At 39.5% G+C, this 115343-nt stretch carries 103 protein-coding genes and 1 tRNA gene (2 of these 104 running past the window's edge); 39 read left to right on the top strand and 65 right to left on the bottom strand.

From position 1 onward, the window contains the following. The 12 genes from rplX to rplC form a co-directional block, all read right to left on the bottom strand. Positions 1 to 330, bottom strand: partial view of a 50S ribosomal protein L24 gene (gene rplX, locus JN11_RS15040; protein WP_144913848.1) — the 5' portion only. It extends 15 nt beyond the left edge of the window; 330 of the gene's 345 nt are visible here — the first part of the coding sequence; the start codon lies at positions 328 to 330; its stop codon lies beyond the left edge, outside the window. 1 nt (position 331) lies between these two features. Next, positions 332 to 700 (bottom strand): 50S ribosomal protein L14, encoded by a 369-nt coding sequence (gene rplN, locus JN11_RS15035; RefSeq protein ID WP_073405786.1) that lies wholly within the window; start codon positions 698 to 700, stop codon positions 332 to 334. 1 nt (position 701) lies between these two features. Further along, the gene (rpsQ, locus tag JN11_RS15030; protein ID WP_100342673.1) at positions 702 to 956 is read right to left on the bottom strand and encodes a 30S ribosomal protein S17; all 255 of its coding nucleotides are present in this window, start codon (positions 954 to 956) and stop codon (positions 702 to 704) included. Positions 957 to 975: 19 nt separating this feature from the next. Then, the gene (gene rpmC, locus JN11_RS15025) at positions 976 to 1179 is read right to left on the bottom strand and encodes a 50S ribosomal protein L29 (protein WP_144913846.1); all 204 of its coding nucleotides are present in this window, start codon (positions 1177 to 1179) and stop codon (positions 976 to 978) included. An 86-nt stretch (positions 1180 to 1265) separates the two neighbouring features. Continuing rightward, positions 1266 to 1688, bottom strand: a complete 423-nt coding sequence (gene rplP / locus JN11_RS15020) for a 50S ribosomal protein L16 (RefSeq protein ID WP_091376362.1) — start codon at positions 1686 to 1688, stop codon at positions 1266 to 1268. 47 nt (positions 1689 to 1735) lie between these two features. Then, a complete protein-coding gene (rpsC, locus tag JN11_RS15015; RefSeq protein WP_144913844.1) occupies positions 1736 to 2641 on the bottom strand; it encodes a 30S ribosomal protein S3 in 906 nt (301 codons plus the stop codon). Positions 2642 to 2647: 6 nt separating this feature from the next. Continuing rightward, complete coding sequence (gene rplV / locus JN11_RS15010; RefSeq protein ID WP_144913842.1) at positions 2648 to 3076, bottom strand: 50S ribosomal protein L22; 429 nt, start codon at positions 3074 to 3076, stop codon at positions 2648 to 2650. Between the two features lie 3 nt (positions 3077 to 3079). Further along, positions 3080 to 3346: a 30S ribosomal protein S19 gene (gene rpsS, locus JN11_RS15005; protein ID WP_094572255.1), complete on the bottom strand. Its 267-nt coding sequence runs from the start codon at positions 3344 to 3346 to the stop codon at positions 3080 to 3082. Further along, positions 3346 to 4173: a 50S ribosomal protein L2 gene (gene rplB, locus JN11_RS15000; protein WP_144913840.1), complete on the bottom strand. Its 828-nt coding sequence runs from the start codon at positions 4171 to 4173 to the stop codon at positions 3346 to 3348. The genes rpsS and rplB overlap by 1 nt, the downstream gene beginning before the upstream one ends. Before the next feature lie 8 nt (positions 4174 to 4181). Next, positions 4182 to 4472 carry a 50S ribosomal protein L23 gene (gene rplW / locus JN11_RS14995; RefSeq protein WP_144913839.1) on the bottom strand — a complete coding sequence of 97 codons (291 nt, stop codon included), beginning with the start codon at positions 4470 to 4472 and terminating at the stop codon, positions 4182 to 4184. Between the two features lie 2 nt (positions 4473 to 4474). After that, positions 4475 to 5104 carry a 50S ribosomal protein L4 gene (rplD, locus tag JN11_RS14990; protein ID WP_144913838.1) on the bottom strand — a complete coding sequence of 210 codons (630 nt, stop codon included), beginning with the start codon at positions 5102 to 5104 and terminating at the stop codon, positions 4475 to 4477. Position 5105: 1 nt separating this feature from the next. Continuing rightward, positions 5106 to 5723 (bottom strand): 50S ribosomal protein L3, encoded by a 618-nt coding sequence (rplC, locus tag JN11_RS14985; RefSeq protein WP_144913837.1) that lies wholly within the window; start codon positions 5721 to 5723, stop codon positions 5106 to 5108. 580 nt (positions 5724 to 6303) lie between these two features. Between rplC and JN11_RS14980 the strand changes: the two genes are divergently transcribed. Then, on the top strand, positions 6304 to 7788 hold the full coding sequence (locus tag JN11_RS14980) for a C45 family autoproteolytic acyltransferase/hydolase (protein WP_144913836.1): 1485 nt from the start codon (positions 6304 to 6306) through the stop codon (positions 7786 to 7788). Positions 7789 to 7811: 23 nt separating this feature from the next. Then, positions 7812 to 7955, top strand: coding sequence for a hypothetical protein (locus tag JN11_RS24450; RefSeq protein WP_170227760.1), 144 nt, complete (start codon positions 7812 to 7814; stop codon positions 7953 to 7955). A gap of 74 nt (positions 7956 to 8029) precedes the next feature. On the opposite strand, the gene JN11_RS14975 is transcribed toward JN11_RS24450, so the two are convergent. Next, positions 8030 to 9289 carry a prephenate dehydrogenase gene (locus tag JN11_RS14975; protein ID WP_144913835.1) on the bottom strand — a complete coding sequence of 420 codons (1260 nt, stop codon included), beginning with the start codon at positions 9287 to 9289 and terminating at the stop codon, positions 8030 to 8032. Positions 9290 to 9494: 205 nt separating this feature from the next. Between JN11_RS14975 and JN11_RS14970 the strand changes: the two genes are divergently transcribed. After that, positions 9495 to 10190: a hypothetical protein gene (locus JN11_RS14970; protein ID WP_144913834.1), complete on the top strand. Its 696-nt coding sequence runs from the start codon at positions 9495 to 9497 to the stop codon at positions 10188 to 10190. A 13-nt stretch (positions 10191 to 10203) separates the two neighbouring features. Here JN11_RS14970 and JN11_RS14965 read toward each other — a convergent pair whose 3' ends face one another. Then, positions 10204 to 11328 carry an acyltransferase family protein gene (locus JN11_RS14965; protein WP_144913833.1) on the bottom strand — a complete coding sequence of 375 codons (1125 nt, stop codon included), beginning with the start codon at positions 11326 to 11328 and terminating at the stop codon, positions 10204 to 10206. A 200-nt stretch (positions 11329 to 11528) separates the two neighbouring features. On the opposite strand from JN11_RS14965, the gene JN11_RS24850 reads away from it, so the two are divergent. Further along, positions 11529 to 11654, top strand: coding sequence for a hypothetical protein (locus tag JN11_RS24850; protein WP_262713285.1), 126 nt, complete (start codon positions 11529 to 11531; stop codon positions 11652 to 11654). Between the two features lie 13 nt (positions 11655 to 11667). Here the strand turns inward: JN11_RS24850 and rpsJ are convergent, their stop codons facing one another. The 5 genes from rpsJ to JN11_RS14940 all read right to left on the bottom strand — a co-directional run bounded on the left by rpsJ (position 11668) and on the right by JN11_RS14940 (position 17519). After that, complete coding sequence (gene rpsJ / locus JN11_RS14960) at positions 11668 to 11973, bottom strand: 30S ribosomal protein S10 (RefSeq protein WP_022830652.1); 306 nt, start codon at positions 11971 to 11973, stop codon at positions 11668 to 11670. 127 nt (positions 11974 to 12100) lie between these two features. Further along, positions 12101 to 14212 carry an elongation factor G gene (gene fusA, locus JN11_RS14955; protein WP_144913832.1) on the bottom strand — a complete coding sequence of 704 codons (2112 nt, stop codon included), beginning with the start codon at positions 14210 to 14212 and terminating at the stop codon, positions 12101 to 12103. Between the two features lie 109 nt (positions 14213 to 14321). Further along, entirely contained in the window at positions 14322 to 14789 is a 468-nt protein-coding gene (rpsG, locus tag JN11_RS14950; protein WP_144913831.1) for a 30S ribosomal protein S7, read from the bottom strand. Positions 14790 to 14808: 19 nt separating this feature from the next. Continuing rightward, positions 14809 to 15222 (bottom strand): 30S ribosomal protein S12, encoded by a 414-nt coding sequence (gene rpsL, locus JN11_RS14945; protein ID WP_073405808.1) that lies wholly within the window; start codon positions 15220 to 15222, stop codon positions 14809 to 14811. Between the two features lie 1454 nt (positions 15223 to 16676). After that, the gene (locus tag JN11_RS14940) at positions 16677 to 17519 is read right to left on the bottom strand and encodes an oxidoreductase (RefSeq protein WP_144913830.1); all 843 of its coding nucleotides are present in this window, start codon (positions 17517 to 17519) and stop codon (positions 16677 to 16679) included. Positions 17520 to 17832: 313 nt separating this feature from the next. Here JN11_RS14940 and JN11_RS14935 point away from each other — a divergent pair, with 313 nt between their 5' ends. Then, positions 17833 to 19587 carry a DUF885 domain-containing protein gene (locus JN11_RS14935; RefSeq protein WP_144913829.1) on the top strand — a complete coding sequence of 585 codons (1755 nt, stop codon included), beginning with the start codon at positions 17833 to 17835 and terminating at the stop codon, positions 19585 to 19587. A gap of 58 nt (positions 19588 to 19645) precedes the next feature. Here the strand turns inward: JN11_RS14935 and JN11_RS24845 are convergent, their stop codons facing one another. The 25 genes from JN11_RS24845 to JN11_RS14815 all read right to left on the bottom strand — a co-directional run bounded on the left by JN11_RS24845 (position 19646) and on the right by JN11_RS14815 (position 47828). After that, positions 19646 to 19768: a hypothetical protein gene (locus tag JN11_RS24845; RefSeq protein WP_262713284.1), complete on the bottom strand. Its 123-nt coding sequence runs from the start codon at positions 19766 to 19768 to the stop codon at positions 19646 to 19648. A gap of 67 nt (positions 19769 to 19835) precedes the next feature. Next, positions 19836 to 20549 carry a carboxypeptidase-like regulatory domain-containing protein gene (locus tag JN11_RS14930; protein WP_144913828.1) on the bottom strand — a complete coding sequence of 238 codons (714 nt, stop codon included), beginning with the start codon at positions 20547 to 20549 and terminating at the stop codon, positions 19836 to 19838. Between the two features lie 161 nt (positions 20550 to 20710). Next, complete coding sequence (locus tag JN11_RS14925) at positions 20711 to 22756, bottom strand: M1 family metallopeptidase (RefSeq protein ID WP_144913827.1); 2046 nt, start codon at positions 22754 to 22756, stop codon at positions 20711 to 20713. 146 nt (positions 22757 to 22902) lie between these two features. Beyond that, a complete protein-coding gene (locus JN11_RS14920; protein WP_144913826.1) occupies positions 22903 to 23247 on the bottom strand; it encodes a Spx/MgsR family RNA polymerase-binding regulatory protein in 345 nt (114 codons plus the stop codon). Positions 23248 to 23375: 128 nt separating this feature from the next. Beyond that, positions 23376 to 25838: an outer membrane beta-barrel family protein gene (locus tag JN11_RS14915; protein WP_144913825.1), complete on the bottom strand. Its 2463-nt coding sequence runs from the start codon at positions 25836 to 25838 to the stop codon at positions 23376 to 23378. A gap of 150 nt (positions 25839 to 25988) precedes the next feature. Then, positions 25989 to 28142, bottom strand: a complete 2154-nt coding sequence (locus JN11_RS14910; protein ID WP_144913823.1) for a M56 family metallopeptidase — start codon at positions 28140 to 28142, stop codon at positions 25989 to 25991. A 4-nt stretch (positions 28143 to 28146) separates the two neighbouring features. Next, positions 28147 to 28551 carry a BlaI/MecI/CopY family transcriptional regulator gene (locus JN11_RS14905; RefSeq protein ID WP_144913822.1) on the bottom strand — a complete coding sequence of 135 codons (405 nt, stop codon included), beginning with the start codon at positions 28549 to 28551 and terminating at the stop codon, positions 28147 to 28149. A gap of 176 nt (positions 28552 to 28727) precedes the next feature. Then, a complete protein-coding gene (locus tag JN11_RS14900; protein WP_144913820.1) occupies positions 28728 to 31187 on the bottom strand; it encodes an outer membrane beta-barrel family protein in 2460 nt (819 codons plus the stop codon). Positions 31188 to 31349: 162 nt separating this feature from the next. After that, positions 31350 to 31910, bottom strand: a complete 561-nt coding sequence (pth, locus tag JN11_RS14895) for an aminoacyl-tRNA hydrolase (RefSeq protein ID WP_144913819.1) — start codon at positions 31908 to 31910, stop codon at positions 31350 to 31352. Positions 31911 to 32083: 173 nt separating this feature from the next. Continuing rightward, on the bottom strand, positions 32084 to 32668 hold the full coding sequence (locus JN11_RS14890; protein ID WP_144913817.1) for a 50S ribosomal protein L25/general stress protein Ctc: 585 nt from the start codon (positions 32666 to 32668) through the stop codon (positions 32084 to 32086). A 114-nt stretch (positions 32669 to 32782) separates the two neighbouring features. Further along, the gene (locus tag JN11_RS14885; protein ID WP_144913816.1) at positions 32783 to 33727 is read right to left on the bottom strand and encodes a ribose-phosphate pyrophosphokinase; all 945 of its coding nucleotides are present in this window, start codon (positions 33725 to 33727) and stop codon (positions 32783 to 32785) included. A 154-nt stretch (positions 33728 to 33881) separates the two neighbouring features. Then, positions 33882 to 33952: transfer RNA gene (locus tag JN11_RS14880), tRNA-Gln, on the bottom strand. A gap of 99 nt (positions 33953 to 34051) precedes the next feature. Continuing rightward, positions 34052 to 35008: an acetyl-CoA carboxylase carboxyltransferase subunit alpha gene (locus tag JN11_RS14875; RefSeq protein WP_144913814.1), complete on the bottom strand. Its 957-nt coding sequence runs from the start codon at positions 35006 to 35008 to the stop codon at positions 34052 to 34054. Between the two features lie 33 nt (positions 35009 to 35041). Next, the gene (locus tag JN11_RS14870) at positions 35042 to 35560 is read right to left on the bottom strand and encodes a hypothetical protein (RefSeq protein ID WP_144913812.1); all 519 of its coding nucleotides are present in this window, start codon (positions 35558 to 35560) and stop codon (positions 35042 to 35044) included. Positions 35561 to 35686: 126 nt separating this feature from the next. Beyond that, positions 35687 to 37408, bottom strand: coding sequence for a HAMP domain-containing sensor histidine kinase (locus tag JN11_RS14865; protein ID WP_144913810.1), 1722 nt, complete (start codon positions 37406 to 37408; stop codon positions 35687 to 35689). After that, positions 37408 to 38541, bottom strand: a complete 1134-nt coding sequence (locus tag JN11_RS14860; protein ID WP_144913809.1) for a sensor protein KdpD — start codon at positions 38539 to 38541, stop codon at positions 37408 to 37410. The genes JN11_RS14865 and JN11_RS14860 overlap by 1 nt, the downstream gene beginning before the upstream one ends. A 235-nt stretch (positions 38542 to 38776) precedes the next feature. Then, positions 38777 to 39343 carry a hypothetical protein gene (locus tag JN11_RS14855; protein ID WP_144913807.1) on the bottom strand — a complete coding sequence of 189 codons (567 nt, stop codon included), beginning with the start codon at positions 39341 to 39343 and terminating at the stop codon, positions 38777 to 38779. A gap of 64 nt (positions 39344 to 39407) precedes the next feature. Then, entirely contained in the window at positions 39408 to 40748 is a 1341-nt protein-coding gene (locus JN11_RS14850; protein ID WP_144913805.1) for an outer membrane beta-barrel protein, read from the bottom strand. Between the two features lie 119 nt (positions 40749 to 40867). After that, a complete protein-coding gene (locus tag JN11_RS14845; RefSeq protein ID WP_144913803.1) occupies positions 40868 to 41434 on the bottom strand; it encodes a K(+)-transporting ATPase subunit C in 567 nt (188 codons plus the stop codon). 21 nt (positions 41435 to 41455) lie between these two features. Continuing rightward, the gene (kdpB, locus tag JN11_RS14840; RefSeq protein WP_144913802.1) at positions 41456 to 43486 is read right to left on the bottom strand and encodes a potassium-transporting ATPase subunit KdpB; all 2031 of its coding nucleotides are present in this window, start codon (positions 43484 to 43486) and stop codon (positions 41456 to 41458) included. Positions 43487 to 43502: 16 nt separating this feature from the next. Then, positions 43503 to 45218 carry a potassium-transporting ATPase subunit KdpA gene (gene kdpA, locus JN11_RS14835; RefSeq protein ID WP_144913800.1) on the bottom strand — a complete coding sequence of 572 codons (1716 nt, stop codon included), beginning with the start codon at positions 45216 to 45218 and terminating at the stop codon, positions 43503 to 43505. Positions 45219 to 45242: 24 nt separating this feature from the next. Further along, positions 45243 to 45320, bottom strand: a complete 78-nt coding sequence (gene kdpF / locus JN11_RS24975; RefSeq protein WP_094573040.1) for a K(+)-transporting ATPase subunit F — start codon at positions 45318 to 45320, stop codon at positions 45243 to 45245. A gap of 423 nt (positions 45321 to 45743) precedes the next feature. Then, a complete protein-coding gene (locus JN11_RS14825; RefSeq protein ID WP_144913798.1) occupies positions 45744 to 47093 on the bottom strand; it encodes a sigma-54-dependent transcriptional regulator in 1350 nt (449 codons plus the stop codon). 153 nt (positions 47094 to 47246) lie between these two features. After that, entirely contained in the window at positions 47247 to 47603 is a 357-nt protein-coding gene (locus tag JN11_RS14820; protein ID WP_144913797.1) for a DHCW motif cupin fold protein, read from the bottom strand. A gap of 21 nt (positions 47604 to 47624) precedes the next feature. Then, a complete protein-coding gene (locus tag JN11_RS14815) occupies positions 47625 to 47828 on the bottom strand; it encodes a YqaE/Pmp3 family membrane protein (RefSeq protein WP_144913795.1) in 204 nt (67 codons plus the stop codon). A gap of 168 nt (positions 47829 to 47996) precedes the next feature. Here JN11_RS14815 and purU point away from each other — a divergent pair, with 168 nt between their 5' ends. After that, positions 47997 to 48824 carry a formyltetrahydrofolate deformylase gene (gene purU, locus JN11_RS14810; RefSeq protein WP_211360770.1) on the top strand — a complete coding sequence of 276 codons (828 nt, stop codon included), beginning with the start codon at positions 47997 to 47999 and terminating at the stop codon, positions 48822 to 48824. A 61-nt stretch (positions 48825 to 48885) separates the two neighbouring features. Here purU and JN11_RS14805 read toward each other — a convergent pair whose 3' ends face one another. After that, on the bottom strand, positions 48886 to 49431 hold the full coding sequence (locus tag JN11_RS14805) for a pyridoxamine 5'-phosphate oxidase family protein (RefSeq protein ID WP_144913792.1): 546 nt from the start codon (positions 49429 to 49431) through the stop codon (positions 48886 to 48888). Positions 49432 to 49606: 175 nt separating this feature from the next. Between JN11_RS14805 and JN11_RS14800 the strand changes: the two genes are divergently transcribed. Next, a complete protein-coding gene (locus JN11_RS14800) occupies positions 49607 to 50797 on the top strand; it encodes a metallophosphoesterase family protein (protein WP_144913790.1) in 1191 nt (396 codons plus the stop codon). A gap of 88 nt (positions 50798 to 50885) precedes the next feature. Here the strand turns inward: JN11_RS14800 and JN11_RS14795 are convergent, their stop codons facing one another. After that, the gene (locus JN11_RS14795) at positions 50886 to 52349 is read right to left on the bottom strand and encodes a glycoside hydrolase family 30 protein (RefSeq protein WP_144913789.1); all 1464 of its coding nucleotides are present in this window, start codon (positions 52347 to 52349) and stop codon (positions 50886 to 50888) included. Positions 52350 to 52703: 354 nt separating this feature from the next. On the opposite strand from JN11_RS14795, the gene JN11_RS14790 reads away from it, so the two are divergent. The 4 genes from JN11_RS14790 to JN11_RS14775 all read left to right on the top strand — a co-directional run bounded on the left by JN11_RS14790 (position 52704) and on the right by JN11_RS14775 (position 60621). Beyond that, positions 52704 to 55142, top strand: coding sequence for an ABC transporter permease (locus tag JN11_RS14790; protein ID WP_144913787.1), 2439 nt, complete (start codon positions 52704 to 52706; stop codon positions 55140 to 55142). 70 nt (positions 55143 to 55212) lie between these two features. After that, complete coding sequence (locus JN11_RS14785) at positions 55213 to 57594, top strand: ABC transporter permease (protein WP_144913786.1); 2382 nt, start codon at positions 55213 to 55215, stop codon at positions 57592 to 57594. Positions 57595 to 57653: 59 nt separating this feature from the next. Further along, positions 57654 to 60044 (top strand): ABC transporter permease, encoded by a 2391-nt coding sequence (locus JN11_RS14780; RefSeq protein WP_144913784.1) that lies wholly within the window; start codon positions 57654 to 57656, stop codon positions 60042 to 60044. Between the two features lie 163 nt (positions 60045 to 60207). Next, positions 60208 to 60621 (top strand): DUF5655 domain-containing protein, encoded by a 414-nt coding sequence (locus JN11_RS14775; protein WP_246139016.1) that lies wholly within the window; start codon positions 60208 to 60210, stop codon positions 60619 to 60621. Between the two features lie 7 nt (positions 60622 to 60628). Here the strand turns inward: JN11_RS14775 and JN11_RS14770 are convergent, their stop codons facing one another. Further along, entirely contained in the window at positions 60629 to 60823 is a 195-nt protein-coding gene (locus tag JN11_RS14770; protein WP_144913783.1) for a hypothetical protein, read from the bottom strand. Positions 60824 to 61110: 287 nt separating this feature from the next. On the opposite strand from JN11_RS14770, the gene JN11_RS14765 reads away from it, so the two are divergent. Next, entirely contained in the window at positions 61111 to 61722 is a 612-nt protein-coding gene (locus tag JN11_RS14765; RefSeq protein ID WP_144913781.1) for an alpha-ketoglutarate-dependent dioxygenase AlkB family protein, read from the top strand. A gap of 12 nt (positions 61723 to 61734) precedes the next feature. Here JN11_RS14765 and JN11_RS14760 read toward each other — a convergent pair whose 3' ends face one another. The 5 genes from JN11_RS14760 to JN11_RS14740 all read right to left on the bottom strand — a co-directional run bounded on the left by JN11_RS14760 (position 61735) and on the right by JN11_RS14740 (position 69189). After that, a complete protein-coding gene (locus tag JN11_RS14760; RefSeq protein WP_144913779.1) occupies positions 61735 to 64029 on the bottom strand; it encodes a PAS domain-containing hybrid sensor histidine kinase/response regulator in 2295 nt (764 codons plus the stop codon). Between the two features lie 220 nt (positions 64030 to 64249). Continuing rightward, on the bottom strand, positions 64250 to 64807 hold the full coding sequence (locus tag JN11_RS14755; RefSeq protein ID WP_144913778.1) for an arylesterase: 558 nt from the start codon (positions 64805 to 64807) through the stop codon (positions 64250 to 64252). Between the two features lie 19 nt (positions 64808 to 64826). Continuing rightward, positions 64827 to 66662 (bottom strand): glutamine--fructose-6-phosphate transaminase (isomerizing), encoded by a 1836-nt coding sequence (gene glmS / locus JN11_RS14750; RefSeq protein ID WP_144913776.1) that lies wholly within the window; start codon positions 66660 to 66662, stop codon positions 64827 to 64829. Positions 66663 to 66879: 217 nt separating this feature from the next. Continuing rightward, positions 66880 to 68349, bottom strand: coding sequence for a DUF4270 family protein (locus JN11_RS14745; RefSeq protein WP_144913774.1), 1470 nt, complete (start codon positions 68347 to 68349; stop codon positions 66880 to 66882). 15 nt (positions 68350 to 68364) lie between these two features. After that, complete coding sequence (locus tag JN11_RS14740; RefSeq protein WP_144913772.1) at positions 68365 to 69189, bottom strand: glycogen/starch synthase; 825 nt, start codon at positions 69187 to 69189, stop codon at positions 68365 to 68367. A 247-nt stretch (positions 69190 to 69436) separates the two neighbouring features. On the opposite strand from JN11_RS14740, the gene panC reads away from it, so the two are divergent. Next, complete coding sequence (gene panC, locus JN11_RS14735) at positions 69437 to 70282, top strand: pantoate--beta-alanine ligase (RefSeq protein WP_144913770.1); 846 nt, start codon at positions 69437 to 69439, stop codon at positions 70280 to 70282. A gap of 38 nt (positions 70283 to 70320) precedes the next feature. On the opposite strand, the gene JN11_RS14730 is transcribed toward panC, so the two are convergent. Beyond that, complete coding sequence (locus JN11_RS14730) at positions 70321 to 71250, bottom strand: 2-hydroxyacid dehydrogenase (RefSeq protein ID WP_144913769.1); 930 nt, start codon at positions 71248 to 71250, stop codon at positions 70321 to 70323. A 176-nt stretch (positions 71251 to 71426) separates the two neighbouring features. Here JN11_RS14730 and JN11_RS14725 point away from each other — a divergent pair, with 176 nt between their 5' ends. After that, positions 71427 to 71993 carry a hypothetical protein gene (locus JN11_RS14725; RefSeq protein ID WP_144913767.1) on the top strand — a complete coding sequence of 189 codons (567 nt, stop codon included), beginning with the start codon at positions 71427 to 71429 and terminating at the stop codon, positions 71991 to 71993. Positions 71994 to 72024: 31 nt separating this feature from the next. On the opposite strand, the gene JN11_RS14720 is transcribed toward JN11_RS14725, so the two are convergent. Together JN11_RS14720 and rsmA are read right to left on the bottom strand one after the other, a co-directional pair. Continuing rightward, positions 72025 to 72756: a hypothetical protein gene (locus JN11_RS14720; protein ID WP_144913765.1), complete on the bottom strand. Its 732-nt coding sequence runs from the start codon at positions 72754 to 72756 to the stop codon at positions 72025 to 72027. A 29-nt stretch (positions 72757 to 72785) separates the two neighbouring features. Then, the gene (gene rsmA, locus JN11_RS14715; protein WP_144913763.1) at positions 72786 to 73565 is read right to left on the bottom strand and encodes a 16S rRNA (adenine(1518)-N(6)/adenine(1519)-N(6))-dimethyltransferase RsmA; all 780 of its coding nucleotides are present in this window, start codon (positions 73563 to 73565) and stop codon (positions 72786 to 72788) included. Between the two features lie 209 nt (positions 73566 to 73774). On the opposite strand from rsmA, the gene pdxA reads away from it, so the two are divergent. The 15 genes from pdxA to JN11_RS14640 all read left to right on the top strand — a co-directional run bounded on the left by pdxA (position 73775) and on the right by JN11_RS14640 (position 90734). Continuing rightward, entirely contained in the window at positions 73775 to 74842 is a 1068-nt protein-coding gene (pdxA, locus tag JN11_RS14710) for a 4-hydroxythreonine-4-phosphate dehydrogenase PdxA (protein WP_144913761.1), read from the top strand. Positions 74843 to 75021: 179 nt separating this feature from the next. Continuing rightward, complete coding sequence (locus JN11_RS14705; RefSeq protein ID WP_144913759.1) at positions 75022 to 75606, top strand: RNA polymerase sigma factor; 585 nt, start codon at positions 75022 to 75024, stop codon at positions 75604 to 75606. 67 nt (positions 75607 to 75673) lie between these two features. Continuing rightward, positions 75674 to 76675: a FecR family protein gene (locus tag JN11_RS14700; RefSeq protein WP_144913757.1), complete on the top strand. Its 1002-nt coding sequence runs from the start codon at positions 75674 to 75676 to the stop codon at positions 76673 to 76675. 20 nt (positions 76676 to 76695) lie between these two features. Beyond that, on the top strand, positions 76696 to 80034 hold the full coding sequence (locus JN11_RS14695; protein WP_144913755.1) for a SusC/RagA family TonB-linked outer membrane protein: 3339 nt from the start codon (positions 76696 to 76698) through the stop codon (positions 80032 to 80034). A gap of 22 nt (positions 80035 to 80056) precedes the next feature. Further along, on the top strand, positions 80057 to 81655 hold the full coding sequence (locus JN11_RS14690; RefSeq protein ID WP_144913753.1) for a RagB/SusD family nutrient uptake outer membrane protein: 1599 nt from the start codon (positions 80057 to 80059) through the stop codon (positions 81653 to 81655). 155 nt (positions 81656 to 81810) lie between these two features. Next, positions 81811 to 82338: a YceD family protein gene (locus JN11_RS14685; protein ID WP_144913751.1), complete on the top strand. Its 528-nt coding sequence runs from the start codon at positions 81811 to 81813 to the stop codon at positions 82336 to 82338. Positions 82339 to 82358: 20 nt separating this feature from the next. Beyond that, a complete protein-coding gene (gene rpmF / locus JN11_RS14680; protein WP_144913749.1) occupies positions 82359 to 82550 on the top strand; it encodes a 50S ribosomal protein L32 in 192 nt (63 codons plus the stop codon). Between the two features lie 15 nt (positions 82551 to 82565). Beyond that, positions 82566 to 83504 (top strand): phosphate acyltransferase PlsX, encoded by a 939-nt coding sequence (gene plsX / locus JN11_RS14675; RefSeq protein WP_144913747.1) that lies wholly within the window; start codon positions 82566 to 82568, stop codon positions 83502 to 83504. A gap of 12 nt (positions 83505 to 83516) precedes the next feature. After that, complete coding sequence (locus JN11_RS14670) at positions 83517 to 84506, top strand: beta-ketoacyl-ACP synthase III (RefSeq protein WP_144913746.1); 990 nt, start codon at positions 83517 to 83519, stop codon at positions 84504 to 84506. A 116-nt stretch (positions 84507 to 84622) separates the two neighbouring features. After that, the gene (locus tag JN11_RS14665; RefSeq protein WP_144913744.1) at positions 84623 to 85612 is read left to right on the top strand and encodes a beta-ketoacyl-ACP synthase III; all 990 of its coding nucleotides are present in this window, start codon (positions 84623 to 84625) and stop codon (positions 85610 to 85612) included. 225 nt (positions 85613 to 85837) lie between these two features. Then, on the top strand, positions 85838 to 86308 hold the full coding sequence (gene accB, locus JN11_RS14660; protein WP_144913742.1) for an acetyl-CoA carboxylase biotin carboxyl carrier protein: 471 nt from the start codon (positions 85838 to 85840) through the stop codon (positions 86306 to 86308). A 130-nt stretch (positions 86309 to 86438) separates the two neighbouring features. Continuing rightward, a complete protein-coding gene (gene accC, locus JN11_RS14655) occupies positions 86439 to 87779 on the top strand; it encodes an acetyl-CoA carboxylase biotin carboxylase subunit (RefSeq protein WP_144913740.1) in 1341 nt (446 codons plus the stop codon). Between the two features lie 60 nt (positions 87780 to 87839). Further along, a complete protein-coding gene (gene tatC, locus JN11_RS14650; RefSeq protein WP_144913739.1) occupies positions 87840 to 88724 on the top strand; it encodes a twin-arginine translocase subunit TatC in 885 nt (294 codons plus the stop codon). Between the two features lie 91 nt (positions 88725 to 88815). Then, positions 88816 to 89250: a ribose 5-phosphate isomerase B gene (gene rpiB / locus JN11_RS14645; protein WP_144913737.1), complete on the top strand. Its 435-nt coding sequence runs from the start codon at positions 88816 to 88818 to the stop codon at positions 89248 to 89250. 101 nt (positions 89251 to 89351) lie between these two features. Next, positions 89352 to 90734: a LutB/LldF family L-lactate oxidation iron-sulfur protein gene (locus JN11_RS14640; RefSeq protein ID WP_144913735.1), complete on the top strand. Its 1383-nt coding sequence runs from the start codon at positions 89352 to 89354 to the stop codon at positions 90732 to 90734. A gap of 53 nt (positions 90735 to 90787) precedes the next feature. Here JN11_RS14640 and JN11_RS14635 read toward each other — a convergent pair whose 3' ends face one another. Next, entirely contained in the window at positions 90788 to 91642 is an 855-nt protein-coding gene (locus tag JN11_RS14635; protein WP_144913733.1) for a DUF4198 domain-containing protein, read from the bottom strand. A 136-nt stretch (positions 91643 to 91778) separates the two neighbouring features. On the opposite strand from JN11_RS14635, the gene JN11_RS14630 reads away from it, so the two are divergent. The 4 genes from JN11_RS14630 to JN11_RS14615 all read left to right on the top strand — a co-directional run bounded on the left by JN11_RS14630 (position 91779) and on the right by JN11_RS14615 (position 97738). After that, positions 91779 to 93755 (top strand): alpha-ketoacid dehydrogenase subunit alpha/beta, encoded by a 1977-nt coding sequence (locus tag JN11_RS14630; protein WP_144913732.1) that lies wholly within the window; start codon positions 91779 to 91781, stop codon positions 93753 to 93755. 169 nt (positions 93756 to 93924) lie between these two features. Continuing rightward, positions 93925 to 95799: a M61 family metallopeptidase gene (locus tag JN11_RS14625; protein ID WP_144913730.1), complete on the top strand. Its 1875-nt coding sequence runs from the start codon at positions 93925 to 93927 to the stop codon at positions 95797 to 95799. 1 nt (position 95800) lies between these two features. Then, positions 95801 to 97105, top strand: coding sequence for a M28 family metallopeptidase (locus JN11_RS14620; RefSeq protein ID WP_144913729.1), 1305 nt, complete (start codon positions 95801 to 95803; stop codon positions 97103 to 97105). 27 nt (positions 97106 to 97132) lie between these two features. Further along, a complete protein-coding gene (locus tag JN11_RS14615; RefSeq protein WP_144913727.1) occupies positions 97133 to 97738 on the top strand; it encodes a hypothetical protein in 606 nt (201 codons plus the stop codon). A 1-nt stretch (position 97739) separates the two neighbouring features. On the opposite strand, the gene JN11_RS14610 is transcribed toward JN11_RS14615, so the two are convergent. The 4 genes from JN11_RS14610 to JN11_RS14595 all read right to left on the bottom strand — a co-directional run bounded on the left by JN11_RS14610 (position 97740) and on the right by JN11_RS14595 (position 101882). Next, on the bottom strand, positions 97740 to 98237 hold the full coding sequence (locus JN11_RS14610; RefSeq protein ID WP_144913725.1) for a GNAT family N-acetyltransferase: 498 nt from the start codon (positions 98235 to 98237) through the stop codon (positions 97740 to 97742). 67 nt (positions 98238 to 98304) lie between these two features. Continuing rightward, a complete protein-coding gene (locus tag JN11_RS14605; RefSeq protein ID WP_144913723.1) occupies positions 98305 to 99048 on the bottom strand; it encodes an ABC transporter ATP-binding protein in 744 nt (247 codons plus the stop codon). 1 nt (position 99049) lies between these two features. Further along, positions 99050 to 100531, bottom strand: coding sequence for a DUF5687 family protein (locus tag JN11_RS14600; RefSeq protein ID WP_144913722.1), 1482 nt, complete (start codon positions 100529 to 100531; stop codon positions 99050 to 99052). A 70-nt stretch (positions 100532 to 100601) separates the two neighbouring features. Then, a complete protein-coding gene (locus JN11_RS14595) occupies positions 100602 to 101882 on the bottom strand; it encodes a replication-associated recombination protein A (protein WP_144913720.1) in 1281 nt (426 codons plus the stop codon). 63 nt (positions 101883 to 101945) lie between these two features. Here JN11_RS14595 and JN11_RS14590 point away from each other — a divergent pair, with 63 nt between their 5' ends. Beyond that, positions 101946 to 102578: a DNA-3-methyladenine glycosylase family protein gene (locus JN11_RS14590; protein ID WP_144913719.1), complete on the top strand. Its 633-nt coding sequence runs from the start codon at positions 101946 to 101948 to the stop codon at positions 102576 to 102578. 42 nt (positions 102579 to 102620) lie between these two features. Here the strand turns inward: JN11_RS14590 and JN11_RS14585 are convergent, their stop codons facing one another. The 4 genes from JN11_RS14585 to cphA all read right to left on the bottom strand — a co-directional run bounded on the left by JN11_RS14585 (position 102621) and on the right by cphA (position 107635). Next, positions 102621 to 102962, bottom strand: coding sequence for a hypothetical protein (locus tag JN11_RS14585; RefSeq protein ID WP_144913717.1), 342 nt, complete (start codon positions 102960 to 102962; stop codon positions 102621 to 102623). A 191-nt stretch (positions 102963 to 103153) separates the two neighbouring features. Next, entirely contained in the window at positions 103154 to 103876 is a 723-nt protein-coding gene (locus JN11_RS14580) for a pseudouridine synthase (protein WP_144913715.1), read from the bottom strand. 17 nt (positions 103877 to 103893) lie between these two features. Beyond that, the gene (locus JN11_RS14575) at positions 103894 to 104952 is read right to left on the bottom strand and encodes an acyltransferase family protein (protein ID WP_144913713.1); all 1059 of its coding nucleotides are present in this window, start codon (positions 104950 to 104952) and stop codon (positions 103894 to 103896) included. Between the two features lie 55 nt (positions 104953 to 105007). Next, positions 105008 to 107635, bottom strand: coding sequence for a cyanophycin synthetase (gene cphA, locus JN11_RS14570; RefSeq protein ID WP_144913712.1), 2628 nt, complete (start codon positions 107633 to 107635; stop codon positions 105008 to 105010). 224 nt (positions 107636 to 107859) lie between these two features. On the opposite strand from cphA, the gene JN11_RS14565 reads away from it, so the two are divergent. From JN11_RS14565 to JN11_RS14555, 3 genes are all read left to right on the top strand, one after another. Further along, on the top strand, positions 107860 to 108774 hold the full coding sequence (locus JN11_RS14565; protein WP_144913710.1) for a cyanophycinase: 915 nt from the start codon (positions 107860 to 107862) through the stop codon (positions 108772 to 108774). A 104-nt stretch (positions 108775 to 108878) separates the two neighbouring features. Continuing rightward, positions 108879 to 109721 (top strand): isoaspartyl peptidase/L-asparaginase, encoded by an 843-nt coding sequence (locus tag JN11_RS14560; protein ID WP_144913708.1) that lies wholly within the window; start codon positions 108879 to 108881, stop codon positions 109719 to 109721. Positions 109722 to 109857: 136 nt separating this feature from the next. Next, positions 109858 to 112473, top strand: coding sequence for a zinc-dependent metalloprotease (locus JN11_RS14555; protein WP_144913706.1), 2616 nt, complete (start codon positions 109858 to 109860; stop codon positions 112471 to 112473). A gap of 96 nt (positions 112474 to 112569) precedes the next feature. Here the strand turns inward: JN11_RS14555 and JN11_RS14550 are convergent, their stop codons facing one another. After that, positions 112570 to 112842, bottom strand: coding sequence for a hypothetical protein (locus JN11_RS14550; protein ID WP_144913704.1), 273 nt, complete (start codon positions 112840 to 112842; stop codon positions 112570 to 112572). A 257-nt stretch (positions 112843 to 113099) separates the two neighbouring features. Between JN11_RS14550 and JN11_RS24670 the strand changes: the two genes are divergently transcribed. Both JN11_RS24670 and JN11_RS14540 read left to right on the top strand, forming a co-directional pair. Further along, complete coding sequence (locus tag JN11_RS24670) at positions 113100 to 113852, top strand: hypothetical protein (RefSeq protein WP_211360769.1); 753 nt, start codon at positions 113100 to 113102, stop codon at positions 113850 to 113852. Positions 113853 to 114037: 185 nt separating this feature from the next. Then, positions 114038 to 115343 carry the 5' end (the start) of an outer membrane beta-barrel protein gene (locus tag JN11_RS14540; protein ID WP_144913702.1) on the top strand. The gene runs 1619 nt beyond the window's last position, so only the first 1306 of its 2925 coding nucleotides appear in the window; it begins with the start codon at positions 114038 to 114040; its stop codon lies beyond the right edge, outside the window.

The raw sequence follows: 115343 nt of genomic DNA, 5'->3' as shown, positions 1-115343 counted from the left end.
TCCTGATATTTTTGCAATTCGAACTAATTTACCAGCTTCATTTCTTTTACGGCCAACGCGGGTTGGTTTTCCTGATTTAGGATCAACCAGCATCAGGTTAGAAATGTGTATAGCAGCTTCTTGTTTTACAATGCCACCGTTAGGTGATGCTGCATTAGGCTTGGTGTGTTTTGATACCATATTGGCACCTTCAACAATAGCGCGGCCTTTATCTAAAATAACCTCTAATATTTTACCTTCAGATCCTTTTGAATCGCCGGCTATAACCTTTACCAGATCACCTTTTTTGATCTTCAATTTGGCAGGTTGTTCGTGTTTTTTCTTTTCCATGTTACAATACCTCCGGTGCTAATGATACAATTTTCATAAATTGTTTCTCACGTAATTCTCTTGCAACAGGGCCAAAGATACGTGTGCCTCTTGGCTCATCCTGGTTGTTTAACAAAACCGCGGCATTGTCATCAAAACGGATATATGAACCATCTTTCCTGCGAATCTCTTTCTTAGTTCTAACCACTACAGCTTTTGAAACGGTACCTTTTTTAACGTTGCCTGATGGCAGAGCGCTCTTTACGGTAACTACTATCTTATCGCCAATTGATGCATACCTTTTACCGGTACCACCCAAAACACGGATCACTAAAACTTCTTTAGCGCCACTGTTATCGGCTACGTTTAATCTTGATTCCTGTTGTACCATCTTATTTAGCCCTTTCTAAAATTTGAACTAATCTCCAGTTTTTGTTTTTGCTAAGCGGGCGGGTTTCCATAATCAATACGGTATCGCCTATTCCACAAGTATTGGCTTCATCATGAGCCATAAATTTGGTAGTTTTCTTAACGAACTTACCATAGATAGGGTGTTTTACTTTCCTTTCTACCGCAACAACAATAGACTTTTCCATCTTATTGCTAACTACCAGGCCGGTACGTGTTTTTCTTAAATTTCTTTCCATTTCTATCGACGTTTAAAAATTATTCAGAAGCTGACGCCGCTTTGCGCTTTGTTAATTCAGTATTTAAACGAGCGATGTCCTTACGTACTTTTGTAATACGGGTAGGGTTTTCAATAGCAGAAACCGCGTGCGCAAATTTCAGTTTGGTAAGATTTGTTCTTTCCTCGCCTATCCTGGCAACCAATTCTTCAGTTGACAACTCTAAAATTTCTGAGTTTTTCATTTTCTTTATTAGTTTTTTGAGTTTTTAGTTTCAAGCACGCTTTATCCAACTGATAACTGCAAACTCAAAACCGCTAACTTTTTTATTTATGCTTCTACGTAATCTCTACGTACTATAAATCTTGTTTGCACAGGTAACTTTTGTGCTGCCAGGCGTAATGCCTCTTTAGCTGTTTCTAACGGTACACCTTCTGCTTCGAAGATGATCCTTCCGGGGCGAACTACCGCTACCCAGTATTCAGGAGCACCTTTACCTTTACCCATACGTACTTCAGCTGGTTTTTTAGTTACAGGTTTATCAGGGAATATTCTGATCCATACCTGTCCTTCACGTTTCATAAAACGTGTAACAGCAATACGTGCAGCTTCGATCTGACGGCTGGTGATCCAGGCCGGCTCGAGTGATTTTATACCGAAAGATCCGAATGAAAGCTCAGCGCCACGACTGGCGTTGCCTTTCATTTTGCCTTTTTGCATCTTTCTGAACTTCGTTCTTTTTGGCTGTAGCATTTTCTTAAGCTTTTATATCTCGCGATATATTTTTTCTACTCTATTTATTATCTCTTTCCTGGGCCGCCCGGGCGATTTCCGCCACCGCGATTCTGACCACCACCTTGTCCTCCCGGACGATTGTTGCCACCGCCGCGATTTGCACCTGGAGCGCCTGCACCCGGACCACCTCTACGGTCGCCACCTGGTTTACGGTCGCCTCTGCGTTCACCGCCACGCTCGCCGCCTCTTTCATTGCCACGACCGCCAAATGCTGCCGCGCCTTCAGGGCGTCCGCCTTTACCGCTGGCTGAGCTAGTACCACCAATGTTTGGTGACAAGTCGCGTTTGCCATAAACTTCGCCTTTGCAGATCCAAACTTTAACACCTATTTTACCATAAGTAGTTAATGCTTCTGCTAGTGCGTAATCAATATCGGCACGGAAAGTATGTAGAGGAATTCTTCCTTCTTTATATTGTTCAGTACGAGCCATTTCAGCACCACCTAAACGGCCTGAAGTCATTACCTTAATTCCTTCAGCACCCATTCTCATGGTTGAAGCAATAGTGGTTTTCATGGCACGACGGAATGAAATACGTGCTTCTAACTGTTTTGCTATGCCTTCTGCAACTAATTGTGCATCAAGTTCAGGGCGTTTGATCTCGAATATATTGATCTGAACTTCCTTTTTAGTTAGTTTTTTTAGCTCTTCTTTGATCTTATCAACTTCCTGACCGCCTTTACCGATAACGATACCCGGACGGGCAGTGTGGATAGTTACAGTGATACGTTTTAAAGTACGCTCGATAACTATTTTCGATACGCCACCTTTTGAGATACGAGCTGAAAGATACTTACGGATCTTTTCATCTTCAACTAATTTGTCGGCATAGTGATTGCCACCGAACCAATTAGAATCCCAACCTCTGATGATTCCTAATCTGTTACCTATTGGATGTGCTTTCTGTCCCATTTCAAATTAATTGTTATCGTTTTTACTATCTACGATCAGGTGTACGTGGTTTGAGCGTTTGCGGATACGGTATCCTCTTCCTTGCGGAGCAGGGCGTAACCTTTTTAACTGACGACCACCGCCTACTGAAACCTCTTTTACATAAAGGTTGCTATCTTCGACACGTTTGTCTTCATTTTTTGCTTCCCAGTTTTTGATGGCTGATAACAAAAGTTTCTCTACACGTATTGCAGCTTCCTTGTTTGTGAATTTAAGGATGTATAACGCTTTCTCAACGTTCACACCGCGGATTAAATCAACCACCAAACGCATTTTACGTGGTGAAGTTGGGCAGTCCTGTAATTTGGCAATAGAAGCGCCACCAACCTGGGCTTTCGCAGCTTCTTTTTGTTGCCTGATTAATACAGACTTTTTGATTTTAGTTGTTGCTTCCATGCCTTATTTTTTCTTTTCTGCGTGACCACGGAATGTACGGGTTGGTGCAAACTCTCCCAGCTTGTGTCCAACCATGTTTTCTGTTACGTACACTGGGATAAATTTATTACCGTTGTGTACTGCGAATGTATGACCAACGAAATCCGGAGAGATCATGGAACGTCTTGACCATGTTTTTACAACAGATTTCTTGTTTGAATCATTCAGCACCATAACTTTCTTGTCTAAGTTATGATCGATGTAAGGTCCTTTTTTAATTGAACGAGCCATTATTTTTTCCTTCTTTCAATGATATAACGATCCGATGATTTCTTTTTGTCACGAGTTTTATAGCCTTTAGCCAATAAACCTTTACGTGAACGTGGATGACCACCTGAGGCCCTTCCTTCACCACCACCCATAGGGTGATCTACCGGGTTCATGGCAACACCACGAACTCTTGGTCTGCGGCCTAACCAGCGATTGCGACCAGCTTTACCTAATACGGCGTTAGCTTTTTCACCATTTGAAACGGTACCGATAGTTGCCAAGCAAGTTGACAAAATCATACGTGTTTCGCCTGATGGCAATTTGATGATGGCATATTTACCATCACGTGCTGATAGCTGGGCGTAAGTACCTGCACTGCGTGCTATAGTACCACCCTGACCAGGGTTTAACTCGATGTTATGGATGATAGAACCAAGAGGGATGCTCTTTAATGGTAACGTATTACCAATTTCAGGAGCTGCATTCTCGCCTGATACTACAACCATTCCTACGGTTAATCCTTCAGGAGCGATCATATATCTTTTTTCTCCGTCAACAAAGTGTAACAGTGCTATACGTGCAGAACGGTTAGGATCATACTCGATAGTTGCTACTTTTGCAGGGATATCAAATTTATTGCGTTTGAAATCAATTAACCTGTAAGCTTGTTTATGGCCACCACCCATATAGCGCATGGTCATTTTACCGCTGTTGTTACGTCCGCCTGATCTTGTGTTAGCCGAAACAACCAACGATTTTTCAGGAACGTTTGTTGTAATATCCGACGTAGAAGTGTCTATGCGGAAGCGGGTACCCGGAGTGACCGGTTTAAATCTTTTAACTGCCATCTCTTTATTTATATACCGCTGTAAAAATCTATTGTTTCTCCGTCTTTCAACGTAATGATCGCTTTTTTGTAAGTTGCAGCGCGGCCAGAAACGGCACCTGCCTTAGTATTACGCGTCTTTAGTTTACCAACGTATTTCATTGTGTTTACGGCTTTCACGTTAACACCATACATCGCTTCAATAGCGCCTTTTATCTGAACTTTGTTAGCTCTGTGATCAACTTTGAAAGCATAACGATTAAGCTTCTCGGTTAGTTGAGCTACTTTTTCAGTAAGTAAGGGTTTCTTTAAAATTTCCATAATTACTTAGCTAATGCTTCCTCCAAAGTTTTAAGAGCTCCTGAAGTTAAGATTAACTTGCCTGCGTTTAACACGTCATAAGTGTTTAACTGATCGGCAGTAATTACCTTAGTTTTTTTCAGGTTTCTGCTTGATAAATACACATTGTTATTTGCAGCACCTAATACTAATAATGTTTTCACATCAGTAACATTAAGATCGGCTGTAAGCTGAACATAGTTTTTGGTTTTGATTGAGTCGAAACTGAAATCTTCCAATACTACTATGTTGTTATCTTGTGCTTTGTATGATAAAGCTGATTTACGTGCTAAAGCTTTTAATTTTTTATTCAATTTAAAGCTGTAATCGCGTGGTTGCGGACCGAATACACGGCCACCACCATTAAACAATGGGGATTTGATGCTACCAGCACGGGCACCACCGGTACCTTTTTGCTTATATAATTTGCGGGTTGAACCTGCAATTTCGTTACGCTGTTTTGACTTGTGTGTACCCTGACGTTGGTTAGCTAAAAACTGCTTAACATCAAGATAGATAGCGTGATCGTTTGGCTCAATACCGAATACGGATTCAGGAAGTTGCACCTTGGCACCTGTTTCTTTACCTGATACATTTAATACGTTAACTTCCATCTTATTTATCCACTATTACGAATGAACCCTTAGCTCCTGGGATGGAACCTTTAACTACTAACAGATTCTGCTCAGCAAATACTTTAACTACCTGTAAGTTTTGAACCTTAACACGCTCGTTACCCATTTGACCCGCCATACGCATACCTTTAAATACACGTGAAGGCCATGATGAAGCACCTAACGAACCTGGCGCACGTAAACGGTTATGCTGACCGTGAGTTTGCATACCCACACCGCCGAAACCGTGACGTTTTACCACACCCTGAAAGCCTTTACCTTTTGAGGTACCAACAACATCCACAAAATCACCGATTTCGAAAATCTCAACGGTAACAGTGTCACCTAATGCTTTTTCGTCCTCGAAAGTTTTGAATTCAACCAGCTTACGTTTTGGTGTAACACCGGCTTTTTGGAAGTGACCTTTTAAAGGGGCTGTAGTGTGTTTTTCTTTTTGCTCACCATATGCCAACTGAACAGCTGCATATCCATCTGTATCAACAGATCTGATCTGTGTTACAACACAAGGGCCAGCTTCGATTACCGTGCAGGGTATGTTTTTCCCTGTTTCATCGAAAATGCTGGTCATTCCTACCTTTTTACCAATTATTCCTGACATTTTCTTTATTTTTTTTTGCCCATCGAAGCAGTAGGGCTTCGTTCAAGACATATTATCCCCCGTAAAGGGACGGCAAAGATAGACATTTCAGATTAATTGTCAAATAGTTAATGAGTTATTTTTTCATAAATTATTAAAAAAAAGTTTTTTGACTGAATTAATTGGTTCAGAGCCGTGTAGGCCTATATAACTGCACACCAAAACATTAAGTAAAAGCTCAATTTAACGGCTTATTTGCAATGATTATACTTTTAAACGCCGACTAGTCTATTAGGTCTTATAAAATTTCATCGTCAATGGCATCAGTCCTTTAATTTTATAAAACTCAATATAACCAGAAAAATACCCGGTCCAGTAAGTAATAACAGCATTATCATGGCCAATTATCAAAATGGCAACCTATCAAGACAAATATTCAAATAGCTTGATAGTATTCAAGCTCACCATTTTCCTTTTTGTTAAAACATAAGGCCTTAAGCGCATTTATTTCACAATATCACATTGACAACTGCTAAATTTTGCTTTTTTTATAATTTTTTCATTAAATTGAGCCATCTGTTAATTTAATCTGTAAAAAGTAATGAAAGTAATCACCAAAGCTCTCGTTGTAATTGTTATGGGATCGGCATTGTTTGGATGTAAACAAAAAACATCTACTAGTACCACTATAACATCAGACAGCACCTCATCAACAAGTACCACCCCCCATAACCGCATGGGCAATGCAACCCGGCAGGATAAAAACGGTTGGATATATGTGCACCTTGCCGGATCGCCTGCTGATATCGGTTACCAGCATGGCTATCTTGTAGCTAATGAAATTGATACTTTAATAAAAGTGATGCAGTATTATTTGCCTACCACCAGCAAAAAGGATTGGGCCTTTTACCGTGCAGCCTCCAAAAGGTTTTTATGGAATAAAATAGATAAAGAATACCAGGATGAAATAAAAGGTATTGCCGAAGGTTTACAAGCCAAAGGTTTTAAGTATGACTCGCTTGATGTTACGGCTTTAAATGCCAATATCGAACTATCTCAATACTACGTGCCTGCTTTAATGAATAAGGCAAAGCCAGGCAGTGGCGATAACCGCGCCCCTGGTAATTGCAGTGCTTTTATTGCTACAGGAAGCTTTACTAAAGATCATAAAATTGTGATGGGCCATAATAACTGGACAGATTATATTGAGGGCGAAAGATGGAACGTAATTGCAGATATAAAACCAGCAAAAGGCTATGAAATTTTAATGGACTGTGCCCCCGGATTTATCCATAGCGGTGATGACTTTGTTGAAAACAAAAGTGGTGTAATGATTACTGAAACCACTATAACCCAGTTTAAAGGTTTTGATACTACCCAAACACCTGAATTTACCCGCGCCCGCAAAGCTGCTCAGTATAGCAAAAGCATTGACGATGTAGTGAAAATTATGACTACCCAAAATAATGGTGGTTATGCTAACGACTGGCTGATTGGTGATACCAAAACCAACGAAGTGGCTAAACTGGAGCTTGGTTTAAAAGATTTTAGGGTATGGCGTTCAAAAGATACTGCGTTTATTGGCTCGAATTTCCCGAGCGATCCTAAATTGATTAAGGACGAAACGACATTTGATGTAAATAACAAAAACAGTTCGCCAAATGCCCGTAAGGTAAGGCTGGAGAAACTGGTTGCTGATTATAAAGGTAAAATTACCGACACGGCAGGTAAAAAGATTGAGGGTGATACCTATGATGCTGTTGAACACAAAACAGCTCTTAACCGCCATGTAATAGATGGTCACGTAGAAGAAGATGCTGCAGGCTGTGCCGAATGGAATGAAGCTCCTTACTACCCGATGGGTGCTGTGCAAGGGAAAGTAACCACCAGCGATATGGTGAACAAAATGGAAATGTGGGCACACATGGGTCACCCGGGTGGTGCAGACTTTTTAGCAGGCCCGTTCTTCAAAAAACATCCGGAGTATTTTAAAACCCAGGGTAAATATCTGAGAGACATGAAAGCCTACCCATGGACGCTATTCTCTGCTGATGATCACTTTACATTACCTAACACAAAGAACTAATAACCCATTAAATAAAATCGCATATGAAAGTTAAAAAAAACACGGTGATCATTTTGGCAGCTATGGTATTAGGGCCTATCTGCTATGATATTTGTAAAGACATTTACCACAATGGTGTAAAAGACGGCATGGACAACGCTCATAAAAACGTCGCAGTAAAAAAATAAAGTTAAACTATGTATAAAGCCTGTTTAAGTTTGATGCTTAAACAGGCTTTTATCTTTTCAAATCCAAAATCCAACTACTCCATCATCAGCCTTCTGATCAGTTCGGCGCTTTGTTTGTTTCCCTCTTCAAGCCTGCCTTTAAAAAAGGATTGTACCTCGTTAAAATGCTTTTTGTATCCTTCCATATCGCCATAACCAATAATAGCCGACCATTCTCTTACTGCTGAGTGAAATTCCAAATCATCCCCCCTGATGGTTTTATCGTATAGCGCTGTTTTGATTGATTCTTCCAGCAGCTCTTCATTCTTAAACAGATATTCGGCAATACCCAGGCGCAGGCGGAAAGGTGGTGTTTGGCAAATGAGATTATCATAAGGATTTACGCCCAAATGGTACCAGGCATCAACCATGCTTAAAATACTTAAATGCGAATTCGGTTTTTGTAATTCGGGCTTTTGCGAGAGAGAAAATTCCCTCATCACAGTATCATTCAGCATAATGGGCTTACGGCTTTCGTGAAAAACAAAGTCACGGGCTCGATAAAGCCTAGCCCTGAAAGCATCTTCCTCCTCCTTTATCATCAGCTTAAATAATTCAGACTCTGATACTGCATAACGCTTTACCTGCTGCCTTGCATAAGGATTAAGGATAGCTAAACCGGCATAAACGTGTGCCTTATAACTAAAGATACGCAGGGTAGTTAAAATTTTAACATTATCAATCCCCCCTACATACGAAGCGTTTTCCCAGGGGAAAAAACCTGCTTCTTTCCAGGCGGTACCCATGCTTTCAAAACCTACGTGGGTTACAGCCTGTGTATCGGCAACAATTTTATCATGCTCATGGAAATCGGCAATCTCTACAATATCGGTTTCTATAGCGGTAAACAGGTCGAGCATACGTTTGTAGGCTTCATCACCTGCACGGTGCTTTATTAATATCAGTTTTTGCCCTTTAGGCTGAAATCCCGGGCCATGCATGGCATGGAAAGTAATGATCTGCGTATCTGCTGGCAGATGCTTTTCAAAAATCTCAATCTCGGGTGTTTTTACAGAAGTTTGTCCCGCTACTATAGCGCCATATTTGGTTGATGAACCGCACTCGGCAACTACCTGTGCCAGGCGGTCTGCCTCTACCGAATAAATAATCAAATCACAGATGCGGGAAATATCCATCCCATTGTCCATAATTTTTATATTGTATGGAGCAAGTTCTTCTTCCAGTTTATTGCGGTTAGCAGGCAGATCGCATCCATAAACGGGATAACCGGCAGCCGCAAAAGTTTTGGCATAAAGGCGTCCCATATCGCCAAGGCCAATAATACCTATATTCATGGTGCTAATATATTACTTAGATACGAGATAATTGATGGAACATCTGCGGCTGAAATACGTAAACAATTAACTAAAACAAATGTTCATTTAATCGTAGATGCATATTCCGCTAATTCTAAATACATATATTACCCCCATTTATATCAGGAGCATGTTTAAAATTTCACATCTAAATATTAATTTTACTTCTAAATCAGGTTTTTTTATGCTGAGGACCACACTTATAGCTCTATTTATTTGCTGCATTACCCTATTCAGTTATGCCCAGGACAGTACTAAAAAAGAAACACCTGTACAACCTGAACCAAAGGTTAAAAGCTATCCTCAAAAAGTTGTTGTACCACCCGCTACTGCTCCAGCCGGTCAACCTATAAAACATGACACCGCTCCTGTGCTCCCCGTATTGGTTGATAAAAGCCTTAACGGTCAATATCAATTCCTGCTCACTAAAGTTTACCATTATCAGCAACCGTTTGTTGCCACTTTTTGGAAAAGTGTAATTGATACCATTAATGCCGGCAAGCAAAAACTATACAGTGCCGACAACAGGCTAAAACTGCAAAAGAAAACTATTGATAGTTTAAACAACGAAATTACCGGGAAAGATCAAAACTATAGCTCATCCAACAGCCATATTGATGTATTAGGTATGTCTGTTGATAAATCTACTTATACCCTTACTATGCTTGGTTTGGTATTGGTATGTGCTGCTATTACAGGCGTTATCATTTTACGTTCGGGAAGTCACAGTCGTGAGGCCCAATACCGCATAAAGCTTTATAATGAGCTGGAAGACGAGTTTAAAGCATACAAAACCAAGGCTAACGAAAAAGAGAAAAAGCTTGCCCGCGAATTGCAAACCGAGCGTAATAAGCTGGATGAGCTGCGCGGAAACGCGTAAAGCTTTAACTCAGCTATTCATATTTCAACTTTAGTTTTAGAAACATCCGTTCAACAAGGTAATAAGACGCCAAAGCCAGGGCAAACACCATGAGCAGCTTTACTGCTAATAATGTTGCCTGAGAACATCCTGCAAATGCGCTTAGCCAGGGTTGCCAAACATGGTTGCCTATAAAAGGTTGTTGCCATAGGTATAAGCTGTACGACAAAACACCTATTTTAGTCATCACTCTGCTTTGCAATATGGTGGACAAAAAATTGGGTTTGTCTAAATTGAGCAAGATAACCCATACAAACAGTACAGCAGAGCCCAACTCGCATACATAGGGCGTATAAAACACAAATGATTTTGAACTGATCATCAGCGCTGTTGCCAGCAGTAAAAAGCTTAACAAATAGCTATACTTGTTATTTTTTATGTCGATTATCCCTTTAAATAAAAGGACTGCCGCCAGTGATCCTATCAGAATAATAAAAGGCCCTTTCCAAAACGAATACATTATAATTTGTGTAGCCTGTTTTATAAATGCGTTACCAAATAAAAAATGTACATGATAAAAACCTAAAATGGATATAAAGGGAACAGCAATAACTATTACCGAAAGCACTACGGTATACCATTTAGTATTCAGCGATAATAATAAAGGAAAAAACAGGTAAAACTGTGCCTCGGCAGCCAGTGTCCAAAAATGCCCAAGGAAAGGTTCTTCCTGGTAAGGAAAGTTCTTATAAAACAAAAAAGCAGCGGCAAACGATCTTCCGGTAATTCCGAATTTATAAATGGCGTTCAGCAAGATCATCACCAACAAAAACAGGTACGCCGCCGGGATAACCCTTAAAGCCCTGCGCAGGTAAAAGCGTTTTAAAGAGATTTGTCCGTGGGCCATCTTCCCTTTAAGTAGTAGCGTGGTTATTAGAAATCCGCTAATCACAAAAAACAGGTTAACGCCGGTATCCCCATTAATAAGGATATGGAATGGCCGTAAAAAGTGATTCGCTCCAAAGTGGTATAGTATCACCAGCATTATAGCAACTGCCCGCAAGCCATCCAGCGAAGGAAAATGGTTATCCTTAACTATTTCGGGGATAGTGGTTATATCGGTTGATAGATTGTTTTTTAATACTTTAATAGCTTTCACCAGGATATATTGAGCTTTGGATAAACCTAAGAAATAAATTCAGGATAAATAAAAAGCGATTGAAAAAGCTTACAAATCCATCGTCATTGCGAAGAATGAAGCAATCTATAAGCTGTGCAGATCAATGGAGATAGATTTTGTTCAATAACGTAATGAGGCGCTGGTGAATGTCCTGAGTAGAGATTGCTTCGTACCTCGTAATGACGCGTTTATTAGCTTTTTATTATCATAATTCCGTCCGTCCGCTTTTAAGAAGCGGTATTGGCGGACAAATGCGGACAAACAAAAAAGACCATCCGAATAAACGAATGGCCTTTAATATCTGATCTTCCGGTACTATCACACCTTGATCTCAACTTCAACACCGCTTGGCAATTCAAGCTTCATTAAAGCATCAACAGTTTTTGAGTTTGAACTGTAGATGTCCAATAATCTCTTGTAAGAGCATAATTGGAATTGCTCACGTGCTTTCTTGTTCACGTGCGGTGAACGTAATACTGTAAAGATTTTCTTTTCAGTTGGTAACGGAAGCGGTCCGCTAACTACAGCGCCTGTCGGCTTTACTGTTTTTACGATTTTCTCAGCTGATTTATCAACCAGGTTGTAATCGTACGATTTTAGTTTGATTCTGATTCTTTGGCTCATTTTTTTGTTTGTTAAAACCACCCTAAGAGCTATTTATTAGGGCAGTTGTTTGTTTTTATATTAATAAGCTGATTGAGTTGTTACCGAGTAAAACAACTCACTATTCACTCAATCAACTAATCTCTAATTATGCGTTAGCAGCAGCTTTTTTGCCTCTTGCTTTGGCTACAACTTCTTCCTGTACGTTACGTGGTGCTTCAGCATAGTGATCAAACTCCATGGTTGAAGTAGCACGACCTGAAGTGATGGTACGTAACTGAGTTACATAACCAAACATTTCTGAAAGTGGTACAGTTGCCTTAATAACCTGTGCACCTGCCCGTGAATCCATACCTAACAGCTGGCCACGACGACGGTTCATGTCACCGATAACGTCACCCATGTTTTCTTCAGGGGTTAAGATCTCAATTTTCATGATCGGCTCAAGCAATACTGGTTTACATTTTGGTAATGCCTCGCGGTAAGCCATCTTAGCAGCTAACTCGAAAGATAGCGCATCTGAATCGACTGCGTGGAATGAACCATCAATTAACCTTACTTTTAAGCTGGTTAAAGGATAACCTGCCAACACACCATTTGCCATTGAAGCTGCGAAGCCTTTTTCAACAGATGGGATAAACTCACGAGGGATTGAACCACCGCTAATTTCGTTAACAAACTGTAATCCTTCTTTACCTTCGTCATTTGGTGAAAGCACAACCTGTATGTCGGCAAATTTACCACGACCACCGGTTTGTTTCTTGTATGTTTCGCGGTGCTGTACAGTACCTGTGATAGATTCTTTGTAAGCAACTTGCGGAGCACCCTGGTTAACCTCTACTTTAAACTCACGTTTTAAGCGGTCCATGATGATATCTAGGTGAAGCTCGCCCATACCTGAAATTACAGTTTGGCCGGTTTCTTCGTCAGAGTTTACACGGAAGGTTGGATCTTCTTCTGATAATTTACCAAGCGCCATACCTAATTTATCTACGTCGGCCTGTGTTTTAGGCTCAATAGCTAAACCGATAACCGGCTCAGGGAAATTCATTGATTCCAGAACAATTGGGTGTTTTTCATCACAAAGGGTATCACCTGTTTTAATATCCTTAAAGCCTACTACCGCAGCAATATCACCAGCCCCAACGTTAGGGATAGGATTTTGCTTGTTAGCGTGCATTTGGAATATACGGCTGATACGCTCTTTATTGTCTGAACGCATGTTATGTACATATGAACCAGCTTCCAGGTTACCTGAGTATACGCGGATAAAGCACAAACGACCTACGAAAGGATCGGTTGCAATTTTAAATGCCAAAGCTGCAAACGGTTCTTTTTCTGAGGGCTGACGAACAATTTCTTCGCCTGTATCAGGGTTGGTACCAACAATGCCGTCAACATCAAGTGGCGAAGGCAATAGCTCCATCACATAATCCAACATGGTTTGTACACCTTTATTTTTGAATGATGAACCACAAACCATAGGAACGATTTTGGCATCCAAAACAGCTTTACGTAAAGCGTCAAGAATTTCGCGTTCGGTAATTGATTCTGGAGCTTCAAAGAATTTCTCCATTAAAGTTTCATCATAATCAGCTACTGATTCAAGCAATTTCTCTCTCCACTCAGTTGCTTCTTCAATCATATCCTCAGGGATAGGCACTTCAGTAAAGGTCATACCTTTATCATGCTCATTCCAGATGATACCTCTCCAGTTAATTAAGTCAACAACACCCTGAAATTTCTCTTCAGCACCGATAGGTAACTGTAAAGGCACTGCGTTGCTGCCTAACATGCTTTTTACCTGTTTTACAACATTTAAAAAGTCGGCACCAGAACGGTCCATTTTATTTACGAAACCGATACGGGCAACGTTATAGTTATTGGCAAGCCTCCAGTTAGTTTCTGATTGTGGCTCAACACCATCAACAGCACTAAAAAGGAATACTAAACCATCCAATACACGTAATGAACGGTTTACCTCTACGGTAAAATCCACGTGTCCCGGGGTATCAATAATGTTAATGTGGTAGTTATGGCCACGGTATTTCCAGCCTACAGTTGTAGCAGCCGAGGTAATGGTGATACCACGCTCCTGCTCCTGAGCCATCCAGTCCATCGTTGCAGCACCTTCGTGTACCTCACCTATTTTGTGGCTAACGCCAGAATAGTAAAGGATACGCTCGGTAGTGGTAGTTTTACCGGCATCAATGTGGGCGGCAATACCTATATTTCTTGTATATTTTAGATCTCTTGACATCTTATCTTTTTTTTGATTGCTCTGATTATTTAATGACTACACCGATTATAACGTGTAAACATAGATAATCGGTGTAATCGTATTATTAAATCGGTGTAATCTAATTTTCTTAGAAACGGAAATGTGAGAACGCTTTGTTAGCTTCAGCCATTTTGTGCGTATCTTCTTTCTTCTTCACTGCTGCACCTTCACCTTTAGCTGCTGAAATAATTTCACCTGCCAATTTCTCCATCATGGTTTTTTCTCCACGACGACGGGCATAGCTGATTAACCATTTCATACCTAAAGCTACTTTACGCTCAGGACGAACCTCTGTAGGCACCTGGAAGTTTGCACCACCTACACGACGGCTTTTTACTTCAACAGCTGGCATTACATTGTTCAACGCTTTTTTCCAGGTATCTAAACCGTTTTCGTTGGTTTTCTTTTCAACAATTTCAACGGCGTTATAAAATATAGCGTATGCGGTTGATTTTTTACCATCATACATCATATTGTTTACAAACCTGGTTACCAAAATATCATTGAATTTTGGATCAGGAAGAAGGATTCTTTTTTTTGGTTTTGACTTTCTCATTGCTATCTATCCTCCTTAATTATTTCTTTTTACCTTTTGTTGGCGCTGCGGCTACTTGACCCGGTTTAGGGCGTTTAGTACCATATTTTGAACGGCGTTGGTTACGGCCGGCTACACCTGATGTATCTAATGCACCACGGATGATGTGGTAACGTACACCTGGTAAATCCTTAACACGTCCTCCACGGATCAAAACGATAGAGTGCTCCTGTAAGTTGTGACCTTCACCTGGAATATAAGCGTTAACTTCTTTTCCATTGGTTAAGCGCACACGGGCAACTTTACGCATTGCTGAGTTTGGTTTTTTAGGGGTAGTGGTGTACACACGGGTGCACACGCCTCTTCGCTGTGGACAGCTGTCCAACGCTGGCGACTTACTCTTGTCAACCAGAGCTACTCTACCTTTTCTAACTAATTGCTGAATAGTAGGCATTTTTCCTTTTTTGTATTTACTGTTTTATCCTTATTTTAAGGACTGCAAAGGTACAGACTTATTTTTTGATTTTCAAGAGGTTGAGTGAAGTTTTTTCGATTTGAAAGATTTTGACTTACAGCTGATAGCAATTTAGGCATAGTATTGATAATCATAGCGGTAGTGTTTGGGTTGCCGCAGTGCCAACTCTCCGCCACGTCATTGCGAGGAACGAAGCAATCTATAAGCTAGTAAGTCAATGGAGATAGGGTTTGTTGGATAAGATCATTAAAGATAATACTGTTCCCTTGATTGTCCATCGTAGAGATTGCTTCGTTCCTCGCAATGACGCGCGGTGTTTAGTAGTCTGTCCGTCCGTCCGAAAATAAGTAGAGGGTAGTATCGGAAAATCCGGACAAATGAGATCATCATCCATTGAGAAAAGGATTACGCTTTGGCTTGTCCGCTTTGTCCATTTTACCCAAGCCTAAAAACCGGACGGACAGACAGGCAAGTATTCATCAATAATCGCAAGCCGGTAATATAGCTGATGCAACATTAAGCAGGTTAAGCATTGCGGTAATGTATTAGGTTATCAGGCAATTGGTTCAAAACCACAACAATCCATTTTAATCGCGCTTCACTGCATGCTTTATTAAACCAATCATAACTGACCATTATTCATCATTAACTGCAAATCAATATTTTTCCCACTGCAATTAAAATTTAATTAAGCGCTTTAATTAAAAACACCCTACCCTTACCCACTTACTACCTAATAGTAAAGGACTGCTTTGCAATGTGTTACCCGGAAAATGTGTTGATTTACTAGTGCGATACTATACTAACAAATTTAGCAAAAAGGATTAAAATATCAAAACTTTGCAGTGAAAATATTTTGTGCGATGATCAACTTGTCTGTCCGTCTGGTTTTTGGGCGGACCCATAACGGAAAAAGCGGACAAAACCCAGCTTCAATGACGAGAGAAGAATTTTGTCCGTTATTTCCTATCACACACCGGCTTAAAAAGCGGATGGACGGAAATCAGCGGTCAAAAAAGGGCCCCGGAAAAATCCCGGAGCCCTTACCATCCTCACATTAAACCTGCTTTATCAAAACATCAAATCTTTTATTAATAACCGCGATAATAATGGTGGTGATGAGGATAACCATATCCAACATAACAACCTGAAGTAACTGAAATCATTGCGGCAATTATCAATGCAAATGCAAAATATTTCCTTTTCATAATCTTCAACTTTTAAATGTCAACATCCTGAATACCGGGTGTTTGTATGTTGGATGCATTTAATTTAAAAAGGATTAATGCGGGGTAGAAAATATTTAAAATTGTCATCCTGAGTGTATGCGAAGGATCTTCTTCTTTGGGAAAATATGCGATATACTTATCATACGAAGAAAATCCTTCACTCCGTTCAGGATGACAAAAGCAAAGCGGTTAATACCAATAAACCTACTCCCCTTCCGGGAAATCGGCGCCTTCGGTAACGTTGGCCCAGGTGTCAAAGTCTTTCTTTAGTATGTCCAGCTTGTTGCGGGCGCCTTTAAGGGCGGCTTTGCCCAGCAGCAGGTGCAATGGCGGATGTTCGGCCTCTACAGCTGCTACAATTGCTTTTGCAGCACGCTCCGGATCGCCGGGCTGTTTGCCATTGTATCCGCGGATGTTGTTCTTGTTGGTTTCGGCAGTGGCCTTGTAATCATCAATCACTATTTTGCTGTTATTGGCCGACCGGCCTGCCCAATCGGTACGGAAACCACTCGGACAAATTACTGTTACCTTAATGCCCAGCGGTGCCACCTCTTTTGATAAAGCATCCGAATAACCATCAACTGCAAACTTGGTAGCATTATAAAAGCCTACCGCAGGGAAACCCACAAGTCCGCCAATAGAAGCCACATTGAGGATATGCCCGCTGCGTTGTTTACGCATGGTGGGCAATACGGCCTTGGTAACGGCTGCAAGTCCCCAAAAGTTAATCTCAAACATGCGTCTTACTTCATCTTCTTCACTTTCTTCTATTGCACCAAAATAGCCAATACCGGCATTGTTCACCAGCACATCAATAGTGCTGAAATGCTTCAGGGCCTGTTTAACGGCATCATCCACTTCGGTGGGTTTGGTAACATCCAGCTTAAGGGCAAGGGTGGTATCGGGGTATTGGTCAACAATATCCTGTATGTCTTCAACCTTGCGGGCCGTAACCACGGCTTTATAGCCTGCTTTTAAAACTTCGAGCGACAGTTCCCTGCCAAAACCGGTAGAGCATCCGGTAATAAACCACACTTTATTTTTCATCAGTATAAATTGTTTTATGGGTTTGGATGAACATCATAACGGCCATTGTTTACCGGGATGACGATCAAGTAAATAGATAACACTGTTTCAAAGTAACAGTATAGCAGGAAATTGTTTGTCAGGAGAGTTTAATATCTAAAAAAGATACTTGGCAAATGGGGTGCTGAAACAAGTTCAGCATGACCATGTGCATATTGTTTTGTCCGCATTTGTCAGCGTATATGGGGTACTAAAACCGGACGGACGGTACATTAAATTAATTTCCTATCCAATAATAAAATCATAAATTCGTTTTTCCCAATATCCTTTTGCAATGAAGAAATTTTCCTTTTTGATAGTAGCCTCGCTGCTTTTTGTGGGCTGCGATGAACACAAGCCTGCTCAAAGCAGTGTATCCGGCGATGCCGCTTTCCAAAAACTTGCTGATGATTACCTTACCGGCTACTTGGCCTGGCGACCAGCAAATGGCGTGGCCCTGGGCTATCACCAATACGATGGCAAAGTGACCGATTTAAGCAAAGAATCGTTAGGAAAAGAACTGGGTCGCCTAAAAGATTATGATCAAAAGCTTACCGCTACAGATACCACCTCGTTAAGTGCTAAAGCGTTTTACGATTTCAGGATCTTACACTCCGCTATTAAAAATGAGATCTTCACTTTTGAGGATATGGGTACGTACGACAGAAACCCCATGACCTATGCCGGTGCAGTTGATATCAGCATTTATATTAAACGTGATTTTGCTCCTCTGGAGGATAGGGTAAAATCAATCATCGCTATTGAAAAAAATGCCCCCAATGTTTTCGCGGCAGCAAAAGCTAATTTAAAAGATACGCTGGCTAAGCCTTATGTGGAAACAGCCATTCAAATTGCCCAGGGAACTGCCGACTTTTTGAATCACGATTTAAAGATTGCCTTAAAAGATGTTAAAAACGACACCTTGATGAAGGCCTTTAATGCCGCCAACAAAACCGCTGTTGATGCCATAAACGGTTATGCTGCCTGGCTGCAAAAAGAGAAGCTGCCAAAGGCCAATAACAAATACGCTATAGGCGAAGCCAGTTATAAAAAGATGTTGCTTTACAGCGAGGGTGTAACCCTATCGCCCGAAAAGATACTGGAAATAGGTTTGGCCGAATTAAAGAAACAACAGGCGGTGTTTAATGCAGCTGCAAAAACCATCAACCCTAATAAAAAACCAATTGATGTTTACCACGATCTGCAAAAGGATCATCCAACGGCCGAAGCCCTGATTCCGGATGCTAAGAAAAATGTGGAGGCTATCCGCAAGTTCCTTACGGATAAAAGCATTGTAACCATGCCTGCCAATGTTAATTTAAAGGTTACCGAAACACCGCAATATGCCCGGGCAACCAGTACGGCATCAAACGATGATCCAGGGCCGTTTGAAACCAAAGCTACTGAAGCGTTCTATTACATTACACCCGTTGACCCTAAGTGGACACCCCAGCAAAAGGAAGACTGGCTGGCGCAATTTGATTACTATACTACCGATAATATTACCATACATGAAGCCTATCCGGGCCATTATACCCAGTTTTTACATTTAAATGCTTCCGGGGCAACCCGCATTGAAAAAATATTTGGCAGCTATGCCTATATTGAAGGATGGGCGCACTACTGCGAGCAAATGATGGCCGATGAAGGTTATGGCCATAACGGTGATACCGTACTGGCCGCCAAATATCGCCTTGCACAAACCGGAGATGCGTTATTGCGTTTATGCCGTTTGTGTGTATCTATCAAAACACATTGCCAGGGCATGAACCTGAAAGATGGTACACAATTTTTTATGGATAACTGGTACCAGGGCGAAAAGCCATCGTACCAGGAAGCTTTGCGCGGCACCTTTGACCCGGGATATCTGTTCTATACCATTGGCAAGCTCGAAATTTTAAAGCTGCGCGATGATTATAAAAAGCAGGAAGGCGCCAATTTCTCTTTAAAGAAGTTTCATGATGAAGTGCTGAACCATGGTATGCCGCAGATCCGTTTGCTGCGCGAGGTGATGCTGAAGGATAGCAGCACCTGGAAAGATGCCTTGTAAATAATTTCGGAATTAATAATAACATCCGATATTGAAATTCCGAAATCCGAAATACTAATTACCTGCCTGGCGCTGGCGGAGCAGGTGGCGGCGGTGGGGCAATATGCCGGGGAGCACAACTGGTACTGAGTATAGCCAACAATGAGGTCAGCAATACTATACTGGTTATTTTCTTTTTCATAACTATTTCATTTTTAACTTATAACAAAAACGAAACAGTTATTGTTTGATAATAACACCCCGCAATTCTATTTCAAACTCAAAGTATCCTTACTAGGAGGCAGTTTAGCAATATGACGTTTTTCGGGTGGTAAGTCCTGGTATTTTTTGTAGCTATCGTTAATGTAAACCGCCAGTGATTGCTTGTCATTCCCTTTAATAAATTCGTAGCTTGGGCGGTACATCGTCATAAAATCATCCAGATCCTGTCCCTTTAACGGTACTATGCTGCCCACGTAAGTACGGGTAAATACTTCATCAACATGGCGCTGCTCGGCTTCCGTTCTGAAATATTTTTTCATTTTACGGGCATCGCGGTTCTCTTTACCAAACCAGGTAGTGGGCGACAGTACATAAAGCTTGCTTTTTTCATATACCTCAGGGTATTCTTTATGCGGATCAAATGCCTGCCCCTGTCTTGATGAGGTTACGCTTACTTCCCGCAAGGCAATGGATTTTACTTCCAACTGGATATTTTTTGGTTTAAGATCCACCACATAAAGGGTATCAGAGGTATAACCCGGTGAATCAAAGATGATAATGTGGCCCGGTTCTGTTTTTATTTCAAAATTTCCCTTGTCATCTGTTATGGCTGTTTGTTTACTGGAGTTATCCCTTATAAAAACATTAGTAAGTTTATTTGCAGTACCATTTTCAGATACGGTACCCTTTAAAGTTTTTTGTGCACTCGCCAAACCTGCTGTTAAGCATATCAGGAAAATCAAAAAGTATTGTTTTTGCATGTGGAAGATTAATTAAGTTGAAAGGTAAACCTAATTTAAGCAATAATAGTTTTGGTTTTAACATTTTTACATCAAATAAACAAGCCCGGCAAAAAAGCCAGGCCTGTTTATAAAAATCATCAATTAGTTATTAAGCTAATTCTATCTCCAGCCACTCATTACTACTGTTTCTTCCAAACGTTATTGTCTGGATTAAAATCAGGTAATACTTTATCAGGGTCATAAGTAACAGACTCAATTTCTTCGGTTGATGGGTATTTGAATGTCCAGGTACTGTTACGCTCCCAAATTTCAACCGGCAGTTTCACACGGTCTGTTTTCCCGCTAACGGTTTTAATCTCCAGGATAACCGGCATGGCCATTTTCTCCAGGTTATCAATAGTAATATAAGCTCCTTTGGTAGCATCGTTGTCTACGTATTTAACATCGCGTACAGCAACGTCCAAACGCCAGTTATGTTGGAACCAGCCTCTCCAAAACCATTGCAGGTTTTCGCCGCCAGCGTTTTCCATGGTACGGAAAAAGTCTTCGGGAGTTGGGTGTTTAAATGCCCATTTGGCAATATAAGTTCTAAAGGCAAAGTCAAAACGCTCATGGCCCAATATCTGCTCGCGCAATAAAGTTAAGCCGGCGCCTGGTTTAGCATATAACAATAAACCTGTATTTCTTTCTTTAAGGTTAGCGGGCTGGCTCATCATTGGCTCCAAACCCGGCGCAGTAAACATAGCGCCTGCACGGTGCATATCTCCCGGTTTGCGGGCATATTCGCCATTGTTAAAATCAGCAGTTGAAAGCGTATTGATAAAGGTATTAAAGCCTTCATCCATCCAGCCGTATAAACGCTCGTTTGAACCAACAATCATCGGGAACCAGGTATGACCAAACTCATGGTCGTTTACGCCCCATAGGCTACCTTTTTTAGCTTTGTATCCGCAGAAAACAATGCCCGGATATTCCATACCACCTACTATACCGGCAACGGCTGTAGCAGCAGGGTAAGGGAACTCATACCATTGTTTTGAGTTATATTCGATAGATTTTTTAACATATTCTGTTGAACGTCCCCAGGCTTCCACACCATCACTCTCAACCGGGTAGGCCGATATAGCGATTGATTTTTTGCCACTTGGCAGATCCATCTTAGCTGCATCAACAATGAATGAAGCCGATGAAGCCCAAGAAGCATCACGAGCATTTTTTATTTTGAAGTGCCAGGTTAATTCTTTTTTTCCTGCCGGACGTGAAGCCGGGTCAGTAACCTCAGCAGCCGAACGGATAATTACCGTTTTTTCGCTTGCAGAGGCCTCAGCCCAACGTTTTAACTGGGTTGGGGTATATACTTCCTGCGGGTTAAGTAACTCGCCTGATGCTACCACAATGTGGTTAGCCGGAGCAGTAATGCTCAAATCAAAGTCACCATATTCTAAATAAAACTCACCAGGACCAGTGTAAGGAATAGTGTTCCAGCCGTAAACATCATCATACACGCACATACGCGGGTACCATTGTGCTACCTGGAAAATCTTTCCTTTTTTGGTATCCTGGATACCCATACGGTCTGATCCGTAATTAGGGGAGATAAATGAATATTCAATTTTCAGTTTTACCTGACCACCATTAGCAGTTACTGCTGCCGGCAGGTAAATCTGCATACGGGTATCGCTAATTAAAAATTTAACATCGGTAGTTGCGCCTTTAAGGCCGATCACTTTTACCGATTTAATTTTATATCCGGCATCAAAATCCTGACCACGGCCCCAGTTACGACTGGTTGCTACAGGTGGGTTACCTACAAGCGGAACAATAGCTGTACCTCTTGAATCAAGCTTGAACAGGTTCTGCTCTAAATTCATCCACAAATAGCCAAGGTTTTGCGGGCTGTTGTTGGTATAGGTTAATGTTTCTGATCCGGTAATTTCATTGGTTACATCATTCAGTTTGGCAGCCAATTGGTAATCGGCTCTGTTTTGCCAGTATTTTGGACCGGGTTCACCATCTGCTGCACGGTATTCATTGCCGTTTTTGTTATAAAACAAAGGGCCGAATAACTCATGATAATCATAATTTGTTGTCGGAGCAACAGGTGCCGCAGCCGGAGCTGCTTGTGCTGGTGGCGCAGTTTGCGCCGGGGCTGTTTGCTGCGCCTGGCTAAAACCGGTTACCGCCATAAATGCCAGGGTAAAACCGGCAATCAGGTTTAATTTCATTGTTAAATAAATTTTTGGTCAGTTTAAAAAAACAATTATACCATAATTTACTTAATACCAGCCCAGCGTAAAATGATTGTTACCTCAAAATCAAATTAACAGTTAATTACGTTATGTTAGATTGGTTAAATATTACCTGGAGTAACTTATTTAATTAGTCCTTTATAAACGCCTTCATCAAAGCCAAAATATAAAAAGCCATTATCTTCAATAACAGGTCGCTTAATCATGCTTGTTTTTTGTTGGAGCAATTTCAAAGCATCAGCTGAGCTTTTAATGCTTTCTTTTACTTCGGGATCGAGTTGTTTCCAGGTAAGTCCTTGTTTGTTCATAAACTTTTCATATCCTGCTTTCTGATCCCATTCCTGCAGCTTCTGCTCGCTTATGCCCAGCTTTTTAAAATCATGAAACTCATAATCAACATGATTGGCTTTTAGCCAGTCGAGTGCTTTTTTAACTGTATTACAATTGGTGATGCCGTAAACTTTCATTCGGTAAATATAGTTTTTTTAAGAGGCAAGAAACAAGAGCCAGGAATCGGGATTTGAAACAAACACGCTAACTTTTATTGATTAATTAACCATAGACATGAATTGCCCGACCCCTGACTCTTGTTTCCTTAATTCCCTCCACCACTACTTTTACTGCCGCTCTTCACATCATCATTGTTAATGCTGCGCTGGTTCTTTTTGATATCGCTGTTCAGTTTACCAAACTTGTAGTTAAACCTTATGGCAAAGGTGCGGTAATAGCTTTGGCTGTATGATGATTGGGAAAAATCTACCGTATTGGTGGTAGTACGGTAATCAATATATTTACCATAAGGATTGTTGGCCACCAACGAGATCACCATTTTCTTATTCAAAAACTCTTTTGATACTACGTACTGTGAAAAAAAACGATCATTTGATTGCCCCTGTAAAGTAATATCGCTTGTGATAAAGGCAGCATTGGCTCCAATGGCGTAGCCATCATCAAACTTATACCGTACATTAAAAAAGGTATTGCCAGTAAAGCCCTGGTTTGTATAAAACTGGCCATTGTACATCCCTTTTAGCCATACATGGTTAAGCTGCAGGTTTATGCCAAATGATAAAGGCTTGCTTATATTGAGGTGTGTATTAAAATTGAATCCCAGCGTGCGGTTACTTCCTAAATTCTCGTAGGTCGTGTAAGTTACGGTGTCTCTCCTGCCATTTAAACTATCTGCCCGTAAGCTTGATACGTTTTGGATAGAGTTATTGGAGAAAGCATAGCTAAGGCCTGCATTGATAGAGTTTTTACCAAAGTGGCTATAAGTTAGCTCAAAAGTGTTATCCAATTCGGGACGTAAACCAGGATTACCGGTACTTATAAACTGAGGGTTTGACAGATTAATAAATGGATTGAGCTGATAAATACCGGGGCGTTGAATACGCTGGGTAAATCCTAAGTTAATGCTGCTGCTGGTAAACCTTCGCTGAATGGATACGGAAGGGATCAAATTGCTATAATCCGGAGCTACGGAAACTCCGGCTGAAGTAAAATCAGCATTAATGGTAGTATGTTCCAAACGTAAACCAGCTTTAGCAGTCCATTTATCTAATTTAAGCTGATAGGAATTATACAAACTATAAACATCCTGCCGGTAATTAAAATTATTGGTTTGTTCAGCATTGGGTACAAATTGTTGGGTAAGGCTATCCCTGTCGTCCAGCGTATAATCACTGAAGTTGTTTCGTAATATGGCTTTTGTTCCTGCTTCAATAGTAACTTTTTTGCTTAACGGCCCGGTAAAATCAACCTGTAAGGTATTGGTTCTGCTGCCCGAATTACTGTATTGCTGATAATCGGGCACTGCCGATACAGGATAATTCATCCGCTCAGAAAATAAATTACTGTTAAACTGCTTATCGGGCGAGTAGTTGTATTGATAAGAAAAAGTAAGCAGCTCGTCCTTTGATTTTTTAAAACCAAGCTGATAATTCAGCGCAGCATCCAAACCCAGGTAGCGTTCTGTCCCGGCATTTTGCAGCATATAACCTTGTGTGGCAACACCGGCACTATCTGTATTGGATGTTTGATTAATGCCGGTAATGGTATGCTGTTTATAAAAGCTAAACGAGCCTGTGAGCAGGTTAAGTGAATCCAGCTCATAGCTTAACTCTATATCGCCATAATCATAAGTGGTACGCCTTAAATTGGAAGCCGTTTGGGAGATAGTGTTTTGGTTGGCAAAAATATTCTCGGTAGTGCCGGAGTTTGTTACCGTCTGTTTCTGATTACCAAAGCCAAAATAACCGGATACGCCCAATTTACCTTGCTTATAAGCACCATTAAAATTATACCCAGGGCCATATATCGAGTTATACCTTCCGTTTATGGCTACATTATAACCCTGATCAGCATTTTTTTTTGTAATGATGTTGATAATACCAGCCAAACCCTCGGCATCGTACTTTGCCGGTGGCGTGGTAATTACTTCAATTTTTTCAATATTGCTGGCCGGCATAGATTTTAATATATCCGAAGGGTTTTTCGCCATCATAGCCGATTCTTTACCGTTGATCAGTATTTTATAGTTCCCACTGCCTTTCAGCAATACGTTATCATTTCCATCAACAGTTAACAAAGGCACTTTACGCATCATATCAAGGGCCGATAGTGCAGTGCTTTCCGGATCGGCTTGTACGTTATAGCCAATACGGTCTACCTCCTGGGTCATAATGGGTTTTACGGCACTTATGGAAACTTCTTTTAACTGATTGGTAGATGGAGCCAGCAATATCTTGCCCAGGTTAGCTTCAGCACCGCTATCGGCAACAGGTACAGCTTTATTAGCGTAACCAATAAACGCCAGCACCAGGCTATAGGGACTACCTGATGGGGCTTTCAAAACAAAACTACCATCATCACTTGTTAAAGCACTTTTTACAGATTTATTAGTTTTGGCATCCTGCAAGGCAACCGTTACATAAGGCATGGGCTTATTGGTTGCCGAGTCAATAGCAATGCCTTTTACTGATAGCATTGGCGGAGCATTTTGGGCCCGGGCAATAGCCGACAGCAAAATAACCGGTATGAGTAATATCCATTTTTTCATAGGTAGATGTTTTGTTCGTTTAAGGGCATGGCGAAGCCCCTTCGAAAAAATATATTTTCAAAAAATAAATAGTACGGGGTTTATTACCCCATTAATAAATTAGTAATGGAAGCCTGAAGGGTTTAGTTATTCTTCATGCTTGTTTTTAGATTAAAGGTCGTTTTTGCCGTAAAAATACCCCATGCCATACATTTGCACGGGACCGTAGTAAAACCCGAAGCGCGGATTTCTGATATATTTTTCCGCCAATCGTTTTTGTATTTCTTCGGGCTGTTTTACCCCATTTACAATTAATTCAGTTTCGGTAAGGCCAAACCAGCTCAGGCTGTTTTTATCTTTCACCACATTGGCATTAATCAGGTCAGTAATAATGCTTTTCATCTCCTCTTTCACTATCCTTTGCTCTGCCTCTTGTCTTCTAAAATAAAGCGAGTCATTCTTTTTGTTAAAAGCACGCTTCTTAAAGATCAGCGTATCTCTCACCTTCCTGAGCGAATCACTCTTCTTTTGAATTCTAATAACCTTCTGATTTATTTTGGCGTCAACCCGACCCTTTATAACAACTTCATCAACGGCCTTTTTTCTTTCAAAGTAAATTTCGTCTTGTATTTCCTTTTTTGTAGGATTAGTGTCACCACGCAGTGCAAGTTCTTTGCGGATTTTTATCTCCAACTTCGGTGTTGGCATTACTTTAATCTTATAAAATCTCAGTTTAACGCTATCATTTTTATCGATTGATATTTTTTGAAGTTTTCTTAACTGTATTTCATTCTGTAATGCTAAATCATTGTTCCTGTTTTGTTGTTCAGAAGTACTCAGTTTTACTATATTCTTGTATTTGATAAACTTCAACTGATCTGCCGATTGATTAACCTGGGCAACAAAACCCTGGTATTTAGCCAGATCCTCATTTTTAATTGCTTTGCCGTTTATCTCCATAAAAACCAGCTGGTTGTTAATCGTTTTAAAATAATACCGGTTACCCTTATTATCCATTACCTGCACGGTGTGGTTAACAGAATCGGCACTATTGTGTAAAAACCTGATGCTCGTGAATTTTATAGCTGTATCTGCAGCAATAAGCGAATCACTTAACCGGGAATGAGTGATAATCTTATCATTAACCTGATAATTAACAATCAAAGGGGTTAATTTAGGCCGAACAGCAGTGATCTGCGGACGATCATTATTATTGTTGTTACTGGCTTTGACCATTATGGCCAGGATATTCTTTTTCAGCAAAGTAGCCGTATGTTTTATCTCTAAATTTGTTTTAGGGACGATGGTAAAGGCTGATAACATTACAATACCCAACAAAAGGATAACTTTTTCAACCACACTCAGTTTTTTATTTTCCAGATCAACCATACGTTTAAAGCGATTCTTTAGCTGGTTACGACCAAGTCCAAGCGCCATGGCATGTCCCATTGAGCTATCGGCGTATTCGTGGAAGCTTAACAAAGCTTGCAGATAGCTTCCTTTTTGTATAACGTTAGCCAATACCATGTCATCGCAGCATGCCTCCCTTTCTTCCCGGATTAAGGCCGATAGCCATAATAAGGCAGGGTTAAAGAAAAACACGGTTTCAACAATGCCCTGCAATATGTTAACCAAATAATCCCTGCGAATAATGTGTGCCAGTTCATGCCATAAAATAGTATCAACCTGCCCCGGCGGCAATTGTAATACCAACCCTAAGGGTAGCAATATAACCGGTTTAAAAAAGCCAATGGTTACCGGTACTTTTATCAGTTCCGATTGAAGTAGCACAACCTTTTGATGAATACCTAATTTTTTACTGAACGATAAAACTTTACGCTCCCACTCTTCATCAATTAAATGAACCTTATTATAACGGATGTGATGTACATAAAACAAGCCCCCTGCCATTTTTACACTTTTAACGGCGAAACAAATCAACCACACAAAAAATATCCAACCCGATTGCTGGTTAAGAAAAGTAATCGTCCGGTTTATAAAACTGATCTCTTTTACTCCAGCCTCATTAACGTTTACAACTGTTAGATTACCTGAAATTGCCGGAACGTGATTAGCAATGCTTAACGTATGCCTGCCATTGGTTAGCTCCAGGTAAAAAGTAAAACCTGATGACAATACAAATAATACCAATACACCGCACAATAAGCGGTACCGCATGCGCGAGCTTGCTTTTTTAGTAAAGGCAATTACCAGGCCGGCAAGCGCGGCAATAATAAGCCCTATCCAAAGTGAATGGATCAATGTCCAGCAGATGGCTTTAATCTCATGGTCAGAAAGCCATTGGGTTAAAAATGAGGTTCCCATATCTTTAATCTTTTTGGTCTATTTTTTTAATCAGTTCCTTAAACTCCTCCATTTCTTTTGGAGATATTTTTTTGTTACCTAAAAGCTGCATCATTAAACTACTTGCCGAACCATTAAACAGGTTATCAACTACTTTATCCAACAAGAAGCCTTTGGTTTTCCCTTCTTCCACAGCGGCTTTATAAATGTGGGTCATCTGGCTGCTATCTTTTTCCAGGAATTTCTTTTCAACCATTATCTGCATTAGCTTAAGCGTTGACATATAAATTACCGGCCGCTTTTCTTTATTCAGATAATCATTTACAAAACGGGCTGTTGACGGGCCAAACTCCCATAACACCTGTAATATCTCCAGTTCAGACTTTGTAGGTTCTGATAATGAGCTGTTTTGATCTTTTGATGCTTTCATATAACAATGATAAGAATAATTTCTTATCATTCAAATACTTTTGAGCTATAGTTATACAAAACACTGATAATCAATTAAATAAAATAAGAATAATTTCTTACCTATATAAAAAAGAGAATCAAACAAAAAAACCTGCCTAATAATGAGCAGGTTTTCAATTTATTATTGCTTAGCTTTTAGCTTCCGCCATTGCTTTTACCACCGCCTTTGGTATCATCATTATCAATACCATGTGCGTTTTTCTTTATTTCGCTATTCAGTTTACCAAACTTGTAACTAAACCTCACAGCAAAAGTTCTGTAGGGTTCTTCGTTATATGAATATTGATAGTATTGTGATGTTGTTGTAGTGGAGTTATTACTGTGGTACTTGCTTTCGGGGTTATTGGCCACTAATGATATAGTAGCTTTTTTCTGCAAAAACTCCTTGGTAAGCACTAAAGCGTTGTAAATGTAATTACTGGTATGTCCCTGAAGGGTAACATCGCCGCTAAAGAAACCGGCATCAACACCAACTCTGTAACCGCCATCAAATTTGTAGCTTACGTTAGCAAAAGCATTGCCGGTAATACCAGTATTTTTATAAAACTGATCATTATAAGTACCTGTTAACCATATTTTGGATACTTGCCCGTTTAGGCTTAACGCAAATTTGGGCGTAAAATTAATGTTGGTATTGATGTTGAATCCTAAAGTGCGGTTGCTTCCTAAATTCGCATAGGTTGTTTTAGTAACGGTATCTCTGGTATGATTAGCAGTACTATCAACGCTCAAACTTGAAACATTCTGGATAGAATTATTTGAAAACTGGTAGCTTAAACCGGCAGTAAAAGAGTTTTTGGAGAAATTACTGTAAGTTAATTCAAAATTATTGTTCAATTCAGGCCGCAGATTGGGGTTACCGGTACTGATAAATTTAGGGTTTGAATTATCAACAAAAGGGTTTAACTGGTAAATTCCTGGTCTTTGTATCCGCTGGGTAAAGCCGAAATTTATACTGCTGGTTTTAAAGCTGCGCTGAATAGAAATAGATGGAATAAAATTGTTATAATTTTGATTTACAGTAGTATTTACTGAACTAAAATCAGCATTTACCGTGGTATGTTCCAGCCTTAAACCAGCTTTAGCCGTCCACTTATCCATTTTTAACTGATAAGAATTGTACAAACTGTATACATCTTGCTGATAGTTGAAATCGTCCGTATAAATTGGATTAGGATTAAACTGATTGGTAGCTGAATCAAGGTCCGAGCGGTTAAAATCACTATAGTCATTCCTTAAGATAGCTTTGGCACCAGCCTCAAGCGTGATTTGTTTAAAGGGCTGGGCATAATCAATCTGTATGGTATGTGCTCTTTCACCTGAGTTATTGTATTGATTAAAATCCGGTTGCTCAGATTGAGGATAATTAAATTGCTGCGAAAAACTATTATTACTGTAATTGGTATTAGGCGAATAGCTGAACTTATAGGATAAAGTAAGTAACTGTTCTTTGTTTCGTTTAAAGCCAATCTGGTAATTGACTGTTGCATCCATACCCTGGAAAGTATTATAGCCTGATGATTGCTGAAAATAATATTGAGCCAGAGAACCATCAAAATTCCTCGTATCTGAAGACTGTCCATTAGTTTGGTTATTGGTACCATGATAGGTCTGGAAGGACGCAGTTAACAGGTTAAGGCTATCAATCTCATAGCTAATCTCGGCTGTACCAAAGTAATTATGGAACTTGTTATTTCCATAACCGTTCTGTGTAGTAGTTTGACCGCCAAAAATGTTTTGTGTATTACCTGAATTTGCATTAAAACCATTGTTATGGTTTGTGCCTGCAAAAATACTTACGCCAACCTTACCCTCTTTAATGCTTGCATGCCCATATAATCCCGGTCCGTAAATACTATTATAGCGGCCACTAATATTACCATTATAACCCTGGTCAGCATTCTTTTTGGTGATGATGTTGATGATACCTGTTAGGCCTTCAGCATCGTACTTTGCAGGAGGAGTGGTAATTACTTCAATCTTTTCAATATTATCAGCTGGCATTGCCTTTAATACATCCGATGGGCTTTTAGCCATCAATGCTGATTCTTTACCATTAATAAGTATTTTATAGTTACCACTACCTTTCAGTTTAACATTATCACTGGCATCAACTGATAATAAGGGCACTTTGCGCATCATATCAAGTGCAGTAAGTGCCTTGCTCTCTGGGTCATTCTGTACGTTATAGCTAATACGGTCAACTTCCTGCTTCATGATGGGTTTAACCGCCGTTATGGAAACTTCCTTCAACTCATTGCTTGATGTTGATAGCAAAACATTACCTGCGTTAACATCAGCATTTGTATTAGCCAGTTTTTTCGTTTTATTTTTATATCCTACTGAAGCAAGCACCAACTGGTAAGCTTTGCCTTTGGCCACCCTGAGCTCAAAGCTGCCATCATCTTTTGATAAGCCTGACATTACCGACTTCCCCGTTGCAGCATCCTGCACAGCAACCGTTACGTAGCCTACAGGCTTATTGGTAGTTGAATCAATAACAGTGCCCTTAACCGTTATTGTTTGAAGATTAGTTTGAGCCGTTACAAACCGGGTGAGTAAGCAGCAAGCTGCCAGTAGTAAAAGTTTTTTCATGATTTTATTCAGGGTTATAGACACAAAAATTAGCAAAGCGTTACAGTAAACGAAACTTTTAACGTTTTTTAACTAAAATATTAGTTATTGTAACATACATATTACAAAAGGCGAATAAAAATGCCCAAAAAGGTTATAAAATTGTTAATTTGAGGTTATTAGCTAGCGGTTATACTTGGTCATGGTAAGCTCAACTCCAATGGTTGCAAAGCTTTTTATCATTTCGATAGAGCGATCAATTAAAGCAGGTAATTCGGGGAGTTCTTCTTTATCAAAGCCATCCAGCACATAATCAACCTGGCGGCCTTTGGGGAAATTATCGCTCACCCCAAAACGTAAGCGGGCATAGTTATTATGGCCAAGGGTAGCTTCAATATGTTTTAAACCGTTATGCCCGGCGGCACTTCCTTTAGGTTTAAGGCGTAGTGTTCCAAATGGCAGTGCAATATCATCAACCAAAACAAGCACATTTTCAATCGGAATCTTTAATTCCTTCATCCAGTGGTTAAGTGCTTTACCACTCAAATTCATAAAAGTAGTTGGCTTAATCAAATAAAGGGTACGGGCTTTATAATTCACCTCGGTATAATAAGCAAGACGCATATTATAAAACTTTACCGATTCCTGTTTGGCCATTTCATCAAGAATCATAAAACCGATGTTATGCCGGGTATCAGCATATTCGGGACCAATGTTTCCTAATCCAACTATCAGATATTTCATACCCCCTAGCCCCCTGAAGGGGGAATTTTTGATTTACCAATAGCGATGGGTTTTAAACCCATCGCTATTAGGCACTTATTAATTTTTATTTTTTCAAAATACCCAAAAAAAGCGATAAGTATAAACTTATCGCTTTTTAATTCCTCCAATTCCCCCTTCAGGGGGTTAGGGGGTTATTTTTTACCTTGAGCAGCTTCCTGTTCAGCTTGACGTAACGCACGTGAGGTGGTTACAGATACAATAGTATCTTCTTTAGCATTGGTAATAGTTAATTTTCCAATTTTAAGGTCGCCAACTTTAACTGATTTACCAACTTCTAAAGTTTCGATGCTTACTTCAATAGCATCCAAATGATCTTTAGGAAGTGCTTTGATACGTAATTTTCTTAATTTCTGAACCAGTTTACCACCAGTTTTAACACCTGGAGAAGTTCCGGTTAATTTAACAGGGATCTCAATAGTGATCGGTTTTTTCTCGTCTAACAATAAAAAGTCAACGTGAATAATTTGTTCAGTTAACGGGTGGAACTGAAGATCTTTAATGATAGCCTGTGATTTTACACCAGCTATTTCTAAGTCGATGAAATGAACAACCGGAGTATAAACAACGGCTTTCAAATCAGCTGCGGACACTGAAAAGTGGGTTTGAGTAGCCCCACCGTAAAGTACTGCCGGCACTTGAGCCTGGTAACGCAGTTCTTTAGCGTCTCTTTTCCCTACGTTCTCTCTTGGAGAACCGCTAATAGCAATTGATTTCATTTATTTGTTTTAATTTTAAGTCTATAGCCCATAGACCATAGCATTGTGTATATATTACTTTATTATATTCTTTTCAAATTCGTTTATGGATATCGCTCATAAACTATAGACTTCTCAGTCTACACGAAACAGCTGGCTGATAGAGCCATGCTCATTTACGTTCATTATTGCACTGGCAAACAAGTTGGCAGTACTCAACACTCTTATTTTACTACTTTGATATTTAAGCGGTATAGTATCAGTAACAATCAATTCGGTCAATACTGAATTTTCAATGGTTTCATAGGCCTTACCTGATAAAACAGGATGCGTACAAACTGCACGTACACTACTCGCGCCACGTTCCATTATTAATCCGGCTGCTTTTGATAAAGTACCTGCAGTATCGCAAATATCATCAATCAGCACAATGTCTTGACCTGTAACATCACCTATTAAGGTCATCGCCTCAATTTCATTAGCACGTTTACGGCGTTTATCACAAATTACCACTTCTGCATTGAAGAACTTGGCAAAGGTACGCGCCCTGTAAGAACCACCCATATCAGGCGAAGCAATGGTTAAGTTTTTTAATCCAAGGCTTTTGATATAAGGAACAAAAATGATAGATGCATCCAGGTGATCAACCGGGATATCGAAAAAGCCTTGTATCTGTGCTGCGTGCAGATCCATTGTCATGATGCGATTAATGCCGGCAGCTACTAATAAGTTAGCAACCAGTTTTGCACCAATGGCTACACGCGGTTTATCTTTTCTATCCTGACGAGCCAGACCGAAATACGGAATAACTGCGGTTACATAATGCGCAGATGCACGGCGGGCGGCATCAGTCATCATCAGTAGTTCCATCAGGTTATCAGTAGGCGGACAAGTTGATTGAATTAAAAACACATCGCAGCCACGTACAGATTCATTAAAGTGAGGTTGAAATTCACCATCGCTGAAACGCGATATAGCGACATCGCCCAGATCCCGACCGTAAGACGCAGCGATATTTGCTGCCAGTACCTGGGTACCGGAGCCCGCAAATAATTTAACCGGGTTAAACTGTAAAGGCATTTTTCGATTTCGGATTTCGGATTTTCAATTTCGGATTTTTATTTACCCTGATCTGAATATCCCGATGGCCAGTTATTAAAAAACAATTCGGATTTCAATCGTTCATTCGGAATAAATCCGAAATTGAACATTCGAAATCCGAAATATCAACTTGTTGCCCGACCAGGATTCGAACCTAGACAAACGGTACCAAAAACCGTCGTACTACCATTATACTATCAGGCAATCTCCTTAGGATTGTTATCCTCTCCAAAAAGGAATGCAAATATAGGACGTTTTTTTTGTTATCAAAAGGTTTTTGAAAAAATATTAAAAAGACTTTTCTTAGTCCTCAATAACTACACCCATTGAGCAGAATTTATCAATTCTTTCAGCAACCAATTCATCAATATTGCGCTCTTTAAGTTGTTTTAAGTCTTTTAACAATTGTTTTTTTAGCGTTGCAGCCATCGCTACTGGATCCTGATGAGCCCCACCAAGTGGCTCTTTTATTACGCCGTCAATCAGCTTGTTCTTCAGCATATCAGTTGAAGTTAGCTTCAGCATTTCTGCAGCGCGTTCTTTTTGCTCCCAGGTTTTAAATAAAATAGTTGAACAGTTTTCTGGAGAGATTACCGAATACCATGAATTTTCAAGCATCATTACCTTATCACCAATGGCAATACCTAATGCACCGCCCGAAGCACCTTCACCTATAATTACACAAATTACCGGAACTCTCAGTATTGACATTTCGAGCAAATTGCGGGCTATAGCCTCGCCTTGTCCGCGTTCTTCAGCTTCCAGCCCCGGGAATGCCCCAGGAGTATCAATTAAAGTAATAACCGGCTTGTTAAACTTTTCAGCCATTTTCATCAGCCTTAAAGCTTTCCGGTATCCCTCAGGGTTGGGCATACCAAAGTTACGATACTGACGTTCTTTGGTATTTTTGCCTTTTTGGTGGCCTATAAACATAGCAGTTTGCCCGTTTATAGTCCCAAAACCTCCTACTATTGCTTTATCATCGCCAACCGTACGATCACCGTGCAATTCAATAAAATCATCACACATCAGTTCAATATACTGCAAAGTATATGGCCTTTCAGGGTGACGTGCTATCTGTACTTTTTGCCAGCCGGTAAGGTTAGCGTATATTTCGTGTTTTGTTGTCTCTAACCTATTTTCCAGTTCGGTAATGGTTGCAGACATGTCCAGCTTGTTTTTGTCTTCAACTTGCTTCACTTTTTCGATCTGCAATTGCAGGTCGGCCAGTGGTTTTTCAAAATCAAAAGTGATCTTCATAAACTAAATTATTGGGCCGCTAAATTAAATAAATCAATCGGCATTTCTTCTATCTGCTTTTTGCAAGGCTGCGAGCTTGTTTATTTGCTGTTGTGAAAGCAACACCCGCGTAGCTAAACAGGCTTGCAAAATAGTATTTCTAAGCTCGCCCTGATACAATCCATAACGATTGGTATAAAATATCAGCGTGCCATTATTAAGCAAATGATACCGAAACAAGCTATCCAAAGTTCTTTCATTATTGATGATGGTTAAACCCATTTCCAATTTTTTGCGATGAAATTCTTTATTAATAGCTGTTAACTTATTTACCTGTATGGGGCTCAAATCGAGTTCATGTTTATATTTTATTGCTTTTTCGGGCAATGGATAATTATTTAACGTAGCTGCTAAATCCATATTATATAAATCATCTCCATTAAGTAAGGCATTATACTGTGCATCACTTAATGTTTTTAATGGCGAATGCTTTACCGTACTATCTGGCGTGGCTTGAGCTTTCACATTATTACAAAGCAAAGTTGCAGCAAATAAAAATAAAAGGATTCTCATAAAATTGGGTTCAGCATATTATGAGGGCAATTTTATTAATTCTTTTTATAATTTTCGGTATTCTTAAATAAAGCAACCAAAATATTTCCAGATTGTTTAAATGCTGCAGCCCAAGGTAATGCCTTTCTATAATCCATTTCCATACTTCTTCAGAGTAAAATAAAAGCGGCTACCTTCGCCCAATTCACTCTCTACTCCTATTTTGCCGGCCTGCGCTTCAATAAAATCTTTAGCTATAGCAAGGCCCAAACCTGTACCGGTTTGTTCTGTTGATGCACCAGGCACTTTAAAATACCGCTCAAATATGCGTGATAAGTATTTCTGATCAATACCACGACCATGATCCTGCACCGAAAATTCTATTTCATCAGCTTTGTACTTTTTTACAATCAAATCAACTGCTGATTTTTCATGACTATATTTAATAGCATTTGATAACAGATTAATAAGCACCCAGGTAGTTTTATCCAGGTCGGCTTGTACATCAGGCAAATTTTCATCACATTTTATATTGATGGCAACCTGTTTTTGATCGGCTGTAGTTTTTAGTGCTTTTACAGCATAATCAACAATATTTTTAGGATGTGTACTTCCAAAGTTTAACTGTAGTTTACCCGTTTCAACCTGCGCCATGTCCAATAACTCGCCGGTAATTTGAAGCAATCTTCGGGCATCTTCGTCAATATTTTCCAGTAATTGCCTTTGCTCCGGATTTACCGCACCTATCCGGCTATCTTCCAGCAACTTTAAACTCATTTTTATAGATGAGATAGGTGTTTTTAATTCATGTGAAATTGTGGCAATGAAATTAGTTTTCGCTTCATCCAATTGCTGAAATTCGGTTATATTTTTAAGGATGATAACGCTTCCAATTACTTTATCCTTGCTGGTTACGGATAATACTTCCTTGGTGTAATAACTTTCGCGGTTATCAGCATAAATTTTCATCTTATTTTGATCATTAACCAACAGATTGCGCAACAAATCGTTTTCTAATGCAATCTCAGGAGCAAGTCTGCCTGTAAGATCTTTTTCAGGCATGCCGATAAGTGTGCAGGCTACTTCATTGGCAAAAATGATGAATGATTTCTCATCAATCCCCAAAATAGCATCATGCATCGAATTGATAATGGTTTCTATACGCTTTTTTTCAAATAAAATACTGGCCAGATTGCTGTGTTCATACTCATCCAGCTTGCGGGTCATGGTATTAAAGGCATCGCCCAACTCGCCAAATTCATCGTTCGATTTAAAATTAAGCTGCTGATGATAATTACGATTAGATACTTCTTTTATCCGTTCCGTTAACTCCTTTATTGGGTTGGCAATATAGCTCGGAAAATTAACTACAAAACTAAATGCCACCAGAAACAGAAATGTAGCCGCAAATGCTACCAGTAAGGTTGCATTATTAGCCGTTTTTGTTGCGGTAGCATCCTTGAGTTCAATGGCGCTCATATTTACCTGCATAATACTGTAAATTAAGCCTCTTATTTCATTTCGCAATAAATTGCCTTTAACAGAATCATTGTTCAACAACTTAAGTTCTTCGTATTTAACACGCAGCGAACCCGTAAGCTGTCCTTCGCCACGCTCGGTAATATTGTGTTCCTGTTTTACCAGGTTATCTTCAATCGTTTTATTTTGGGCCGCGTTTAAAGAATTGGGATTTGCATCTAAAGCGACAGCCATATTTTTTGCATACTGTACAGATTTATAATTGTCTTTCAGTATAGCCTTGGCATCAGCAGAAAGGCGGCTCAAAAAATAAATCGACAAACCGCAGCTGATAAGTGCCAGCACAAACAAAAAGCTAAATCCGGCACGTAGTTTATTTTTAATAGTCATTATGAAAGTATTACAAGGTCAATATGTGTTTGGGACATTTTATTTAGCAATTGGGTAAAAACAGCTGTTTTCATAACCAGCTGGTAAAACTTAAAATGAGGTTTGCCAAGGCATATCGTTGTAATGTCGTATTTCTCGGCTGTTTCCCATATCGTTTTCGCAATGTTATCGTTTTTCACCTTTAAAACTTCGCCTCCCAATTGTGTAGCCAGTTTCATGTTATTAATCAGATGCCTTTGCGAGGCCAGGTTTATTTTATCACTGCTCTCGTTAGATGTTTGCACATAAAGCAGATACCATTTAGAGCGATAGTAAGATGCCAGCCTGGCCGTTTTCCGGATAATGATTTTGGCCGATGCTTCATTAGTGCTGATACAAGCCAAAAACAACTCCGGCCGCAGCTTGATGGTTTTAGGCACCTCTATATCTATTTTACGCTCTACCTGGTGGGCAACCTCCCTTAAGGCGAGTTCTCTTAGCTGTAAAATCCTTTCAGTTTGGAAAAAGTTATTTAAGGCCAGCGGAACCTTTTTCTCGTCGTATATTTTACCTTCTTTCAGGCGGTCAATCAGCTCATCGGCAGTAAGGTCAATGTTTACCACTTCATCAGCCATTTGCAAAACCTTATCGGGGATGCGCTCATTGATAGCCGTACCGGTAATTTTTTCAACTTCTTCGTTCAAGCTTTCAATGTGCTGAATGTTTATGGCGCTGATTACATTGATACCCGCATTTAAAATATCCATTACATCCTGCCAGCGCTTTTCGTTTTTGCTGCCTTCAATATTGGAGTGTGCCAGCTCATCAACTATTACTACTTCGGGTCTGAGGTTAATAATGGCGTTCAGATCCATTTCTTCCAGCTCTTTACCTTTATAAAAAAGTTTACGCCGAGGAATAAGTGGCAAGCCCTCCAGCTGTGCTACCGTTTCTTTACGGTTATGCGTTTCAACGTAACCTATTTTTACGTCAATACCATTGCGCATAAGCGTTTGAGCTTCCAGTAGCATACGGTATGTTTTGCCCACACCGGCACTCATGCCGATATAAATTTTAAACTTACCACGCCTTGATCGCTTTATCAGATCAAGAAAGTGCTCAACAGATTGCTCCTTATTTTGCTCTTCGTTCATTTTCTCTTGTTTGATCAGACGACTTTGTTTATGCTTCCTGTTTTAAATTTAATCAACATAATTAATTATTCAGCCAATCAATTAATTCTCTTAAACCTTATAAAGGGGGGCCGACACCCCCCTTTTTTCACGCGGACCTCAATCAAACCAAACCTATAATTATCAAACAATAAATAATTATAACGTGTAGCCCGCGCTAACCTTTACAGACTGTATCATTGCCTGTATATTTTTATTACTGTAAACTTTCTGAATACAATTCTTTTATCTTGAATTCATTTGATTGTGCATCATAAGCATCCAGCTTTATATCACTCTTTGACGCCAGCTCCACCATATTTTTAAATTTAGTGTTTTTTGGAAAAGCTACTGCTATGTTTTCGGGTGTTAAAGGCTGTATGGCATCAACAGATTTTTTGCTGAAATAATAAACCTTTGTTGGTTTAGGGCCCTTACCTTGTTGCACCAATTTATCATAACTGTAAATATAGAAGCCAGTAGTATCCACAATCTGGTAGGCTTTGCCATCCTGAAAGCGATAATCTTTATTATCAGCATCGTGATAGCCGAACAACTGATCTTTTGCAAGAACCGTCTTTTTTCCATTGCCCACAACAGTTACGTTCTTTGAGCCAATAAATTCATTTTTTTTGATTTTATCGGCAGTGTAACTCAATTTATGATTTACATAGTCGTTGTATGTTAAATACAATCCACTTTGTTGTTTCTGGGCATTTGAGGTTTGAATCAATCCAAATGTCAATACGATGATCGTAATCATTTGAAATTTAAACGTTTTCATTTTTTTAATTATTTAATGTATGTATTTGGTAAAACGGTCACAAACATAGCAACCGTTCTGGATATTAAAAGCGTACAATCAAGTCCATAGCTGCTGTATACTGATCCTTTTTAGTACCATTATCATATGGGGTTATGCCATCAGCATAAGCACGTTCATATCTGATTTCCGGACGAATCCTGATATAATCATTAAAGTAATGTACAAAACCAATAGTATGACTTGAATACCAGGTTGCATAACCTGTACGGCCAGCTTGAGGATCATCCAAAGCATCGTTACGTATTGAGATATAATCTTTTTTAGATACCAGAATCTGGAAATAGTTTACTGCACCGATAGCATTTTCTCTGCCAGGGATAGGCACACCCGGACCAACACCTGTTAAGAAAGGTTGCGCTGGGCCATTAATCACCGTACCACCTGTAAGGGCATGATATTGCCACATATAATAAGCTTCGGTCATCATGTGGAAGGTTTCGTTAAACTTGTGTCCCCAGGTAGCAACTACCATTTGCAAGTCGTCATGGCCACGAGTATAGTCGCCGTTGCCTAAGGAGTTTATACCACCATAAATTGAGTCGTCATTATCATGTGATACCCAACGGGCCATTAACAAGCCATTAAGCTGGGCTGATTGACTCCAAGGGGCCATATCATTACCGCCATGTAAACCAACTTCCAATTGCCAGTATGAACCCAATTTAAAAGTTGCTTGCACACCTGTGAAGGTATATGGGTCAACAGTAAACATTAAGGAGTGTGAATACAGGTAGTTATCAGTAGCCCATTGTGCTTCGATATCAGCAGGAGAAATGAAACGACCTACTTTTAAAAGCATTCCATCCGCAATTTTAGGAAAGTATATTAAACCATACATCTCGGCAGGGTCAAAACCATATTTGTTATTGTGCTGAAGCAACTGGTTACTGAAATAACCCAACCCTGTTGTATAACGGTAATCTGTACCAAAAATAGTGGTAGATAAGAAGCCGAAAGAAACATGATCAGTTTGAACAGTATTTGGCTGCAAATCAAATTTGATGCCTGCCTGATCCAATACTACACCATTAGGAATTAAATCATAAGAAGTAGGTGCGTTAGAATGTTTTGACGTGCTGAAGTTTCCAGCCGGATCAACCCAACCATAAAACCTGAACCGTGTATTGGTTAAACCCAGTGCTTTTTGCAAAGGATATATCGGAGCAGTTGCATCAGCACCTACCAGTGGCGCTCCATCCCAATCAGAAGTTGGAAAGGGAAGTGATGGCAATGGTGAAGGTAGTGATCGTGCTACTGTATCTTTCTTCACTTTAACTTTGTTAACCTTTGTTGAGTCTTGTTGTGCGTGCACATTTAAAGCAATAGCTGCCAGAGCCACTATTGTTAGTAGTTGTTTTTTCATTAGAAAAGTGTTATTAAATAAATTTTTTAAGCCGTCATGAGTTTGTGTGCTCTCTATTTATCGGGGCTTGGCCCATGACAGCTTTGTTTTTATTATGTTTTTAGATAGATGCAGGGTGATTACTTTTTAAGTTCGTCTAAAGCAACGTTCATTTTTAAAACGTTAACAGTTGGAGGGCCAAACAGTCCTAATACCGGGCGTTCGGTGTTATCGCTGATAATTTTATACAGTTCTGCAGCTGGTATATTGCGGGTTTTAGCAATACGTGGTACCTGAACCTTTGCCGCAGCAGGTGAAAGATCAGGATCCAAACCACTACCTGATGCTGTAACCAGCTCAGCAGGAACTTCGGCACGTGTTACATCCGGATTGTGTTTTAAAAAGGTGTCTATACGAGCACTTACGTCCTTCAAATAATCAGGATTTAAAGGGCCCTTATTTGATCCGGCACCGGCATCAGCCTGATAATTTGCTGCTGACGGGCGTGACCAGAAATAATTATCTTTTGTAAACTTTTGACCAATATTGGCATAACCAACTACGCGGCCTTTGTAGGTAACCGTTTCGCCATCACCATGTCCTGGTGTAAATTTTCCAATACCTGCTATTAACAAAGGGTAAAGGCCTGCTAAGATTACAATCAGTATGATGGTAATTTTAAATGATGGCAACAAATACGTTTTCATTTTATTGAGATTTAATGTTAATTATATTAATATACCAACCATAAGGTCGATTAACTTGATACCGATAAATGGCACAATAACACCACCTAAACCATATATAAGCAGGTTGCGGCGTAATAGTGCGCTTGCACCTATCGGTTTGTATTCAACACCCTTTAGAGCTAATGGTATAAGCAATGGAATAATGATGGCGTTAAAAATTACTGCTGATAGTATAGCTGACTCCGGGCTGTGCAGATCCATAATATTCAGAGATCTTAAAGCCGGTATAGAAACCATAAACAAGGCTGGTACAATGGCGAAGTATTTAGCAACGTCGTTAGCTATAGAGAAGGTGGTTAAGGTACCACGGGTCATCAATAACTGTTTGCCTATTTCCACAATTTCAATCAACTTGGTTGGGTCGTTATCCAAATCAACCATGTTACCGGCTTCTTTGGCGGCCTGTGTTCCGCTGTTCATGGCTACACCAACATCTGCCTGGGCCAATGCCGGGGCATCATTGGTACCATCGCCCATCATGGCCACAAGCTTTCCACCTTGCTGCTCAGCTTTAATATAGTTCATTTTATCCTCAGGCTTAGCCTCTGCAATAAAATCATCCACACCAGCTTTGTTGGCAATAAATTTGGCGGTTAAAGGGTTATCTCCGGTTACCATTACCGTTTTTACACCCATTTTGCGCAGGCGCTCAAAACGTTCAGCAATACCAGGTTTAATAATATCCTGCAACTCAATTACACCCAGTATCTTTTCATTTTGCGATACAACTAATGGTGTACCACCATTTGAAGAGATGTGTTTCACATTATCTTCCACATCAGTTGGGAAGGTATTACCTGCTTTTAATGCAATGTTACGGATAGAATCAAATGCACCTTTACGGATACGCAAACCTTCAGGCGTATCTAAACCGCTAGAGCGTGTTTCGGCAGTAAATTTGATAAATACCGAATCCTTAGGAGCAAGCACCGATAGCTTGCTTGAACCTTGCTCAGCTAATTCAACTATTGATTTACCTTCAGGAGTTTCGTCAGCCAGTGAGCTTAAAACACAGGCGGTAACAAAATCCTGTTCGTTTATTCCAGCAGTTGGGTAAAAGTTGGTTGCCTTACGGTTACCAATAGTGATAGTACCTGTTTTATCAAGCAACAGGGTATCCAAATCACCAGCAGTTTCAACTGCTTTACCTGACTTGGTGATTACGTTTGCACGCAATGCCCTGTCCATACCCGCAATACCAATTGCTGATAATAGCCCACCAATAGTTGTTGGTATTAAACAAACAAACAGGGAGATAAATGCTGCAATAGTAATTGGCGTGTTAGCATAATCACCAAATGGCTTTAAGGTAACGCAAACAATCACAAATATCAGCGTAAAGCCTGCCAATAAAATAGTTAAAGCAATTTCATTTGGCGTTTTTTGGCGTGATGCACCTTCAACCAGGGCAATCATCTTATCCAAAAAGCTTTCACCCGGCTGGGTAGTTACCATTACTTTTATCTTGTCGGATAACACTTTAGTACCACCAGTTACAGATGACTTGTCGCCGCCTGACTCACGGATAACCGGAGCAGACTCACCTGTAATTGCTGATTCATCAATGGTAGCTATACCTTCAATAATTTCACCATCAGTTGGAATGTTATCACCTGTTTCGCAGATAAAAACATCACCCTTTTTTAATTGGGATGACATTACCCTTGTTTCCTTGCCATCAACTAACAAACGGGCAGGAGTTTCTTCGCGGGTTTTACGTAAGCTTTCGGCTTGTGCTTTACCGCGTGCTTCAGCAATTGCTTCGGCGAAGTTAGCGAACAACACCGTAAGGAATAGTACGATGAATACAGTAAAATTGTAGCCAAAGCTCCCTTGTCCTTTATTGGTTAAGGAGAATACCGATACGATCAGCATTACTACAGTTCCTATCTCCACAGTGAACATCACCGGGTTGCGGAATAATATGCGTGGATCCAGTTTGATAAAAGATTGCTTAAAAGCCTCTTTCATTTGGTCGCCCTGGAACAATGTATTTTGATCAGATTTCATGATTGAATTCTTATTATTATTTGATTGAAAAATGTTCGGCAATTGGACCTAAAGTCAACGCTGGGAAGAATGATAATGCAGCAATAATAAATATTACGGCAAATATCATGATACCAAAAGTTGCTGTATCTGTTTTTAAAGTTCCCGCTGATTCTGGTACTGCTTTTTTGCTGGCCAGTATACCTGCTATGGCCACAGGGCCAATAATTGGTAAAAAGCGTCCCACAAATATTACAAGGCCTGTACTTACGTTCCAGAATATGTTGTTGGCTGTTAAACCAGCGTAACCTGAACCGTTATTGGCAGCACTTGATGCATACTGATACAACATTTCGGTAAAACCATGGAAGCCGGGGTTATTTAACCATGCTGATGGTTTTGTTCCCCAATTGATATTAGGAAAATGGATCAGTACATAAGATGCTAATGATGTACCTACCAGAATAATGAACGGGTGCAACAGTGCAATCAATGAAGCGATCTTCATTTCTCGGGCCTCAATTTTGCGCCCCATAAACTCAGGCGTACGGCCCACCATCAACCCGGAGATGAACACCGCAATAATGATAAAGATGTAAAAGTTAAGGAAACCTACACCAACGCCACCATAAAAGGCATTAATCATCATATCAAACATTTGTGCTAAGCCTGATATTGGCATCATGCTATCATGCATGGCATTTACCGAACCATTTGAGGTTACCGTAGTAGTAATACCCCAATATGCTGATGCAGCCGGACCAAAACGAACTTCTTTACCTTCCATTGATCCACCGGGCTGACTAATACCCATATGCGCTATGGCTGGGTTACCACCAACTTCGACCGTTATGGATGGGATGAGCATAATGAGGAAGCCAATAGTCATTACCCCAAAAATCACCCATGAAAGCTTTTTCTTATTCAGATAAAATCCTAAGGCAAATACCAGAGCAATTGGGATCAGGATAATACTGATATTCTCAACCATATTGGTCAGGTAGTTAGGATTTTCAAACGGGTGCGCAGAGTTTGTTCCAAACCAGCCACCACCGTTGGTACCTACCTGTTTAATAGCAATCATGGCAGCTGCAGGCCCACGCGAAACGTGTACGGTATCGCCCTGTAAACCTATTACAGTATCTTTACCTTTATAGCTTGTTGGTGTGCCATTAAATGCAAGGATCACCGCAACTACTATACTTATAGGAAGTAATATCCTGGTGATTGATTTCAAAAAGAACTCCCAGAAGTTACCCAACTTTTCAGTTGTTTTTTCTTTCATTGCTTTAAACACCACCATCATGGCAGCTAAACCTGTAGCAGCACTCACAAAGTGTAAAAACATAAACACAAAGTGCTGTGTAAAGTAAGTAGCGCCTGATTCGCCTGAATAATCCTGCAAATTGGTATTGGTTAAAAAGCTTAATGCTGTATTAAATGCCAGATCCGGTGTTTGATTTGGGTTATTGTCCGGATTTAGCGGTAAATGGCCCTGGAATAACAAACTGAAGAAAGCATAAAATAACCAGATAACGTTAATGGTTAATAATGCTTTTAAATGCTGTTTCCAGTTCATCTCGCGGTGCGCGTCGATGCCACTGAATTTAAAGATGAACCTTTCGAGGGGAGCCATCAAATTGAGCCAGGTTTTTTCGCCTTTAAATACTTTGGCAATATATTTCCCCAGCGGTATGGCCAGGGCTATTGTTGCCAGGTACATAAAAACGACACCTATAATTTCGGTATTCATATTGTTTTGATGTTTAAATAGTGATTAAAATTTTTCGGGTTTGAGCAGTACATAAACCATATAAATAAATACGGCGATGGCAACGATGAATAGTGCTAACATGATGTTTAAATTTTTTCGAAGTAATTAACTGATTTGAAAAAGAGCCAGAACACTACTATGAAACATAGTATATAAGCGATGGTGAGTATTACGTCCATTTTATTTGAATTTTGAAGGGGTATACCAATGCGATGCCACAAAAGTGACACAACTCATAAACAATTATAAATCAATAATATAAATATACTATACGGGTATGCCAAATCAAAAAAAGATAAAAAAAGGCTATCAAAATGATAGTGTTTTATCAATTTGTAGTTGCAGTATCAAGATTATGGAGATTGGAAGGGCGGTGATATCCTGTCACTCATAAAAAATGTTCAAAATGATCGCAGGAGCACCTTGAACGCTTGTAAGAAAACACCAAAATAGCCTGAAAAACATAAATCCTGTTTTCCAAGCTCCTAAATTGAAATTCAGAAATTATTCCAGGCCGTAGTCCTTCAGTTTACGGTATAAGGTAGCTACGCCAATGTTTAATAGGCGGGCAGCTTCGGCGCGGTTGCCATGGGCATGGTTCAATACGCGCTGTATATGAATTTTTTCTATTGATGAAAGGTCAAAAGTAGATAGAGAGCCGTTTGCTTTTACCGGCTGTGGCTCCTGCATTTCGTAGGGCAGCAGGGTTTCGTCCAAAACATTATCATCAGCCAAAATTACGGCACGCTCAATAATATTTTTCAGCTCGCGGATGTTACCCGGCCAGCTGTATGCTTCCAGCTTTTCTACAAACTTATCAGTAAGGCCCGCAAACTGTTTTTTCACTTTCAGGCCAAAGTAATTCATAAAATATTCAGCCAGTAGCCTGATATCTTTCTTTCTGTCGCGCAGAGCAGGCAGGGTAATGGTGAACACTGATAGCCTGTAATACAGATCTGAGCGAAATCCTTCCTTACTTACCTCATCCTGCAAATTGCGATTGGTTGCTGCCAATATCCGCACATTTACCTGTGTGGGCTTAGTATCGCCAATTTTTAAGAATTGTTGTGACTCTAATACCCTTAATAATTTCGCTTGCAAATCGTGGTCAAGCTCACCTATTTCATCCAGAAAGATGGTACCACCGTTAGCTTCTTCAAAAAGTCCTTTTTTGTCTTTTACGGCCCCGGTAAATGATCCGGCTTTATGGCCAAACAATTCGCTTTCCAGTAGCTCTTTGGTAAATGCGCTACAGTTTACAGCAACAAAAGCCTTTGCATGGCGATGACTGGCTTGATGTATAGCCTCGGCAAATATTTCCTTACCTGTACCAGTTTCGCCTAAAAGCAATACGGTAGTATCCGTAAGTGCCACTTTTTGAGCCAGTTTAATAACATCAGTAATGGCATTTGATTTTCCGATCAACCGGTCAAATCCAAACTTGTCATTTAGTTTTTCTTCCAGCTCTGATACCCTGAATTGCAACAGGGCTTTGTCCATCGCTTTGCTCACCAGCGGGATGATCTTTTCATTATCATCTCCCTTAGTAATATAATCAAATGCACCCGATTTGATGGCTTTTACCCCATCGTTTATGGTACCAAAGGCTGTTAGTACAATAATTTCTGTTGATGGGAAACTCGCTTTTATTTGCGCGGTCAATTCAATCCCGTTAACATCGGGCAATTTGACGTCACTGATCACCACAGGAATTGCATCCTGCTGTAATTTTTTCAAGCCCTCTTTACCTGTTGAAGCTACCAACACATCATATCCTTCCAGTTGAAGGATGCGTGCCAGCAGATTTCTCAGGCGTTCCTCATCATCAATAATTAACAGTTTATCTTTTTGCATTTTCGAACGCAAAAATGAGAAAGAATTTCGGAATTTAAGATATGCAATCCCCGTAATGATTAATATTCATCCAAAAGCATTGTAATTTCAACACTTTAAAAATCAAATCGCCTTTAAAAGCCTCTCGGATTGACGTTTAATTTAGGCTGACAGCTATTTTACTTGTTGCTTTAAAAAATCACCGTCGATAATAAGCAATTTAACCCCGGTTGGGGTGATGGACAGATGTGAGCTCAAATTGTCCGAAACCATATAACTCATTCCTTTGCTAAGTTGAAATTGCTCGCCGCTTTCAAGTTCGGTGATAAATCCCCCTTCAAGGCAATAAACAATATGTCCTTTCCGGCACCAATGATCGGCCAAATAACCTTTGGTATACTCAACTACTCTTACCCTTAACCCGCTAAATTGAATTGTTTGCCAAAAGGCTATACCTGTAGAACCTGGGTGGGTTGTTTTGGCAACTTGATCCCAATTAATAACCTGAAACGGTATATTTTCAAAATCCATTTTTTGAGTTAGCTAATAAGCTTAATATCTCCTTCTAACCACGCGTACCATTCTGCGATAACGCCTTTCTTCATAAAAATCATTGGTAACCAATATGGCGTGAATAATCCCTGGGATCCAGAAAAACAAGGTTAAAATAATATTCAAAATAAACGCCCCGATACGTCCTGTAGTCAGTATGGCAATTGGCGGACATAAAAAACACAAAAAGTAGCGCATAATCATTTTTTTAAAGGGTTAAAACCGAAAATTCCGGCTTTTTAATATTGGATATGAATTAATTTATTTTGTTACCAATAAAAATAAGAAAAAGATAAAGCAATCTACCTAACCCAACAAACACTTAATAAACTAAACTCATATATTTACCTCGCTATCATTTTACCAATTATCATGATTATTGTAATTCAGTGTGTTGATCAGGTTGGTTTGGTTGCATCTATAACCGATGTACTGGCCAAAGCACAATTAAACATCGTATCCATGCGTGAGCATGTGGACCAGGCCCAGAATCTTTTTTTTATGCGCCTGGAAGTTACCCATAGCAATGAGCGTGACACCCTGGAACAAAAACTCCGTGCAATTTTACCGCCCGATTCTATCATTAATATTAACCCGCTACCCAACAAAAAAGTGGTAGTAATGGTCACCAAAGAATACCATTGCCTGGCTGACATTCTTATCCGCAACTATTACGGAACACTCGGTGCCACAGTACAGGCTGTAATTGGCAATCATGCTGTACTGGAGGATATTTGTAAACGTTTTGATATGCCATTCTTCCTGGCATCACATGAGCAGATCAGCAAGGATGAATTTGAAGGTAAAATAGCCGCTATAATTGATCAATTTGAGCCAGATTATATCGTTCTGGCTAAATTTATGCGCATTTTATCACCGGCATTAGTGGCTAAATTCCCCATGCGTATTGTTAATATTCATCATTCATTTTTACCGGCATTTATTGGTGCCAGTCCTTATAAACAAGCCTTTGAACGGGGGGTAAAATTAATAGGCGCTACAGCGCATTTTGTATCAAACGAGTTGGATGAGGGCCCAATTATTGCCCAGCAAATTATATCAGTAAACCACTCCTACACCGCTGGCGATATGGTAAAAGCCGGTAAAGAAATTGAAACTGCCGTACTGGCAACGGCCCTTAAACTGGTTTTTGAGGATAGGGTATTTGTTTATAAAAACAAAACTGTAGTATTTGACTGAAGATAAAAACATCCTCGTTAGATTATTTGGACCAGCTATGCGATCAACAAACACGAACCAACTAAAACATCGCAGTAGGCAAGCCATCTAAACTAACCCTGTTCTTTTCAGCTTTGTAACTCTCCAACCCATCTTCACCTTTATTCAGCGCCCATTTTTCGGCATGATCCCTTTCTCCCTCATAGCTGTAATACGGTACACTGAAACCACAGGAAGTTTGTACCATATCCACATCAACCACTATAATTTGACGGGTAGCCAGTACCAGTTTAAAATGAATGGAAAGCTCGTCCCATTCCGCATCACCGGGTAAAATGGTGTAACCGTGTCCGTATAAACGCAAAATATTCGGTGGACCATCAAATGCACAAAACATAAAAGTAATGCGTCCATTTTCAAGGAGGTGAGCTGACGTCTCGTTCCCGCTGCCTATAATATCCATGTAGGCTACTTTATTGGGCGAAAGTATCCTGAAACTATCTGATCCCTTTGGCGAAAGATTTACATGCCCATCAGCTCTTAAAGGAGCACTTGCTACGAAAAACATATGTTGTTTTTCAATGAATTCGGCATGCCTGTCTTCAATATTTTCAAAAAACTTAGCCATAATTCTTACAGGTTTGGTATAATCAAAGTTAATTAATTCCGCAGTTATGTAAAAGATAGATTTAAAAGCAATTGCCACAAAATCGATACACTTACCTAACCTTTTGTTAACCCCAACTTAACATAACCTTGTATTGGGTGCTGTACATTTGCGCTCAATAAATTAAAACGCCCCTATGTCTCCTTCAAAACCATCCAGCTATTTAAAATCACTTCTTTTAATTAGCTGTTCTATTTTTATCTTAATTCCTGTTAAGTCTTTTTGCCAGGCTAAGCCATCAGCAGATGTTGAGATACTGTTTACTTCTGATGCTCACTTTGGCATAACCCGCAAAGCATTCCGCGGCGACTCGAATGTAAAATCGCCTATTGTAAATGCTGCCATGGTTCGCCAGATGAATGCCCTGCCCGGACAATCACTTCCCTCTGATGGGGGTGTTGAAGCCGGCCAAACCATTAATGGCATCGACTATTTAATAGAAGGGGGCGATATAGCCAACCGGATGGAAATACCAATACAAAGCGCCGCTGCATCATGGGCGCAGTTTGAAACAACTTATATGGGCGGCCTAAAACTAAAGAGTAATAACGGTGCGCCTATTAAATTTCTTATAGTTCCGGGCAATCATGATATCTCCAACGCCATTGGTTATTCCAAGCCGATGAAACCGCTTACCGACCCAACATCAATGGTTAAAATTTATAACCTGATGCTGAAACCAACAAAACCAATAACCAACGATGTTTACAATTATGCTACCGATAAGATCAATTACTCCAGAGATATAAAAGGTATCCACTTTATGTTTATTACCCTTTGGGCCGATTCTGCCGAAAGAATCTGGATGGAAAAGGATTTAGCCGCCGTGGCTAAAACTACTCCTGTGATTATTGTTTGTCATGATCAGCCAACTTGCGAGGCCAAACATTTCACCAACCCTATCCCTCCGCATAACATGACGATTGAAAACAAGTTTGAAAACCTTACAGCCGAATATTACAAAGAAGGAAAATCAGCGTCGGAGGATGATGGCTCCACAGCCATTGAACAACGAGGATTTGTGAAGTTTCTGAAAGCGCATCCAAATATTAAAGCCTATTTACACGGTAACTCTAATTGGAACGAGTTTTATACTTATACAGGGCCAGATAATGATGTAGCGCTACCTATTTTCAGAGTTGATTCGCCTATGAAGGGTAAATTTTCAGCAAAGGATGAAACCAAACTATCATTTCACCTGATATCAATTGACACTCAAACCATGAACATGACTGTTAGAGAATGCCTTTGGAATACCAAACCAACTGATCCGTCAGCAAAAATGGTATTTGGCGCCAGCAAGACCATTTCTTTGGTGGTAAATTAATTAGTTTACAAATAATATAATTCCCCATAACAAAAAATGCCGTGGCTTTATAAGCCACGGCATTTTTTGTTTCTTTTTTATTTTCGAGTTACTCAACTACCAATGTAGCAATAGAATGTGCAGGGCTGGTTGTTTTTGCAGCCTTACCTTTTATCCAAAGATAGTAGTCAATATTATCATCAGTTTTATTCATTATCACTACAGCCAGCTTACCATCAGGATTGATATAGGCAGTAGTTAACAGCTTATCTCTGCTTGCATTACTGATAATGCGTTTTGCTCCCGGATGGATGAATTTAGAAAAATGGCCCATATAATAGTAAGAGTTGGTATAAATCAAACTACCGTTGCGGGTATCGGCATGTACCGGGGCAAAGCAATAGTTCCCCACGTGGTTAGGTCCACCATTTTCGTCCAGCAAAATATTCCAGTCGGTCCAGCCTACGGTACCGGCATTAAAATCATTAATCATTGATGTGCCATAGCGCTCACCAAGTGCCCAATCGTTCAGGCGGTTAAAATCAAATTTTTCAACACAGCCTTCAGTAAACAATAGGTGTTTATCAGGGAATGCTTCTGCAACACGCCTGGTACTTTCAAAGTTCATACCGGCACCTGTCCATGTTTCATACCAGTGGAAACCAACGCCCCATATGTATTTGGCCGCCTGTGGATCCTCAAGAATAGTACTTGCACGCTGATAAATTAAATCTCGGTTATGATCCCAAACAAATAGTTTCTTATTACCTAAGCCCGATTTTACCAATGTTGGGCCTAAAAAGTTCTTAATAAAATCGCGCTCATCCTCGGCAGTATACAGACATGATTCCCAAGATTGCGTAGCCATTGGTTCGTTCTGCACTGATAATCCCCATATAGGCATACCTAATTTTTCATAGGTTTTAATAAACTTCACGTAGAAGTTTGCCCAGCTCTGATCGTATTTAGCCAGCAGTTTACCGCCATGCAAAACATCATTATTGCTTTTCATCCAGCCCGGTGGGCTCCATGGGGTTACAAACATATTTAATTTACCACCCGCAGCAGCTATTGCTTCTTTTATAAAAGGGATACGATATTTTTCATCATGGCTTACATCAAATGTTTTTAAAGCAACGTCACCATCTTTTACATAGCTGTAGCTCTCGCTCGAAAAATCGCAGCTTTGAATATGGGTACGCGCCAAAGTATAACCAATGCCTTTTTCCTTGTCGAAATAGGCGGTCATAAATTCCTTTTGTTTATCTTTTGGCAACTTGTAAAATGTTTCGGCAGCAGCATCAGTTAAAGCAGCACCGATTCCCAGCATAGTTTGAAACTTTTTGGATGGATCAACAAATACAGATACTTCTGTTTCTCCAGGTTGAGGTTTATCAACAAAATGAAGGGTTTCGGTTTGGGTGATCCTTTGGTCGGTATTTTTAGCAGTAAGGTATACTTTTACTGTTTTATCTTTAACAGTATAAGGTACAGCCTGCTGTGCATCAGCGCTTTTTGCTGCAAAAATTAAGGCCGCAAAAATAATTGGAGCACTAAATAATTTTTTTTTCATGATGATTAAATATGGAATTAATCCAGGTATGGTGGTTTACTGTGTCAAATCTATTAAAGTTTTGAAAATAAGCATTACTAATTTTAAAATGATGCCCTATCAACCAATTACAACATTGTAACAAAACCGAACACCTGCTGTTCGGATATGCACATTCAAGCACCCCGAAAACAAACATAATTACTTATAAATCAAAAAGTTAAAATAAAGGCACGAATATTATTCACATTCATAATATTTAAATTGACCTATAATAGCCGGATGTTCGCTAAAAAAATATCCAGTTGATTCTATACCCCGATGATCAGGCCATATATCAGTAAACAAATGAACCATTGAACTAACATACTAGCCATGATAAAGAACTATTTCAAAATTGCTTTGAGGCAGCTGCAAAAACAAAAAATGTATGCGGCTATTAAAATTGGCGGCTTTGCATTTAGCATTGCGGCCTGTTTGCTTATTGCTTTATACATCCGTAATGAGCTGAGTTATGATAAATCATACCCGGATACTGGTAGAATTTACCGTATTGTTGGCGAATATAAAAACAATGGCACCATTGAAAAAGGAACCGACTGGCCCGCCCCACTGGCCAAAACGATAAAGGCTGATTTACCAGAAGTTGAGTTATCAGGCCATTTAATGCCTAACAGCCTAATGGGTGCAGGTAGTGCCGAGATAAGACGTGCCGACAAAGCCGAGAATACTTACGAAGACGGCATTACCTATGCCGACCAAAACATGCTCGACATTTTAAAGTTGCCCATGGTTTACGGGAATCGTTCGCATGCCCTGAGTGAACCGCTTACCATGGTGATATCAAAAAAGAAAGCTGACAAATATTTCCCTGGGCAAAACCCGGTGGGTAAGGTGATGTATTTAAATAACGATAAAACAAAACCTTACCGTATTGGCGGTGTAATGGAGAATTTTCCAGAAACATCGCACTTGCAATATGATTTCCTGTTAACACTATCAGGTATGGAGTTTGGTACCGGTGAGCAAAACAACTGGGGTAATTACAACTATCCCGATTATGTTTTACTACACAAAGGAACCAATGTGGCCCGGTTTGAGAAAAAGCTATCGGACGATATTATTAATAATTATCTGCTGCCACTTATGATAAAACAAGGCGTTAAAGGCGCCACTACAGCAGCAAAAAACTTTTCTCTACATGCTCAGCCCGTAACCGACATTAACCTCTATTCGTACGATATTGAGGACGGATTATCGCATGGTGATATTCGTTTCATTTGGTTATTTGGAGCCGTAGCAGGGTTTATCTTGTTGCTGGCCTGCATTAATTTCATCAATCTATCAACCGCAAAATCTGCTAACAGGGCAAAAGAAGTAGGTTTACGCAAAGTCATAGGCTCTTATCGCAGCAGTCTTATTAACCAATTTCTGGCTGAGTCATTATTATACAGTTTCTTTTCTTTTATACTGGGAATGCTTTTGGCCTGGATACTTTTGCCTTATTTTAATATTCTCGCTTCCAAATCTTTAACCATTCCATGGAGTGCATGGTGGCTCATTCCCTCAATGCTTGTATCTGCGTTTATTATTGGTATTCTTGCAGGTTTATACCCAGCATTTTACCTATCGGGATTTAAACCGGCACAGGTTTTAAAAGGATCAATAAGTAATGGCAGCAAAAGTTCGGCATTAAGGAATACGCTGGTAGTGTTTCAATTCGCTACATCTATCATACTTATCATCAGCACCTTTGTTATCTACAACCAAATGCAATATATCCTAAATAAAAAGGTTGGGTTTGATAAAGACCAGGTGTTAGTGATACAAGGGGCCAATACACTTGGCGATGCCAATGTAAAAAGCTTTAAGAATGAACTGTTAAAACTGGGTTCAGTAAAAAGTGTATCTATAAGTGATTATCTGCCTATATCAGGCACCAAACGTAATGGCAATACCTTTTTTAACGATGGCAAAACAAAAACTGAGTCGGGTGTTGGTGGCCAGTTTTGGATAGTTGACGATACCTATTTGAAAACCATGGGCATTAAGCTTGTTGAAGGCAGGAATCTTTCTTACGCCATGTCGGCCGATACACCATATGCCGGATCGATCATTATTAACCAAACGATGGCGAAAAAATTAAACCTTAAGAATCCGGTTGGCAAAAAAATCACCAATGGCGCCACTTTTATGGTTGTTGGTGTTGTTCAGGATTTCCATTTTGAAACCATGCACGATCAGATTGGCCCGCTTGTACTTCATCTTGGCCTTAGCCCATCCATCGTAACGGTAAAAGTAAACACCTCCAACATGAAAGCCACATTACAGGCCATCACTGCAACATGGAAAAGTTTTTCGCCCAACCAACCTATCCGCTATACATTTATGGATGAAAGCTATGCCAACATGTATGCCGATGTACAAAGAATGGGGCACATTTTCACTACCTGCGCAGTGCTGGCTATTATTATTGCTTGTTTGGGTTTATTTGCCCTATCCGCGTTTATGGCAGAGCAACGAAGCAAGGAGATCGGTATCCGTAAAGTGCTTGGTGCAACTGTTAGCGGTATTACCACACTTTTATCAATCGATTTTGTAAAATTGGTGATACTGGCCATCCTTATTGCCTCACCCATAGCCTGGTGGGCCATGAATAAATGGCTACAGGGCTTTGTTTACCACAGTAGTATTCAATGGTGGGTATTTGTTCTGGCCGGATGTGTTGCCTTAACCATAGCGTTGTTAACGGTAAGCTTTCAATCTGTTAAAGCCGCATTGATGAACCCTGTTAAAAGCCTAAAAGCAGAATAAAGTGAAATGACCAAATTGGAAAGATCAAATGATAAATGACACCAATGACTAATGAAGTAATGAACAAATCATGATAAAGAACTATTTTAAAATTGCCTGGCGCAATCTTGTTAAAAACAAGATGCATTCGTTTATTAATATCATTGGCTTGTCTGTTGGCATGGCAGTAGCCATACTGATTGGCCTTTGGGTTTATGACGAATTATCGTTCAATAAAAATTTTGATAATTACAGCAACATTGCTCAGGTAATGCAACATCAAACTTTTAATGGAGATGTGGAAACTCAAACCTCCCTGCCCTATTTAATTGGTAATGAACTCAAAGGCGCTTATGGCAATAACTTTAAATACGTAACCATGTGCAGCTGGACCGACGGGCATATCTTAACCTTTGGTGAAAAGAAAATCACCAAAAGCGGCAACTATTTTGAGCCACAGGTAACTGATATGCTTTCGCTAAAAATGCTTAAGGGCACACATGCCGCATTGCAGGATAATCACGCCATTATTCTTTCAGCATCAACTGCAAAAGCGTTATTTGGTGATGCCGATCCTATAAACAAACAAATCAAGATCGATAACAAATTTAACGTAACCGTAACCGGCATTTACGAGGATCTACCCTATAATTCAGATTTCAACAACCTCACTTTTATAGCTACATGGAATTTGTATATCGATAATAACCTATGGCAGGAAAAAACCACCAATCCATGGCGTAATAACTCTTTCCAGTGCTATGTTCAGATTGCTGATAATGCCAACATGAACCAGGTTTCGGCAAAAATAAAAGATTCCAAACTGCACAGGGTTAAGGCAGCGGATGCAGCATTTAAGCCGGTGGTTTTTCTTCATCCTATGAGCAGATGGCATTTGTACTCAGGGTTTAAAAATGGTATAAACACAGGCGGCCGTATTGAGTTTGTATGGTTGTTTGGCATCATCGGTTTCTTTGTTTTGCTGCTGGCCTGCATCAATTTTATGAATCTGAGTACAGCCCGAAGCGAAAAACGGGCAAAAGAGGTAGGCATCCGCAAAGCTATCGGCTCTGTACGCAGCCAGTTGATAGCTCAATTCTTTAGCGAATCATTATTAGTAGCACTATTTGCTTTCTTTTTATCGCTCTTACTGGTACAAATTGCAATTCCCGAATTTAATGAAGTGGCCAACAAAAAGATCGGTATCCTTTGGGCTAATCCCGTATTCTGGGTGATTGGTATTTTCTTCAGCTTATTTACGGGGATAATTGCCGGGAGCTATCCGGCCCTTTATTTATCATCGTTCAATCCTGTTAAAGTACTTAAAGGCACTTTCCGCGTAGGTAAACTGGCCTCTGTTCCCCGTAAGGTACTGGTGGTATTACAGTTTACTGTTTCTGTGATTCTCATTATTGGCACTATTGTAGTTTTCAGGCAAATTCAATTCGCCAAGAACCGCCCGGTTGGCTATAGTCGTGATGGGCTCATCGCCATCAACATAGTAACCGAAGATGTTCACAAAAACTTCGATGCCATTAGCAACGAATTAAAAAGTTCAGGCGCTGTTACGCAATTAGCCGAGTCGACCAGCCCCGCTACTTATGTTAATGAGTTTGATAATGGCTTTGAATGGAGAGGCAAAGATCCTTCCCTGCAAGGCGACTTCGGTGTAGTTTGGGTATCCAATGATTTTGGGAAAACAATTGGCTGGCAAATAAAAGAAGGACGTGATTTTTCGAAGGATTTTAAAGATTCATCTGCCGTTATTATGAACGAAGCTGCGGTAAAATTCACAGGTTTAAAACACCCTGTTGGTGAAACATTGATGGAAGATGGCAAGCCACGCAAAATAGTAGGCGTAATTAAGGATATGGTAATGCAATCACCTTATGAGCCTGTTTCGCGCACGGTTTTTATCATGGATCCAACCACTCAACCTGTTGTTAATATCAGGATAAATCCGGCAATGAGCGCGCACGTGGCTTTAGGTAAAATAGAATCGGTATTCAAAAAATATAACCCGGCACAGCCATTTGATTACAAATTTATTGACGAGCAATATGCTCATAAATTCAGCGATGAGGAGCGAATCGGTAAACTGGCAAACTTCTTTGCTATCCTGGCCATATTTATCAGCTGTATAGGTCTGTTCGGAATGGCGTCCTTTATGGCCGAGCAACGCATAAAAGAAATTGGCGTCCGCAAAGTACTTGGTGCATCCGTAATTGGACTTTGGACTCTATTATCAAAAGACTTCGTAAAACTGGTCATCATATCGTTGCTTATTGCGATACCAACGGCTTATTACTTTATGCATGGCTGGCTGCAGAACTATAACTTCCATACTGAACTATCCTGGTGGATATTTGCCTTGACGGCTGCCGGAGCAATTACCGTTACTTTACTAACCGTTAGCTATCAGAGTATCAAGGCTGCATTGGCAAATCCTGTAAAAAGTTTAAAAACGGAGTAATTTTCTGTCCGGAAAAGATCAAAATGACCTAATGACACTAATGAACAATTGAACCAATCATGATAAAAAACTATTTAAAAATTGCCTGGAGAAACCTTATTAAAAACAGGGCCTCTTCTTTCATCAATATCGGCGGACTGGCCGTTGGCATGTCAGTAGCCATGCTGATTGGGTTATGGATTTGGGATGAGCTGTCTTTTAATAAATATCATCAAAACTACGACAATATAGCTCAGGTGATGCAAAATCTCACCTCTAACGGCACTGCGAGCACATACAAAGTAATCCCGTTGCCTTTAGGAGCAGAACTGCATAAAAATTACCATAACGACTTCAAGGCAATTGTAATGTCGTCATGGTCGGCAAGTCATACGTTAAGCGTCGGGGAAAAGAAGATTACCAGTTCCGGTAGTTTTATGGAGGCTGATGCCCCTAGCATGTTTACCTTAAAAATGATAAAAGGCACAGGAACAGGCCTTGCCGATCCTTCATCTGTATTGCTTTCTAATTCGCTATCAAAAAAACTTTTTGGTGATGCAGATCCGATAAATAAAATAATAAAATTAGATGGCAAAAACGGTTTAAAAGTTATCGGAGTATACAGTGATCTTCCTGAAAACACAACTCTTCATCAGCGTGAGATATATTTTATCGGATCCTGGGAATATTACACTACAAATATTTTATCAAAAAGCAACCTTACCGACTGGGGCGAAAACGATGCACAGCTGTTTGTACAATTAGCAGAACATGCCAACATGGCCCGTATTTCTGAAAAAATCAGAAATATTAAATTGAACCATATCGATAAAAGCGATCTTAAATATAAGCCACAACTGTTTCTTCAGCCCATGAACAAATGGCATTTGTATGCTCAATTTAAAAACGGTATTAACACCGGTGGGAAAATTCAATACGTTTGGCTGTTTGGCATGATAGGCTTATTTGTGCTGCTACTGGCTTGCATCAATTTCATGAACCTGAGTACTGCCCGGAGCGAAAAGCGAGCAAAAGAAGTCGGCATCCGCAAAGCCATTGGCTCAGGGCGCAGACAGTTAATCAAGCAGTTTTATGGCGAATCTTTAATGGTAGCAGTTTTTGCCTTTGTCATTGCATTATTCGCTGTTAAACTTACACTCCCTTTCTTTAATGAAATAGCTAATAAAAGTATAGTGATTTTATGGACCAATCCTGCGTTTTGGATTATCGGTATAAGCTTCAGCCTTTTTACAGGCGTAATTGCAGGGAGCTACCCAGCATTGTATCTTTCATCGTTTCAACCGGTAAAGGTTTTAAAGGGCAGTTTCAAGGCCGGTCGTTTTGCGGCATTACCACGCAAGGTTTTAGTAGTGCTGCAGTTCTCTGTTTCTGCGGTGCTGATAATAGGTACTATTATTGTTTTTAAACAAATACAATTTGCTAAAAACCGTCCGGTTGGCTATAGTCGCGATGGGCTGGTTAATATTGAAATGACCACCAACGATTTGCATAAACAATTTAAAGCAATGAGGGCCAATATGCTTAACGCTGGTGTGGTAACAGAAGTTGCAGAATCATCTGACCCGGTAACGGACCATAGCGACAATATGCGCGGGCTTAAATGGAAAGGAAAAGATCCGGACATGTCTGATGATTTTGCAATGGTTGGTGTTTCACCAGAATATGGCAAAACTGTAGGGTGGCAATTTAATGATGGGCGGGATTTTTCAAGCGCATACCTTACTGATTCAAGCGGGATTATATTAAATGAAGCTGCAGTTCAATATATGGGGCTTAAAAATCCGGTTGGTGAGATAGTAAAGATCTGGAATAACAAAGACTACCGGGTTATTGGCGTTGTAAAAAATATAGTTATGGATTCACCGTATGATCCGGCGAAACAAACCATTTATTATATAAGTAAAGATGCCGGTAACTTTTTAATGCTCAGGATAAATCCCAAAGTAAGCGCACATAATGCACTTACCAAAATTGAAGCTATCTGCAAAACATATTCCCCGTCGGTTCCGTTCGCTTACCATTTTGCGGATGATGAATACACTAAAAAATTTGCCGATGAAGAATATATCGGAAAGCTTGCCAGCATATTTGCCAGCCTGGCTATTTTTATCAGCTGCATTGGATTGTTCGGCATGGCATCATTTATGGCAGAGCAACGCACTAAAGAAATCGGTGTACGCAAAGTATTAGGAGCAACTGTTTTAGGCTTATGGACACTACTATCTGCCGATTTTGTAAAACTGGTTATTATATCACTCCTAATTGCCATCCCAACAGCCTGGTATTTTATGCATAGCTGGCTACAGACCTATAACTTCCATGTTGAACTATCGTGGTGGGTATTTGCAGCTACTGCCTTTGGGGCCATCATTATTACCTTGCTAACGGTTAGCTATCAAAGTATTAAAGCGGCATTGACAAATCCTATTAACAGTTTAAAAACAGAATAAATAATACTGTCATTATTACTAAAAGAATTTAGCGCCTGCTAAACATGTGATCTGAAATTTAATTGAAAAGCGTTCCGGAGTGAGATACGGAACGCTTTTTTATTGATAATCCTTTTAGAAGTATATTTGTACTATCCAAACTAATTGCTAATCAATACGCTCCATGTGGATCTGCTCCCTATGTAACCAGGAATTTGTAAATACCAATCAGGTACATTCCTGCAGGGATAAAATACTTTCCGATTTTCTTACCGGCAAAAGTGAACACACTGTTGCGCTTTTTGATTACCTCGTTGCAGAATATCAGCAAATAGGTAATATAACCGTTCATCCGGCAAAGTCAATGATCTCCTTTGCAGCACGAACACGGTTTGCCTATGTAATTCAACTGGGTAAGAATTTTGTAGACGTGGTTTTTCCTTTTAAACAGGCTTATGATGATAACCTGTGTTTCAATAAAATTAAACCCGTACCCGGCAGCGACGATTTTAACCATCACTTGCGTCTCTATTTTAAGGAGGATATTAACGATGAAGTGAAAAAGTTTATGAAACTGGCTTATCAAAACGGACTATAGCCATTTTCTATCGATGATATGCCTTAAGCAGATCTTCAACCAGTATGCCGTTAATTTTCATTCCCTTTAACTCACATTTATCAATACTTACACCGGTAAGGTTGCAATTGGTAATGGTGCTTTCGCCTAATTCACAATCTTCAAATTTTAAAGGTCTTTGTTTAACTTCGGGGTCGTAAAGAGGATGCCCCTTGGGTGGCATTCCTATATTATGGATATAAGCACCACCCAGTTGGGCACCTTCAATTTCCAGGTCACTTAAATTTGCGTTTGTTATTTTATATCCGTTGCGCGAATATCTTCAAAATATGATCCATCCATCATGGCCCTTTTCACATCGAGCTTTATCTTTGTTTCTGATAGTTGTATAAGCTGGCTGTCCATAACAGTTCGGTTTTATCTCAAAAATAAACAACGACCCTGATAATGTTGTTATGTAATTGTGCCAATTTAAGGTGATATTATGCCAACTATTTTTGCATATCTATAATGGAACAATTCAATATATTCGGCAATGCTGCACCAGTACCTAAACTTCCACCAGAGCTAATGGAATATTTCCCTGGTATATTTAATACCGATGAGAGCTATTCATTTTTAAAAACATTTATCAGCTCTGTTCCCTGGCAGCAGCAAATAATAAGTATGTATGGCAAAGACGTTGCTACACCCAGGCTAACCGCCTGGTATGGAGATAAAGGACATTCCTATACATTCTCGGGTACAAAATTTGATCCACTACCATGGACTGATGAATTACTGCAAATAAAGCAACGGGTAGAAAAAATAAGCAGTGTCGTTTTCAATACCGTTCTGCTAAATTATTACCGCAATGCCAATGATTCTGTAGCTTGGCATAGCGATGATGAATATGAGCTGGGAACTGATCCGGTTATAGCATCGGTGAGTTTTGGGCAGGTCCGCCGTTTTGATGTACGGAATAAAACCGATCATCAGCACAAATATGCTATCGACCTTGAAAATGGCTCGTTATTACTAATGAAAGGTGACATGCAGCATAATTGGGAACACCGGGTCCCTAAATCAACCAAAACATTAGCTGAACGGGTAAATTTAACCTTCAGGATTATTAATAAATAAGTTAAAGTGTTTTTATGAAATAGTGGCCCTTGAATATTTCTTAACAATATCATAAAGCTCCGAAGGATTAAATGGCTTACTGATCCATGAGTTCATACCGCTTGCCAGTATAGATTGTTTAATATCCTCTATCAAAGAGGCAGTAATGGCAATAATAGGTATGGAAGCATATTTGCTACCTCCCATTGCTCTTATTTGCCTGGAAGCCTCATAGCCATCCATAATGGGCATCTGAAGGTCCATCAGTATCAAATCATATTCTTTAGCCCATATGGCTTGTACAGCAATCTGTCCATTTTCGGCCACATCGCATTCAACTCCCCACTGTTGTAAATAACGTTTTACCACCAAAACATTTATGGCATTGTCTTCCGTTAAAAGCACTCTTAATCCTTTTAGTGTTTCAGAGGATTTATATTCATTACTACCATTAATTCTATTGATAACAGCTTCATCGTTTACCACTTCACCCTTTTTAAACTTCAATGTAAAATAAAAAGTTGAGCCTTCTCCCGGCTTGCTCCTTATTTTTATGTTACCACCCATCATTTCAACCAAGCGCTTACATATAGCCAAACCCAATCCTATCCCACCAAATTTGCGTGTGGTTTCAGAGCTGGCCTGAGTAAATATTTCAAAAACATAATCCTGCTTTTCTTCGGGTATACCTATACCTGTATCCTTAACCTCAAAACATACGTTAACGCTTTCCTTGCCCTCATCAACCAGCTTTGCAAACATGGAAACCTCTCCGGAGTGGGTAAATTTAATGGCGTTGTTAACCAGGTTGGTCATTATTTGCCCAAACCGTACAGTATCTCCTTTAATAGTTAAGGGCAATTTTTTATCATAATATAACTTAAGACCAATATTTTTTTCGGTAATAACCTGTTTGTTTATGGAACGGATATTTTCGAGCAGTTCTTTTAAATTAAACTCAACCACCTCCAGGTTTACCATTCCCTCATCAATCTTACTAAGGCTTAAAATATCATTGATAATAATCATCAGATTATCTGCAGAAAACTTCAACAACTTCAAATACTCTTCCTGGTCTGGCCTCGGGTTTTCAAGCAAAAGATTACTAAAACCAATTACTGCATTCATGGGGGTACGAATTTCATGGCTCATTACTGAAAGAAACCTTGATTTTGCCTGCAGTGCAACTTCTGCCTCTTCTTTGGCTTTTATTAAATCTTCCTTCACCTTTTTCCGTTCGGTAATCAGGTCGGTAAATAACAATATACCTCCAACTTTTCCGGGATCTTCGTACCAGGGTTTTATTTCCCATCTTAGCCATTCCTGTTTACCATCGCGTCTTATAAAAGGATCTTCCTCTTTTTTGAAAGATTCACCCAGCACACACCTGCGCATGTATTCTTTCCACTCGTCAGATATTTCATGAAACACATCCAGGTGATTTTTTCCGATGATAGCAGCTACATCAATATTATACGATGCCATCCATATTTTACTAGCTGCAATGTAATTATATGAGCGGTCAAGCATCGCTAAAGCCGCGGGCGCGGCGCTGATAAAAGCTTCCAGCTGTTTGCGCTTCATTATCACCTTCTCTTCATCAAGCTTCTGCCTGGTAATATCCTGAAAAGTTCCGTATACCCGTATGCACTTCCCATTTTCAAATTCGGGCTGCCCCACAGTACGCGTCCATACCTCCTCGCCACTGGTATTAATTATTTTTAATACCAGGTCATAAGGTGTTCCTTCACTTATTGCTAACTCAAAAGCTGGTTTCAGTTGTTCGCGATCGCCTTCTTTAAAAAATCCGATAAAATTGTCTTTTTGCGGAGCAAAATCATCGGGCAGGCCAAATAGGCGTCTGATTCCGTTAGTCCAGGTAACCTGCTGCGTATCCATTTCAATTTCCCAACCACCAATAAGAGCTGCCTGATTTGTTTTATTTAAAAAGCCCCTGACTTTTTCAAGTTCTTTTTCTGTTTCATGCTGGTCGGTAGTATCGACGTAACTACCTAGCATCATTAATGGTTTATTGTTTTTACTCCATTTAATAATCCTGCCTGTAAATAAAAAATATTGGGGTTTGTTGTGTTGGTATAAAAAGCATAACTCCTGCGCAAAAGGTACCTCCGCGTGGCTGTCAATATGAAGCTTTATTTGTTCTTGAAAGGATTTCAGATCATAATCGGAGATCTTGCCACACCAAAGCGGGTAAGATTGTAATACAGATTTTTCATAACCCAATCTGCTCATAAGCTCAGGGTTATCAAAGGGCGAGTCACCTTTCATATCCCATTCCCAATATCCGGCAATTAATCCCTTTTGCATATTACTGGTAAAATGAGATTTAGATAATTTACTACTTTAGTATACGACCATTTTTATTAGAGAGTTACACCAACAAGCAATAGTTTTTTAATTAAAAAGAAACACCAGGGAATAAATGAAACCTATAGAAATAGATACACATAAAAAAACAACTCTAAAACAATTAGTTACGAATTTACTAAACAAAAATAAGAAATTAAAAAATTTGCCTTAAGGAAATTTAAACTATTAACCTTTGGATAACAGACCATACTTTATCAGCAATAATTTTATAGCCTTCGGCTGATGGATGAAGACGATCTGCAAGGTTTAAATGAGCCTGCCCTGCAACACCTTGCAGAAAAAAAGGGACCAACAGCATTTGATTTGCGTTGGCGAGTGATGGGTACATAGAATTAAATTGTGCAGTAAAAGGAGAATGAATAAAAAGAGGTATCTGCATTCCCATTAATGCCATTTTTACCTCGGGGTTTTTGGCTCTTACCTTATCAATAACTGCCTGCAGATTTTTTGATGTATTTTGAGGATGCACGCCACGCATAATATCATTTATACCCAGTTCGAGTATAAAAACATCAATGGGGCGGCTTAGCCAATAATCAATCCGGCTTAGCCCACCGGCTGAAGTATCGCCGCTTAATCCTGCATTAATTACGTTATATGCTAAATTTCCGGCATTAATCTTTTGCTGTATCAATGCCGGAAATGATTCTGTTGCTGCATTACGTAAACCGTAACCGGCTGTTAAACTGTCGCCAAAACAAAGTATGTTTTGCATATGCCTAATGCCGATTCAACTATTCTACCGTTACAGATTTTGCAAGGTTACGAGGTTGATCAACATTACACCCGCGCATTACTGCAATATGGTATGCCAGCAACTGCAATGGAATAGTAGCCAGTAATGGCACAAAGGCTTCATCTGTTTGAGGTATTTCTATTACAAAATCAGCCATTCCTTTTACTTCTGTATCACCTTCGGTAACAATAGCAATAACGTGCCCCTTACGAGCTTTTACTTCCTGTATATTGCTGATCACTTTTTCATATGATGAATCTTTAGTGGCAATAAACACAACTGGCATATCATCATCAATTAAAGCAATTGGGCCGTGCTTCATTTCGGCAGCGGGATAACCTTCAGCGTGGATGTATGAAATCTCTTTCAGCTTTAACGCCCCCTCCAGCGCAACAGGGAATGAGCTGCCCCTACCTAAAAACAGACAGTTAGCTGAATCTTTGAATTTAGCTGCAATTTTTTTGATATGATCATTTGACTTTAAAGCCTTTTCAACCAATTCCGGAATATTATTCAACTCCGTTAAATGCTCAACCAATTTACTTTGGGTAATAGTTCCTCTCTGCTGGGCAATATAAAAAGCCATTAAGGTTAAAACAGTTACCTGCGCGGTAAATGCTTTGGTTGATGCTACTCCTATTTCAGGGCCCGCATGGGTATAAACTCCTGCATGCGTGGTACGTGGAATAGATGCACCTACTACATTACAGATTCCGAAAATGGTTGCGCCTTTTTCTTTGGCCAGTTCAATGGCAGCCATAGTATCAGCTGTTTCACCTGATTGTGAAATAGCAATAACCAAATCCTTTTCAGTAATAATGGGGTTACGATACCTGAATTCTGAAGCATATTCAACTTCAACCGGTACACGTGCATATTCTTCAATCAGGTACTCGCCTACCAGGCCTGCATGCCATGAGGTACCACAGGCAACAATTATAATGCGATCAATATTTTTAAGCTTCTCTGTGTACTCTTTAATGCCACCCAACTGCACTTTACCCTGCTGTGGATATATACGTCCACGCATACAATCTCTTATAGACCGGGGCTGCTCATATATCTCCTTTAACATAAAATGGTCATAGCCGCCCTTTTCAAGCATTTCCAGCTTCAGGTCCAGCTCCTGTATATATGGAGTTTGAACAGTATTATCAATATTTTTAATCAGCAAATTCTCCCGGCAAATGTAGGCCACCTCATTATCATTTAAGTAGATAACATTTTTGGTATATTCAACTATCGGAGTAGCGTCGGAGGCTATAAAATACTCACCTTTACCAACACCAATAACCATTGGGCTTCCTTTACGCGCAGCAATTAACAAGTCGGGCTCTTCGGCACTCATTATTACAATGGCATATGCACCAATAACTTTAGTTAAAGCTACACGTACAGCTTCGCGCAAATCTAAGCCTGTTTCATTTTGGATATCCTCAACAAGGTGTATTAAAACCTCAGTATCAGTATCACTTTTAAAAACGTGGCCCTTGCTTATTAAAGTCTCTTTAATAATGCCGTAGTTTTCTATTATCCCGTTATGAATAATAGTCAGCTTACGATCGCCTGATGAGTGAGGATGCGAGTTACGATCACTAGGAGCACCATGTGTGGCCCAGCGGGTATGCCCCATACCCATAGTTCCGCCAAGGTCAATATCTTTTACAAAACTTTCAAGATCACTTACCTTACCTGCTTTTTTATAAACTTTTAGTTCTTTGTCAAACAATGAAATACCGGCACTATCATATCCACGATATTCTAACCGGTGTAACCCTTTTATTATAATTGGATAAGCATCCCTGAAACCTATATAACCTACAATTCCGCACATAAAATAAATAGAATGTTAAATATTATAAACCGTACAAAAATACTAAGATTAGCCATTGAGGGCTAGCGATTTGGGAAGCACCCTTTAATTAAATTTTTTTAAAAAGTACCCCGTACTTATTCATTTTGTGCGTTTTTAAATCATAGCAAAAAAAAATCCGGAAGACATGCTTTAAATTGCGCACCTTCCGGATTCAATATCTTTAATAAAATGCTAACTAATTTTGCTTTGGTATAGTGCCTTTTATTTTAGTATAAATAATATTCAATTTCATTCTATACGGCGATGATAGGTTACCACCACCAATAGCCATTGTTCTGGCACTTGCCTGTGAAGTTGGCAAATAGTTGGCAGAACTTAAAGTTGTTCCACTAGTTGTACTTGATGTATCAACCGGCGCAATATAGGTACCATAGTCAACTAATTTACCCGATAACAGATCCTGCAAATAAGCTGTTATGATAAAATGATATTGTATAAGTGGCACATTATTAGTACTGCTATTATTGATCTTAGATGCAATTCCTCCAAAAACAGCAGCTCCTCCAGAACGGGGATCAGCAGAATTCGCATCTGGCACTAAGGCACGCTGATGTGCCAAATCGAGCCTATACAAGGTTATTTGAGGCAACGGAGCATAGGGAACATTGCTACCCGGGTTTACCGTTATCACCAATTCGGCCCTGTTTAAAACAATATCACTATCTTTTTTTGCAAGAGCGCTTCTGATATTAGCCAGTAAATGAGGGAAACTAATCTTAGCACGAAGGCCTCCAAGTCCCTGTAGGTAAACTACTCCTCTTGAAGTAGTGCTATCACTAAGTTCAGTTTGCACAGCAGCACTCCTATTTGCTGACGTATGGGGTATAAAACTTGCTACTTTAGTAATTGGAAGGTAAATTACTGCTGTATCAATAGTTGTTCCGTTTACAGCCCTGTAATAAATGGCCAGTGAATCTGCCGCCTTGAACATAATTATACCACCCGGGCCAGTTGTCTTACTTCTATCTAGCTGAAGGTATAAACCTTTCATATAATTAGTAAATATAGCATTTGAACCCAGCGCTAAACTTCCGGCATTAAAAAAGTCATTATTAATAAATGAAGTACTAATTGGAATACGTAATTGCGGAGCCACTTTTATAAGTGTATCTGGCGCCCCGGAAATAATACTTGTAATTTTAATTGAGTCTGTAGGTTTTGGAGTAAATTGCAATGACCCCAATAAGGTGGAGCCAAATTTCCAGCTTTTGGTGTTATAATAACTTGTTGAAGAACTAAAATTTTCGCCTAACTGATATACATTTACAGTATAATTAGACGTAAGCTTATCTCCATAAAACCCATCAGCATAATACATTACCAATCTGGCAGAGTCAACAAAAATTGTTCCGCTTGGTAAAGTATAAGCAGCCGAACCTGGTAAGTTAAGATCTGTTGCAAGATCAGACGTAGTTAATCCATAAATCGGATCATTAAAATAAGCCAAAGGGTTTTTGCCCAGCGTTCCTGATGTTACCACAGAGTCCTCTGCAACCGTATTGGTAATAATTGTGGCAGTATCGGTTAGCGAACCGCTAACCTGGCTGGCTTGCACGCCCAAACCAACACTATCCTGATTTTTACAACTATTCAAAATAAAAAGACTTATTAACAGGGTCAATAAGTCTAAGCGGAAAAATTTCATATATGATATCAAAGCTTATACAACATGCGCTAATTCCTCGTTAGCAATTTCGTCGTAAAAATTGTAATAATTTTCGAAATCTGCGGTAGAATCGAACTCTAAAACTGATTTATTGCTGTTTTTAACATAATTTAACACTTCTTCATCAATATTCTCGCCACCCAAAACAATGCCATCACTATAATGTATAGCACCACCATACAATGCCGAGTTAGAAGCTGGCTTATATACTTCGGTATGTTTTTCGGTCATATTACCCATCACTGCTTTTTGAGCAAAGTCAGCATCAAGTTTTCCGGCAAAATCATTTTCGTAAATAGAATAAATGATTTTTGAATTTTTAAAAGTAGGATCGTCTTTGTACGTAGTTTTTAAATACGCAGGCACCAATGCACTCATCCACCCGTGGCAGTGAATTACATCAGGAGCCCATCCTAATTTTTTAACTGTTTCCAAAGCACCTTTACAAAAGAAAATCATGCGTTCATCATTGTCAGCATAAAACTTCCCTTCTTTATCTGTAAAAACGTGTTTCCGCTGAAAATACTCTTCGTTATCCAAAAAGTAAACCTGCATACGCGCAGCTGGAATGGATGCAACCTTAATAATCAGCGGATTGTCATTATCGTTAATAATGATATTCATCCCCGACAAACGGATCACTTCGTGTAACCTGTTCCTGCGCTCATTAATATTTCCAAAACGAGGCATAAGGATACGGATTTCGTAACCTTTTTCCTGCATAGCCTGCGGAAGCTGGCGTGTAATTTCAGAAATTTTTGAGAGTTCGAGGAAAGGAGACATTTCGTGAGTTATAAACAAGAGCTTAGATTTACCCATCACTATATCAGTATTAAATTATAATTAAGAATCCAAAAAAATTTGAGTCTGCAAATATAAGCATTATTATATGAACTGGCAACGAATTATGCAAGTAACTTTTGGTAATTTTTAAGCAATTGTACAACTTTGCCCAATTGTATCATTTAAAATCAATCAAATTTCAACATTACGGTTGTAACAGACAGTTACAGCCAAACAAATAAAACCCATCCCCAAACGGATGATTACCTTAATATAAATCGCATTGAAAATTTTTACTACCAAAAAAGAGCTACAGCAATACCTGCTGCAAATAAAGGGTTTACACAAAAGTATTGGCCTTGTACCCACATTGGGCGCATTACATAAAGGGCATATTTCACTTATAGAACAGGCACAGAAAAACAATGACGTTGTGGTATGCAGCATTTTTGTTAATCCAACCCAATTTAATGACCCCAAAGACCTTGAGAAATACCCGCGAACCATTGAGGCAGATATAGCTCTGCTTGAACAGGTTAATTGTGATATATTGTTTAATCCACCAGTAAGCGAAATTTATGATGATAATGAACAATGGCATTTAGAGATTGGCCCAATGGAACAATTACTTGAAGGAAAATCAAGACCAGGCCATTACCAAGGCGTAACCCAGATAGTTTCTAAATTGTTTAATATCGTTAATCCGGATACAGCTTTTTTTGGACAAAAAGACTATCAGCAGTTTTCAGTTATCAGCAAAATGGTGGAGTTATTGAAGATGCCTGTTCAATTGGTGATGTGCCCTATTAAACGCGAAGCTGATGGCCTTGCAATGAGTTCAAGAAACATCCACCTGACAACTGCAGACAGGCAACATTCCCTGGTTCTGTCAAAAACGCTGAATTGGGTTAAAGAAAACTTCAATCGTAGCGAAATACAGCAATTAAAGCATAAAGCCGAATTAATGATCAGTGCCGAAGAAGGCGTGGAACTTGACTATTTTGAAATTGCTGATGGCGAAACCTTGCTCCCTGCCAATGAAGATACCAAAACAATAGTGGCTCTGGTAGCCGCAAAAGTTGGCAAAACACGCTTAATTGATAATGTTCTATTAATCCATGGTCAATAGACCATGGACTAATAGCTTGTTATTGATTAAGCAAATGCTTATAGACGGATAGCTAACAACTTTTCCGCCATTACTTCACTTATTTTTCGGTAAGAATCAAATGTCCAACCGGCAACATGCGGGCTTAATAAAACTTTGTCCGATTGGCGCAGCTCTTCAAACCAGTCCTGTTCAGACAGTGCCGGGAATTTTTCTATTTCCAGCACATCCAATCCGGCACCTAGTATTTTGCCTTGCTTAATGGCATTTAATACTGCCTTTACCTTCAATATCTGCCCACGGGCGGTATTCAATAAAAATATGGGCTTTTTAAAATGAAACAAGTATTCATCATTAACCATCCCCTTGGTTTCGGGTGTTAAGGGAATATGGAAACTCAGCACATCGCTATGTTTTACGATTTCTTCCATGCTTACCTCGCGGGCAAACTGATCACTAAAACCTGTTTTATACTTATCATAAGCAATTACATTCACGCCAAAACCTACCAGCTTACTGGCAAAACTATGCCCCATAAAGCCATAACCAATAATACCAACTGTTTTACCTTTTAACTCATAACCCCGGTTAGCCTCACGTTTCCAGTTGCCTGATCTTATTTCGGCATCAGCGGCCCTGAAATTATTCATCAGTGCCAATAACAGCCCTATGGCGTGCTCACCTACGGCATCCATATTGCCTTCGGGAGCGTTAATTAAAGTAACACTTTTTTCGGCAGCGTAAGCTTCATCAATATTATCCATGCCTGCACCTGCCCTGCAAATAAAGCGAAGATGGGTTGCAGCATCCAGATATTGTTTGTTTAACCTGAATTTTGAACGCACTACCAGTCCGGCATAATTACCAATAATCTGTAGTGCCTCATCAGGCTTTATTAATGGGCGATAATCGCATTGATAACCCATAGCTTCGGCCCTTTCTATAAAAATGGGATGTATGTCATCAACAATTAAAATACTTTTTTCCAAGCGATTGATAGTTTAAATGAAAAATGTAAAATTATAAAATGAGGGCATTACTTAATGACTTTGCTCTTTTTTTGTTTATAAAGATGACATTTTAGCCAGTTTGCAAAACTGGCACGGGAATAGCTTCATGATATAGAGAACAAATATTAACCGTTCTGAATTAACATAAAAAGAAAATGAAAGCAATCAGATTAAAAAAGCTTAGCACAGATATAAAACTACAAAGCCAAAAACTTGCAAACGAAGGCTTTAAACAGATATTTAACCATATTAATCAACTTAATATTAAAAAAGGGGTTGATAAAATGGGCCTCGATAAATTTATTGACCAGAGTGCTTACCTGGCCGCCGGGTCGGGTGTACTATCAGGCAGTGGTGGTATGTTTACCTTAATTGCAGGCATCCCTTTTGATTTTGCGAATTTGATAACCCAGCAATTCAGAATAACTATGGCTGTTATGTACTATAACCGGGGCAGCTATCAAATCGACTTTGATGAATTTATGTCGCTGGTAGCAACATCCTTGAGAGTTGAAGCAGGCGTAGCATTATCGAAAACCATGATGGAAGCAATAGCTGAAAAGTTATTGATGGTACTGGGTACACGAGCAGCAGAACGGATGATTCCAATAGTTGGCGCGGCAATTGGTGGAACAACCAATTACATTTTTATAAAGCGAATGGCCGATTCTGTAAAAAAAATGTATCCACTTACAGAAACCATAATTATTGAGGTAGGCTAATTACCACAGGGTTTAAAGCTATAGATATAAATCATTTTAAAACAGCAGCCCCAGTTCTTTTAAATGATTTTAATTTGCTGTATGGAACTATCCAATCATCATCCGGCTCCAAATTGGCTACTACATGCGGAAGTATCCTTTCAATAGATAGTTCTATACCTTTTTCAGTAAAAACATATTTCTTTAATAACTCATCACTCTGAAGATTATTAATGGCGTCATCCAGTTCTTTATAAATATTTGCACCATCATCGTTGTTCATTATATCTTCCTTATTGTCTTGTATCCTTTTTTTTAAGGTGGCCTTATAATTTTCAAATAACCATTTCATTCCAGCCGAATTTATTTCATTTGAGACTGGATAGAGTTGCCCCGTATGAATATTTAGAGTAAACCATTGTTCTTCGCTATCGGGGTATGCTCCCATCGTTTCATAGTAAAGCTCTATAGAGATAACATCATTATTTTCAAATGTTACAGCATAATTTAAAGCGGTAACGCCGCATCCACAAGCATTGTAGTTTTTCACCACATCCGCTAAACTTTTACCGTCAAATATTCTTTCGTAAGACAATGCTTTTTTTAATTCTGGATATTTATCTGATACAAGGGGCAAATGTAAGGTATCTGACTGATCCTTATAATTAAGTGCAACAGACTGGGTTGATATGATGTATTGCGAAGGCTTTCCTTGGGAATGTCCATAAAAAACCGAAAAACAGCAATTTAATGAAACAACAAATATGATTTTCAAATATTTCATCTGCCAGGTTTACTTATTGTAATTAACAACTATCTGTTTGCCGAAATATCTTGAGCTAATTTTACAAAATCAGCTACAGTTAATCTTTCAGCACGTAAATCAAGCATTGCATTATCAGTCATTTTCTCTTTATTGATCAGAGATGACAAAGCATTCCGTAAGGTTTTGCGCCGCTGATTGAACCCTGCTTTTACTACCTGCCAGAATAATTTTTCATCACAATCCAACTGCAAGGTTCCATTACGGGTTAATCTAATTACTGCCGATAACACTTTTGGCGGCGGATTAAATACACCCGCTTTTACTGTAAATAAGTATTCAACCTTGTAATAAGCCTGCAAAAAAACGCTGAGTATTCCATACTCTTTACTGCCTGCTTTGGCAGAACAGCGTTCGGCAACTTCCTTTTGGAACATACCTACCACTTCTACCACCTGCTGCCGGTTATCCAGCACCTTAAAAAGTATTTGTGATGAGATATTATAAGGAAAATTACCGATTATAGCTAAAGGACCGGTGAAAAAAGCACCGAAATCCATTTCCAGAAAGTCAGCATTTATTAAACGCTTACCTAATTGGGGATACTTTTTTTGCAGAAATTCATACGATTCGGTATCAATGTCAATTAATGAAACCTCGTACTCTGTTTTCTGAATTAAAAAGTCAGATAAAATGCCCATACCCGGACCAACTTCCAGTACCTGATTGTACCCATTTACAGGGCGCAGACTCTCTACAATTTTGGCAGCGATATTTTTATCAGTAAGAAAATGCTGCCCGAGATGTTTTTTTGCTCTTACCAACGTCATTATTAGTCAAATATTTGAGCAAATTAAGGCATATTTGTGCTTTATTAAGAAACTATAAACTTAAAATCTTTTTATTTGTGGTTTAGTTGCTAAGCGTTGTACATATTAAAGGGGCTGTAAAGGTTAAAATATTGTATAATTCATCTGCAAAATTGGCTAATGGCTAATAATCAGGTGGCAAATAAAATTGGTGTAATTATCTAGAAAACATGAGCGAAAAAATTAAAATAGGGATCAGTATTGGCGATGTAAACGGAATAGGATTAGAAATAATTATTAAAACATTGGCCGATAGCCGCATTTATGATTATTGTACGCCAATTGTTTATGGCCATACCAAGCTCGCTTCGTTTTACCGCCGCACCACAAATATTGATGATCTAAACTTTTTTGTAATCAATAATCCGGCAGAGACCAATAATAAAAAAGAACAAAAAAGGCCCAACATGATCAATTGCTGGGACGATGATATAAAAATTGAACCGGGCATTGTTAATGGCTTAGTTGGTAAATACTCCTTTATCTCGTTAGAAAGAGCAACAAACGATTTAATTAATGGCGAAATTGACGCCCTGGTTACTGCGCCAATTAATAAAGATAATATTCAGAGCGAACAATTTAATTTTCCGGGCCATACAGAATACCTGCAGGAACGTGATAGTGCAGCTGAGTCATTGATGTTTCTGGTGAGTGATACACTTCGTGTGGGAGTAGTAACAGGTCATATTCCTATTTCAAAAGTATCCGAAAGCATCACTACCGAAAAGATATTGGCCAAACTTAAGTTGATGGATAATAGCTTGCGTAATGATTTTTGGATCCGCAAACCTAAAATTGCTGTATTGGGCCTAAACCCACATGCAAGCGACAATGGTCTTATCGGCAGTGAGGAACAGGATGTTATTATACCGGCTATTGAAGAAGCACGTAATAACAACATCCTGGCTTTTGGCCCTTATCCTGCCGATGGCTTTTTCGCAAATGGAAGTTACTTACAGTTTGACGCTGTATTGGCAATGTACCACGATCAGGGATTAATTCCCTTTAAACAAATAGCCTTTGAATCGGGCGTAAACTTTACTGCCGGTCTGAATTTTGTACGCACCTCTCCCGATCATGGAACTGCTTATGATATAGCAGGCAAAAACCAGGCATCCGAAACATCCTTCCGTGAGGCATTATTTACAGCCATCCACATCGTTAAAAACCGACGTGAAACTGTTGAATTGAATGAAAACCCCTTAGCAATAACCAAATTGAGCCGGGATAGAGATTAAATCAACAATAGGACATTAAAAATACCTTTAGTTATACAAAAATTCTACAAAGTCTACATAATTAAAGGTATTTATAAATACACTAAGGGTATAAAAAAATCAATATTTTTATACCCTTTATTGTTATATTCACATTATAAAATTTTTACCTTTATTGCCATTATACCATTGATTTACCAATGTTAACTGAGTGTTGCGAAAAAGAAATTTTAGAGGGCCTGAAAAAAAATAACATTTCAGCTTTTAACACTTTATACAGTAATTTCAGCAAACCACTTTACATTTATCTTTTACAAAAATTAAAGGACTCCGAACTATGCAATGATATTTTGCAAGATATTTTCGTAAACATATGGGAAAAAAGAGAATCGCTTAATATTAATACTTCCTTAAAAGCCTATTTGTATCAGGCTGCCCGTTATAAAATTATCGACATTTATCGCAACGATGTTAAATATCAAAGATATCTTGCTGATTTGGCCGGATATTTAATGGTTGATCCATCCTCCATAACAGACAGAATTGACAATAGAAAAAAACTGCAGGAAATTGAAACCGCAGTTAATAATATGCCCGAACGAATGCGGGAAATATTTATTCTAAGTCGATTTGAACATCAAACTACCCGCGATATTGCCACCAAAACAAATTTATCGCCACAAACTGTAAAAAACCAGATTTCGAAAGCCCTTCGTTTACTGCGCGTAAACTATATCAGTGTGGATATATTATTCCTTTTCACCACCCTCTTTTTATTTAAATAAATTTATTTAAAAATCGGATAGTACCATCCTTCGTTTTGTTCGACTACCAATCAAACCAAACGACCAATTGGATATTAACCAAATTAAGACCCTGCTTGAAAGGTACAGCATGGGTACCTGCTCTGCAGAAGAAAAGAGAATTATTGAAAAATGGCTAGCTGAAACAGAAAACAGTAAAGCTTTTACTTATGATGATGATTTTATTTCGGAACAACTCGTTATAAGTAAAACCCAAATTGATAGCCGCTTAAAAATAACGGCTATTAAACCACGGCCCAAATATAACTGGTTGGCTGCCGCAGCTTCGGCATTGTTTGTTATCAGTGCTGGGGCAATAATTTACGCATCCTATTTAAGAAAGCACACTTCACAACAACTAGCTAACCAGCCCCATGTTGAAAAACAGGTAATTAATGGTTGGGTTTATATAAAAACATCTAAAGGAATTACCGATCAGGTTAAACTTCCCGATGGAAGTATTATAACTCTTGATGCTGCAACCATTATCCGTTACCCCCAAAAATTCACTAATCATAAGCGTCCGGTTTACTTGGACGAAGGTGAGGCGCTATTTGAAGTTGCCAAAGATAAAACAAGTCCATTTACGGTTTACACAAACAAATTTGCCACTACTGCATTGGGTACAGCCTTTAATATACGCAGTTATGCAAAAGAGCACAAAGTATCCATTTCGTTAATACACGGCAAAATCAGAATTGACGACCTGCATCCGACCCACAAAGTAAACACATCAAATATATTATTACCACATGAGCAGATAGTACTTAATAAATTATCAGGCAACCTTGTAAAATCAAGTTTTAAAGAGGAAACACCTGTTATTGCCTGGAAAAGCGGCGTATTGAATTTTAGCAATGCATCCATGGACGAAGTGATTAACACCATTGAAAATCGCTTCAATGTCACTATCATCAACAACAGCAAACGAACAAACTGGAGTTACACCGGCGATTTTAAAGATGAGCAACTAGCCGACATCTTAAAAATAGTTTGCCTTACTGAAGGAGTTTCTTATACAACCAACAAAAATAGCATAACACTTAAATAGCAAACTAACCTCAATTAAATATGAAAATTAATTTACTTTTCTTAAAAATCTGTTGCATTGCAGTACTGTTGGCCCCGGTTGGCCTCACTGCGCAACCCGAAACCCCTGCAGACCAGGGTACAACATTAACCATTAATGTTGTTAAAAAGCCCCTGGTTGATGTATTGGCCAGTTTAAGTCAGCAAACGGGTCTTGATGTACATTATGACCGCAACGAATTCGGCAGTAAAAAATTGGTTTCAATCAACTGTAAAAATTTACCGGTTGAACAAGTACTGGCAGAAATTACAGATCAAACCGGTTTGCATTTTTCTTTAATCAAGAACAAATTGATTGTAACTGCCAATGATAATTCATCAAAGGCATTTCAAACCATTCACGGTGTGGTAAAAGATACTACCGGTATGCCATTAATTGGTGTTAGCGTGAGTATTAAAGGGACAACCAAAGGCATCCAGACAGATATTGATGGAAAATATACTTTAGACGCTGCTCCCGGTGATGTTTTAACGTTTACCTATATCGGTTACTCTACCAAAGAAGTAACGGTTGGCAGCGAAACCACTATTAATGTGGTTTTAAAATCCAACTCAAACGCTTTGAACGAAGTAGTAGTAACAGCATTGGGATTGAAAAAAACTTCAGCTTCTTTGAGTTATGATCAACAAACTATTGCTGGTAAAGAACTGGAAGTAGCAAAAGATCCAAGTTTTGTGAACAGTTTGGATGGTAAAGTATCTGGTTTGCAGATAACCTCCAGCTCATCAGGTGCCGGTGGTTCAACCAAGGTAGTATTAAGAGGTAACAAATCTATTTATGGAAGTAGTAACGTGTTATACGTTGTGGATGGAGTTCCACTAAACCCACTTACCAGCACCCAACCAACCGGTGTGTTTTCATACGGGGCAGATGGCGGAGATGGTATCTCTAACATTAACCCCGATGATATTGAAAGCATCAGTGTGCTAAAAGGTGCTTCTGCTTCTGCTTTATATGGAAGTCAAGCAGCAAATGGAGTTATAATGATAACTACAAAAAAAGGCAAGGCAGGCAAAACCACTGTCACTTTTAATTCAAATACTACTTTTGATAAGGCAGTTTTATTACCCAAATTGCAAAACGAATATGGGCGGGGTGATGCTGATACTTCAAATATTGCATCGTTAAATTCTTATGGTGCCAGGCAATCTGCCGGTACTCCAAATTTAAACCCGGCTTCGTATTTTAATACCGGCGTAAGCACCATCAATTCATTTACGCTAAGCACTGGTACTGAAAAAAATCAGACATACATTTCTTATGCAAATACCCATGCAGACGGAATAGAGCCAGGCAACATCTTTACCAGAAATAATATCACCTTCCGAAATACTTCTAAAGCGTTAAATGATAAAATGACTATCGATCTGAGTGCGAATTACATTTTTCAGAACACTGATAATCGCCCTATATCCGGTACCTATTTCAATCCTTTAACCAGTATTTATTTATTCCCTAGAGGTACGGACTTTAACCAGTATAAAAATTATGAATACATTGATCCGGTTCGTGACGTCTATGTTCCAAACTGGATTATTCCTTATAATGGTGGTGGTTCTGCTGATGATCTTCAAAACCCGTATTGGATACAAAACAAAAACCCTACTACACAGGGCTTAAATCGCTTATTGGCTTCGGTAACTGCTAAATATGACTTTAACAGTTGGTTAAACTTACAAGGACGTGTAAAACTTGATAAAGCTGATCAAACCAGCAGTCAGGAACTGTATGCAGGTACAGCTGAATTATTTGCAAGCTCTACCGGAGGGTATAACTATAGTTCAAGTGGCCAAAACCAGGTTTATGGCGATTTATTATTGAATGCGAATAAAGATTTATCACACGATTTTAGCTTTAACGGTACGCTTGGTGCTATTATCCAGGACAATCAAAATAGCTCGCTTGGTTTCGGTGGCCACTTAGGTAACGTTCCTAATTATTTTAATGTAAGCAACCTTCTTGTAACCGGAACATCTAACCCTTTTAACCAAATCAACAAAACTGAAAATCAAACTCAATCACTTTTAGCGAGTTTCGATTTTGGTTATAAAAAATTCTTATATCTGGATATTACGGGACGTAGCGATTGGTCATCTGCTTTAGCATATACACAAAGCGATTCTTTCTTTTATCCGTCTGTAGGTTTGAGTAGCATACTAAGCAGCATGTTTAAAATGCCTGATTTTATCAGTTATAGCAAAATCCGTGTTTCTTATACTGACGTAGGAAATAGCATTCCATCATTTGTGAGTACGCCTGCGCAATATACCGTAAGCAACGCTTTTCCTGATTTAAATCTTACCAAACCACTTTCAACATTGAAACCTGAAATTACCCATTCATTTGAAGCGGGTATGGAATGGCGTTTCATAAACGACCACATTACTTTTGATGCAACCTATTATCATACCAATACTTATAATCAATTATTTAATGTAGCTACAACTGCAGCGTCAGGTGGTTATAAAACCCAGTATATAAACGGTGGGAATGTTAAAAATGAAGGATTTGAAGGCAGTTTAGGTTATAATGGGATTATTGGCAGTGATTTAAGATGGACCTCAAATGTTACTTTTTCATTAAACCGAAATAAGGTATTGGCATTATATACTGATAACTCAAGTGGTACACCAAATGTTATTAATGAATTTACCTTCCTTAATTCATTTAATTCTTACCAAACAGAGGCTGTTGTGGGCAAGCCATTTGGTGAAATTTATGCAAATGATTTTCAAAAGGATGCAAGTGGAAAAATAATCCTGACTAATGGTCTTCCACAATTAATTAATAATGCTAATGAATTTGTTGATGTTGGTAATCCAAATCCAAATTTCTTATTAGGATGGACCAACTCCTTTAGATATAAGAGATTTGATCTAGCCTTTACTATAGACGGACGTTTTGGCGGCGAGGTAGTAGATATGACTCAGGCTTATTTAGATCTTTACGGCGTATCACAAGCATCGGCAACGGCAAGGGATAATGGCGGCGTTTTAATTAATGGAACAAGAATAAATGCCCAAACCTATTACAATCTGGCTGGTGGCCGAGAGGGCGCATTAGCTGAGTATGCCTATTCAGCTACAAACATTCGCTTAAGGGAGGCATCTTTAGGTTATACTATTCCTGGCACTGTATTTAACAATAAAATACAAAATATCCGCATTGCTTTCACTGGTCGTAATTTGTTCTTCTTTTACCTGAAAGCCCCTTATGATCCGGAGACAACTTTATCAACCGATAATACTCTTCAGGGTATTGATCTGTTCGGTCAACCGAGCACAAGGCAATTAGGTTTCAATATATCAGCGAAATTTTAAAACGAATAATAATATTATTAATATGAAAAAGACATATAAAAAGAGCTGGCTATTATTGACAGGCATTTTGGGCCTGTTTGCAATAAGTTCTTGCACAAAAGACTTTCAAGCCCTAAATACAGACCCAAGTAAAGTAACCCAAAGCCAGGCTGCTGGTGATCAACAATCAACTGGTGGTTTTTTTCCGGATATGGAAGAAAACATTTTCAATATAACTGATTATAACTATCAGGTTCAGCAGAATTTGAATGCGGATGTATTTTCCGGCTATATGATGTCTCCGGATGACGGATTTGGCAATAATAACACCAACTACTTCATGCGGTCAGACTGGAACAACGAGATGTTCGATCTTGGGAATCAGCATATCATGAATAATTGGGTGCAGATTAGAAAAAATGCAGGCCCACAGGCTCAGCACTTTGTTGCGATGGCCTTGATTCTGAAAGTTGAGGGCATGCACCGTGTAACGGATCAATATGGGCCAATGCCTTATTCAAAATATGGAAGCAACGCATTTTTCGTACCGTATGATAGTCAGAAAGATATATACACCAGATTTTTCACTGAATTGGATACTGCGGTAAATACACTTACAGCATTTGTAAAAACCTACCCGGGGCAAACACCTTTTAAACCATTTGACATGATTTATGCTGGTGACTACAAACAGTGGCTTAAGTTTGCCAATACGTTAAGGCTTCGTTTAGCAATGCGTATTGTATATGCTGACCCAACCACTGCACAGGCACAAGCTGAAAAAGCGGTAGCTGATCCAAACGGGTTATTAAGCACCGTTGCCGATGATGCTTATTTAAACATGGTAAATGGTTTAAGCTATCAAAACCCGTTATGGAACATCACAAATGCATATGGTGATATAAGTATGAGTGCTGCCATGAAATCAATTATTGAAGGTTATAACGACCCACGAGAAACTGCTTATTTTCTTCCATCATCATACGATGGCAAGTATGAAGGTATTCGCCAGGGGCAGAATATCACCACTGCTGAATATGCCGGTTTTTCTTTGTTAAATGTACAATCAACTAGTGCTTTGCAAATAATGGTAGCATCAGAAAGCTACTTTTTAAGAGCCGAAGGCGCGTTGCGTGGATGGAATATGGGTGGAGGTACTGCACAATCCTTCTACGAACAAGGTGTGGCCCTTTCTTTTCAGGAAAAGGGTGTTAGTATGCCTAGCGGATATCTTACTAACACAACAGCAACCGCAGCTCCTTACGTTGACCCTACTAACTCTACTAATAATGTGCCAGCCGGTAATCCATACTTAAACAACATCAGTATCGCCTGGAATAGTGGAGATTCTTTTGAGCATAACCTGCAAAGGATCATTACCCAAAAATGGCTAGCTATTTATCCAGATGGCGAAGAAGCATGGTGCGATTTCAGAAGAACCGGTTATCCGAAATTATTCCCTGTGGTAGTAAATAACAGTGGTGGTCTAATTAGTACAACCTCATTTGTAAAACGTATCCCCTTTGCTGCTGATGAAAATTCTACTAACCCTAAAGGTGTTGCCACTGGTGTCCAGGAACTTGGAGGCCCCGATAACGGAGGCACCAGATTATGGTGGGATGTAAATCCATTGGTACCATAACCTTTTCAATCTAAATCAAAAAGCCGACGTTAAACGCGTCGGCTTTTTGATTTTATGAGGTTTTTTATACCCTCAAAAATTGCTAAAAACCTATTTTAAAAAACACTTTTCAATTATCATAAATATCCTTACATTTGCGGGCTAATTGTTGCTCATTGAAATCGCTAAGAAATTATTCGATTCCTTTTACTGGCCTCAAGCTGGGTAAGCACCAGTTTGAATTTATTGTTGACAATGCTTTTTTTGATGCGTTTGAATACTCGCTGGTGAAAAAAGCAAATTTGAAATGCCAGGTTGAACTGGAAAAACAGGAGACAATGATTATCCTGAACTTTCAAATTACCGGAACAATAGATGCAAATTGCGACAGGTGTTTGGCACCGTATCCGCAACAGGTGGATATTCGCGAGCAGCAGGTGGCAAAGTTTAGTGAAGAGGCAATTGATGAAGATGAAGAGATCATCACCCTATCTAAAAATGATCATGAGATCAATATAGCCGGGTTGATTTACGAATATATAAATGTTGCTATTCCTTTTATAACGGTTTGCGACAACGAGGGAAATACTCCCTATTGTGATAAAGAAACGCTGGAGAGTTTAAACAAACTTTCAGCAGGTACAGAAGAAGAACAGGAAGAGAAAACAGACCCACGGTGGGATGCTCTCAAAAAATTTAAATGAATTATTAAAAAACAGGATTTATGCCACATCCAAAACGTAAAATATCCAAATCAAGAAGAGATAAGCGCAGAACACATGACAAAGCTGTTGCTCCTACTTTAACTACATGCAAACTTACTGGCGCAGTGCACTTACCGCACAGAGCTTACACTGTTGATGGTAACGTTTACTACAACGGTAAATTACTGATAGAGAAAGCAGCTGTAGCATAAGTTTAATTTTCTGAAATGAAGATTGGCTTAGATATTATGGGCGGTGATTTCGCTCCCAAAGCAACTGTTTTAGGGGCAATTGAAGCTTATAAAGCTTTGTCTGAAGGCCAGCAACTGGTACTTATAGGCGATAAAGAACAAGCTGTCAGCATCCTTCAGGAAAACAATGTTAGTCCGGATCATTTTGAGTTTGTACACACAACCGAAGTGATTGGTATGGGCGAGCATCCTACAAAGGCAATCGTTCAAAAACCCGATTCCAGTATTTCTGTAGGTTTTAAACTTCTTAAAGAAGGAAGTATTGCTGCATTTTCTTCAGCCGGCAATAGCGGTGCCATGCTTGTTGGTGCCCTATTCAGCGTAAAAGCTATTCCAGGCGTTTTACGCCCTGCAATGACAACTATTATACCTAAACTGAAAGGCGGTTTAGGTATTTTAATTGATGTAGGTGCCAATGCTGATTGTAAACCTGAGTTTTTAGTACAATTTGGCGTGTTGGGTAGTTTATTTGCGCAGCATGTTTATAATGTTCAAAATCCGAGGGTTGCCCTTATGAATATAGGCGAGGAGGAGGAAAAAGGCAATATACTTAGCCAGGCCACCTACCCGCTGATGAAAGAATCAAACCTTATTAATTTTACCGGTAATGTGGAAGGACGCGATATGTTTGGCGACCTTGCCGACGTAATTGTTTGCGACGGATTTACCGGCAATATTATTTTAAAACTTGCCGAATCATTTTACGTAGTAACCCTGAAAAAGGGACTTAAAGATGAGTTTTTCGACAGGTTTAATTATGAGCAATACGGAGGCAGTCCTATTTTGGGTGTAAATGCTCCTGTAGTTGTAGGGCATGGTATATCAAGCCCTGAAGCGATTAAAAACATGGTGCTTTTATCAAAAAACATGGTTGAAAGCGCCCTTGTAGATAAAATAAAACTGGCTTTCCAGTAAAAAATATTATAAATGAATAAAATTCATGCTGCTATTACAGCTGTGCATGGCTATGTACCTGATTATGTACTAACCAATCACGAGCTGGAAACAATGGTAGATACTAATGATGAGTGGATAACCACGCGTACGGGTATCAAGGAGCGAAGGATATTGAAGGGTGAGGGTCTTGGAACATCTGACATGGCCGTTCCGGCGGTTGAAGCGTTACTAAAGAAACGCGGTATCGGTGCAGATGAAATTGAACTGATTATTTTCTGCACATCAACTCCCGATAGGGTATTCCCGGCCACGGCAAATATACTGGCTGCAAAAATTGGCGCAAAAAATGCGTGGGGATATGATTTGCAGGCTACCTGCTCAGGTTTCTTATTCGGTCTGGCAACCGGTTCTCAATTCATCGAAAGCGGTAAACACAAAAAAGTATTGGTAATTGGCGGCGATAAAATGTCGTCGATAATAAATTATAAGGACCGTGCCACCTGTATTATTTTTGGTGATGGTTGCGGTGCTGTGTTACTTGAACCAAATGATGAAGGTAACGGTGTTATTGATTCGATATTAAAAAGCGATGGTGTAGGTGTCCCTTTTCTTTACCAGGAAGCCGGTGGATCAGTAAAACCTGCATCACATGCTACTATTGATGCCAATGAGCACTCTATTTATCAGGAAGGTAAAACAGTATTTAAATTTGCGGTAACCAATATGGCTGATGTTGCTGCCGAAATAATGGAGCGCAACAACCTTACCCATGATGATATTACATGGCTGGTGCCACACCAGGCCAACAAACGCATTATTGATGCAACCGCTACACGTACTGGTGTTAGCCATGATAAAGTAGTTATAAATATTGAGCGTTATGGCAATACCACCAACGGAACATTGCCCCTATGCTTATGGGAATGGGAAAACAAATTCAAAAAAGGCGATACTTTAATACTAGCCGCCTTTGGAGGAGGATTTACCTGGGGATCAATTTATTTGAAGTGGGCATACTAAAAAGAGGTAACGATTTCTAAAAAAATTCGATCTTCACATTTGAAATTCGCACATTAGCACATTAAATTAATTTCTAATATAAACAATATAAACCAGCCTTTTAGTAAACTATTACAATGAGTAAAATTCATGCTGCTATTACAGCTGTTCACGGTTATGTACCTGATTATGTATTAACCAATAAAGAACTGGAAACCATAGTAGATACCAATGACGAGTGGATAACTAGCCGCACAGGTATTAAAGAAAGGCGCATATTAAAAGGCGAAGGTCTGGGCACATCAGATTTAGCTGTACCTGCGGTTGAGGCTTTATTAAAAAAACGAGGAATCACTGCAAACGAAATCGATCTGATTATTTTTTGCACTACTACTCCTGATAGGGTATTCCCGGCTACCGCAAATATTCTGGCCGATAAAATTGGCGCAAAAGAAGCATGGGGTTTCGACCTGCAAGCTGCTTGCTCAGGCTTTTTATTCGGCTTGGCAACAGGCTCACAGTTTATTGAAAGTGGTAAACACAAAAAAGTATTAGTTGTAGGTGGCGATAAAATGTCATCCATAACCAACTATAAAGACCGTGCCACCTGTATTATTTTTGGCGATGGTGCCGGTGCTGTTTTATTGGAACCAAATGACGAAGGTAACGGTGTAATTGACTCTATATTAAAAAGCGATGGCGCTGGTGTACAATACCTGCACCAAAAAGCCGGGGGCTCTATAAAACCAGCTTCACATGCAACGGTTGATGCTGATGAGCACTTTGCTTATCAGGAAGGTCAGGCAGTATTTAAATTTGCCGTAACCAATATGGCCGATGTTGCCGCCGAGGTAATGGAAAAAAACAATCTTAATTCGGAAGATATTGCGTGGCTCGTGCCCCATCAGGCTAACAAACGTATTATTGATGCAACAGCTAACCGTACAGGTGTTAGCCCCGAAAAAGTAATTATAAATATTGAACGCTATGGTAACACCACAAATGGAACAATTCCATTATGTTTGTGGGAGTGGGAAAGCAAATTTAAAAAAGGCGACAATTTAATATTGGCTGCTTTTGGCGGTGGCTTTACCTGGGGATCAATCTATTTGAAATGGGCTTATTAATAGGCAAATAAAAGATGTTTATATAAGCTAAACACATTTTAAATTTAGCTTCATTTATAACACATTATTTAATTAAAACAGTTTATAATTATAAATAACAAGTCAAAAATCAGCAAATGGGTAATCTGTTTATTTGAAATCTGCACATCAGCGTATTACAAGCAAGCAAGTTTGCACATCTGCATATTAACATATAACTTTATCCAAAACAACTAACGCCCGAGCATGGATATTAAACAAATACAAGATCTCATACGCTTTGTTTCCAAATCAGGAGTAAACGAAGTTTCAATTGAGCAGGAAAACTTTAAGATCACTATTAAAACTAATCAGGTTGCAACAGTAGTTAATGCAACCATACCTGATGTTCAACAGTTTTCTGCTGCACCTGCACAGATTGCTGCCGCACCGGTAGCCGCATCAGCACCAGCTGAACCTGTTGCTGACACATCAAAATATGTGACCATAAAATCACCAATGATTGGAACTTTCTACCGTTCATCAAGCCCGGATAAACCTTTGTTTGTTAACGTTGGTGACGAAATAAAACAAGGATCGGTACTTTGCATTATTGAAGCAATGAAATTATTTAATGAAATTGAATCAGAAATTTCAGGCCGTATTGTGAAAATATTGGTTGACAATGCATCACCGGTTGAATATGACCAACCGTTATTTTTGGTTGAACCTATTTAATTGTTTAGTTGATTAGGTTGACTAGTTGATTAAGTGAGTGGTTTTATAAGCCAGTTCTCTTGATCAACTGATAATTAATATTAAAACTCAATCAACAATTCAACTTAATCAACCACTTAACTAAAAAAACATGTTTAAAAAAATATTAATAGCTAACCGTGGTGAAATTGCCCTGCGAATTATTCGTACCTGTAAGGAAATGGGTATTAAAACCGTAGCTGTATATTCAACTGCCGACCGTGATAGCCTTCATGTACGTTTTGCTGATGAAGCTGTTTGCATAGGCCCCCCTCCAAGCAGAGACTCTTATTTAAATATCCCTAATATCATATCAGCTGCTGAATTAACCAACGCTGATGCTATTCACCCGGGTTATGGCTTCTTGTCAGAGAACGCAAAATTCTCTGCTATCTGCGCAGAATACGGCATTAAATTTATCGGCGCTACCGCAGCCCAGATAAATTCTATGGGTGATAAGGCTTCGGCTAAAGAAACCATGAAAAAAGCTGGTGTACCTACTATTCCAGGTTCTGAAGGTTTATTGCAAAGTGTAAAAGAAGGCATTGAAATTGCCAAGAAAATAGGTTACCCAGTAATTTTAAAAGCTACAGCCGGTGGCGGTGGCCGTGGGATGCGTATTGTTTGGAAAGACGAAGAGTTTGAAGGCGCATGGGACTCTGCCCGTGCCGAATCTGGTGCAGCTTTTGGTAACGATGGCATGTATCTGGAGAAATACGTACAGGATCCACGTCACATCGAAATACAGGTGGTAGGTGATCAGTACGGTAAAGTTTGCCACCTTTCTGAACGCGACTGTTCTATTCAGCGTCGCCACCAGAAATTGGTTGAAGAATCCCCATCACCTTTTATGACAGAAAAACTGCGTAAAAAAATGGGCGACGCCGCCATTAAAGGTGCTAAAGCTGTGAAATATGAAGGTGCCGGAACAGTAGAGTTTTTGGTTGATAAAGACCGGAATTTTTATTTCATGGAGATGAATACCCGTATACAGGTAGAACATCCGGTTACAGAAGAAGTAATCAACTTTGATTTGATTAAAGAACAAATAAAGGTTGCCGCAGGCATACCTATATCAGGCAAAAACTACGAACCAATATTACATGCAATTGAGTGCCGTATCAATGCCGAAGATCCTTTTAATAACTTCCGCCCATCACCGGGTAAAATCACCAACTTCCACTCTCCGGGTGGCCACGGTGTACGTATTGACACACACGTTTATACCGGTTATGTAATACCACCTAACTATGATTCAATGATAGCCAAGGTTATTTGCATGGCGCAAACCCGCGATGAAGCACTGGCTACAATGGAACGTGCATTAAGTGAATTTGTGATTGAAGGTGTAAAAACTACCATACCTTTCCATTTAAAATTACTACAGGATCCAAATTTCCGTGCCGGTAATTTTACCACTAAGTTTATGGAAACATTTGAATTTACCGCATAAAATTACGTTTAATAAGCAAGCCAAGCGCTGTGCTTAAAGAATGGGAAAGCATTTTCAATTATGAACATAGGAAGTAAACTGATTAAAGCGATAAGAGATAAGGGCAACAGCATTGAAGGCGAGATGTCCTTTTTTGAACATCTGGAAGCTTTAAGATGGCACTTCCTAAGGTCTGCCTTTGCGGTATTGGTATTTGCTATTGTTACCTTCATTTATTATGATGATATCTTCAAAAATATCATCATGGCGCCTACCCACACCGATTTCTGGACGTACCGGATGATGTGTAATGCCGGTGCCGCCCTCCAAAACTTTAATTCTTACTTTAAGGCTAAAAGTTTTTGTGTAGAGAAGATAAATGTAAAGCTAATCAATACAGAGCTTGCCGGGCAGTTTAACCTCCAGCTTAATTCATCAATAATGATAGGCCTTACCTTAGGTATCCCTTATTTATTGTTTGAGATATGGCGCTTTATAAGACCCGCATTACACGAAAAAGAACGCAAAGCGGCAAGTGGTTTTGTGTTTTATTCTTCTTTCCTGTTTTTTCTGGGTGTGCTTTTTGGATACTATGTAGTAACCCCTTTATCCATACGCTTTTTAGCAAGCTATACAGTAAGTGATACCATTGAAAACTTATTTAGCATTGACTCTTACATTTCGTCGGTTACTATGCTAACGCTGTTAGCCGGAATAGTATTCCAATTGCCTATTGTGGTTTATATTCTGTCGAGCCTGGGCATACTTACGCCCAAGTTTATGCGCGAAAAACGCAGATACGCTACCGTTATTATTTTAGTAATAGCAGCTATTATAACTCCATCGCCTGATGCCCTTACTATGCTGGTTGTTGCCATGCCACTGTTTATATTGTATGAACTCAGTATAATAGTATCGGCTGTAGTGCAACGCAGACGTAAACGAGAAGAATTAAACGCAGAATAATTAAAAAGATTGATATGTTGATTTAAAGATTTGATATCAAATCTTTAAATCAACATATTTGTTAAACCAATTTCTATAAATCTTCCAAATAATGAATCCAGAGCTAAAAATTGCCATTGGTTCCGACCATGCCGGCTTTGATTACAAACAACTATTAAGCGAGAGCCTGGAATTTAACAAGTTTAAAGACTTTGGCACTTATTCTGCTGAATCTGTCGATTATCCTGATTTTGCCCATCCCGTAGCGTTGGCTGTTGAAAGCGGCGAATTTGATTTCGGCATTTTAATTTGTGGCAGTGCCAATGGTGTAGCCATTACTGCCAACAAACATGCAGGTATCCGCGCAGCCATTTGCTGGAACGAAGAATTAGCTTCTTTAGCAAGGCAACATAACAATGCCAACATTGTATGCATCCCTGCCCGTTTTATTTCGATTCATGAAGCAAAAAAAATCGTAAGAACCTTTCTGAGTACAGCCTTTGAGGGTGGACGTCATGCTACAAGGGTAAACAAAATTGCGTGTTAAGGGTTGTTTGGTTATAGTCTGAAGTAATAAGTCCAAAAAGAAAATCTAACGACTTAGAATAAAGGCTTTTGACTTAAGACTAAAACAACTAACTTCGCAAAATGGGAAGCACCGCAGAAGAATTTTTGATAACCTCTGAGGATAAGGCTTTTGACACCGACCACAGGCGCATCATTAAATACAACATTGGTAAGTATGATGCAGCTGTTGAAAAGGGCCTGTCAAAAATCACCAATCTCGAAAACATCAAGCGTAAAGGACATGTGATTAAATGGAAAGTAATGGAAAACCTCGACAAGATTTTGCCGGAGTTTGAAGCCAATTTCCAAAAACGTGGCGGTAAGGTAATTTGGGCAAATGATGCCGAAGAAGCCAACCGCGAGATCCTTAATATCCTAAAAAAAGCCGGTGCCAAAACCGTGGTCAAATCAAAATCAATGGTGACCGAGGAAATAGAGCTTAATGAGTTTCTGGAACATCACCACATTGAATCATTAGAAACTGATCTGGGCGAATATATTGTACAATTGCTGGGGCAAAAGCCTTATCATATTGTTACCCCGGCCATGCACCTTTCAAAAGAAGATATCGCAAAGCTATTTAATGAAAAATTTGGCTCCCCTATTGATGCTACTCCTGAACAATTAACCCAAAAAGCCCGTGAACTGCTACGTGAAAAATATGTAAATGCTGATGTTGGTATTACCGGTGCTAATTTTTTAATTGCGGATACCGGCAGCATTGCTATAAGCGAAAATGAAGGCAATGCGCGCCTAAGTACATCATTTCCCAAAATACATATTGCAGTAGTAGGCATCGAGAAAATCATCCCCTCTATTACCGATCTTGATCTGTTCTGGCCCATACTGGCAACACATGGAACCGGACAAAATTTAACGGTTTACAATACTATATTAAGCGGCCCAAGGCAAGGAGATGAAACAGACGGCCCCGAAGAAATGTATGTGATATTACTGGATAATGGCCGCACCAACCTGTTAGCACAAAAAGAACAACGCCAGGCTTTATACTGCATCCGCTGCGGAGCTTGTTTAAATGCCTGCCCTGTTTACAAAAACATTGGCGGTCATACTTATGACACTACCTACAGCGGGCCAATAGGTTCTATTATTAGCCCGCACATGAAAGGGATGGATGAGTTTAAGCATCTTAGTTATGCCTCCAGTCTTTGTGGTAAATGCACCGAAGTATGTCCGGTAAAAATTGATATCCACAAAATGCTTTTGCTAAACCGCCGTGATGCTGTTAGTGAGCATTTGGTAAGCACCAAAGAAAAATGGGGCTGGCATTACTGGAAAAGAGCCATGCTTACCCGCAAGCGTACTGACTTTTTTGGCGGTAAAATAAAAAACCTGTTCTTGCGCATCTTCTTCAAAAAAACATGGGGACATTACAGGGAAATGCCTAAAGTTGCTGACAAATCATTCAGTAAACAATGGCAGGAGCGCAACGGGATGGAGTAATCAGATTTCAGCTGTTTTACTACTCAAATAAGCCAAAATCTGATTGCTTATAATTAATGCTTATTACCAAAGCCAAATTCCTTATAAGTATTTGGCATTTCGTCTGAGCTGCTGAATGGAAAGGTATAGGAGGTCCACCAGCTTTCATAATCAGCTTCCTTATCTTTTGTTGGTTCAATACGCACGCTTCGCAACATAAAAATACCCTCACGGCTCATAGTGAAGCTTACCATACCATCTTTATCAGTAGTTAAATTACTGGTATAAACGCTACCTTTTATGGTTTTAATGTAAAGCCCAACGGATGCACCAGCGGCTGGTTTACCTTGAAATTTTAGCTGGGCAGACATGTCATCTCCGTACTTCTTTTTGTAAGGGTTATCTTTTAAAATAATCTCAAAATCATCGTTTAAAACTTTACCATATAAGTTACCATCCTGATCATCAACAGAAACAAGAGTTTTCATGTACCTTGTAATTTTTTGCCTGATTCTGAACTGATTGGCATTTTTAACCTTGTCGGCCATCTTATCAAGCCCCTGGGAAGTTAAAAAATCAGCAAAATTATCCCTTGAGGCATCATTGTATTCAGCGCTACGGGTCATTTCAATTAATGCCTGTCCGCTGTTAAGCATCGTATAATCAATTATCGGGGCTGCACTATCCTTTGCCACCTTAGTTAGATCAGTTTTCTTCGATCCCTCATAAATCATGAACTTAACCGTGCTTTTAGACTGATAGCCAATCTCTTCCGATTTAACAAATGTTTCGCCGCCCAATAAATGCAGATTAAGCTTATCTCCTTTATGCAAAAAAAAGTTCTCGGGCAGTAAAAAATAATCGTGAGTGGTAGCAGCTATGGCTACAGCAGCGGCCAGTATTAATAACAAAAGTTGTTTTTTCTTCATATTTACAGGTGGTGAGATAGACTATTAATCGATATATCATCATATCGATTATCGGCCCGATAAACTACCGGACAAATGCACTAATGAACATTTCCTCAAACATACAAAGTTTTAAAAACTTCAGTAGTTTTGCTAGATGATTTTTGACCGAAAAAACCTAAATAACAATCAACTGCTTGAATTTTACAAAAAGTTGTTATGGCCGCGCCTGGTTGAAGAGAAAATGCTGATTCTGCTGAGACAAGGGCGCATTGGCAAATGGTTTTCGGGCATAGGGCAGGAAGCTATAGCCGTAGGCAGCACCCTTGCCATGAACATTGATGAGTACATATTACCTATGCACCGCAATCTGGGTGTATTTACTTCCAGAGAGATTCCTTTATCGCGCCTGATGGCACAATGGCAGGGCAAACCTTCGGGCTTTACTAAAGGGCGCGACAGGTCTTTTCACTTTGGTACACAGGAATATAAAATTATAGGAATGATATCTCATCTGGGGCCTCAGCTTGCCCTGGCAGATGGTATTGCTCTTGCAGATACATTAAGTAAACGCAAAAAAGCCACACTGGTATTTACCGGTGAAGGCGCTACCAGCGAAGGTGATTTCCACGAAGCATTAAACATTGCTGCAGTGTGGAACCTGCCTGTGATATTTTTGATTGAGAACAATGGCTACGGTCTTTCAACCCCGGTTAATGAACAATACAGGGCCACGCACTTGGTAGATAAAGCAATAGGATATGGCATGGAAGGCCGCCGGATTGATGGCAATAACCTGCTGGATGTTTACCATACTGTTAATGAACTGGCTACAAGCATGCGCGAAAACCCGCGACCTGTTTTACTGGAATGCATGACTTTCAGGATGCGGGGGCATGAAGAAGCATCCGGAACTAAATATGTACCACAACATTTATTCGAAACCTGGCGGGAAAAAGATCCGTTGATGAATTTTGAAAATTTCTTGTTGGACGAAAATGTTTTGCGACCGGATTGGTTACCAAAAATGAGAGCCGAATTTACTGCGCTGATAGAAACAGAAATTGAAAAAGCTTTCGGAGAAAAAGATATTATACCGGATGTAAACACCGAGTTGGCCGACATGTATAAGAGATATACATTTCCGGCATTTCAAGCCTCAAAAATTACCAGCAACCGGCGCTATATTGATGCCATAAGTGATGGCCTTAAACAGGGCATGCGCAAATATGATAACCTGGTAATAATGGGTCAGGACATTGCGGAATATGGTGGCGCATTTAAAATAACACAGGGCTTTGTAGAAGAATTTGGAAAAGATAGGGTGCGTAACACTCCTATCTGCGAATCGGGCGTTGTGGGGGCCGCTATGGGGCTTGCACTTAATGGATACAAGGCTGTAATGGAAATGCAGTTTGCCGATTTTGTTTCCTGCGGTTTTAACCAGATAATAAACAACCTGGCCAAAACCCATTACCGCTGGGAACAGCCTGTGGATGTGGTTATCCGGATGCCTGCTGGCGCAGGAACCGGCGCAGGGCCTTTTCACTCACAAAGTAATGAGGCCTGGTTTACCAAAACACCGGGGTTAAAGGTGGTTTATCCCGCCTTCCCTGATGATGCCAAAGGTTTGCTGATGGCGGCTATTGACGATGCTAACCCGGTAATGTTTTTTGAACATAAATACCTTTACCGCAGTATTAGCGGCGAAGTGCCTGTGGGCGACTATTATGTTGAAATTGGCAAAGCCAAAGTTATACAACAAGGCAGCATTGCCAGCATTATAACCTTTGGTTTAGGAGTACACTGGGCCATACAATATGCCCAAAATCATCCTGATATACCGGTTGAAATTATTGATCTGCGCAGCTTGCAGCCATGGGACAAAGAGGCAGTTGAAATAAGCGTAAAGAAAACAGGCCGTGTCCTTATTTTACAGGAAGATACATTGACCAACGGATTCGGCAGTGAGATTTCTGCACATATTGCAGAACATTGCTTTAAACACCTGGATGCACCTGTTTTACGCTGTGCCAGTTTAGATACGGCCATCCCAATGAGTAAGACCCTCGAAGATCAGTTTTTAGCTAAATCGCGCCTGGAAGAAACCATGACGCGTTTACTTAGCTATTAAATTGCCAATTATTATTTATTGTGTGCGTTTCAGTAGAAAGAAGAGTAGGGGTATTATTCTGTTATCCTGATTGCTCATTATCGCTTCGTAATAAAAATGATATGGTGTTTTTACCGATTTAATGGTAATTTAACGCCAGCTATTTACTATCCAAAATTTGTTTTTATAAATGAAAAAGTTACTGTTGCTATCTATTGTTCTTTTGGGGGCTGGTGCTTCCTTTGCTCAGCAAGTATCTAAAGGAATTTTCTATTCTGTATCATTCCCTAATGCGGTGCATCATGAAGCAGAAATTGTGATGACCATTCCCCAGGCTCCGGGAAAAGAATTTAAAATAAGAATGAGCCGTTCATCAGCCGGGCGTTATGCAACACATGAGTTTGGCAAAAATATTTATAATGTTAAAGCTACTGATGTTAGTGGAAAAGCTATTGATTTAAAACAACTGGAAGGTGATGTATATGAAGTTGGCCCCGATCATAGCGAAACCGTAAAGATAAGCTATACGCTGTTTGGTAACTGGACCGACGGAACTTATGCCAGTATTGATGTGAGCCATGCCCATTTAAACATGCCCGCAGCTTTTATGTGGGTACCCGAATTACAAAAACGCCCTATTACAGTTGAGTTTAATGATCTGGAAAAATACGGATGGAAAGTTGCAACACAGTTAAAAAATGAAGGTGCAGGTATTTATAGCGCCCCTGATTTGCAATACCTGATGGATAGCCCCACTGAACTTTCAAATTTTACCGAAACCAGCTGGAACGTAGTAAATACAGATGGAAAAACAGAAAAAATTAATTTAGTAGTGCACTCAGATGATGCCCAGCCGGTAATTGATAATTTCGGTAAAATGGTGCAAAAAATGGTGCTCGAAGAAAAAGCAGTATTTGGCGAGCTTCCAACTTATGATTTTGGTGAATATACCTTTTTAGATGATGTTCATCCAACAACAGCAGGCGATGGTATGGAGCACCGTAATTCAACCTGCATCGTACAGCCTATTGATAAAGTTGAAGGTAATGAAGTAAAATTATTAGGCACATTTTCGCATGAGTACTTTCATAGCTGGAACGTAAAACGCATCCGCCCAAAATCATTAGAACCATTTAATTTTGAGCATGCTAATATGAGCAGCGAACTTTGGTTTGCTGAAGGCTTTACCCAATATTATGGCGAATTATTGCTGGAACGTTCAAGCTTCCGTACCATTGATGAGTACACCCACACACTGAGCGGCCTGGTTAACGCTGTATTGAATACACCTGCTGCCGCTAACTATTCAGCTGCTCAAATGAGTCGTTATTCTGTATTCGCTGATGCCGGTGTATCTATCGATCCAAACAATAACAATAACGTTTTTACTAGCTATTATTATTACGGCGGAGCAACCGCCCTGGCACTCGATCTTCGTTTACGCAGCGAGTTTAATCTTACACTGGATGATTATATGAAAGCAGTATGGCTTGCCCGCGGCAAAATAATGAAACCATATACCATTCCCGATTTACAAAGTGACCTGGCCAAACTGACCAAAAATCCCAAATTTGCTGCTGATTTCTTCAATAAATACATTTACGGAATCGAGAAAAATAATTACGAAGCCCTTTTAGCCAAAGCTGGCTTAGTATTAAAAAAAGCTGAACCAGGCAAAGCATGGGCTGGTTCTCTTGGTGGTAATGGCGGCAGAGGCCGATCCGGACAGTCCCGTATAACTACAACCGAAGGATTGCCTATAACTTCAAGCACGGTTTCTGGGACCCCGATTTATAAAGCGGGATTGGATGCAGGTGATGTTATTTTAAAAGCTGATGGCACAGAGATAAAAGACCAGCAGGCATTTGATGCCGTAGTGGCTTCCAAAAATATAGGCGATAAGATTGTGATTAGTTATAAGAATCGTACAGGCAATCATGAAACCACCATTACATTAGAAGAAAACCCTTACCTTGAAGTGGTTACCTTTGAAAAAGCAGGTAAAGAATTAACCAAAGATCAGCAGGCTTTCCGTAACAACTGGTTACTATCAAAAGTTAAATAACATGAAGATTAAAAAATTAATTCCGGCAATTGCTTTGTCTGTAAGCTCATTTTACTGTTTTGGGCAGGATGTAAATACGCTTATACAGAAAAATGATGTAGAGCGTATTATTAAAACCCTTGCTTCTGATGATATGCAGGGGCGGGCTACCTTTACACCCGGTATTGAAAAAGCAGCTCAATTTATTGAAGGCGAATACAAACAAATAGGGCTACAGCCCTTGCCAGGGGATGATGGCTTCAGGCAAAATTTCAAAATGACACGTTTAAGTGCATTAAAAACTTTTGTAAGTATCAATGGAAAAATAATTTCAAAGGATAGCGCTTTTGTTGATTCAAAGTTGCCAGTATTGGAGTGGTCAAATAACAACGATGTAAAGATTGCCAAACTGAGTGCAGGGATGAATTTCAGGGATGAATATATTAGCTATAAACGCAGCGGAAAGAACATGCTGATATTTGTTGATCCGCAGTTTACGTCTATTTTTAACAAGATAAAGGATGTTGCCGGCAAAGGAACCATCGTTACGAAAGCAGGTGACAATACCTCGCTGGTATTTGTATTGGGTAAATATGACGACGTTAAATCATTTTCGGTAAGCTATGCCAGCAAAACAGAAGAGCTTAACTTATTTAACGTTGCCGGGATAATCCCTGGCAAAACCAAACCTAATGAATATGTGATCTTCTCTGCGCATTACGATCATTTAGGCATTCTGAAACCTGTGCAGGGCGATAGTATTGCCAATGGCGCCGATGATGATGCATCAGGATCAACTGCAGTTATTGAACTGGCTAAGTACTTCAAAAAGTTAAATGATAATGCCCGCACTTTAGTTTTTGTAACTTTTACAGCCGAAGAAATAGGCGAGTTTGGTTCACAGCATTTTGCAACTACCGTTGAACCAGACAAAGTAATTGCCATGTTCAACATAGAGATGATTGGCAAGCCATCAAAGTTTGGTAAGAACGCGGCATTTATTACAGGTTTTGAGCGTTCAGATTTCGGACCTATTTTGCAAAAAAACCTGAAAGGAAGCCCTTACAGCTTCCATCCGGATCCATATCCTGAGCAGGATTTATTTTACCGTAGCGACAATGCATCATTAGCCAGGGTTGGTGTACCGGCGCATACCATCTCAACAGATGAAATAGATATCGATAAGCTTTATCATACTGTAAAAGATGAAGTAAGTACGCTGGATTTGGGCAATATTACCTCAATGATAAAAGCTATCGCTTTAAGTTCAAGAACCATAGTATCCGGAATAGACACCCCTACCAGAGTAGCTAAGCTGGAGAAATAATCATAAAAATTAAATAACCTAAACTATATGAAAAAAGAGCAACATATAATTCCTGACAGTGCAATAAAAGGTATAGCTACAGGATTAATAATGATGGCTGTTTTTACTTCCCTATGGGCAGGCATTGGCTATGGGGGCTTAAAAGATACCGGTTATTGGTTTGTTCTGATTATTTTCCCGGCTCTTAGTGTACTATTTGTAGTAAACGCCATAAAACTATTCAACGCAGCTAAACATTTTCCCAAACTAACTTCGGAGGCCGATATTGCAGAAGAAAAGAGAATGGGAAAATGGTTTGGTATTATTTTCGGAACAGAAGGCCTGGGCATTTTTATTGGCATCAATGTGGTGATCAATCTAGGTCATCCAGAATTAACTATGCCGGTGCTTGCTTTGGTAGTTGGGCTGCACTTCTTCCCGCTAGCCAAAGTATTTAAACGCACTATTGATTATTACCTGGCTACCTGGAGTACTGTAATTGCCATTTTGAGTATTGCGCTATCGTTAAACAAAACGCTTACCCAAAGCGGGGTATTTACTTTGTTAGGTATAGGCATTGGCATAGCAACCAGTTGTTATGGTATTTATATGATAACAGAAGGTAAGCGGTTATACAGATTACAAATTGGTTAATTTACAATTGCTTCCTCATTACGTAATCATTCATCCAATATTTGCCAATAGCAATATCTTCTTCATAGGCTACTTCAAAGCCCATTTTTTCGTAAAATGATTTTGCCTTATTATAGCGGTTAACGTTCAAATCTAGCACTCGTTTGCCTGCTGCAATAGTTTCATTGGCTACTTCGTTTATTAAAATTTTACCATAACCTTTTCCCTGTGTTTCGGGCAAACAATAAAGTTTGTGCAGCTTGTAAATTTCAGGATCTTCTTCACGAGGTGAGAAGGCTGCAAATGCTACTGGTTTTTCATCTTCAATTAACAAAAGAAAAATTTGAGCGCCTGTTTCCAATTGAGAGGTAATCTTTTCAACAGAATAAATGTCGCCCAGCATGTAGGCTATTTGTTCTTTTTCTAATATAGGCGAGTAAGCATTCCACCAGGTTTTGTCGGCTATACTACGGATAGTTTCCACATCAGCAGGATTTGCTTTTCTAATTAAATACGGCATAAATAAAATGAGCAAAGACGCGATTTATTGCGTCTTTGCAGTATATATAATATTACAAATATAAAAATTAATGATTTTCTTCTTCGTCTATCTTAACAGGAGCAGCGAACGCTTGCTCTACACCAAAATAATTCTCCAGCTCGCTTAAGGTAGATGAACTGGTGGCTATATCTTTAATGATCACTCCTTTTTCCATCAGCAGGATACGATCACAAACATCTGTAATATGGTTAAGGTCATGACTGGAAATAAGTGTAGTTACACCTTTATTCTTATTTAGGTCCTTAACAATATTTTTTAAGCGAAACTGGGTACTTGGGTCAATATTGGCAAAGGGCTCGTCCAGCATCAATAACTGCGGATTTTGCAGCAGGCACGATGCTACCCCTACTTTACACTGATTTCCTTTTGACAGATCGCGGATATATTTACCGCGCTTTAAGATCTCCCCATTAAAAAAATCAGTAAGACCTGACAAAAAATCATCCACATGGGCAGGGCTTTGCTGATGTAAGCCACCTATAAAGTAAAAATACTCTTCCGGCGTCAGGTAATCTATCAAAAAACCCTCATCCAGATAGGAGGCTGTAAAGTTTTTCCAGTTTTCGTGCCCGGCAACAAGTTCGCCATTTATCAATACTTCGCCGCGCTCTGGTCTTATCAGGTCAAGCATCATACGGAATAAGGTGGTTTTACCGGCCCCATTATTGCCGACTAAACCAATGCTTTCGCCTTTTTTGATCTCCAGGTGTGGTACATTTACAACAGTAACCCCGTTATAAATCTTTTTAAGGTCTTTAATTTCTATCATCTTATTTGTTTCTGAAACCTTCGGCTATGGTATATCTTTTTGTATAAAAATCGGCTTCCAGTTTTTTTATCCAAAAGCTGCGTGTAAAAATGAATATTAGTCCGGTTATTGCTAATAAGGTCAATCCAATATCAGCATGGCCAAAAAAGGCAAAAGGCCAGTAAATAACATAAGGCGTAATAATTAACGGCAATGATAATATCCATTGATTGCCACTTACCCCTTCCCAATTAAATGCGGCCCCTTTTGAAAGATCAATACGTTTATAATTACGGTTGGCAAAAAACAATACCATGGTAGTATTAACACCGATGTTCCATAAATACATAACAAAATGTATTAAAAGAGTTTTCCATCCGAAATAAATATAAGGTGTGGTTAACACAAAAAAGCCGGTGGAAATAATGGTAAACAATAAATATTTCCCTTTCAAAAAATCGGTAAACTTAATTTTACTAACCAGCAAGCCATCAAAATGAGAGGCCTGCCAGCTGAACATAAACTGGCCATAATTGATGATGAAAATACCTGTCATAAACATCCCTATGAACACTTTAAAACCATCGGAGCCCGCCGGGCCGGGCTTTCCATAAAAGAGCAGCCCATAAAACAAAAAAAACAAACCCATTATCAAGGCTGATTTTGAGCGCTTATTACGGAGTACCAATTTAATTTCGTTAGCAGCCAAATCACCTGCACTACCAAAACGGCTCAGCAAAGGATATTCGGTACTGCTTTTGTATTTAATATCCTTACGCGAACCAAGCTCTTCTAAATAAAGATTACTTTTAAGAAATAAAAAGTTCAAATAATACATTAATCCGCCAAATGCAACAGGCAACAGGGCCAAAGCGGGCTGTGTAGTTAAATGGCCAAAAAATGAATAGGATATTTTGCGGATAGATATGAAATGGAAATAAAAATCAGACAATCCGATCAGTATGATAACACCTGCCGCAATTAAAAATACCCATCCGTTTAAGTTGGATTTGCGTTTAATGTACAATGCAAGGTAGTTATTAAATACAGTGAACCCTAACAGCGAAACAATGAAAGCAAGGGCTGTTATACTACTATAGTCGGCCGAAATTATTTTCAAAATAAATGGCACAAATAGCATAAATGGCCAAAGATTAAATACTGAAAACAGCGAGGTAAAGGTTAAATACCTTACCAATGCATTCCGTTTAACCGGCAATTGCAGATAGGGTTGAACCCGCAGTGTTGGTAGTTCCTGAAGCTGTAAACGCATAAAAAGGTCTGACAGGAAATACAACAGGATTATGCCGCAAAATGATATAACCAGATCATCCTTTGGGAAAACTTTCCCAAGAACTACATCCAGAAAAAAGCCTAAAACAAATATGTTTACCAGCAAATACAGGATCAGTAATGACATTACTACGCGGATAACAATACTTTTACCTGTGTTTTTTGATCGCCAAAAAGCTTTTAGTTCATGCCGGATGAAAGTGGATGTCATTTATTGCTGGATAAAGTTTATGATTTTCAAGGGGAAATATAAAACAAAAAATTTATTATAAAGCTTCTCTTCAATATTTATATCTATTACCCCAAAGCTTTTTCAATTTCTCTTTTGACTCCGCTTCGCGTGGATTGTTACCGGGGTCATATAATTTGGTTCCTTTTATCTCCTCAGGCAAAAAATCGAGCTCAGCAAAATTACCTTCGTAACTGTGGGCGTATTTATAGTCCTTACCATAACCCAGGTTTTTCATTAGCTTGGTTGGTGCATTGCGTAAATGCAGGGGTACCGGCAAATCGCCGGTTTGACTTACCAGGGCCATTGCAGCCCCAATAGCAGTAGTGGCCGAATTACTTTTAGCCGACGTTGCCAAATAGATAGCAGTTTGCGACAATATCAATTGCGACTCGGGCATACCGATAACGTTTACTGCGTTAAAGCAGCTTTGCGCCAGCAACAAAGCATTAGGATTGGCATTGCCAATATCCTCCGATGCCAGGATGAGCATTCGGCGGGCAATAAATAAAGGGTCTTCTCCACCGGTTATCATCCGTGCAAGCCAGTAAACAGCACCATTAGGATCGCTGCCCCGCATAGATTTTATAAAGGCCGAAATAATATCATAATGCTGTTCGCCGGCCTTATCATAGAGGGCCATATTTTGCTGCACATGCGTTAAAACGGTATCATTTGTAATAACAATCTTTTTACTGTTAAAGGCATTTACCAGCAATTCAAAAATATTGAGCAGTTTGCGGGCATCGCCGCCGGAAAGGCGCAGCAATGCTTCGTTTTCTTTGATGATGATATTTTTTGTGCGAAGTAATTCATCCTCCTTCATAGCCTTATCCAATAAACTGAGCAGGTCATCTTCATTTAAAGACTGAAGGATATAAACCTGGCATCGCGACAGCAAAGCCGAAATTACCTCGAATGATGGATTCTCTGTAGTAGCACCAATAAGTGTTACTATCCCCCGTTCAACGGCACCTAATAAGGAATCCTGCTGTGATTTGGAAAAGCGGTGAATCTCATCAATAAACAATACAGGCAACGTTTGGCCGCCCAACTTTAATAAGGACGCCTTTTCAATAACTTCCCTTACATCTTTAACACCCGAATTGATTGCGCTCAAGGAAAAAAAGGGTCTGTCCAATGTTTGGGAAATTATATAGGCCAGGGTTGTTTTACCAACTCCCGGTGGCCCCCAAAAGATCATAGAAGGCAATGATCCTGATTCGATGGCTTTGCGCAGAACCGCCCCCTGCCCTACCAGGTGTTTTTGCCCAACATAATCATCCAGATTTTTGGGGCGCATACGCTCGGCTAATGGGGGCAAATTGTTCATGTAGTAAAATTCAGAAAAGTAAATGCCAAATCCTAAAAAACTTAGTAATTTTAAAACAATAATATGAACAATAAGTTTACCAGAACCAACTATCATACTATTTGTGATGAACTGGGCGTGATAGATCCCGATCTGCAAGGCATTATGGACACTTATGGCTACCCGCCATTTTGGTCGCGGCCAAATTCATTTGAAACGCTGGTACATATTATTCTGGAGCAGCAAGTATCGCTGGCATCAGCGTTATCAGCTTTAAATAAACTAAAAGAGCGGCTACAGGAATTAAGCCCTGCAAGGCTATTATTGCTTACTGATGAAGAAATGCGGGCCTGTTATGTAAGCAGGCAAAAAAGCGGGTATATTAAATATTTAGCAGAAGCTTTATTAAGCGGACAATTGAATTTAGCTGAGCTGCAATATCTACCGGATGATGAGGTACGGACCAAGCTCGTAGCATTAAAAGGAATAGGCAATTGGACGGCTGATGTTTACCTGATGTTTGTTTTACAACATCCTGATGTTTTCCCCATTGGTGACCTTGCCGCCGTAAACGCTTTGAAAAGATTAAAAAGCTTACCACCCGATACAACGCGGGAAGAGCTATTAACGATGACAGAAAAGTGGAAACCCTACCGAACTATTGCTGCTATGCTGTTGTGGCATTTTTATTTATCATGGCCAAAAAAGACGCCATAGATACCTGATGGTAAGATATAATATATACTATTTTCCGAATATTTACCTCCCTGCCAGGTTTATCCTTTTATTAAAACTGATAGTATCATGAGTCCCCTGTCTGATTAATTTTATTCGGGTATCGCCAGTATCTTTTATAAGGGTATCACCCTTATTTATTTTTACATTAAAATCCCAGACAGTATAATACAGGTTAAATTCTGTTCCGTTTATAACTACCCATGGATATCTCTTAACATCATACCTCACATTTTCTACCGGGCCGTTAAAATGCCATCTAACAGCTTTTTCAGCTATAGATTTTCTTTTATAGAGTCCAAAAAAAATCAGGATTATTACTACTACAAACAAGAGTAGCACGCTATAATTATTTTTAAAATCCAAGGGTTTCAAATCGACAAAGTTTGGGGCTTTTACCTTATAAATGGTTTGAGTGCAATATTTCAGAACTAAATTATACTAAAAAAAACATTTTTTTATAACGCCTGCGTAATTATTGAAACAATTTTAAATAAGCTCTCGTAAACCACCCTAGTTTCAATTTTAGTTTGTTTAGGTTTTGATCAGTTAAAAGTTTAAAAAGTCTCATTTGCCGTGAGACTTTTTTTATGCATAAGGTTGCCCCACCCCATAATTTCCATCACCCTCAAAAATTCATCCTGTAAATCAGCCTCAATATGAACTTGCTTTTGAGTAAGCGGATGATTGAATGTTAACTGCGAAGCGTGCAGCAGCATGGTATCCAACTCCCAATGTTCTTTAAATAACTTATTTTGCTTATTACAGCCATGTGTCCTATCCCCAATTATAGGATGAAATATATGACTAAAATGTTTGCGTAACTGGTGCATCCTTCCTGTTTCGGGATTGGCTTCAACCAGTGAGTAACGCGAAGTGGGATGATTACCCAGCGCTACATTAAGCTCAGCACGGGCAAGTGTTTTGTATTTGGTAAATGCTTCCTGTAATGTGCCGTTTTCTTTTCGCAGCGGATAATCTATATCTTCTTCATCAGGGGTATAACCACGCACTATGGCCATGTATTTTTTATTTACCTGATTTTCATAAAATTGTTGCTGCATCTGCTTTTCTACTTCTTTACTTAATGCAAACAGTAATACCCCGCCGGTTTTACGGTCGAGCCGGTGTACGGGAAAAACCTTGCGGCTTAGCTGATCACGCAATAATTGAAGCGCAAACTCTTCGGCATCCATTGCTATTGATGAACGGTGAACCAGTAAACCGTGAGGTTTATTAATAGCCACCAGGTCATCATCCTGAAATACAATATCAAGCATCCGCATCAGTTCTAACTTTATGTAACAGCAACTTTGTGTTTTTGTGCTGCATTAAATTCAGGTTCAGTTTTTAAAGCCTGTTTTTTTATCCAATTGTGCCTTAATTTTTCTGAGGGACGATCTATAAACCGGTAAACAATGTAGGACGACAACAGGGTTATCACCATAAAACCTGCAACATAGGGCACCCTGGCAGCTTTACTGGCATTTAATATCAATGCATTATAAGGTACAATCCAAACCCAGTGTGATAAATAAATTGTAAAAGACATTTCCCCTAAAAACTTATCAAACTTATTTGTTTGATTATGTGCTGAATTAATCAACGCAGGCGTAGCCATTAAAATCATCACCAGACTTAATACTGCATAATACTCGCCACTATTATCTCTGACCCTTACCAATAATGAGGGTATAAGTAAATGGGCAGCAAAAATCAATAATAATATAAGCAACGATCCCCTTTCAACAACCTTACCCGGTTTAACATTGAAGTAGTAAATGATTACACCAGTAAAGAACAGGAACAAATAATTAAAAACTGTTTTTGATAAATAAGTTTGATGGGTTGCCAGTATAAACACCGTAGTTAAAAAAAACAGGACTGTAACAGCAATTAACCATTGCTTCTTATTTCTTAAAAAATAAATCAATAATGGGAACACCAGGTAAAACTGCATCTCAATATCAAGCGACCAAGCCGGTACAATTATAGGGTTTTTACTGTTGGCATAACCCAGCACAATCAAATTTGCGGTTAAGAATAGTTTTTTTTGAAGCGTATCCAGCTCATTAAACTTTAAGAGCAAATCATGATGCGTTAGTACACTGGTAATTATTGCTAAAATAGTAAACGTATAAAAAACAGGCAATAAACGCCAAACCCTGCTGATGTAAAAAACCTTCAGGGTACTTTTTATTTTTGAATATTTACGTTCGTACATTAATGAGATCCAGTAGCCGCTTAAAATAAAGAAACAGCCTACCGCAAATTCACCCAAAAAAACACTTTGGCTCAGGTGAAAAAGAATAACCATAAAAGCTAAAATAAACCGAGTTTGTCCGGGCTTTAACATAAGTAATGTTTAAAGACCTCTTTTAACGGATTATTCGCGTTTAGGTTATTTTTCTTTAAACATTAAACAATCCGTTACGTTCCTGCTCCTGGTAATTTTGAACAGTTTCAATTGCGTTATCAATCACATCGCTTAATGCCACAATGAATGATCCGGGTTTAGCCAGGCTCATTGAATGTTTAATGGCATCAACCTCATTAGGAATAATTTCAAACTTCTTTTCCAGCTCAACAGATTCAATACCTTCTATTAAAAGCGTCAGGATATTTTCGGCGGTACGGCCGCGCAGGTGTTTTTCTTGGCGAAGAATAATATAATCAAACATTTCTGCAGATATTTTACCCAGTTCCCTGATATCCTCATCCCTCCTGTCGCCTGTACCTGCTATGATGCCTATTTTTTGTGGCGAATCAATATGTTTTAAGAATTCCTTAATGCCATTATAACCAGCCGGGTTATGAGCAAAATCAATCATAAAACGAAAATCTCTGAAATTAAAAATATTCATACGACCCGGAGTTTGCGCTGCCGATGGGATAAAAGTTTCCAGCGAGATCTTTATATCTTCCGTTTTAAAGTCATAAAGGAAAGTAGCCAGTGTGGCCGCCAACACGTTCTCAATCATAAAAGGAACCGTACCACCAAAAGTAATCGGGATCAGTGTAGTTCTCTGAACCCTTATTTTCCAATCGCCTTTTAATATGGTGATGAACCCGTTTTCATAAATACAGGCAATACCGCCTTTGCGGCAATGCGATTTAATGATTGGGTTGTTTTCGCTCATGCTAAAATAAGCTACTTTGCAATGGGCATTTTTACCAATGCGCACACAATATTCGTTATCAGCATTTAAAACAGCCCAGCCATCTTTCTTTATAGAATCAACCACCACACTTTTTACGCGGGCCAAATCATCAAGGGTGTGGATATCTGCCAGGCCAAGGTGATCTTCCTGAATATTGGTTACTACACCTATATCACAAAAGCCAAAGCCCAGGCCTGCACGTAAAATACCGCCACGGGCAGTTTCCAACACCGCAAAATCAACGGTGGGATCCTTTAAAATAAATTCGGAACTTACAGGGCCGGTGGTATCACCTTTCAGCATCATGGTATTTTGTACGTAGATACCATCAGAGGTAGTAAAGCCCACCCGGTGACCATTATTTTTTACAATATGCGCAATTAAACGGGTGGTGGTGGTTTTTCCGTTAGTACCGGTAATAGCGATGATCGGAATCCGCGCAGATTTCCCCGGAGGGTACAGCATATCAATAACATGGCCGGCAACGTTTCGAGGTAAGCCTTCACTTGGCGCAATGTGCATCCTGAAACCTGGTGCAGCATTAACTTCCAAAACTACTCCGCCGTTTTCGGTTAATGGTTCTGTCAGGTTTTCGGCCATAATATCAATACCGCAAATATCAAGGCCAATAATTTTGGAGATACGCTCGCAGATAAATACATTTTGCGGATGTACATGATCGGTAACATCAACAGAAGTTCCGCCGGTACTTAAATTTGCGGTTGATTTTACAAATACCTTTTCGCCTTTGGCAGGGATGGTATCTAAAGTATATCCTTTCTTTTCGAGCAGGTCTAAAGTATCCCTGTCAATAGTTATCAGGGTTAAAACCTTTTCGTGCCCGTAACCGCGACGTGGATCTTCGTTTTCTTTATCAATTAATTCTTTAATGGTTAATACACCATCCCCTTTAACGTGGGCAGGGTCGCGTAGTGCTGCGGCAACCATTTTATTATCAATTACCAGTACTCTGAAGTCGTATCCTGTTACAAAACGCTCTACTATTACCCTGCGGGATATTTTGGCAGCATGTTCATAGGCGGCAACAGCATCCTCATGTGTACGGATATTAATAGATATACCACGGCCATGATTTCCATCCAAGGGTTTAAATACCAGCGGAAAACCAACTCTTTTTATAGCTTCGTCAACACCCTCTAATGATGATATGGTGATGCCTTTTGCCACGGGAATGGCCTGCTCCTGCAATAGCCTTTTAGTTTCATCTTTATTGCTGGCAATATCAACGGCAATGCTGCTGGTTTTTTCGGTCATGGTAGCTCTGAAGCGTACCTGATTTTTACCGTAACCTAATTGCACTAACGATTGATTGTTAAGCCTTATCCATGGAATATCCCTGGCAATAGCTTCTTCCACAATTGACCCGGTACTTGGGCCCAGGCGCGTATTTTCACGAATTTCGCGCATTTGCTGTATATCATACTCCAGATCGTAATCATTGCCTTCAATTAATGCCTCAGCTATCCGCACAGATGATTCGGCAGCATAGATGCCTACTTTTTCTTCCAGGTAAGTAAACACTACATTGTAAACTCCTTTTGTTTTGGTTTCACGTGTGCGGCCGAAGCCGGTGTCCATACCGGCAAGGCTTTGTATCTCCAGGGCAATATGCTCAATAACATGTCCCATCCAGGTACCATCAACCACCCGCTGAAAAAAACCACCAGGAACACCCGGAGAACAACGATGAGTATAGAGACTAGGGATCAGTTTTTCAAGCCTTTCATAAAAACCGTTAATGGTATTAGTGGGCCGCTGTTCCAAATCCTCCAGGTTCAGCCGCATCTGTATTAATTTTTTGCGGCTAACACTCCATATATTCGGCCCGCGCAGTACTTGTATGTTTTCGATCTTCATAGACTCTTATATTTTACCCAGGGAGGCAAATTCTTTCTAAAACTAAAAAACTTAATACGCTAATTAAATTTTTTGAAGTAAAAAGGGCATTATTATTTATAATAGCCTGCCTTTATGGTGGTTTTTATTTTAATTTGTATTGTTGTAAAGATAGTGGTAAATGATGAGCAGTGAATGAGTGATATAAATAACTCATTATTGCCCATTCAACTTAAATAAAAGAAATGAACGTTCCGAAGGGCAAATTGATAATAATAGGCGGCGCCGTTGATATGGGTTCCAATCTTAGCAGTCAGGAAAATATTATTAAGCCTAATTATCTTAAATTTTTTGAACAGGGCATTTTAAAACGCATTATTACCGAGTCGGCAAAAAAATCAGGCTCTATCATAGAGGTAATTACTACGGCTTCACAGATTCCTGAGTTAGTTGGGGTGGAGTATACCAGTGCTTTTAATCAGCTAAATGTTACCCATGTAGGTATCCTTGATATTAAAACCAGGGAGGAAGCAGGTAAAAAAGAATATTTAGACCGTATCCGTAAGGCCGATGTGGTAATGTTTAGCGGCGGGGATCAGCTGCGCTTAAGTTCAATTTTTGGAGGGACAGAGTTTTTACAGATACTAAAAACACGCTACCAGGACGAAAACTTTGTAATAGCCGGTACTTCTGCCGGAGCTGCTGCAGCATCAACCAATATGATCTATCGCGGGCAAAGCAATAAGGCACTAATAAAAGGCGAAGTACAAATCACAGCAGGCCTTGGCTTTATTGATTCGGTAATTATTGACACCCATTTTGTACAGCGTGGCCGTATCGGCAGGCTTTTATATGCCGTAGCCAGTAACCCGGGGATGCTGGGAATTGGCCTGGGCGAAGACGCAGGCTTGCTGATAACTGAAGGCACCATGATGGAAGCCATAGGCTCGGGACTTACCATACTGGTGAATGGCCGTAAAATGGCCGAAACCAATATTTATGATGTAGAAATGGGTTCGCCGGTATCCATAAAAAATATGCGGGTAAGCGTAATGTCTATTTTCGACAAATATGATTTGCTGCAAAACCAATTAAATATCAAAAAAAGCGTTAAAGTTGAAGATGGTGTATTTATTGCACCAGGGAATGATAATCTGTAAAAGAGCGGTTAGTGATTAGAGATTGAAGATCAGGCAAAAGCTTTTAACCTGGTTTGTTATCCTTTCTGATTTTGCTACCCTTAAATCTAAAATCTGTCTAAAGTATGAAGTTGATTGTTCACGGGGGGTTCTTTAGCGAATCGCAAACTAACCAGGAAGTTAAGAAAGCAAAGCAGGATGCATTGGCAGAGATTGTGAAAGCCGGATATAAATACCTGCAAAACAATAGCGCTGTAGAAACTGCAGTTTATACTGTTAGCTTACTGGAAGACAGCGACCTGTTTAATGCAGGCACTGGCTCGCAAATACAAAGTGATGGCAAGATAAGACTAAGTGCATCCTTGATGGATGGCAAAACAATGAAGTTTTCGGGCGTGATTAACGTGGAAGATGTTAAAAACCCCATTTGTATTGCCGAAAAACTTTTAAATTATGAAGACCGCGTATTAAGCGGTAAAGGAGCCAAAGACTTTGCCCGTGAAAGTGGTTTTGGCTATTATAACCCAGAAACCCCTCAGCGTCGTAAAGAATATGAAAAAAAGCTGAGTGATTCCATCAGACTGGGCACGGTGGGTTGTGTAGCGCTTGATTTTTATGGCAACATTGCAGCGGCAACATCCACTGGTGGCAAGGGCTTTGAAATACCGGGCAGGGTGAGTGACTCTGCTACTACAGCAGGCAATTACGCTAATGGGTTTGCTGGTATATCATGCACCGGTGTTGGCGAAGATATTGTGAGCGGTTCCGTAGCCTCAAACATTGTTACCCGTGTAACTGATGGCATGCCATTAGCATTGGCAACCGAAAAAACGCTGAATGAATTAAAACCTTTTGATGGCTTTGCCGGCATTATTGGAATATCTGCCACAGGCGAAATTTATCACGCTGATACCCATCCTTATATGGTATGGGCTCTATGCGACGGGGAAGTTGAGGTGTTTGCCTGATAATCTTTTAAGGCTAAATCTCCGGAATTTATTATTTGCTTTTGGGCTATGTAACAATTAGATAATTCTATTATCAAATAGCAAGCTTTTTCCATAAGTTTACACTTTGCCAAATTAGTAAGCATTTGATTATTATATGACCCAATTCCTTAAAACAGGTTATAACCTGTGTATCACTACCCTAGTAATTGCCGCTTTTGCAAGCTCGTGCGCAACAAAAAAGCAGGCCGTATCCCAAACGGTTACCCTTAAAACAACGGCTACAGCCAGCGGATCAACAGCCACTGCAACTATAAGCCCAACTAAAAAAGAAGGGATAAAAAAGTTCAGCGACCTTATCCCTGCCAAAACCAAAGTTGATAAAGGACTTTTCAATACCTATAAAGTTGATGGAAAATATTATTACGAAATTCCTGATTCATTGCTTGGTCGGGAAATGCTGATGGTAACCCGTTTAGCTAAAACCCCGGCAGATATTAAAGTTTCAAACCAGCAATATGGTGGAGAAGAAGCTAATGACCAGGTTTGGAAATGGGAACGCCATGACAAACAGATTTTTATCAGGGTACCAAGCTATTCGGTAAGGGCCGATAGTAGCAGCGATATGTATCGTTCGGTTAAAAATTCAAATCTGGATGCAGTACTGGCATCATTTGATATTAAAGCGTACAACAAAGATACTACCGGAGTGGTGATTGATGTAACTGATTTTTATAATGGCGATGTTGCTGCAATAGGCATATCAGATGAATTAAAGAAAGCTTATAAGGTATCAGGCCTGGATAATTCCCGCTCTTATATCGATACTATAAAAAGCTTCCCGATAAACATTGAGGCCCGTGTTTTAAAAACATATCGCGCAGCAGAATCACCTACCGATAATACTAATGCAGCCATAACATTTGAACTGAATACTTCTATGTTATTATTGCCTAAAACACCAATGAAGGCCCGTTTAAGAGATGATAGAGTTGGTTTTTTTGGCCAAAGTCAAACAGATTATGGTACTGATGCACAAAAAGCACAAGTAACATCATACATACATCGCTGGAAGCTGGAACCAAAAGATGCTGCAGCTTATGAACGCGGCGAATTGGTTGAGCCTAAAAAACAGATTGTTTTTTACATAGATCCGGCAACGCCTAAAAAATGGGTACCATATCTTATACAAGGCATTAATGACTGGAACGTGGCTTTTGAAGCTGCCGGTTTTAAAAATGCCATTGTTGGAAAAGAAGCCCCAACTCTGAAAGAAGATCCGGATTTCAGCACCGAAGATGCACGTTATAGCGTGATCAGATATTTTGCATCTGACGTAGAGAATGCGTATGGACCGCACATTTCAGATCCGCGTACCGGCGAAATATTGGAAAGTCATGTAGGCTGGTACCACAATGTAATGGAATTATTGCGTAACTGGTACTTTGTACAAACAGCAGCTTCAAACCCTGATGCCCGCAGCGCCAAATTTACCGATGAGCAAATGGGCGAACTGATCCGTTTTGTATCATCACATGAAGTTGGCCATACTTTAGGTTTACCACATAATTTCGGATCAAGCTATGCTTATCCGGTTGATTCATTAAGATCAAAATCATTTACAGATAAGCATGGCACCGCCCCTTCTATTATGGACTATGCCCGCTTTAACTATATTGCTCAGCCGGGTGATGGCGTAACCCATTTTTATCCGCAAATTGGCGAATACGATAAATGGGCCATTAAATGGGGTTATACCTGGTTCCCGGGTAACAAAACAGTTAAACAGGAAAAAGAAGTTTTAGATGTATGGGTTAAAGAAAAAGCCGGAAACCCGCTTTATTATTATGGTCGTCAGGGCACTACTCTTGATCCGCGTTTACAAAGCGAAGATTTGGGAGACAATGCCATGAAAGCAAGTACTTACGGCATCGCCAACTTGAAACGTATATTACCGAATGTTGAAAAATGGACCTATCAAAAAGGTGAGGGTTATACCGATTTGCAGGAAATTTACACCGAAGTTTTAAACCAATATTCTCGTTACATGGGCCACGTGGCAACCAATATCGGCGGCATGAATGAAAATTTTAAAACTTATGATCAAAGTGGACCTGTTTATGATTTTGTTAGCAAAAGCAGGCAAAAAGATGCGGTATTATTTTTTAACCAACAGCTTTTCACCTCTCCATTGTGGCTTATTGACGCTAATGAGCTAAGTAAATTTGATAATGGCTTAATGCTGGCCCGCATAAAAGTAGTACAGGTAAATACCCTGGCAAACATACTTACACCACCAAGACTGGCCCGTATGTATGACAATGAAACTAAAAATGGAGCAAACGCATATACCGTAGCTGATTTATTTACAGACTTAAGAGCGGGCATCTTTACTTCTGGAAGGCCGGATGCCTTTAAACGTAACTTACAGCGTGGTTATATTGAAGATTTAAAAAGCCTGCTTAACGACGATTTAAACAGAAGTTATCCAGGTGTTTCTCCGGTATTATTAGCCAGCTTTGGTTTAACGCCTATAAATATTGTTCTATCAGATATAAGGCCAATGGTGCGTGCTGAATTAAAACTAATTGATGCAAAATTACCAAAAGGTGGTGACGCTATAACAACTGCCCACTATACTGATTTGCACCTACGCATAAAAGAAGCTTTAAATCCAACAAGGCCAGTGGTAAATATACCGGCTGCACCAGGAGGAAGAGGCTTAACTATTGGTGGTGAACCAGAACAAAAAATGGAACCGTATTCCAACTAAAAAATAATAAATTCATAATAAAGCCCCGGTTAACATTAACCGGGGCTTTATTGTTTATATTCGTACCGCCTAAGGCTGATACAATAACAGTAAGTATTATTTTAACTGACTTATATTTTCAAAAAAGGCAGTTTGAAGATCAAGCAATGATTTTACAACAATAACTTCTCCATAAGCATCAAAACAAACAAACTTGGATTTATCAAGATCGTTATTTTTTGCTTTTTCGAAAAAGTTAAATGTTTTGAAAAAATAATGATTGGTTGTTACATTATTTTTGTAATTAGTTTGTGATCCGTTCAGGCTAAAACCAATGGTATCTATCCAATTATGAACTTTTGAATAAAGCGATAAATTCAGGTTTGCCATGAGTGATAAATTAAAGAAAAATGATTGTAACGGTCTAATATACAATAGTTACGAATTAAAGGACAAATAGTTTTGGCAACACATATTTTTTTTTCATAACAGTTGTTGATTCATTTTGTGTGGATAACTTAATTGATTTATTGAATTGTGAATAAAAAAATTATGAAACAATAAAAATTGTAACTAAATGGAAAAAACTGCGTAAAAATGGTGTATTTGATAAAAGAGCTTAATTATAACAACAAATTACTAAAGATATGAAACCAATTAGACTTTTAATCCCTATTTTATTTGCATGCGCTGTTGCTATAACAGCATGTAAAAAAGATAAAACAACGGGGCCTGCTGGCGCGACAGGAGCTACGGGTGAACAAGGAGCTACGGGTGCTACTGGCGCAGGTGGCCCACAAGGCCCTGCAGGACCTGCAGGCGGAGCGACGGGTGCTACTGGCGCAACAGGTGCTACCGGAGCAACGGGTGCTACTGGCGCAACGGGAGCAACAGGTGCTACTGGCGCTTCGGGAACAGGAACAGCCGGCGCAACTGGAGCTACAGGTGCTACCGGAGCTACAGGCGCAACGGGGGCCACAGGTGCAACGGGAGCCACAGGTGCTACCGGAGCTACTGGTGCTACCGGAAATTCAAATGTTCAAAGTTACCTATTAACTGCACAAAGTGTTTATACAGTTGGTTTAACAACATTAAATGTACCTGCAATTACACAAGACATAGTTGATGAAGGCACAGTGATGGTTTATTTGAGAAACACAGGTACAACAGGGGCCTGGTATGCACTTCCTTACTCTGAAAGTGGCGACACAGTAAACTTAAATGATTATGGAGTTGGGTATGTTCATCTAAATGCAAACTTTACCCAAGTTGGTGCTTTTGACTTTAGGGTAGTGGTTATTTCAGGTTCGGGGCTTACCACCTTAAGGCTTAGAAATCCAAACCTAAACCTTAATAACTATAGTGCTGTTGCTTCCGCTTTAAACCTGTCAACAAACTAAATATCTTCATAAATATCATTATAATAGCAAGCCTCCTGATTATCAGGGGGCTTTTTGCTTTATATTTAAAAAGAATGTCTATGTAACAATGATATGATTATTAAACATTTAACATTTAATAAATAAACATTTGCGTTTTATTTGTGTCTGATTGATGATATAACTTGAACACTCTTTAAAACTATATGAAATCACTATTACCCCTTTTATTAATTATTTTCTTATCGGTCACCTATTCGTACGGCCAAAGCGGCAAAGACGTACATGGAACGGTTACCGACTCAACTAAACTTTCGCTTCCCGGAAGCGCTATAACGTTAACCTCTGATAAGGGGGATAGCACCACAACAACAGCTGATGCAAATGGAAAATTTCTGTTTTCTGGTGTTAAAGGGCTTAAAATAACCATAACTATCCAGTCCATTGGATTTCAATCACTAAGAAGACATTATACTATCGATAATACCAACGTAGCTGCTGATTTGGGGACAATCATTTTAAAATCCGAATCAAAAATGTTAAACCAGGTAACCATAGTTGGTGTAGTACCGATAACATTAAAAGAGGATACAGTTGAGTACCAAGCCAGTGCCTTTAAAGTACGCGAGAATGCTCCGGTAGAAGACCTAATAAAGAAACTACCCGGCGTAGACGTAGACGTAAACGGAAATATAACCACCCAGGGTAAACAGGTTACCAAAGTGCGTATCAACGGCAAAGACTTTATGGGGGGCGATGTACAAAGTGCAACTAAAAATTTACCTGCTGATGTGGTTGAAAACATTCAGATGATTGATGATTATGGCGATCAGGCAAATTTAACCGGCGTTAAAACCGGCGAACCTGACAAAATAATGAACATCACCATTAGAAAAGATAAAAATTACGGATACTTTGGTCAGGCAACAGTTGGCGACGGTGAAGATGCATTACCACAAAGCCAGGGCATTCCTGATCAGAACCGTTATATTGGTTCTATAAATGCATTTAACTTTAATGGCGATCAGCAAATTGCATTATTAGGAAGTATCAATAACACCAATGTAAACACATTCAGCTTTGGCAGCACAAACAGTGGCGGAGGTGTTGGCGGAGGAGGAGGTCGTGGAAACGCGGCCCGTGGTGCAGCAAATAACGGCAGCCTTATTACCACCCAAAACGGATTAACCGATGCACATTCATTGGGTGCCAACTTCCGCGATCAGTGGGGTAAAACACTTTCTGTATATGGCAGTTACAGCTTTTCTGATAATACGGTAAACACCAATACTTCTACATTCCAACAAAACAACTCCGCTACTAACCCATCAACGCAAAACCAGAATAGCATTGAAACGGATAAAAACATTAATCACCGTTTTACCTGGAATATGGAATACAAGCCTGATACTGTAAACTATTTGAAGATTACCCCCACATTCTCCTACGCAGGCACCAATACCAATGAAAGTGAGGGGGTTAGCTTAGTCAGATCTGGTTTAAAAGGCGACA

This window comes from Mucilaginibacter frigoritolerans (genome assembly GCF_007830615.1).
Classification (GTDB): Bacteria; Bacteroidota; Bacteroidia; order Sphingobacteriales; family Sphingobacteriaceae; genus Mucilaginibacter; species Mucilaginibacter frigoritolerans.
The sequence above is the reverse complement of the archived record's forward strand: the minus strand, read 5'-3'. Positions and strand labels throughout refer to the sequence as shown.

Excerpts from the sequence above, each read along its gene's own strand:
- rplN (WP_073405786.1), bottom strand. The coding sequence starts at position 700 with ATGGTACAACAGGAATCAAGATTAAACGTAGCCGATAACAGTGGCGCT.
- rpsQ (WP_100342673.1), bottom strand. The coding sequence starts at position 956 with ATGGAAAGAAATTTAAGAAAAACACGTACCGGCCTGGTAGTTAGCAAT.
- rpmC (WP_144913846.1), bottom strand. The coding sequence starts at position 1,179 with ATGAAAAACTCAGAAATTTTAGAGTTGTCAACTGAAGAATTGGTTGCC.
- rplP (WP_091376362.1), bottom strand. The coding sequence starts at position 1,688 with ATGCTACAGCCAAAAAGAACGAAGTTCAGAAAGATGCAAAAAGGCAAA.
- rpsC (WP_144913844.1), bottom strand. The coding sequence starts at position 2,641 with ATGGGACAGAAAGCACATCCAATAGGTAACAGATTAGGAATCATCAGA.
- rplV (WP_144913842.1), bottom strand. The coding sequence starts at position 3,076 with ATGGAAGCAACAACTAAAATCAAAAAGTCTGTATTAATCAGGCAACAA.
- rpsS (WP_094572255.1), bottom strand. The coding sequence starts at position 3,346 with ATGGCTCGTTCAATTAAAAAAGGACCTTACATCGATCATAACTTAGAC.
- rplB (WP_144913840.1), bottom strand. The coding sequence starts at position 4,173 with ATGGCAGTTAAAAGATTTAAACCGGTCACTCCGGGTACCCGCTTCCGC.
- rplW (WP_144913839.1), bottom strand. The coding sequence starts at position 4,472 with ATGGAAATTTTAAAGAAACCCTTACTTACTGAAAAAGTAGCTCAACTA.
- rplD (WP_144913838.1), bottom strand. The coding sequence starts at position 5,104 with ATGGAAGTTAACGTATTAAATGTATCAGGTAAAGAAACAGGTGCCAAG.
- rplC (WP_144913837.1), bottom strand. The coding sequence starts at position 5,723 with ATGTCAGGAATAATTGGTAAAAAGGTAGGAATGACCAGCATTTTCGAT.
- JN11_RS14980 (WP_144913836.1), top strand. The coding sequence starts at position 6,304 with ATGAAAGTAATCACCAAAGCTCTCGTTGTAATTGTTATGGGATCGGCA.
- JN11_RS24450 (WP_170227760.1), top strand. The coding sequence starts at position 7,812 with ATGAAAGTTAAAAAAAACACGGTGATCATTTTGGCAGCTATGGTATTA.
- JN11_RS14975 (WP_144913835.1), bottom strand. The coding sequence starts at position 9,289 with ATGAATATAGGTATTATTGGCCTTGGCGATATGGGACGCCTTTATGCC.
- JN11_RS14970 (WP_144913834.1), top strand. The coding sequence starts at position 9,495 with ATGCTGAGGACCACACTTATAGCTCTATTTATTTGCTGCATTACCCTA.
- JN11_RS24850 (WP_262713285.1), top strand. The coding sequence starts at position 11,529 with ATGACGCGTTTATTAGCTTTTTATTATCATAATTCCGTCCGTCCGCTT.
- rpsJ (WP_022830652.1), bottom strand. The coding sequence starts at position 11,973 with ATGAGCCAAAGAATCAGAATCAAACTAAAATCGTACGATTACAACCTG.
- fusA (WP_144913832.1), bottom strand. The coding sequence starts at position 14,212 with ATGTCAAGAGATCTAAAATATACAAGAAATATAGGTATTGCCGCCCAC.
- rpsG (WP_144913831.1), bottom strand. The coding sequence starts at position 14,789 with ATGAGAAAGTCAAAACCAAAAAAAAGAATCCTTCTTCCTGATCCAAAA.
- rpsL (WP_073405808.1), bottom strand. The coding sequence starts at position 15,222 with ATGCCTACTATTCAGCAATTAGTTAGAAAAGGTAGAGTAGCTCTGGTT.
- JN11_RS14940 (WP_144913830.1), bottom strand. The coding sequence starts at position 17,519 with ATGAAAAATAAAGTGTGGTTTATTACCGGATGCTCTACCGGTTTTGGC.
- JN11_RS14935 (WP_144913829.1), top strand. The coding sequence starts at position 17,833 with ATGAAGAAATTTTCCTTTTTGATAGTAGCCTCGCTGCTTTTTGTGGGC.
- JN11_RS24845 (WP_262713284.1), bottom strand. The coding sequence starts at position 19,768 with ATGAAAAAGAAAATAACCAGTATAGTATTGCTGACCTCATTGTTGGCT.
- JN11_RS14930 (WP_144913828.1), bottom strand. The coding sequence starts at position 20,549 with ATGCAAAAACAATACTTTTTGATTTTCCTGATATGCTTAACAGCAGGT.
- JN11_RS14925 (WP_144913827.1), bottom strand. The coding sequence starts at position 22,756 with ATGAAATTAAACCTGATTGCCGGTTTTACCCTGGCATTTATGGCGGTA.
- JN11_RS14920 (WP_144913826.1), bottom strand. The coding sequence starts at position 23,247 with ATGAAAGTTTACGGCATCACCAATTGTAATACAGTTAAAAAAGCACTC.
- JN11_RS14915 (WP_144913825.1), bottom strand. The coding sequence starts at position 25,838 with ATGAAAAAATGGATATTACTCATACCGGTTATTTTGCTGTCGGCTATT.
- JN11_RS14910 (WP_144913823.1), bottom strand. The coding sequence starts at position 28,142 with ATGGGAACCTCATTTTTAACCCAATGGCTTTCTGACCATGAGATTAAA.
- JN11_RS14905 (WP_144913822.1), bottom strand. The coding sequence starts at position 28,551 with ATGAAAGCATCAAAAGATCAAAACAGCTCATTATCAGAACCTACAAAG.
- JN11_RS14900 (WP_144913820.1), bottom strand. The coding sequence starts at position 31,187 with ATGAAAAAACTTTTACTACTGGCAGCTTGCTGCTTACTCACCCGGTTT.
- pth (WP_144913819.1), bottom strand. The coding sequence starts at position 31,910 with ATGAAATATCTGATAGTTGGATTAGGAAACATTGGTCCCGAATATGCT.
- JN11_RS14890 (WP_144913817.1), bottom strand. The coding sequence starts at position 32,668 with ATGAAATCAATTGCTATTAGCGGTTCTCCAAGAGAGAACGTAGGGAAA.
- JN11_RS14885 (WP_144913816.1), bottom strand. The coding sequence starts at position 33,727 with ATGCCTTTACAGTTTAACCCGGTTAAATTATTTGCGGGCTCCGGTACC.
- JN11_RS14875 (WP_144913814.1), bottom strand. The coding sequence starts at position 35,008 with ATGAAGATCACTTTTGATTTTGAAAAACCACTGGCCGACCTGCAATTG.
- JN11_RS14870 (WP_144913812.1), bottom strand. The coding sequence starts at position 35,560 with ATGAGAATCCTTTTATTTTTATTTGCTGCAACTTTGCTTTGTAATAAT.
- JN11_RS14865 (WP_144913810.1), bottom strand. The coding sequence starts at position 37,408 with ATGACTATTAAAAATAAACTACGTGCCGGATTTAGCTTTTTGTTTGTG.
- JN11_RS14860 (WP_144913809.1), bottom strand. The coding sequence starts at position 38,541 with ATGAACGAAGAGCAAAATAAGGAGCAATCTGTTGAGCACTTTCTTGAT.
- JN11_RS14855 (WP_144913807.1), bottom strand. The coding sequence starts at position 39,343 with ATGAAAACGTTTAAATTTCAAATGATTACGATCATCGTATTGACATTT.
- JN11_RS14850 (WP_144913805.1), bottom strand. The coding sequence starts at position 40,748 with ATGAAAAAACAACTACTAACAATAGTGGCTCTGGCAGCTATTGCTTTA.
- JN11_RS14845 (WP_144913803.1), bottom strand. The coding sequence starts at position 41,434 with ATGAAAACGTATTTGTTGCCATCATTTAAAATTACCATCATACTGATT.
- kdpB (WP_144913802.1), bottom strand. The coding sequence starts at position 43,486 with ATGAAATCTGATCAAAATACATTGTTCCAGGGCGACCAAATGAAAGAG.
- kdpA (WP_144913800.1), bottom strand. The coding sequence starts at position 45,218 with ATGAATACCGAAATTATAGGTGTCGTTTTTATGTACCTGGCAACAATA.
- kdpF (WP_094573040.1), bottom strand. The coding sequence starts at position 45,320 with ATGTTAGCACTATTCATCGTTGCCATCGCCGTATTTATTTATATGGTT.
- JN11_RS14825 (WP_144913798.1), bottom strand. The coding sequence starts at position 47,093 with ATGCAAAAAGATAAACTGTTAATTATTGATGATGAGGAACGCCTGAGA.
- JN11_RS14820 (WP_144913797.1), bottom strand. The coding sequence starts at position 47,603 with ATGGATTTTGAAAATATACCGTTTCAGGTTATTAATTGGGATCAAGTT.
- JN11_RS14815 (WP_144913795.1), bottom strand. The coding sequence starts at position 47,828 with ATGATTATGCGCTACTTTTTGTGTTTTTTATGTCCGCCAATTGCCATA.
- purU (WP_211360770.1), top strand. The coding sequence starts at position 47,997 with ATGATTATTGTAATTCAGTGTGTTGATCAGGTTGGTTTGGTTGCATCT.
- JN11_RS14805 (WP_144913792.1), bottom strand. The coding sequence starts at position 49,431 with ATGGCTAAGTTTTTTGAAAATATTGAAGACAGGCATGCCGAATTCATT.
- JN11_RS14800 (WP_144913790.1), top strand. The coding sequence starts at position 49,607 with ATGTCTCCTTCAAAACCATCCAGCTATTTAAAATCACTTCTTTTAATT.
- JN11_RS14795 (WP_144913789.1), bottom strand. The coding sequence starts at position 52,349 with ATGAAAAAAAAATTATTTAGTGCTCCAATTATTTTTGCGGCCTTAATT.
- JN11_RS14790 (WP_144913787.1), top strand. The coding sequence starts at position 52,704 with ATGATAAAGAACTATTTCAAAATTGCTTTGAGGCAGCTGCAAAAACAA.
- JN11_RS14785 (WP_144913786.1), top strand. The coding sequence starts at position 55,213 with ATGATAAAGAACTATTTTAAAATTGCCTGGCGCAATCTTGTTAAAAAC.
- JN11_RS14780 (WP_144913784.1), top strand. The coding sequence starts at position 57,654 with ATGATAAAAAACTATTTAAAAATTGCCTGGAGAAACCTTATTAAAAAC.
- JN11_RS14775 (WP_246139016.1), top strand. The coding sequence starts at position 60,208 with ATGTGGATCTGCTCCCTATGTAACCAGGAATTTGTAAATACCAATCAG.
- JN11_RS14770 (WP_144913783.1), bottom strand. The coding sequence starts at position 60,823 with ATGCCACCCAAGGGGCATCCTCTTTACGACCCCGAAGTTAAACAAAGA.
- JN11_RS14765 (WP_144913781.1), top strand. The coding sequence starts at position 61,111 with ATGGAACAATTCAATATATTCGGCAATGCTGCACCAGTACCTAAACTT.
- JN11_RS14760 (WP_144913779.1), bottom strand. The coding sequence starts at position 64,029 with ATGCAAAAGGGATTAATTGCCGGATATTGGGAATGGGATATGAAAGGT.
- JN11_RS14755 (WP_144913778.1), bottom strand. The coding sequence starts at position 64,807 with ATGCAAAACATACTTTGTTTTGGCGACAGTTTAACAGCCGGTTACGGT.
- glmS (WP_144913776.1), bottom strand. The coding sequence starts at position 66,662 with ATGTGCGGAATTGTAGGTTATATAGGTTTCAGGGATGCTTATCCAATT.
- JN11_RS14745 (WP_144913774.1), bottom strand. The coding sequence starts at position 68,349 with ATGAAATTTTTCCGCTTAGACTTATTGACCCTGTTAATAAGTCTTTTT.
- JN11_RS14740 (WP_144913772.1), bottom strand. The coding sequence starts at position 69,189 with ATGGGTAAATCTAAGCTCTTGTTTATAACTCACGAAATGTCTCCTTTC.
- JN11_RS14725 (WP_144913767.1), top strand. The coding sequence starts at position 71,427 with ATGAAAGCAATCAGATTAAAAAAGCTTAGCACAGATATAAAACTACAA.
- JN11_RS14720 (WP_144913765.1), bottom strand. The coding sequence starts at position 72,756 with ATGAAATATTTGAAAATCATATTTGTTGTTTCATTAAATTGCTGTTTT.
- rsmA (WP_144913763.1), bottom strand. The coding sequence starts at position 73,565 with ATGACGTTGGTAAGAGCAAAAAAACATCTCGGGCAGCATTTTCTTACT.
- pdxA (WP_144913761.1), top strand. The coding sequence starts at position 73,775 with ATGAGCGAAAAAATTAAAATAGGGATCAGTATTGGCGATGTAAACGGA.
- JN11_RS14705 (WP_144913759.1), top strand. The coding sequence starts at position 75,022 with ATGTTAACTGAGTGTTGCGAAAAAGAAATTTTAGAGGGCCTGAAAAAA.
- JN11_RS14695 (WP_144913755.1), top strand. The coding sequence starts at position 76,696 with ATGAAAATTAATTTACTTTTCTTAAAAATCTGTTGCATTGCAGTACTG.
- JN11_RS14690 (WP_144913753.1), top strand. The coding sequence starts at position 80,057 with ATGAAAAAGACATATAAAAAGAGCTGGCTATTATTGACAGGCATTTTG.
- rpmF (WP_144913749.1), top strand. The coding sequence starts at position 82,359 with ATGCCACATCCAAAACGTAAAATATCCAAATCAAGAAGAGATAAGCGC.
- plsX (WP_144913747.1), top strand. The coding sequence starts at position 82,566 with ATGAAGATTGGCTTAGATATTATGGGCGGTGATTTCGCTCCCAAAGCA.
- JN11_RS14670 (WP_144913746.1), top strand. The coding sequence starts at position 83,517 with ATGAATAAAATTCATGCTGCTATTACAGCTGTGCATGGCTATGTACCT.
- JN11_RS14665 (WP_144913744.1), top strand. The coding sequence starts at position 84,623 with ATGAGTAAAATTCATGCTGCTATTACAGCTGTTCACGGTTATGTACCT.
- accB (WP_144913742.1), top strand. The coding sequence starts at position 85,838 with ATGGATATTAAACAAATACAAGATCTCATACGCTTTGTTTCCAAATCA.
- accC (WP_144913740.1), top strand. The coding sequence starts at position 86,439 with ATGTTTAAAAAAATATTAATAGCTAACCGTGGTGAAATTGCCCTGCGA.
- tatC (WP_144913739.1), top strand. The coding sequence starts at position 87,840 with ATGAACATAGGAAGTAAACTGATTAAAGCGATAAGAGATAAGGGCAAC.
- rpiB (WP_144913737.1), top strand. The coding sequence starts at position 88,816 with ATGAATCCAGAGCTAAAAATTGCCATTGGTTCCGACCATGCCGGCTTT.
- JN11_RS14640 (WP_144913735.1), top strand. The coding sequence starts at position 89,352 with ATGGGAAGCACCGCAGAAGAATTTTTGATAACCTCTGAGGATAAGGCT.
- JN11_RS14635 (WP_144913733.1), bottom strand. The coding sequence starts at position 91,642 with ATGAAGAAAAAACAACTTTTGTTATTAATACTGGCCGCTGCTGTAGCC.
- JN11_RS14630 (WP_144913732.1), top strand. The coding sequence starts at position 91,779 with ATGATTTTTGACCGAAAAAACCTAAATAACAATCAACTGCTTGAATTT.
- JN11_RS14625 (WP_144913730.1), top strand. The coding sequence starts at position 93,925 with ATGAAAAAGTTACTGTTGCTATCTATTGTTCTTTTGGGGGCTGGTGCT.
- JN11_RS14620 (WP_144913729.1), top strand. The coding sequence starts at position 95,801 with ATGAAGATTAAAAAATTAATTCCGGCAATTGCTTTGTCTGTAAGCTCA.
- JN11_RS14615 (WP_144913727.1), top strand. The coding sequence starts at position 97,133 with ATGAAAAAAGAGCAACATATAATTCCTGACAGTGCAATAAAAGGTATA.
- JN11_RS14610 (WP_144913725.1), bottom strand. The coding sequence starts at position 98,237 with ATGCCGTATTTAATTAGAAAAGCAAATCCTGCTGATGTGGAAACTATC.
- JN11_RS14605 (WP_144913723.1), bottom strand. The coding sequence starts at position 99,048 with ATGATAGAAATTAAAGACCTTAAAAAGATTTATAACGGGGTTACTGTT.
- JN11_RS14600 (WP_144913722.1), bottom strand. The coding sequence starts at position 100,531 with ATGACATCCACTTTCATCCGGCATGAACTAAAAGCTTTTTGGCGATCA.
- JN11_RS14595 (WP_144913720.1), bottom strand. The coding sequence starts at position 101,882 with ATGAACAATTTGCCCCCATTAGCCGAGCGTATGCGCCCCAAAAATCTG.
- JN11_RS14590 (WP_144913719.1), top strand. The coding sequence starts at position 101,946 with ATGAACAATAAGTTTACCAGAACCAACTATCATACTATTTGTGATGAA.
- JN11_RS14580 (WP_144913715.1), bottom strand. The coding sequence starts at position 103,876 with ATGCTTGATATTGTATTTCAGGATGATGACCTGGTGGCTATTAATAAA.
- JN11_RS14575 (WP_144913713.1), bottom strand. The coding sequence starts at position 104,952 with ATGTTAAAGCCCGGACAAACTCGGTTTATTTTAGCTTTTATGGTTATT.
- cphA (WP_144913712.1), bottom strand. The coding sequence starts at position 107,635 with ATGAAGATCGAAAACATACAAGTACTGCGCGGGCCGAATATATGGAGT.
- JN11_RS14565 (WP_144913710.1), top strand. The coding sequence starts at position 107,860 with ATGAACGTTCCGAAGGGCAAATTGATAATAATAGGCGGCGCCGTTGAT.
- JN11_RS14560 (WP_144913708.1), top strand. The coding sequence starts at position 108,879 with ATGAAGTTGATTGTTCACGGGGGGTTCTTTAGCGAATCGCAAACTAAC.
- JN11_RS14555 (WP_144913706.1), top strand. The coding sequence starts at position 109,858 with ATGACCCAATTCCTTAAAACAGGTTATAACCTGTGTATCACTACCCTA.
- JN11_RS14550 (WP_144913704.1), bottom strand. The coding sequence starts at position 112,842 with ATGGCAAACCTGAATTTATCGCTTTATTCAAAAGTTCATAATTGGATA.
- JN11_RS24670 (WP_211360769.1), top strand. The coding sequence starts at position 113,100 with ATGAAACCAATTAGACTTTTAATCCCTATTTTATTTGCATGCGCTGTT.